111 protein-coding genes and 1 tRNA gene (1 of these 112 running past the window's edge) are annotated in these 112,892 nt (G+C 62.8%); 55 read left to right on the top strand and 57 right to left on the bottom strand.

Annotated elements, in window-relative coordinates:
- A protein-coding gene (locus BSY16_RS02425) for a Vgb family protein (RefSeq protein ID WP_069058194.1) crosses the window boundary here: on the top strand, positions 1-151 show its final stretch. It extends 482 nt beyond the left edge of the window; the window shows 151 of its 633 coding nt (coding positions 483-633); its start codon lies off the left edge, out of view; its stop codon occupies positions 149-151.
- 3 nt (positions 152-154) lie between these two features.
- On the opposite strand, the gene BSY16_RS02420 is transcribed toward BSY16_RS02425, so the two are convergent.
- Both BSY16_RS02420 and BSY16_RS02415 read right to left on the bottom strand, forming a co-directional pair.
- The gene (locus BSY16_RS02420) at positions 155-1,015 is read right to left on the bottom strand and encodes an urea carboxylase-associated family protein (RefSeq protein WP_069058193.1); all 861 of its coding nucleotides are present in this window, start codon (positions 1,013-1,015) and stop codon (positions 155-157) included.
- Positions 1,016-1,170: 155 nt separating this feature from the next.
- On the bottom strand, positions 1,171-1,653 hold the full coding sequence (locus tag BSY16_RS02415; RefSeq protein ID WP_069058192.1) for an Lrp/AsnC family transcriptional regulator: 483 nt from the start codon (positions 1,651-1,653) through the stop codon (positions 1,171-1,173).
- A 171-nt stretch (positions 1,654-1,824) separates the two neighbouring features.
- Between BSY16_RS02415 and BSY16_RS02410 the strand changes: the two genes are divergently transcribed.
- Entirely contained in the window at positions 1,825-2,031 is a 207-nt protein-coding gene (locus BSY16_RS02410; RefSeq protein ID WP_150129850.1) for a hypothetical protein, read from the top strand.
- A 50-nt stretch (positions 2,032-2,081) separates the two neighbouring features.
- Positions 2,082-5,780: a trifunctional transcriptional regulator/proline dehydrogenase/L-glutamate gamma-semialdehyde dehydrogenase gene (putA, locus tag BSY16_RS02405; protein WP_069058190.1), complete on the top strand. Its 3,699-nt coding sequence runs from the start codon at positions 2,082-2,084 to the stop codon at positions 5,778-5,780.
- Positions 5,781-5,831: 51 nt separating this feature from the next.
- Here putA and BSY16_RS02400 read toward each other — a convergent pair whose 3' ends face one another.
- The 5 genes from BSY16_RS02400 to BSY16_RS02380 all read right to left on the bottom strand — a co-directional run bounded on the left by BSY16_RS02400 (position 5,832) and on the right by BSY16_RS02380 (position 12,183).
- On the bottom strand, positions 5,832-6,632 hold the full coding sequence (locus BSY16_RS02400; protein WP_069061326.1) for an inositol monophosphatase family protein: 801 nt from the start codon (positions 6,630-6,632) through the stop codon (positions 5,832-5,834).
- Between the two features lie 29 nt (positions 6,633-6,661).
- On the bottom strand, positions 6,662-7,723 hold the full coding sequence (locus BSY16_RS02395) for an ABC transporter ATP-binding protein (RefSeq protein WP_069058189.1): 1,062 nt from the start codon (positions 7,721-7,723) through the stop codon (positions 6,662-6,664).
- Positions 7,720-9,942 (bottom strand): ABC transporter permease, encoded by a 2,223-nt coding sequence (locus tag BSY16_RS02390; RefSeq protein ID WP_069058188.1) that lies wholly within the window; start codon positions 9,940-9,942, stop codon positions 7,720-7,722. Before BSY16_RS02390 ends, BSY16_RS02395 begins: the two co-directional genes overlap by 4 nt.
- Before the next feature lie 75 nt (positions 9,943-10,017).
- A complete protein-coding gene (locus BSY16_RS02385; RefSeq protein ID WP_069058187.1) occupies positions 10,018-11,043 on the bottom strand; it encodes an ABC transporter substrate-binding protein in 1,026 nt (341 codons plus the stop codon).
- A gap of 117 nt (positions 11,044-11,160) precedes the next feature.
- A complete protein-coding gene (locus tag BSY16_RS02380; protein ID WP_286157172.1) occupies positions 11,161-12,183 on the bottom strand; it encodes an ABC transporter substrate-binding protein in 1,023 nt (340 codons plus the stop codon).
- Between the two features lie 221 nt (positions 12,184-12,404).
- Between BSY16_RS02380 and BSY16_RS02375 the strand changes: the two genes are divergently transcribed.
- A complete protein-coding gene (locus BSY16_RS02375) occupies positions 12,405-13,145 on the top strand; it encodes a response regulator (protein ID WP_069058186.1) in 741 nt (246 codons plus the stop codon).
- Positions 13,142-15,235: a sensor histidine kinase gene (locus tag BSY16_RS02370; protein ID WP_069058185.1), complete on the top strand. Its 2,094-nt coding sequence runs from the start codon at positions 13,142-13,144 to the stop codon at positions 15,233-15,235. The genes BSY16_RS02375 and BSY16_RS02370 overlap by 4 nt, the downstream gene beginning before the upstream one ends.
- A 54-nt stretch (positions 15,236-15,289) precedes the next feature.
- Here BSY16_RS02370 and BSY16_RS02365 read toward each other — a convergent pair whose 3' ends face one another.
- The gene (locus tag BSY16_RS02365) at positions 15,290-15,796 is read right to left on the bottom strand and encodes an NUDIX hydrolase (protein ID WP_069058184.1); all 507 of its coding nucleotides are present in this window, start codon (positions 15,794-15,796) and stop codon (positions 15,290-15,292) included.
- Positions 15,797-15,992: 196 nt separating this feature from the next.
- On the opposite strand from BSY16_RS02365, the gene BSY16_RS02360 reads away from it, so the two are divergent.
- Entirely contained in the window at positions 15,993-16,565 is a 573-nt protein-coding gene (locus BSY16_RS02360; RefSeq protein ID WP_083242810.1) for a dual specificity protein phosphatase family protein, read from the top strand.
- Between the two features lie 29 nt (positions 16,566-16,594).
- On the opposite strand, the gene BSY16_RS02355 is transcribed toward BSY16_RS02360, so the two are convergent.
- The 3 genes from BSY16_RS02355 to BSY16_RS02345 form a co-directional block, all read right to left on the bottom strand.
- Positions 16,595-17,998, bottom strand: coding sequence for a histidine kinase dimerization/phospho-acceptor domain-containing protein (locus tag BSY16_RS02355; protein ID WP_083242809.1), 1,404 nt, complete (start codon positions 17,996-17,998; stop codon positions 16,595-16,597).
- Positions 17,995-18,651, bottom strand: a complete 657-nt coding sequence (locus tag BSY16_RS02350) for a response regulator transcription factor (protein ID WP_069058183.1) — start codon at positions 18,649-18,651, stop codon at positions 17,995-17,997. Before BSY16_RS02350 ends, BSY16_RS02355 begins: the two co-directional genes overlap by 4 nt.
- 119 nt (positions 18,652-18,770) lie before the next feature.
- Positions 18,771-20,408 carry a phosphoethanolamine transferase gene (locus tag BSY16_RS02345; RefSeq protein ID WP_069058182.1) on the bottom strand — a complete coding sequence of 546 codons (1,638 nt, stop codon included), beginning with the start codon at positions 20,406-20,408 and terminating at the stop codon, positions 18,771-18,773.
- A gap of 168 nt (positions 20,409-20,576) precedes the next feature.
- On the opposite strand from BSY16_RS02345, the gene BSY16_RS32260 reads away from it, so the two are divergent.
- The 8 genes from BSY16_RS32260 to BSY16_RS02310 all read left to right on the top strand — a co-directional run bounded on the left by BSY16_RS32260 (position 20,577) and on the right by BSY16_RS02310 (position 25,544).
- Entirely contained in the window at positions 20,577-20,720 is a 144-nt protein-coding gene (locus BSY16_RS32260; RefSeq protein ID WP_171902377.1) for a hypothetical protein, read from the top strand.
- Between the two features lie 288 nt (positions 20,721-21,008).
- Complete coding sequence (locus BSY16_RS02340) at positions 21,009-22,352, top strand: enoyl ACP reductase FabMG family protein (protein ID WP_069058181.1); 1,344 nt, start codon at positions 21,009-21,011, stop codon at positions 22,350-22,352.
- A 261-nt stretch (positions 22,353-22,613) separates the two neighbouring features.
- Positions 22,614-22,856, top strand: coding sequence for a BrnA antitoxin family protein (locus BSY16_RS02335; protein ID WP_069058180.1), 243 nt, complete (start codon positions 22,614-22,616; stop codon positions 22,854-22,856).
- A 100-nt stretch (positions 22,857-22,956) separates the two neighbouring features.
- Positions 22,957-23,151: a hypothetical protein gene (locus BSY16_RS02330; protein ID WP_069061322.1), complete on the top strand. Its 195-nt coding sequence runs from the start codon at positions 22,957-22,959 to the stop codon at positions 23,149-23,151.
- 275 nt (positions 23,152-23,426) lie between these two features.
- Positions 23,427-23,636, top strand: coding sequence for a cold-shock protein (locus BSY16_RS02325; RefSeq protein WP_069058179.1), 210 nt, complete (start codon positions 23,427-23,429; stop codon positions 23,634-23,636).
- Between the two features lie 131 nt (positions 23,637-23,767).
- Positions 23,768-23,992, top strand: coding sequence for a hypothetical protein (locus BSY16_RS02320; protein WP_069058178.1), 225 nt, complete (start codon positions 23,768-23,770; stop codon positions 23,990-23,992).
- Positions 23,993-24,025: 33 nt separating this feature from the next.
- The gene (locus BSY16_RS02315) at positions 24,026-24,406 is read left to right on the top strand and encodes a DUF6481 family protein (RefSeq protein ID WP_069058177.1); all 381 of its coding nucleotides are present in this window, start codon (positions 24,026-24,028) and stop codon (positions 24,404-24,406) included.
- A gap of 100 nt (positions 24,407-24,506) precedes the next feature.
- Complete coding sequence (locus BSY16_RS02310; RefSeq protein WP_150129849.1) at positions 24,507-25,544, top strand: fatty acid desaturase; 1,038 nt, start codon at positions 24,507-24,509, stop codon at positions 25,542-25,544.
- A gap of 114 nt (positions 25,545-25,658) precedes the next feature.
- Here BSY16_RS02310 and BSY16_RS02305 read toward each other — a convergent pair whose 3' ends face one another.
- Positions 25,659-26,561 carry a LysR family transcriptional regulator gene (locus BSY16_RS02305; protein WP_069058175.1) on the bottom strand — a complete coding sequence of 301 codons (903 nt, stop codon included), beginning with the start codon at positions 26,559-26,561 and terminating at the stop codon, positions 25,659-25,661.
- 257 nt (positions 26,562-26,818) lie between these two features.
- Here BSY16_RS02305 and BSY16_RS02300 point away from each other — a divergent pair, with 257 nt between their 5' ends.
- Genes BSY16_RS02300 through BSY16_RS02270 form a run of 7 tightly spaced genes read left to right on the top strand, consistent with a single transcriptional unit; the run spans position 26,819 to position 34,912 of the window.
- A complete protein-coding gene (locus BSY16_RS02300) occupies positions 26,819-28,333 on the top strand; it encodes a leucyl aminopeptidase (RefSeq protein WP_069058174.1) in 1,515 nt (504 codons plus the stop codon).
- Between the two features lie 27 nt (positions 28,334-28,360).
- The gene (locus BSY16_RS02295; protein ID WP_069058173.1) at positions 28,361-29,266 is read left to right on the top strand and encodes a proline iminopeptidase-family hydrolase; all 906 of its coding nucleotides are present in this window, start codon (positions 28,361-28,363) and stop codon (positions 29,264-29,266) included.
- A gap of 24 nt (positions 29,267-29,290) precedes the next feature.
- The gene (locus tag BSY16_RS02290) at positions 29,291-30,952 is read left to right on the top strand and encodes an ABC transporter substrate-binding protein (protein ID WP_069058172.1); all 1,662 of its coding nucleotides are present in this window, start codon (positions 29,291-29,293) and stop codon (positions 30,950-30,952) included.
- 21 nt (positions 30,953-30,973) lie between these two features.
- Complete coding sequence (locus tag BSY16_RS02285; protein WP_083242807.1) at positions 30,974-31,990, top strand: ABC transporter permease; 1,017 nt, start codon at positions 30,974-30,976, stop codon at positions 31,988-31,990.
- Positions 31,990-32,961, top strand: coding sequence for an ABC transporter permease (locus BSY16_RS02280; RefSeq protein WP_069058171.1), 972 nt, complete (start codon positions 31,990-31,992; stop codon positions 32,959-32,961). Before BSY16_RS02285 ends, BSY16_RS02280 begins: the two co-directional genes overlap by 1 nt.
- Complete coding sequence (locus BSY16_RS02275) at positions 32,958-33,917, top strand: ABC transporter ATP-binding protein (protein WP_069058170.1); 960 nt, start codon at positions 32,958-32,960, stop codon at positions 33,915-33,917. The genes BSY16_RS02280 and BSY16_RS02275 overlap by 4 nt, the downstream gene beginning before the upstream one ends.
- Complete coding sequence (locus BSY16_RS02270; RefSeq protein ID WP_502695996.1) at positions 33,914-34,912, top strand: ABC transporter ATP-binding protein; 999 nt, start codon at positions 33,914-33,916, stop codon at positions 34,910-34,912. The genes BSY16_RS02275 and BSY16_RS02270 overlap by 4 nt, the downstream gene beginning before the upstream one ends.
- 95 nt (positions 34,913-35,007) lie before the next feature.
- Here the strand turns inward: BSY16_RS02270 and BSY16_RS02265 are convergent, their stop codons facing one another.
- The 3 genes from BSY16_RS02265 to BSY16_RS02255 are packed head-to-tail and all read right to left on the bottom strand — an operon-like array spanning position 35,008 to position 38,413.
- Positions 35,008-35,856 carry a transporter substrate-binding domain-containing protein gene (locus BSY16_RS02265; protein ID WP_069058169.1) on the bottom strand — a complete coding sequence of 283 codons (849 nt, stop codon included), beginning with the start codon at positions 35,854-35,856 and terminating at the stop codon, positions 35,008-35,010.
- A 43-nt stretch (positions 35,857-35,899) separates the two neighbouring features.
- Positions 35,900-37,099, bottom strand: a complete 1,200-nt coding sequence (locus BSY16_RS02260; protein ID WP_069058168.1) for an amidohydrolase family protein — start codon at positions 37,097-37,099, stop codon at positions 35,900-35,902.
- 27 nt (positions 37,100-37,126) lie between these two features.
- Positions 37,127-38,413, bottom strand: a complete 1,287-nt coding sequence (locus BSY16_RS02255; RefSeq protein WP_069058167.1) for an NAD(P)/FAD-dependent oxidoreductase — start codon at positions 38,411-38,413, stop codon at positions 37,127-37,129.
- Between the two features lie 110 nt (positions 38,414-38,523).
- Here BSY16_RS02255 and BSY16_RS02250 point away from each other — a divergent pair, with 110 nt between their 5' ends.
- Positions 38,524-39,408 carry a MurR/RpiR family transcriptional regulator gene (locus BSY16_RS02250; protein WP_069058166.1) on the top strand — a complete coding sequence of 295 codons (885 nt, stop codon included), beginning with the start codon at positions 38,524-38,526 and terminating at the stop codon, positions 39,406-39,408.
- A gap of 18 nt (positions 39,409-39,426) precedes the next feature.
- Here the strand turns inward: BSY16_RS02250 and BSY16_RS02245 are convergent, their stop codons facing one another.
- Genes BSY16_RS02245 through BSY16_RS02235 form a run of 3 tightly spaced genes read right to left on the bottom strand, consistent with a single transcriptional unit; the run spans position 39,427 to position 41,646 of the window.
- Complete coding sequence (locus BSY16_RS02245; protein ID WP_069058165.1) at positions 39,427-40,206, bottom strand: ABC transporter ATP-binding protein; 780 nt, start codon at positions 40,204-40,206, stop codon at positions 39,427-39,429.
- A complete protein-coding gene (locus BSY16_RS02240) occupies positions 40,199-40,927 on the bottom strand; it encodes an ABC transporter permease (RefSeq protein ID WP_069058164.1) in 729 nt (242 codons plus the stop codon). Before BSY16_RS02240 ends, BSY16_RS02245 begins: the two co-directional genes overlap by 8 nt.
- Positions 40,927-41,646 (bottom strand): ABC transporter permease, encoded by a 720-nt coding sequence (locus BSY16_RS02235; protein ID WP_069058163.1) that lies wholly within the window; start codon positions 41,644-41,646, stop codon positions 40,927-40,929. Before BSY16_RS02235 ends, BSY16_RS02240 begins: the two co-directional genes overlap by 1 nt.
- 817 nt (positions 41,647-42,463) lie before the next feature.
- Between BSY16_RS02235 and BSY16_RS02225 the strand changes: the two genes are divergently transcribed.
- The gene (locus BSY16_RS02225) at positions 42,464-42,820 is read left to right on the top strand and encodes a hypothetical protein (RefSeq protein WP_069058161.1); all 357 of its coding nucleotides are present in this window, start codon (positions 42,464-42,466) and stop codon (positions 42,818-42,820) included.
- 144 nt (positions 42,821-42,964) lie between these two features.
- Here the strand turns inward: BSY16_RS02225 and BSY16_RS02220 are convergent, their stop codons facing one another.
- Entirely contained in the window at positions 42,965-43,207 is a 243-nt protein-coding gene (locus BSY16_RS02220; RefSeq protein ID WP_150129847.1) for a hypothetical protein, read from the bottom strand.
- A gap of 548 nt (positions 43,208-43,755) precedes the next feature.
- Between BSY16_RS02220 and BSY16_RS02215 the strand changes: the two genes are divergently transcribed.
- On the top strand, positions 43,756-43,971 hold the full coding sequence (locus tag BSY16_RS02215; protein ID WP_069058159.1) for a hypothetical protein: 216 nt from the start codon (positions 43,756-43,758) through the stop codon (positions 43,969-43,971).
- A 306-nt stretch (positions 43,972-44,277) separates the two neighbouring features.
- Here BSY16_RS02215 and BSY16_RS02210 read toward each other — a convergent pair whose 3' ends face one another.
- Together BSY16_RS02210 and BSY16_RS02205 are read right to left on the bottom strand one after the other, a co-directional pair.
- Complete coding sequence (locus tag BSY16_RS02210; RefSeq protein ID WP_069058158.1) at positions 44,278-45,471, bottom strand: tyrosine-type recombinase/integrase; 1,194 nt, start codon at positions 45,469-45,471, stop codon at positions 44,278-44,280.
- 173 nt (positions 45,472-45,644) lie between these two features.
- Positions 45,645-45,720 (bottom strand) — tRNA-Ile (locus tag BSY16_RS02205).
- Positions 45,721-45,874: 154 nt separating this feature from the next.
- Here BSY16_RS02205 and BSY16_RS02200 point away from each other — a divergent pair.
- Positions 45,875-46,630, top strand: coding sequence for an SIMPL domain-containing protein (locus tag BSY16_RS02200; RefSeq protein WP_069061319.1), 756 nt, complete (start codon positions 45,875-45,877; stop codon positions 46,628-46,630).
- A gap of 597 nt (positions 46,631-47,227) precedes the next feature.
- On the opposite strand, the gene BSY16_RS02195 is transcribed toward BSY16_RS02200, so the two are convergent.
- The 13 genes from BSY16_RS02195 to BSY16_RS02140 all read right to left on the bottom strand — a co-directional run bounded on the left by BSY16_RS02195 (position 47,228) and on the right by BSY16_RS02140 (position 59,311).
- Entirely contained in the window at positions 47,228-47,629 is a 402-nt protein-coding gene (locus BSY16_RS02195) for a hypothetical protein (RefSeq protein WP_069058157.1), read from the bottom strand.
- 111 nt (positions 47,630-47,740) lie between these two features.
- A complete protein-coding gene (locus BSY16_RS02190) occupies positions 47,741-48,091 on the bottom strand; it encodes a nuclear transport factor 2 family protein (protein WP_069058156.1) in 351 nt (116 codons plus the stop codon).
- Between the two features lie 57 nt (positions 48,092-48,148).
- Positions 48,149-48,571: a secondary thiamine-phosphate synthase enzyme YjbQ gene (locus BSY16_RS02185; protein ID WP_069058155.1), complete on the bottom strand. Its 423-nt coding sequence runs from the start codon at positions 48,569-48,571 to the stop codon at positions 48,149-48,151.
- A 13-nt stretch (positions 48,572-48,584) separates the two neighbouring features.
- Positions 48,585-48,710 carry a hypothetical protein gene (locus tag BSY16_RS32655; protein ID WP_286157171.1) on the bottom strand — a complete coding sequence of 42 codons (126 nt, stop codon included), beginning with the start codon at positions 48,708-48,710 and terminating at the stop codon, positions 48,585-48,587.
- 54 nt (positions 48,711-48,764) lie between these two features.
- Positions 48,765-49,118 carry a DUF1428 domain-containing protein gene (locus BSY16_RS02180; RefSeq protein ID WP_069058154.1) on the bottom strand — a complete coding sequence of 118 codons (354 nt, stop codon included), beginning with the start codon at positions 49,116-49,118 and terminating at the stop codon, positions 48,765-48,767.
- A 106-nt stretch (positions 49,119-49,224) separates the two neighbouring features.
- A complete protein-coding gene (locus BSY16_RS02175) occupies positions 49,225-50,868 on the bottom strand; it encodes an alpha/beta hydrolase (RefSeq protein ID WP_069058153.1) in 1,644 nt (547 codons plus the stop codon).
- Positions 50,869-50,952: 84 nt separating this feature from the next.
- A complete protein-coding gene (eglC, locus tag BSY16_RS02170; RefSeq protein ID WP_069058152.1) occupies positions 50,953-52,344 on the bottom strand; it encodes an endo-1,3-1,4-beta-glycanase EglC in 1,392 nt (463 codons plus the stop codon).
- Between the two features lie 457 nt (positions 52,345-52,801).
- A complete protein-coding gene (gene rpoD, locus BSY16_RS02165; RefSeq protein ID WP_069058151.1) occupies positions 52,802-54,856 on the bottom strand; it encodes an RNA polymerase sigma factor RpoD in 2,055 nt (684 codons plus the stop codon).
- A 423-nt stretch (positions 54,857-55,279) separates the two neighbouring features.
- Positions 55,280-55,627, bottom strand: a complete 348-nt coding sequence (locus tag BSY16_RS02160; RefSeq protein WP_069058150.1) for a GFA family protein — start codon at positions 55,625-55,627, stop codon at positions 55,280-55,282.
- Positions 55,628-55,701: 74 nt separating this feature from the next.
- Complete coding sequence (gene tdh, locus BSY16_RS02155) at positions 55,702-56,739, bottom strand: L-threonine 3-dehydrogenase (protein WP_069058149.1); 1,038 nt, start codon at positions 56,737-56,739, stop codon at positions 55,702-55,704.
- Positions 56,740-56,772: 33 nt separating this feature from the next.
- Positions 56,773-57,960, bottom strand: coding sequence for a glycine C-acetyltransferase (locus BSY16_RS02150; RefSeq protein WP_069058148.1), 1,188 nt, complete (start codon positions 57,958-57,960; stop codon positions 56,773-56,775).
- A 37-nt stretch (positions 57,961-57,997) separates the two neighbouring features.
- Positions 57,998-58,453 (bottom strand): GFA family protein, encoded by a 456-nt coding sequence (locus BSY16_RS02145; RefSeq protein ID WP_069058147.1) that lies wholly within the window; start codon positions 58,451-58,453, stop codon positions 57,998-58,000.
- Positions 58,454-58,582: 129 nt separating this feature from the next.
- Entirely contained in the window at positions 58,583-59,311 is a 729-nt protein-coding gene (locus BSY16_RS02140; protein ID WP_069058146.1) for a class I SAM-dependent methyltransferase, read from the bottom strand.
- 114 nt (positions 59,312-59,425) lie between these two features.
- Here BSY16_RS02140 and BSY16_RS02135 point away from each other — a divergent pair, with 114 nt between their 5' ends.
- Positions 59,426-60,196 carry an SDR family oxidoreductase gene (locus tag BSY16_RS02135; RefSeq protein ID WP_069058145.1) on the top strand — a complete coding sequence of 257 codons (771 nt, stop codon included), beginning with the start codon at positions 59,426-59,428 and terminating at the stop codon, positions 60,194-60,196.
- Positions 60,197-60,199: 3 nt separating this feature from the next.
- Here BSY16_RS02135 and BSY16_RS02130 read toward each other — a convergent pair whose 3' ends face one another.
- Both BSY16_RS02130 and recQ read right to left on the bottom strand, forming a co-directional pair.
- Positions 60,200-60,673 carry a VOC family protein gene (locus BSY16_RS02130; protein ID WP_069058144.1) on the bottom strand — a complete coding sequence of 158 codons (474 nt, stop codon included), beginning with the start codon at positions 60,671-60,673 and terminating at the stop codon, positions 60,200-60,202.
- A 72-nt stretch (positions 60,674-60,745) separates the two neighbouring features.
- The gene (gene recQ / locus BSY16_RS02125) at positions 60,746-62,611 is read right to left on the bottom strand and encodes a DNA helicase RecQ (protein ID WP_083242806.1); all 1,866 of its coding nucleotides are present in this window, start codon (positions 62,609-62,611) and stop codon (positions 60,746-60,748) included.
- Positions 62,612-62,754: 143 nt separating this feature from the next.
- Between recQ and BSY16_RS02120 the strand changes: the two genes are divergently transcribed.
- Positions 62,755-63,138 carry a VOC family protein gene (locus tag BSY16_RS02120; RefSeq protein WP_069058143.1) on the top strand — a complete coding sequence of 128 codons (384 nt, stop codon included), beginning with the start codon at positions 62,755-62,757 and terminating at the stop codon, positions 63,136-63,138.
- Positions 63,139-63,178: 40 nt separating this feature from the next.
- Here BSY16_RS02120 and dnaG read toward each other — a convergent pair whose 3' ends face one another.
- The 3 genes from dnaG to BSY16_RS02105 all read right to left on the bottom strand — a co-directional run bounded on the left by dnaG (position 63,179) and on the right by BSY16_RS02105 (position 66,260).
- Positions 63,179-65,146 carry a DNA primase gene (dnaG, locus tag BSY16_RS02115; protein ID WP_069058142.1) on the bottom strand — a complete coding sequence of 656 codons (1,968 nt, stop codon included), beginning with the start codon at positions 65,144-65,146 and terminating at the stop codon, positions 63,179-63,181.
- 87 nt (positions 65,147-65,233) lie between these two features.
- Positions 65,234-65,572 carry a hypothetical protein gene (locus BSY16_RS02110; protein WP_069058141.1) on the bottom strand — a complete coding sequence of 113 codons (339 nt, stop codon included), beginning with the start codon at positions 65,570-65,572 and terminating at the stop codon, positions 65,234-65,236.
- 238 nt (positions 65,573-65,810) lie between these two features.
- Positions 65,811-66,260, bottom strand: coding sequence for a GatB/YqeY domain-containing protein (locus tag BSY16_RS02105; RefSeq protein WP_083242805.1), 450 nt, complete (start codon positions 66,258-66,260; stop codon positions 65,811-65,813).
- A 322-nt stretch (positions 66,261-66,582) separates the two neighbouring features.
- On the opposite strand from BSY16_RS02105, the gene carA reads away from it, so the two are divergent.
- Together carA and BSY16_RS02095 are read left to right on the top strand one after the other, a co-directional pair.
- The gene (carA, locus tag BSY16_RS02100; protein ID WP_069061317.1) at positions 66,583-67,791 is read left to right on the top strand and encodes a glutamine-hydrolyzing carbamoyl-phosphate synthase small subunit; all 1,209 of its coding nucleotides are present in this window, start codon (positions 66,583-66,585) and stop codon (positions 67,789-67,791) included.
- 115 nt (positions 67,792-67,906) lie between these two features.
- Positions 67,907-68,269, top strand: a complete 363-nt coding sequence (locus BSY16_RS02095; RefSeq protein ID WP_069058139.1) for a hypothetical protein — start codon at positions 67,907-67,909, stop codon at positions 68,267-68,269.
- Here BSY16_RS02095 and BSY16_RS02090 read toward each other — a convergent pair.
- The 3 genes from BSY16_RS02090 to BSY16_RS02080 all read right to left on the bottom strand — a co-directional run bounded on the left by BSY16_RS02090 (position 68,266) and on the right by BSY16_RS02080 (position 72,085).
- Positions 68,266-69,636: an MATE family efflux transporter gene (locus BSY16_RS02090; protein ID WP_069058138.1), complete on the bottom strand. Its 1,371-nt coding sequence runs from the start codon at positions 69,634-69,636 to the stop codon at positions 68,266-68,268. The genes BSY16_RS02095 and BSY16_RS02090 overlap by 4 nt on opposite strands.
- A 151-nt stretch (positions 69,637-69,787) precedes the next feature.
- Positions 69,788-71,041: a TCR/Tet family MFS transporter gene (locus tag BSY16_RS02085; RefSeq protein ID WP_069058137.1), complete on the bottom strand. Its 1,254-nt coding sequence runs from the start codon at positions 71,039-71,041 to the stop codon at positions 69,788-69,790.
- A 141-nt stretch (positions 71,042-71,182) separates the two neighbouring features.
- A complete protein-coding gene (locus BSY16_RS02080) occupies positions 71,183-72,085 on the bottom strand; it encodes a LysR family transcriptional regulator (protein WP_069058136.1) in 903 nt (300 codons plus the stop codon).
- 104 nt (positions 72,086-72,189) lie between these two features.
- On the opposite strand from BSY16_RS02080, the gene BSY16_RS02075 reads away from it, so the two are divergent.
- Both BSY16_RS02075 and BSY16_RS02070 read left to right on the top strand, forming a co-directional pair.
- Entirely contained in the window at positions 72,190-73,188 is a 999-nt protein-coding gene (locus BSY16_RS02075) for an aldo/keto reductase (protein ID WP_069058135.1), read from the top strand.
- Between the two features lie 117 nt (positions 73,189-73,305).
- The gene (locus tag BSY16_RS02070; protein WP_069058134.1) at positions 73,306-75,045 is read left to right on the top strand and encodes a caspase family protein; all 1,740 of its coding nucleotides are present in this window, start codon (positions 73,306-73,308) and stop codon (positions 75,043-75,045) included.
- Positions 75,046-75,093: 48 nt separating this feature from the next.
- On the opposite strand, the gene ypfJ is transcribed toward BSY16_RS02070, so the two are convergent.
- Positions 75,094-76,035 (bottom strand): KPN_02809 family neutral zinc metallopeptidase, encoded by a 942-nt coding sequence (gene ypfJ, locus BSY16_RS02065; protein WP_069058133.1) that lies wholly within the window; start codon positions 76,033-76,035, stop codon positions 75,094-75,096.
- A gap of 334 nt (positions 76,036-76,369) precedes the next feature.
- Positions 76,370-76,888, bottom strand: coding sequence for a DUF2306 domain-containing protein (locus BSY16_RS02060; RefSeq protein ID WP_069058132.1), 519 nt, complete (start codon positions 76,886-76,888; stop codon positions 76,370-76,372).
- A gap of 91 nt (positions 76,889-76,979) precedes the next feature.
- Here BSY16_RS02060 and BSY16_RS02055 point away from each other — a divergent pair, with 91 nt between their 5' ends.
- Positions 76,980-77,771 carry a LytTR family DNA-binding domain-containing protein gene (locus BSY16_RS02055; RefSeq protein ID WP_069058131.1) on the top strand — a complete coding sequence of 264 codons (792 nt, stop codon included), beginning with the start codon at positions 76,980-76,982 and terminating at the stop codon, positions 77,769-77,771.
- A 189-nt stretch (positions 77,772-77,960) separates the two neighbouring features.
- The gene (locus BSY16_RS02050; protein ID WP_069058130.1) at positions 77,961-78,620 is read left to right on the top strand and encodes a dihydrofolate reductase family protein; all 660 of its coding nucleotides are present in this window, start codon (positions 77,961-77,963) and stop codon (positions 78,618-78,620) included.
- A 4-nt stretch (positions 78,621-78,624) separates the two neighbouring features.
- Here the strand turns inward: BSY16_RS02050 and BSY16_RS02045 are convergent, their stop codons facing one another.
- Positions 78,625-79,512 (bottom strand): LysR family transcriptional regulator, encoded by an 888-nt coding sequence (locus BSY16_RS02045; RefSeq protein WP_069058129.1) that lies wholly within the window; start codon positions 79,510-79,512, stop codon positions 78,625-78,627.
- 110 nt (positions 79,513-79,622) lie between these two features.
- Here BSY16_RS02045 and blaOXA point away from each other — a divergent pair, with 110 nt between their 5' ends.
- A complete protein-coding gene (gene blaOXA / locus BSY16_RS02040) occupies positions 79,623-80,429 on the top strand; it encodes a class D beta-lactamase (RefSeq protein WP_069058128.1) in 807 nt (268 codons plus the stop codon).
- A gap of 150 nt (positions 80,430-80,579) precedes the next feature.
- On the opposite strand, the gene BSY16_RS02035 is transcribed toward blaOXA, so the two are convergent.
- Positions 80,580-81,761 carry an FAD-dependent monooxygenase gene (locus BSY16_RS02035; RefSeq protein WP_069058127.1) on the bottom strand — a complete coding sequence of 394 codons (1,182 nt, stop codon included), beginning with the start codon at positions 81,759-81,761 and terminating at the stop codon, positions 80,580-80,582.
- 297 nt (positions 81,762-82,058) lie between these two features.
- On the opposite strand from BSY16_RS02035, the gene carB reads away from it, so the two are divergent.
- Positions 82,059-85,541: a carbamoyl-phosphate synthase large subunit gene (carB, locus tag BSY16_RS02030; RefSeq protein WP_069058126.1), complete on the top strand. Its 3,483-nt coding sequence runs from the start codon at positions 82,059-82,061 to the stop codon at positions 85,539-85,541.
- 57 nt (positions 85,542-85,598) lie between these two features.
- Here the strand turns inward: carB and BSY16_RS02025 are convergent, their stop codons facing one another.
- The 3 genes from BSY16_RS02025 to BSY16_RS02015 all read right to left on the bottom strand — a co-directional run bounded on the left by BSY16_RS02025 (position 85,599) and on the right by BSY16_RS02015 (position 87,598).
- Positions 85,599-86,564 carry an SDR family oxidoreductase gene (locus BSY16_RS02025; protein WP_069058125.1) on the bottom strand — a complete coding sequence of 322 codons (966 nt, stop codon included), beginning with the start codon at positions 86,562-86,564 and terminating at the stop codon, positions 85,599-85,601.
- A gap of 10 nt (positions 86,565-86,574) precedes the next feature.
- Complete coding sequence (locus tag BSY16_RS02020) at positions 86,575-86,892, bottom strand: hypothetical protein (protein ID WP_069061316.1); 318 nt, start codon at positions 86,890-86,892, stop codon at positions 86,575-86,577.
- A gap of 442 nt (positions 86,893-87,334) precedes the next feature.
- A complete protein-coding gene (locus tag BSY16_RS02015) occupies positions 87,335-87,598 on the bottom strand; it encodes a hypothetical protein (RefSeq protein WP_069058124.1) in 264 nt (87 codons plus the stop codon).
- A gap of 229 nt (positions 87,599-87,827) precedes the next feature.
- Between BSY16_RS02015 and greA the strand changes: the two genes are divergently transcribed.
- The 4 genes from greA to fcl all read left to right on the top strand — a co-directional run bounded on the left by greA (position 87,828) and on the right by fcl (position 91,511).
- Positions 87,828-88,304, top strand: a complete 477-nt coding sequence (gene greA, locus BSY16_RS02010; RefSeq protein ID WP_069058123.1) for a transcription elongation factor GreA — start codon at positions 87,828-87,830, stop codon at positions 88,302-88,304.
- 92 nt (positions 88,305-88,396) lie between these two features.
- Entirely contained in the window at positions 88,397-89,425 is a 1,029-nt protein-coding gene (locus BSY16_RS02005) for a glycosyltransferase family 10 domain-containing protein (protein ID WP_069058122.1), read from the top strand.
- A gap of 81 nt (positions 89,426-89,506) precedes the next feature.
- Positions 89,507-90,577 (top strand): GDP-mannose 4,6-dehydratase, encoded by a 1,071-nt coding sequence (gmd, locus tag BSY16_RS02000; RefSeq protein ID WP_069058121.1) that lies wholly within the window; start codon positions 89,507-89,509, stop codon positions 90,575-90,577.
- 1 nt (position 90,578) lies between these two features.
- Positions 90,579-91,511: a GDP-L-fucose synthase gene (fcl, locus tag BSY16_RS01995; RefSeq protein WP_069058120.1), complete on the top strand. Its 933-nt coding sequence runs from the start codon at positions 90,579-90,581 to the stop codon at positions 91,509-91,511.
- Here the strand turns inward: fcl and BSY16_RS01990 are convergent.
- A complete protein-coding gene (locus BSY16_RS01990) occupies positions 91,508-92,239 on the bottom strand; it encodes a hypothetical protein (protein WP_069058119.1) in 732 nt (243 codons plus the stop codon). The two genes, fcl and BSY16_RS01990, sit on opposite strands and share 4 nt — an antisense overlap.
- 129 nt (positions 92,240-92,368) lie before the next feature.
- Between BSY16_RS01990 and BSY16_RS31320 the strand changes: the two genes are divergently transcribed.
- Both BSY16_RS31320 and BSY16_RS01980 read left to right on the top strand, forming a co-directional pair.
- Positions 92,369-94,591 carry a glycosyltransferase gene (locus BSY16_RS31320; protein ID WP_083242803.1) on the top strand — a complete coding sequence of 741 codons (2,223 nt, stop codon included), beginning with the start codon at positions 92,369-92,371 and terminating at the stop codon, positions 94,589-94,591.
- A 1-nt stretch (position 94,592) separates the two neighbouring features.
- Positions 94,593-95,576 carry a mitochondrial fission ELM1 family protein gene (locus BSY16_RS01980; protein ID WP_069058118.1) on the top strand — a complete coding sequence of 328 codons (984 nt, stop codon included), beginning with the start codon at positions 94,593-94,595 and terminating at the stop codon, positions 95,574-95,576.
- On the opposite strand, the gene BSY16_RS01975 is transcribed toward BSY16_RS01980, so the two are convergent.
- Positions 95,548-96,015, bottom strand: a complete 468-nt coding sequence (locus BSY16_RS01975) for an Lrp/AsnC family transcriptional regulator (protein ID WP_069058117.1) — start codon at positions 96,013-96,015, stop codon at positions 95,548-95,550. The two genes, BSY16_RS01980 and BSY16_RS01975, sit on opposite strands and share 29 nt — an antisense overlap.
- Before the next feature lie 247 nt (positions 96,016-96,262).
- Here BSY16_RS01975 and trxB point away from each other — a divergent pair, with 247 nt between their 5' ends.
- The 6 genes from trxB (at position 96,263) to BSY16_RS01945 (ending at position 101,729) form a co-directional block, all read left to right on the top strand.
- Positions 96,263-97,237 carry a thioredoxin-disulfide reductase gene (gene trxB, locus BSY16_RS01970; RefSeq protein WP_069058116.1) on the top strand — a complete coding sequence of 325 codons (975 nt, stop codon included), beginning with the start codon at positions 96,263-96,265 and terminating at the stop codon, positions 97,235-97,237.
- A 112-nt stretch (positions 97,238-97,349) separates the two neighbouring features.
- Positions 97,350-98,246 carry a LysR family transcriptional regulator VtlR gene (locus BSY16_RS01965; protein ID WP_069058115.1) on the top strand — a complete coding sequence of 299 codons (897 nt, stop codon included), beginning with the start codon at positions 97,350-97,352 and terminating at the stop codon, positions 98,244-98,246.
- A 506-nt stretch (positions 98,247-98,752) separates the two neighbouring features.
- The gene (locus BSY16_RS01960; protein WP_069058114.1) at positions 98,753-99,058 is read left to right on the top strand and encodes an ArsR/SmtB family transcription factor; all 306 of its coding nucleotides are present in this window, start codon (positions 98,753-98,755) and stop codon (positions 99,056-99,058) included.
- Between the two features lie 30 nt (positions 99,059-99,088).
- Positions 99,089-100,210: an alkene reductase gene (locus tag BSY16_RS01955; protein ID WP_069058113.1), complete on the top strand. Its 1,122-nt coding sequence runs from the start codon at positions 99,089-99,091 to the stop codon at positions 100,208-100,210.
- A 51-nt stretch (positions 100,211-100,261) separates the two neighbouring features.
- Complete coding sequence (locus BSY16_RS33045) at positions 100,262-100,474, top strand: Imm27 family immunity protein (RefSeq protein WP_069058112.1); 213 nt, start codon at positions 100,262-100,264, stop codon at positions 100,472-100,474.
- 160 nt (positions 100,475-100,634) lie between these two features.
- Positions 100,635-101,729 (top strand): calcium:cation antiporter, encoded by a 1,095-nt coding sequence (locus BSY16_RS01945; protein ID WP_069058111.1) that lies wholly within the window; start codon positions 100,635-100,637, stop codon positions 101,727-101,729.
- 38 nt (positions 101,730-101,767) lie between these two features.
- Here BSY16_RS01945 and BSY16_RS01940 read toward each other — a convergent pair whose 3' ends face one another.
- Together BSY16_RS01940 and BSY16_RS01935 are read right to left on the bottom strand one after the other, a co-directional pair.
- On the bottom strand, positions 101,768-102,019 hold the full coding sequence (locus BSY16_RS01940) for a hypothetical protein (protein WP_069058110.1): 252 nt from the start codon (positions 102,017-102,019) through the stop codon (positions 101,768-101,770).
- A gap of 123 nt (positions 102,020-102,142) precedes the next feature.
- Entirely contained in the window at positions 102,143-103,345 is a 1,203-nt protein-coding gene (locus BSY16_RS01935) for a pyridoxal phosphate-dependent aminotransferase (protein WP_069061314.1), read from the bottom strand.
- 325 nt (positions 103,346-103,670) lie between these two features.
- Between BSY16_RS01935 and BSY16_RS01930 the strand changes: the two genes are divergently transcribed.
- The 6 genes from BSY16_RS01930 (at position 103,671) to BSY16_RS01905 (ending at position 108,425) form a co-directional block, all read left to right on the top strand.
- Positions 103,671-104,579, top strand: a complete 909-nt coding sequence (locus BSY16_RS01930; RefSeq protein ID WP_069058109.1) for an EAL domain-containing protein — start codon at positions 103,671-103,673, stop codon at positions 104,577-104,579.
- Between the two features lie 170 nt (positions 104,580-104,749).
- Complete coding sequence (locus tag BSY16_RS01925) at positions 104,750-104,956, top strand: hypothetical protein (RefSeq protein ID WP_069058108.1); 207 nt, start codon at positions 104,750-104,752, stop codon at positions 104,954-104,956.
- A gap of 74 nt (positions 104,957-105,030) precedes the next feature.
- Positions 105,031-106,200: a PQQ-dependent sugar dehydrogenase gene (locus BSY16_RS01920; RefSeq protein ID WP_069058107.1), complete on the top strand. Its 1,170-nt coding sequence runs from the start codon at positions 105,031-105,033 to the stop codon at positions 106,198-106,200.
- 93 nt (positions 106,201-106,293) lie between these two features.
- The gene (locus tag BSY16_RS01915; protein WP_069058106.1) at positions 106,294-107,196 is read left to right on the top strand and encodes a DMT family transporter; all 903 of its coding nucleotides are present in this window, start codon (positions 106,294-106,296) and stop codon (positions 107,194-107,196) included.
- Positions 107,197-107,608: 412 nt separating this feature from the next.
- On the top strand, positions 107,609-107,824 hold the full coding sequence (locus BSY16_RS01910; protein ID WP_069058105.1) for a cold-shock protein: 216 nt from the start codon (positions 107,609-107,611) through the stop codon (positions 107,822-107,824).
- Between the two features lie 136 nt (positions 107,825-107,960).
- Positions 107,961-108,425, top strand: a complete 465-nt coding sequence (locus BSY16_RS01905; protein WP_069058104.1) for a BA14K family protein — start codon at positions 107,961-107,963, stop codon at positions 108,423-108,425.
- 56 nt (positions 108,426-108,481) lie between these two features.
- Here BSY16_RS01905 and BSY16_RS01900 read toward each other — a convergent pair whose 3' ends face one another.
- The 3 genes from BSY16_RS01900 to BSY16_RS01895 all read right to left on the bottom strand — a co-directional run bounded on the left by BSY16_RS01900 (position 108,482) and on the right by BSY16_RS01895 (position 109,968).
- Positions 108,482-109,123, bottom strand: a complete 642-nt coding sequence (locus BSY16_RS01900; protein ID WP_150130014.1) for an MBL fold metallo-hydrolase — start codon at positions 109,121-109,123, stop codon at positions 108,482-108,484.
- A 74-nt stretch (positions 109,124-109,197) separates the two neighbouring features.
- Positions 109,198-109,362, bottom strand: coding sequence for a hypothetical protein (locus BSY16_RS32255; RefSeq protein WP_171902374.1), 165 nt, complete (start codon positions 109,360-109,362; stop codon positions 109,198-109,200).
- Positions 109,363-109,509: 147 nt separating this feature from the next.
- Complete coding sequence (locus BSY16_RS01895; RefSeq protein WP_069058102.1) at positions 109,510-109,968, bottom strand: Lrp/AsnC family transcriptional regulator; 459 nt, start codon at positions 109,966-109,968, stop codon at positions 109,510-109,512.
- 130 nt (positions 109,969-110,098) lie between these two features.
- On the opposite strand from BSY16_RS01895, the gene hppD reads away from it, so the two are divergent.
- Positions 110,099-111,202 (top strand): 4-hydroxyphenylpyruvate dioxygenase, encoded by a 1,104-nt coding sequence (gene hppD / locus BSY16_RS01890; RefSeq protein ID WP_069058101.1) that lies wholly within the window; start codon positions 110,099-110,101, stop codon positions 111,200-111,202.
- A 245-nt stretch (positions 111,203-111,447) separates the two neighbouring features.
- Entirely contained in the window at positions 111,448-111,717 is a 270-nt protein-coding gene (locus BSY16_RS01885; protein WP_069058100.1) for a hypothetical protein, read from the top strand.
- Positions 111,718-111,775: 58 nt separating this feature from the next.
- On the opposite strand, the gene BSY16_RS01880 is transcribed toward BSY16_RS01885, so the two are convergent.
- A complete protein-coding gene (locus tag BSY16_RS01880) occupies positions 111,776-112,663 on the bottom strand; it encodes a branched-chain amino acid aminotransferase (protein WP_069058099.1) in 888 nt (295 codons plus the stop codon).
- Positions 112,664-112,892: the final 229 nt, after the last annotated feature.

Below are 112,892 nucleotides of genomic sequence, written 5' to 3'. Positions count from 1 at the left end.
TCGTCTCGACCCGGAAACCGGTGCCGTGCTCGACACCATCGTCATGCCCGAAGGAACCGGTGTGTCCGGTCTCGAATCCGATGGCGCCGATCGCTTCTTCTGCGGCGGCGGGAGCAGCGGAAAGATCCGCGCCGTCCGCCGCCCGCGTTAAGCGCTACAGACCATGGGTGCCGTCGTAGCCGTTGACCGGCGGCGGCGCCCAGCCTTCGGGCAGGCCCTTTGCCTTGTAGATTTCGACGACCATCGGATAGCACTTCGCCGTATCGGAAGAGTGCTGCGCCGAACAATCCCCGCCCGGGCAGGCCGACATGCAGCCGAGAAGGTCGATCTCAGCAAAGAATTCCAGATAGTCGCCCGGCCGCACCGGGCTCGCCTTCATGAAATACTGCCCCGTATCGCGGGTGAAGCCGGTGCACATGAAGACGTTCAGCACGTCGTGCACATAGGGCTCCGCCTCGCGCAGCGGCATGCCGGTTTTTCCGGCAAAGGCGCGCGTCAGGTTCGAGTGGCAGCAGTGGTGGTACTGTCCGCCGTTGCTCAAGAGATTGTGCGTATAGGGATCGCACCGCGTGCCGATCACGTCATGCACCGACCCGCCGAAGTCGTCGAAACCATACCAGTCCAGCGTGTCGTGCGTGATGGTGGCGATGGGGCGCAGATACGGGAAATTGGAAAACAGCTGGTCGCCGAGGCCGACATGGGTGCCGTTCAGCGCGCGCGTCTTGCCGGTGAACAGCCGTTCCTTGAGGTCGTTCGCGTTGAACAGGTTGAGGTCGCCGACCTGCGGCCCCTCGCTGGAGACGATGCGGCAGAAATGCCCTGCCGGCACCGACCAGGTCGCCGCTTCGCGCGGCGGCACGACGACGGTTTCGACCAGTTCCAGATCGTCTCGCAAGGCGCGATAGGTCGAAAGATCCGGACGCGGCAATGTTTCGACCGGGTAGCAGACCACCGGCGCGATCGCCTTGCGGGCAGCGGCATCAGCCGGTGCGGTCGTTATCGGACGAGGCTTCATGGCAATTCCCCCTTTTGCTACCCGTCTGCCGCCGGAAATCGCCCTCCGGGCAAACGAAAACTTGTTGAATGACAATATTAGTATTGTTCAACAAGATCGATTTCAAGCGGGAAGACGACAGCCGCGGGCTTGGGCACGACACCACGACCGGAAGGTCAGCCGCGCTCCTTTACCGTCTCCATCGCCACGTTGGTCGATGTGCTTGCGACATAGGGCAGGTTGGAAATCCGCTCTCCGAGAACCAGCCGGTATTTCTTGATGTCACGCGTGCGGATCTTCAGGAGATAATCGAAGCGGCCGGCGATCATGTGGCACTCCTCCACCTCCTTGATCTTCCGCACCGCCGCGTTGAAACTGTTGAGCGCGTCTTCCTGCGTGTTGGTGAGTTTCACCTCGGCGAAGGCGATGTGGTCGAGGTTCATCTTGGCCGGATTGAGGATCGCCTTGAACCCCTGGATGAAGCCCTCCGTGATCAAGCGCTTGAACCGGTTCTGGCATGGCGTTTTCGACAGGCCGACCTTCTCCGCCAACTCTGCCACGGAGATGCGGCCGTTCTCGGCGAGTTCCTCGAGGATTTTTCGATCGAACGCGTCTAATGACCCATTAATCTGCACTATATCGGGCAAATCACCCTCCATCTGAAAAAAATAGACCCATATAGCCTAACACGGGACGATATGAAGTCCATTCGCTTTCAGGGCTCGTGATATTGTTCCGCACAGTTTCCAGGAACGATTGCACGATACCCGGCCGCCTCTGGCGTGACCGGGCGCAGGCAATGTTCCGGCGCCAGACGACAGGGGATATTGGTGCAAGACAACAGCTTCGATGATAGCATGCCGCCGGACCTCATCAGCCACTACAAGCCGCTCGCCATTCCGGCTCTCGTCGCGGCCTGCAGCATCAAACCAGAGCGGTCCGTCCGCGCGGAACCCAGCCTTCAGGTCCGCCAAGCGTCGCAGTTTCATGACGTCCCGGACGATCGGGACGAGCCGGCCACCGCCTTCGTTCGTTGACCCTATCCGATACCCCGCAAGCCACTGAACCGCTTCTCATAGGTCCTTCCATGCAGAACCCAGCCTCGCTTCCCGCCACCGACGAAACCCTCATCCCCTTTTCGCATTTCGCCCCGCCGGTACGACCGCAGAGCGACCTGCGCCGGGCGATCACGGCCGCCTATCGCCGTCCCGAGACCGAATGCCTGCCGCCGCTGGTTGCCGCTGCCGGCGTCACCGAGACGCAGCGCTACGACATCCGCGCCACCGCCCGCACGCTGATCGAGGCGCTACGCGCCAAGCACAAGGGCACGGGCGTCGAGGGTCTGGTGCAGGAGTATTCGCTGTCGAGCCAAGAAGGCGTTGCGCTGATGTGCCTTGCCGAAGCGCTGCTGCGCATTCCGGATACGGACACCCGTGACGCCCTGATCCGCGACAAGATTTCCGAGGGGGACTGGACCTCCCATATCGGCGGCGGCAAGTCGCTGTTCGTCAACGCGGCCACTTGGGGCCTCGTCGTCACCGGCAAGCTCACATCCACCGTCAACGACCGCGGTCTTTCCGCCGCGCTGACCCGTCTGATCGCACGCGCTGGCGAGCCGGTGATCCGCCGCGGCGTCGACATGGCGATGCGCATGATGGGCGAGCAGTTCGTCACCGGCGAGACGATCGAGGAAGCGCTGAAGCGCGCCAAGCCGCTGGAAGCCCGGGGTTTCCGCTATTCCTATGACATGCTGGGCGAAGCCGCGACCACCGGCGCCGATGCCGAGCGCTACTACCGCGACTACGAGAAGGCGATCCACGCGATCGGCACCGCATCGGCTGGCCGTGGCATCTATGACGGCCCCGGCATCTCCATCAAACTTTCGGCGCTGCACCCGCGCTACAGCCGCTCGCAGGCCGCGCGCGTCATGGACGAACTGCTGCCCAAGGTGAAGGCGCTCGCGGCGCTCGCCAAGAAATACGACATCGGCCTCAACATCGATGCGGAAGAAGCCGACCGGCTGGAGCTCTCCCTCGATCTGCTCGAAGGCCTCTGCTTCGATGCCGACCTTCAGGGCTGGAGCGGCCTCGGCTTCGTCGTGCAGGCCTATGGCAAGCGGTGCCCCTTCGTGCTCGATTTCATCATCGACCTCGCCCGCCGTTCCGGCCGGCGCGTCATGGTGCGCCTCGTCAAGGGCGCCTACTGGGATGCCGAGATCAAGCGCGCGCAGCTGGACGGCCTTGCGGACTTCCCGGTCTACACGCGAAAGATCCACACCGACGTCGCCTATGTCGCGTGCGCCCGCAAGCTGCTGGCAGCACCGGACGCCGTCTTCCCGCAGTTCGCCACCCACAATGCGCAAAGCCTCGCCACGATCTACCAGCTCGCCGGCCCCGACTTCGCCGTCGGCAAATACGAGTTCCAGTGCCTGCACGGCATGGGCGAGCCGCTCTATGACGAGGTTGTCGGCAAGGACAAGCTCGATCGCCCCTGCCGCATCTACGCGCCGGTCGGCACGCATGAGACGCTGCTGGCCTATCTCGTCCGCCGCCTCCTGGAAAACGGCGCCAACTCCTCCTTCGTCAACCGCATCTCGGACCCGAAGGTCTCCGTCGAATCGCTGATCGCCGACCCGGTCGACATCGTCGCCGCCATGCCGGTGGTCGGCGCGCCGCACGACCAGATCGCGCTGCCGAACGCCCTGTTCGGTAAGTCCCGCGAGAATTCCAAGGGTCTCGACCTTTCCAACGAAGAGACGCTTCACGGCCTGTCCGCCGAACTTGCCGGAACCGCCGCCAGAAAATGGCATGCAGCGCCCCTTCTCGCAGACGGCAAGGCCGGCGGCGAAACGCTCGACGTGCTGAACCCGGCGGACCATCGCGACGTGGTCGGCCGCATCACGCAGGCCAAGGTCGAAGACGCCGAGACCATCGTTGCCGCAGCGGCCGGTCATGTCGCCGCCTGGTCCACCGTTTCGCCGGCCGATCGTGCCGCCTGCCTCGACCGGGCAGCGGACATCATGGAAGGCCGCATCGAGCCGTTGATGGGCATCATCATGCGCGAAGCGGGCAAGTCGGCGGCCAATGCCATCGGCGAGGTCCGCGAGGCCGTCGATTTCCTGCGCTACTACGCCGAACAGGCCCGCCGCACGCTCGGTCCGTCCCACCTACCGCTTGGCCCGATCGTCTGCATCAGCCCGTGGAACTTCCCGCTCGCCATCTTCACCGGCCAGGTCGCAGCCGCCCTCGTTGCCGGCAACCCGGTGCTGGCGAAACCTGCCGAAGAAACGCCGATCATCGCCCATGAGAGCGTGAAGATCCTGCATGAGGCCGGCGTGCCGGTCGGCGCGCTGCAGTTCGTGCCCGGTGATGGCCGCCTCGGTGCCGCCCTCGTCGGCGCGCAAAAGACGGCCGGCGTGATGTTCACCGGCTCAACCGAAGTCGCCCGCCTCATCCAGGTGCAGCTTGCCGAGCGGTTGTCGGCCGGCGGCAAGCCGATCCCGCTGATCGCCGAAACCGGCGGCCAGAACGGCATGATCGTCGATTCCTCGGCACTCGCCGAACAGGTGGTCGCAGACGTCATTGCGTCGGCCTTCGACAGCGCCGGCCAGCGCTGCTCGGCGCTACGCGTGCTCTGCCTGCAGGACGACGTCGCCGACCGCACGCTCACCATGCTGAAGGGCGCCCTGCAGCAGTTGACGCTCGGCCGCACGGACAGCCTGCATGTCGATATCGGCCCGGTCATCACTGCCGAAGCCCGCGACGGGATCGCGAGCCACATCGAGCGCATGCGCGGCCTCGGCAACAAGGTCGAGCAGCTGCCGCTGCCGGCGATTGCCGAACACGGCACGTATGTCGCGCCGACCATCATCGAGATCAAGAAACTCTCCGATCTCCAGCGCGAAGTCTTCGGCCCTGTGCTGCACGTCATCCGCTTCCGTCGCGCGGATCTCGACAAGCTGATCGACGACATCAATGCCTCGGGCTACGGCCTGACCTTCGGCCTACACACGCGCCTCGACGAGACGATCGCGCATGTCACAAGCCGCATCAAGGCGGGCAACCTTTACGTCAACCGCAACATCATCGGCGCGGTCGTCGGGGTCCAGCCGTTCGGCGGACGCGGCCTGTCCGGCACCGGCCCGAAGGCTGGCGGCCCGCTCTATATCGGTCGCCTCGTGCAGAAGGCGCCGGTGCCTCCGCAGCAGGATTCGGTCCACACCGACCCGGCGTTGCGCGACTTCATCACGTGGCTCGACCGCAAGGGCAGGACGGCGGAAGGCGAGACCGCGCGCGGCTTCGCGAACCGCTCGGCCCTTGGCCTGCTGCGCGAACTCGCCGGCCCCGTCGGCGAGCGCAACCTCTACGCCCTGCACCCGCGCGGCCGCATCCTCCTGGTGCCCGAGAGCGAAACCGGATTGCTACGCCAGGTCGCTGCCGCGCTTGCAACCGGCAACGAGATCGCCATCAACGAGGTCGCATCCCTGAAGTCCACGCTGGCGGACCTGCCGACCTCGGTCGCCGCCCGCCTCTCGTGGACCTCCGACTGGGAAAAAGCCGGTCCGTTCGCCGGAGCGCTGGTGGAGGGCAATGCCGAAGCCGTACTCGCCGCCAACCGACGCATCGCCGCGCTCCCCGGCCCGCTGGTGCTGATGCAGGCGGCAACCACCGAGGAACTGGCAACCGACCCGGAAGCCTATTGCCTCAACTGGCTGCTGGAAGAGGTCTCGACCTCCATCAACACCGCCGCCGCCGGCGGCAATGCCAGCCTGATGTCGATCGGCTGATCTCAACCGGTGCAGGCACCCGAACCGGTTGCCTGCACCAATCTCTGCCTCTCAGGCGATCCCTGCGAGTTTTTCGAGATCGGCCCGGGCGCCCGGCCCGCCAGCGACGACCGGTGCACCTTTGGTCAGCAGCTCGCCCTCCGTCGGGAACGGGTGATACCAACCACCTGCCTCCTTCACGAGGCAGTAGCCGGCCAGGCAATCCCAGGCGTGCATGTAGGGCTCGTAATAGCCGACGAGACGGCCGGCAGCGACATAGGCGAGCATCAGCGCGCCGGAGCCGTTGCGCACGAAATTGCCACCCGCCTGAAGCAACTGGCTCACCATGCCAGCCACGAATTCCGGCGCGACATAGCTGTTGGCGCCGATGCCGGTCAGGGCATTCCGGATCGTGCGCGACGGGTCGAGCGTCAGCACCCTGCCGTTGAGCTTGGCGCCCTTGCCGATGGCAGCGGCATAGAGTTCGTTGTGGCAGGGCGCGCCGATGACACCGACGACGGGTACGCCCTCATGCAGCACCGCAATCGAGACGCACCAGTTCGGCATGCCGCTGACGAAGGGCGCAGTACCGTCGATCGGGTCGACGACCCAGGTATAGCCGGAACTGCCGGCGGTGAGGCCGAATTCCTCGCCGAGGAAACCGTCCTCCGGCAGATGGGCCGCAACCCGTTCGCGGATCAGTTTTTCCACATTGCGGTCGGCGATCGAGACGACATCCTGCATGTCGCGCTTGGTTTCGATCACCAGCGTGTCGCGCCGGTTGAAATAGTCGAGCGCCATGGCGCCCGCTTCCTGGGCCAGGGCTTTGGCGAGGGCGAAGCGGGTGTCGAGGGCACTTTCGGGTGACGTCATGCTGATGGTCCTTGCGGTGGTCATGGTCATTAGCTGTTGATGAGCGCGATGCCGCGGCTGCGGAAGCCGAGCGTTGCGTCAGATGCGGCCGGCAGGATACGGTCGACGGCGTCGTCGACGATGAACAGCGTACCGACCTCCGTTTCCACCTCGTATTCGACATGGTCGCCCAAGTAGGCAGAATGCAGGATGCGACCGGCAAGCCCCTCCCCGCGCCCTTCGGACAATGAGACGGCACCGGGGCGCACGGCAAGGCTCGCCGCACCCGGCTTTGCCCTGCCCGCCGGCACGCAATGCTGGAACCCGCCGATGCGGATCTCGGCCTCGCTGCCATTGATACCGATCACCTCGCACGGGATGACATTCGCCTCGCCCATGAAATCGGCGATGAAGGAGGAGGCCGGCTGCTCGTAAAGCTCGCGCGGGGCGCCCGACTGAGCGATCTCGCCATCCTTCATGATGATGATGCGATCGGAGACGGCAAGCGCCTCGTCCTGGTCATGCGTCACATAGACGGCGGTGAAGCCGAGGCGCTGCTGGAGTTCACGGATTTCCGTGCGCACCCGGCGACGCAGGCGCGCATCGAGGTTGGAGAGCGGCTCATCGAGCAGCAGGACCTGCGGTTCCAGCACCAGCGCGCGGGCGACGGCGACGCGCTGCTGCTGGCCGCCGGACAGTTCGGCCGGCAGGCGCTGCCCCATGCCGGCAAGGCCAACCAGAGCCAGCCCTTCCTCCGCCTTCTCCCGCGCTTCCTTGCGAGACAGGCCGGAGGATTCGAGGCCGTAGGCGACATTCTCAAGCGAACTCATATGCGGGAAGAGCGCGTAGGACTGGAACACCATCGAGACGTCGCGCTCGTTGGCCGGCAGCATGGTGACGTCCTTGCCGCCGATGAGGATTTTTCCTGCCGTCGGATGTTCGAGGCCTGCCAGCATGCGCAGCGTCGTCGTCTTGCCGCAGCCCGAGGGGCCGAGCAGGGTGACGAGCGTGCCCGGCTCGATGGTCAGCGACAGGTCTGCAATGGCGGTGAAGGCGCCAAACGTTTTCTTCACGTTCTGGAAGACGACGGAACCGGCTTTCGGGGTGATCATGCGGTTTTCTCCTGACGAAGAGTGGCGGACGGGGTGACACCGGCGACGCGGTTTTCGCGCCGGAGCCGCCGTTCGCCCACGAGAAGCTGGAAGCCGGTGATGACCGTGATCATCACGACGATCAGCATGGAGGAATAGGCGATCGCCACGCCGTATTCGCCATTCTCGACGAGGCCGACGATGTAGGAGGTCGCCATGTTGTATTCGGCGCTGACGAGGAAGATGACCGCGCTGATGGAGGTGATGGCCCGCACGAAGGAATAGACGAGGGCTGCGGTGATGGCGGGACGCAACAGCGGCAGGATGACCTTGCGGATCGTGCGGAAACTGTTGGCGCGCAACGTCAGCGAGGCCTCGTCCAGGCTCTTGTCGAGCTGGCTCATCGCCGCGATGCCGCCGCGCACGCCGACCGGCATGTTGCGGAAAACGAAGCAGGCAATCAGGATCAGCGCCGAGCCGGTCATTTCGAGCGGCGGAAGGTTGAAGGCCATGATGTAGCTGACGCCGATGACCGTGCCGGGGATGGCAAAACTCATCATCAGCGCGAATTCGAAGACGTTCTTGCCGGCGAATTTCTGGCGCACGATGATGTAGGCCGTCAGCAGGCCGACGGCGGCCGTCAGCGGCGCGGAAATCAGCGCGATCTCCATCGTCGTCCAGAACGAGTTCCAGGCAACGCCCGTCCAGGCAATCCCGTTGTCGAAGCTGATCGAGAAGGCCTTGGCGTAGTGGTCGAGGGTCAGCGAATTGTCGAGGCCCCACGTCTTCACGAAGCCGCCGACGAGGATCATGCCGTAGATGACGAGCGTGAAGAGGCCCCACGGAATGACGAGGGCATGCACGCCGATCGAGACACCGCGCGGAAGCGCAATGTGCGCCCCGCTGTCACCCTTGCCTGTCACCGTCGCAAAGCTCTTGCCGGAGAGCCACAGGCGCTGGGCAAGGAAGGCGGAGAGCGTGAAGCACAGGAGGACGGTGGCGAGCACGGCGGCGCGCGAGGGATCGTTCTGCGAGCCGACGACGGCGAAGAAGATTTCCGTCGACAGCACGCCATGGCTGCCGCCGAGCACCAGCGGGTTGCCGAAGTCGGCCATGCTCTCGATAAAGCCGATGAGGAAGGCGTTGGCGAGGCCGGGTTTCATCAGCGGCAGCGAGACGCGCCAGAAGGTGCGCCAGCGGTCGGCGCGCAGGGTCTGCGAAGCCTCCTCCATCGACGGGCTGACGCCCTCGACGACGCCGATCAGCACGAGGAAGGCGATCGGCGTGAAAGACAGCACCTGCGCGATCCAGATACCGGTGAGGCCATAGAGCCAGCGGCCGGGCTCGATGCCGAAGAGATCGGAAAGGCCCTGCGTGATGACGCCGGCGCGGCCGAAGAGCAGGGTCAGCGCAAGACCGATGACGAAGGGCGGCGTGATGATTGGCAGGATGGTCAGCAGGCGCAGACCCTTTTTATAGGGAAAGCGCGTACGCGTGGCGACAAGCGCGAAGGCAAGGCCCAGCAGCGTCGAACCGAGACCCGTCATGATGGCGAGCCAGAGTGTACGCCATGCCACGCCGCAGCGTGCACCGCCGGTGAGGCAACCGAGGCTCCAGATGCCGGGATCCTGCATATTGCGGACGAAATTGTCCGGGTTGAACGACCCGTCGAAATCCTGCACCGCGCCGATGAACATGCTGCCAATCGGGTAGAAGACGAAGACGGCAACGAGGAAGACGAGCAGCGAAATTGCGCTCACGACGAAGGCATCCCCCTTCATCACGCCGCGCTCGGCTAGACCGAAGGCAAAGAGCAATACGAAGCAAACGGCCGACAGGACGGCGCCGGCGCCCATCGACGGCTGGCCATCGGAAAGCGGGCCGAACAGGGTTTCGCTGATCGTCCATACCCAGCCGGTGAAGCTGATGGCAAGGCCCTGCAGCGCGAGGAACAGGACGCCGAGCGCCCCCACCCAGGCCAGCACGGCGCCGCGGCGCATCGGGTCCGCCATGCCGCGGGCCGTGCCGGCGATGAGGAGGAGCAAAGCGGCGATGGCAAGCCACAACCGGCCGTGCACGACGGCCTGCACCAGATTGGGCGCCGCCTCGGAAGAAAAGGGGAAACCGGCGAGCCAGCCGAACCCGTAGAAGCCGCCCTCGATCCGGTACCAGGGCAGAAGGGTCAAAGCGACCGCGCCCAGGATCAGGACCATGTCCAGCCTGCGATTGCCATGCGTCATGGCCGACCTCGCTGTCTTTACTGTTTGTGGAAAAGGCGGCGCCCGGGGAGACGGGCGCCGCCACTCAGGACATCATCAGTTGGCGACGGCGCCGACTTCATGGTCCCAGCGCTCGAGCAGCGCCTTGCGCTTTGCCGGGTCGCCATAGGTCTTGAAGTCGTAGTCGATCAGCTTGATGTCCTCGAAACGCGGCGCTTCCTTCGGGATTTCAGCGCTTTTGTTGGAGGGAAGCTGGAAGGATTTTGCATCCTTCATGCGCGACTGGACGTCCGCGCTCAGCGCCCAGTCGTACCAGATCTTGGCGTTGTCGAGATTGCGCGCGCCCTTGATGATCGACATGGAGCCGATCTCGTAGCCGGTGCCCTCGCAGGGCGTGATCGACTTGACCGGGAAACCTTCCGCCGTCTGCGCCACCGCGTCATGCACGAAGACGATGCCGAGCGCCGTCTCGCCACGCGCCGCCGCCTTGACCGGTGCCGAGCCGGACTTGGTGTATTGCGAGATGTTGTCGTTGAGTTTCTTCAGGTAGTCGAAGGCCTGGTCCTCGCCCATGATCTGCACGAGGGAGGCGAGCGCCGTGTAGGCGGTGCCGGACGAGTTCGGGTTGGCGATCTGGATTTCGCCCTTCAGTTCCGGCGCCAGCAGGTCGGCCCAGCAGACCGGCTCCTTGAAGCCCTTCGACTTGAAGATTCCCGTGTTGTAGCCCCAGCCGAGCGCGCCGGCATAGACGCCGACCGTCTTGTAGCCGGAGCTTTCGGCCTGCTTCTTCGCCCAGTCGTTCAGCTCGTCGAGCTTGGGCGACTTGTATTCCAGCGTCAGGTTTTCGGATGCCGCCTGGAGGTGGGGATCACCCGTGCCGGCCCACCAGATGTCCGTCTTCGGGTTACGGGCTTCCGCGCGCACCTTGGCATAGGTCTCGCCGGACGACAGGCGCACCATGTTCACCTTGATATCGCCGTGCGCTTTCTCGAAATCACCCTTCATCTGCTCGCAGATGACGACATCGGCGGAGCAGATGAGGTTGAGGTCACCGGCCGCCTGTGCCGGCAGGGCGGCAAGCGCCGTACCGGCGAAAAGCATGAGGGAAAGGGTCTTGGTCATGGGGGCATCCTCCTGTTGCCTGGTTTTGGATTTTTGGCGTGGACGCGCCACGGCAAGGCCATCGGCCTGCTTGCGAGCGGCACGTTCACGATTTCGGAATTCGGTTGACGTTGGCGGTCAGTTCGTCGCGGATATCACCGCATCGAACCGTTCGAGCAGCCGACTTCGCTCTTCCGGCGAGCCGAAGGTGGCGAAGTCGTAATCGACCATCTTGATCAGCGAGATATCCGGCGCCGCAAGCGGCAGGGCTGATTTCGCGTTGGACGGCACCTGGTTCTGGCCGGACGCTGCCCCGGTGCCCTGCCCTTCCGGGCTGAGCGCGAAATCGACGAAGCGCTTCGCCTCTTCCGGATGCCGGGCGCCCTTGACGATGCTGACGGCGCCGATCTCGTAGCCGGTGCCCTCGCAGGGCGCGACGATGACCAGCGGCGAGCCCGCCTGCTTCTGCGTGACCGCGTCATGCATGAAGGAAATGCCGATCAACGTTTCGCCGCGCGCCGCAGCCTTCACCGGCGCGGAGCCTGCCGTCGTGTACTGGTCGATATTGCGGTTCAGCGCAGCGAGGAACCGGAAGGCTTCATCCTCGCCGAAAAGCTGCACCAGGGTCGCGAGCGTTGTAAACGCGGTGCCGGAAGAATTCGGATTGCCGCTCTGGATGCGGCCGCGATAGGCGATGTCCGTCAGGTCCTTCCAGCAGGTTGGGGCCGGCAGCTTCAGGTCGCGCAGCAGATCGGCATTGTAGGCAAAGCCCAGCGCGCCCGCATAGATGCCCGCCGAACGGCCGCCGGACATCGCGAAGAAATTCTGCGCCCAGGGCAGCATGTCGCGCTCATGCGCCGGCTGGTAGGGTTCCAGCAGGTCTTCGGATCCGCCCTGCAAATGGGTGTCACCCGTGCCGCCCCACCAGACGTCGACGGTCGGGGCCGCCTTTTCCGCGCGGATCTGGTTGAGGATGTCGCCGGTGCTCTTGCGGGTCATCGCGATGTCGAGGCCGGACTTGGCCTCATAGGCCGTCTTCATCGCGGCGCACCACGCCTCGTCGACACCGCACAGCACGGTGAGCGCCGGCGCGGTCATGCCGGCCGTGGCGGTGCACAGCCACAAAGCCACGCCCGCGCCGAAAGCGGTGATGCCTCTCACGATGTTCCTCCCTTTGGAACGATGAACGTCCCAATCTCCGCAGTCAGGATGTCATATCTGCCGCGCGCCGCAACCCGCAGAATGGTTACCGTTCTTACAGCCTGGAACACCATTGGCATGGCAAAAATGACAAAGATTACAAATGTGACACGTCGCATAACGCGAGGCCGCTTTGAAGATTGTGACAGCGCCTACTATGATGCGTGCGGGAGGACGTGCATGTGTTGAATGAGAGGATACGGATTCTGATCGTCGAGGACGATCCGGATATGGCGGAGCTCATCTCCGACCTGGTGGAGGCGGAAGGCTGGATACCCTTGACCGCCCCCTCGGCGGAAGAGGCGACGGTCGTGCTTGCGCGCGAAACGGTGCATCTGGTGCTCGTCGACCATAACCTGCCCGGCACCTCCGGCCGCACCTTCGCCCAACGCCTTCGCGCGCAAACCAATATCGGCATCGTCATGGTCACGGCGGCAGGTAGCGCTGCAGACCGGGTGCTGGGGCTGGAGACGGCGGCGGACGACTATGTCGTGAAACCCTTCGAGCCGATCGAACTCACGGCACGCATCAAGGCTGTATTGCGCCGGACGATCCCGTCGCTGAAGCCCGAGCGTGAAACTGAGCGCGAGCACGAACCGGCAGCGCTGAAACTCGGCGACTGGTCGGTCGATCTTAAAAAACGCCGCGCCATCTGCCTGAGTGATCCGACCAAGTCTCTCACCAGCGCCGAGTTCGCCCTGCTCGAAATCCTTGCCGAAACGCCGAACATGCCCGTCAGCCGCGCGCACATCCTCGACCGGCTCGGCGCGGAAAGCGAGCGCTACATCGACCGCAATGTCGATGTGCTCGTGCTGCGGCTTCGCCGGAAGATCGAGCGCAATCCGGATCTGCCGCGCCACATCCAGACGCGCCGGAGCAAGGGTTACATGCTGAGCACGGACGAAGGTGAGCTTTCACCGTGATCAGCCGTCCTTTCCTCTCGTCCATCGCCTTCCGGCTGCCCTTCGCGATCGCCTTCATCTGCGTGCTCGTGTTCAGCCTGGCGACCATCGCGGTCTACGGCCTACAGCGCGCGCGAGAGGAAATGGCGGCCTATGGCCTGCAGGCGTTTTCCAGCCTCGCCAAGGCCTCGCTCGTCTCGCGCCAGGTCTCCGACCTCGTATCCAGCGCACCCTTCCTTATGAACGCGACCTCACCCTACCGGGTCTCCAGCGAAAGCCGCGCCGTTGTCGCGCAGGTCGATGCGCTGCTGCGCACCATGCAGCCGGAAAACAAGGAGACGACCGTGAAGGGTTTTTCCGGTGGCCATATCATCGAATTGCTGGAGACGATCCGAACGCAGACGACGACGCTCGCCGGTGATGCGGAAGCTGCCCAGCAGCACAAGGCTGAGGCGGCCGCGGCACTGGGCGAAATCGCCACCGGCAGCGGCATAGCGGACGCGGACTTCCGCCGCCGGCTCAATGGCATCGTGCAATCGGCCTCGAATTCCGACAGCCTCTTCCAGCTCGGCGAGCTGCGCCGCCGCTACGTCGCCGAAACCACGCCCCGCCTCGAACGGGCCGCACCGGATGTGCGGATTTCCTCGGGCGAACTCGTGCCCTACGAGCGTGTCTTCGAGGCGCAGACGCGCTACCTGCTCGAAATGTTTTCCATCCGCGCCGCCGTGGGGCGCCTGCATTCCGTGTCCCGCGATCTCTCGCACGCGACCGAAACGCAGAGCGAAGCCGTCGCCCGGGGCCTCAACGAAGACCTCGTCTCGACCTCCGATGCGCTGAGCCGCCTGCTCGTCATCGTTGCATTCGCCGCGCTGCTCGTGCTGGTCATGGCGATCTTCTCCATCCGCTCCGTCATGCGCGTCTCGCGCGGCATCGTGGCGCTCTCCACCGGCATGAACGCGCTGGCGGAAGGGCGCAAGGATGTCGAGACGCCGAGTTACAAGGGCACGGAAACGGAACTGGTGCGCCTGCTCGAAGCGTTCCGCGCCTTCCGGGAAAGCGTCGAGCGCGTGACACGTCTGCGGCGCACGGCGGAGGCCGCGGCCCGCACCATCCGCTCGACCTTCCGCAGCATGAACGAGGGCATTGCGCTGTTCGATCCGCGCGGCCGGCCGATCACCATGAACCGGCGCGTCATCGAGCTGGTCGGCTGGTCGGGTTCGGCGCGCAAACTGCCTCTCCGCAAATTCGTCACCCCCCTGCCGGAGATCGACCCCGCCCTCCTGCCCGCCGAAAACGATGCCGGCCTGCTTGGCGACCGGTCGGTGATGCGCCATCGCTCAGAAGCGGGCCGGGTGACGGAAGTGTCGCTGTCGCGCCAGCCGGATGGCGGCATCGTGCTTCTGGCGCGCGATGTTACCGACATGGACCGGCAGGAGGCGGAGGCCGCGAAAATCCAGCGCCTCGACGGTATCATGCGCATGACCCACCAGGTTAGCCACGAAGTCGGCAACATGATCGGCATCATCACCGGCAGCCTCGGCCTGCTGGAGCGCGAAACCGGCTTCAACGACCGCCAGAAACGCCACCTCGCCCGCATCCGCAAGGCGGCCGACCGGGGCCGATCGCTTGCCGGCAGCATGCTCTCGATCGGCAGCCAGCAGCCGATCCATCCGGGCGCGGTGGAGATCGGGGCGCTGCTGCGCGGCATGGCCGACGTACTGGAAATCGCCATCGGCGAAAAATGCCGGCTTGCCTTCGAGATCGCCGAGACGCTGCCCACCGTCCTCATCGACGCGGCACTCTTCGAACAATCGATCCTCAATCTCTGCCTCAATGCGGTGGCCGCCATGCCCGCTGGCGGGACAATTCTTGTTCGTTGCGCCGGGAACGATGCCGGCGTCACGGTATCCGTCACCGACAACGGCATCGGCATGTCACCCGAGGCCGTCGACAGGGCGTTCGAACCATATTTCACGACGCGAAATGACGAGGGCGGTGCGGGCCTCGGCCTCGCCGTCGTCTACGGCTTCATGCGCCAAAGCGGCGGCGATGCACGGATCATCTCCACACCGGGTAAGGGAACGACGATAGAATTGGGGTTTCCGGTTTGACGGCGCAGGACGAAGGTCGGCAGATCGAAACCTTCGAAAGTCGCGAATCCAGCTTCAGCGCGGCACGAATTCGACGAGCAGGGATTTGAGTTCGATTTCGCGAACGCGCCGCGCTGCCTCGTCCGGGCTCACCCAGGCAAGCGTCCGCTCGGCCTTCTCCTTGAACCTCTCGGCAACCTCCGACACCTCGATCTGATAGATGTCCACAATACAGGGCGCGACATCGCCGTCGTCCAGCACCTTCAGATAGGTGTAGTGTCCGACCGACGTTTTCTTGATTTTCCCGCGCACACCAGCCTCCTGAAAGGCCTCGATCGCTGCGGCCTGGTGCGGTTTCTTGCCTTTCATCGGCCAGCCCTTGGGGATGATCCAGCGGCCGCTGTCGCGCGAAGTGACCACGAGGATTTGAATGCCGCTGCCATCGGGCAGGTAACGGAAACAAAGGGCCGCATATTGCTGACGAAAGGCGCCTGAAAACAGCTTTTCCGGCGTTGCAGCAAGTTGCTGCAACAAGGTCTTGGGCTTGCGTGTTCGCCCCTTTGCCTTCTGCGTGGCTTTCAAGATTCTTCTTTCCGCAGGCTGTGTCCGGTCGGGACCATTTAGAGCAAACTTCCCTTAGTTCAAAACGGAACGACGGACCTGTCTTTGCTCTGCCCCCCAAGCCGGAGAGAGTGAGGCTTGCGCGCCCTACCGTTCGTTCAGCGCCCTGTCAGGACACACCGTCAAAGAGCGTCCCATAGAAATTGGGTAACGCTCCATGCACACGTTGTTAAAATGGTCCGGTGTTGTGTTCAGCCTGATCGGCCTTGTCCTCGCAGTCTATCTCGTCGCAATCCAGCTCACCGGGAATTTTGCTACGGTTTTGGCTGGCGAGCTTTATCGCTCTAACCAGCCCACCGCTGCCCAGATTGCCGACTATGTCGCAAACTACGGCATCAGGACGATCGTCAACCTGCGCGGCAGCAAACCGAATGCCGCCTGGTATCAGGAAGAAGTCGCCACGGCGCGAGCACTCGGCTTGACCCTTATCGACTTCGATATGTCGGCGAACCGGGAGCTCAGCGTCGATGAGGCGCGCCAGCTGGCGACCCTTCTTCGGGATGCGCCGAAACCGCTGCTCATTCACTGCCGCTCCGGCTCCGATCGCACCGGCCTCGCCTCGGCCATCTATCTCAACCAGGTCGCGAATGTCGACAAGGAGACAGCAGAATGGCAACTTTCCCTTCGTTTCGGGCATATCGGCATTCCATTCGTCTCGCCGGCCTATGCCATGGATGAAAGCTGGGAGCGATTGGAGAAGGCTTTCGGTCGTGCTCAGGAACCTTCGTAAGACCGCTCCCCTGTCGAAGCATTGCCGCCTCAGCGCAAGGCCGAAAACACGATCTCGGCCTGAAATCCGTCCGCCTGTCCGGGAATGGGCGAGGTCAGGATGAGGCTCGCCCGCATCTGCGCAAGCAGCCTGTCGGCGATGGAAAGGCCGAGCCCCGAGCCTGAGGCGAGCGTCCTGCCGCGCGAAAACCGTTTGCGCACGGCGACAAGTTCGGCATCGGACATGCGGGGCGCACCATTGCGGATGCGCACATTGCCGGCCGCCGTGAGGTGGATGTCGACGGGCTCGTCGGGCCGCCCATGCAGAAGCGCGTTTTCGATGAGGTTGCGCAGCACGATGGCAAAGGCGTCCGCGGCACCTTCGCATGTTCGCGATCCGGCGAGATCGCGCGTGAAACGGATACGGTCACCGTCCTCGGACGCGCGCTGGAGGTCGGTGACGACGACGTTGACGACATCCGCGACGTCGAAGGTGGTTTCCGTCACGCCAATGCCAGCTTCGGCACGGGCGAGTTGAAGCAACTTCTCGGTCAGCTTGGTGAGCTTCTGCAGGGACGCTTCGATCTGCCGGGCACGCGCACCCGTGGGCGAATCCTTGAGCTCCGAGAGAAGAAGCTGCGTCTGCGCCAGCGCGCCGGCAATCGGCGTGCGCAGTTCATGCGCGCTGTTCGAGGTGAATTCCCGCTCGGCGGCCAGCACGTCGCGCAGGCGCGCCAAAAGCAGGTTGACCGACCGCAGGATCGGCCGCAGCTCCTGCGGCAGGCTGACCTCCTCGATGGCCGCAAGATTGCCGCCGTCCTTCTCGCCGATCGCCGCACGCAACGTTTCGACCGGCCGCAGCACGCGGTGCACGACAAACCAGACAGCAAGAACCGTGACCGGAACGATGAGCAGGACCGGCAGGAGAAGCGCAAGCGAACCTTCGACCACCGCCTCATGCCGCTCCTGTGCGGAATAGGTCACCTGCACGAAAATCGTCCCGTCGCCCGTCGACGCCGTATAGACACGACCGTCCTCACCCTCGAAAAAACCGACCTTCAGCGGCGCATCGAACGGCTCGCCTGCGGCGGCATGGGAATGCAAGAGCACGCGACCCGTTTTGTCGCGCACCTGATAGGTAAGGTTTCCTTCGCCGGGTTCCGCGCGAAACGAATCGCTGCGTTCCCGCGTGCCGAGATCCTCTTGGTGGCGCAGGTCATCGACCGCGAGCGGCACAAGGCGCTCCGCCGTTTCCTGAAGAGAGCCGTCGAAAATTTCGCCGAACTCGTCGCGCATGACCAGCGCGCCAAAACCCACGGCAACGAGCCAGAGAGCGGTGATGATCACGGTGATCCATAGCATGAGCTGGCCGGCAAGGCTTTTCGGCGTGAAGGCCCCCTGGCGCAACGACGGACGGGGCACGGTTTTCTCCGTCTCCAGATGTTGATCTGTCATCGTCCCAACCTGTAGCCGATCCCGCGCAGCGTCTCGACGCAATCCTTGCCAAGCTTCTTGCGCAGCCGGCTGACATAGACCTCGACCGTGTTGCTCTCGATCTCCGAGCCGAAGGCATACACCGCCTCCTCGATCTCTCCCTTGGAGACGATGGCGTCCGGCCGCGTGGCAAGCCGCGCCAGCACCGCCCATTCGCGGCTGGACAGATCGACCGGCGTGCCGTCCCGCACCACGCGACGATCGGCGAGCTGGATCGTCAGCGGCCCGGCCTCCAGCACAGGGAGCGACCCGCCGGCATAACGCCTGGCGACGGCGAGCATGCGGGCACCGAGTTCACCGAGATTGAACGGCTTGACAAGGTAGTCGTCGGCCCCGCTGTTCAACCCCTCGATCCGGTCGGAAATCTGGTCATGGGCCGTCAGGATGATGATCGGCGTGGCGGCACCCGCACGGCGCAGATCCTTCAGCAGGGTCAGTCCGCTGCCGTCCGGCAGGCGCAGGTCGAGCAGGATCAGGTGGTAATCGACCGTTCCGGTCGCCGCCCGGCCGTCATCGAGCGTCTGCATCCAGTCGACGGCATGGCCAAGCCCGGCCACATAGTCCCGCACCGCCTCGCCCAGAACGGCATCATCCTCGATCAGCAGAATTCTCAAGCCCCGGGCTCTCCGCATTGCAGTGGCTATGCCTGCATGCGCCCTTGAGGTCATGCCGCGTCACCTTCCGAGTGCAAAGACTACACGGGGACGGCGGCTGTTGCCACCATCCTTCCCGTTCAGGATGACGCACCAAGCCGGCAGTTGGACACGAGATCCAGCGCCGGATCGCGCACCTTGGTCTTCACCTGCATCATGCCGAGCACCGTATGGAACAGATTGTCGTGCGATTGCGGTTTGCTCGTTTCCGCATCGAGGCAAGCGCCGGAATAGGCCGCTTTGGCGTCCTTGCCGAGCCACAGCACGAACGGCACATGGGTCTGCACGTCGGGCGCGATCACATAGGGCGCACCGTGCAGGTAGAGGCCGAATTCACCGAGCGATTCGCCATGGTCGGACATGTAGAGCATCGACACGTCGAGGCGGTCCTGTTGGGCCGCGAGCCTATCGATCACGCTGGCGAGAATATGGTCGGTATAGACGATCGTGTTGTCGTAGGCGTTGACGATTTCCTCCAGCGTGCACTCGGAGAATTCCGCACTCCGGCAGTCCGGCGTGAAACGGCGGAAGGCGTCGGGATAGCGTTCCGAATAGGCCGGCCCGTGGCTGCCGATCTGGTGCAGCACGAGCACGGTGTCCTTTTTGACCGAGCCGATCCAGGCGTCGAGATTGTCGAGCAGTGCCTGGTCCTGGCATTCGCCGGCCGAGCAATATTGCGGGTTGCCACCCTCGATGACCGAACGCTCCTTGACGCGCGCGGCAATCTTCTTGCTGCCTGTGTTGTTGTCCCACCATTCCACGTCCACGCCGGCATGGGAGAGCACGTCAAGCAGGTTCTCGGTCTGCAATCCCTTGCGGTGGGTATATTCGGTGCGTGGATAGACGGAGAACATGCAGGGGAGCGAAACGGCGGTCGCCGTGCCGCAGCTCGTCGTGTCGCGGAAATAACGGATGTCCTTCGTCTTCAGCTCCGGATTGGTCTCCCGCCCGTAACCGCCGAGCGAGAAATTCGCGGCCCGCGCCGTTTCGCCGGCAACGACGATCATCAGCCGCGGCTTGCGCTCACCCAGCGGCGCATCCCCCACACGGGCATCGGCACCCAGCGGCGCGGCCACCACATTGCGCTCCGACGACTGGCCGGCGGCAAATTTCACGGTGTTCGCCAGTGGCACGACGGGGTTCAGCATCTGGAACCAGTCACGATGGTTGCGCACGGTCGCCGCATAGACGCGGGCGTGCGAAAACCCTGCGACCAGCGCAATGACGATCATCGGCACGATGACGGTGAGATTGGCGCGCACCTTCCAGAGGAAGGGCCGATGACGGATCTTGACCCAGAGAAGGAGCGCCGAGGGCAGCACGCCATAGGCCAGCATGTGGAGCAGGAAGCCGGGCGTGATCATGTGGCCGGCCTCCGCGCTGTTCGTCTCGGCGGCGTTGCGGATCATTTCGGTATCGATGATCACGCCGTAGCGATCCATGAACCAGGCGGCCGCCGCACTGGCCAGGATCAGCAGGATGAAGAGTGGCTTCATCACATATTTCAAAGAAACGGCAACACAGAGCGCGATGTAGAGAGAGGCGATGCCGATGGCGATGGACGCGAAGGTCGTCAGCCTGCCATCCAGATAGAGCCAGCCCTTCGACCAGAAGCTGCCGTTCGTCACGGCCAGCAGGTAAAGCGCCGTCAGCATGCTAACAGTGATGCTGCCGAACTCTGGCCGCCACAGGCCGGTACGACCGGTTTTTTCGCGCATCGGATATCCTTTCACGTTCCGTCGGGCGAAAGCGCGCCAGCGCATCGCTCCCCTGTCCCTTCCCTGCCGAGGCAAGCTGACAGCCGGCTGAACGTGTCCCGATGCCGGCGTTCAGCGCGGTGTCAGGTTCAAGGCCGATAAATCGGCCAGTCGAGTATGAGGTGATCCGTGAAATCGAGACTGCTGCACCCGGGAATGCTGTTCGTCACAGCCTTGGTCGCCCTGGTTTTCGTGATACCGCTCGCCCAGGTGCTGCTCTCGCGACCGCATGGCGAAAGCCTGCGGCAGGTCCTGATGCTGCGCGCTGGCTAGAAGCCAAAACTGCATCTCCCAGGGTCTTGATGATTCTCGCGGCTTCCGCGCGCAGCAGGGGCCGCGTGCCGGGAGAAAGCGCTTTTCACTGGATCAAAATCGAGGCTGCAACGCCTGCTCTATGCTCCGCGCGCGCCGGTGATGGCGGCGCAAAACCCCTCCCCGCATTCACGCTTTGAATTACGGTGATACCTAAAGTCAGTTCCTATTTGGGTCAGATATGTGCAGTGCTTTTTACACATTGTTCATTTGGTTGCTCTGCGACCTGGATTCGAGAGAACTGGCACTATGGAAAACCCGATTCCTTTGATGCAGATTCCGCAGGAAAACATCTTCCGCAAAGGCGATGTCTTCGTTCTGTTCGGCGAACTGTTCGGTCGCGGTTATGCCACAGGCCTGCTGGACCAGGCCAAAAAGGCCGGCATGGAAATCATCGGCATCACGGTTGGACGGCGCGGCGACGACAACGTCCTGCGGCCACTCAACGATGAAGAGCTGCAAGCCGCAGAAGCCCAGCTGGGCGGCAGGATTATCAACGTTCCCGTCATGGCTGGCTTCGACCTCGATGCCCCCGCCGGCGAACCCACGCCCACCGATCTGCTAGGAGCATTGACGCTCGAGACCTGGGAAGACGAGAAGCTTGACTGGTCCCATATCGACAGGTGCCGGAAAGCCGGCGTCGAACGGTTCAAGGCATCCCTGTCGCAGGTCATGAGCATTCTCGATGGCATGATCGATGACGGAAAAAATGTCTACTTCGCGCACACGATGGCCGGCGGCATCCCGAAGGCAAAGGTGTTCCTGGTAATCGCCAATCGCATCTACAAGGGGCGAGGCGCTCGACACATGTCGTCGCAAACTCTGCTCGATAGCGATATGGGCAAGCTCATTCTCCAGAATTTCGATGAGGTCTCGGCCAACACTTTCCGCCATCTCATCGAGATGAGCGCAGGCATCCGGGCTCGCGTCGAGGCTTCCGGGGGTCAGGTGCGTTATTCGGCCTACGGCTACCACGGGACGGGCATTCTCGTGGGGAAAGAGTATCGCTGGCAGACCTACACGAACTACACCCAAGGCTACGCCAAGATGCGCCTCGAGCGTATTGCGGGAGAAGCGTGGGCTGCCGGCATCAAGGCGACGGTCTACAATTGCCCTGAAATTCGCACCAATTCGTCCGACGTTTTCGCAGGCATCGAGTTGCCCCTCATTCCTCTTCTGCTTGCCTTGAAGAAGGAAGGCGGAAGCGAATGGGCTGCCGCGCAATGGCAGGCTTGCCAGGAACTTCTTGCCGAGCCCTTCACTGTCGAAGACGTTCTGCAGAAGATCAGCGATCTGCAGACAAGCGAGGTGATGCGGCCCTTCTACGATTTTTCGTCCTGGCCAATGCCCAACAGCCCGGGCCAGTCCGACATCACGATCGGCACGTCGAACGAGATCACGTCGATGCACAAGGACGGCAAGGTCCTCATCTCCGACCATCTCAGCCGGCTCGTCGTAGAGGCGACAGGACGATTGATCTTCCGGTCGTCATCCGCGCCGTCGGGTCCCGTTCTCTGGCTCAATCATGACATTGTTGCCCGCACGCTGAACGAAACCAACACGGCCAACCAGCACAGTCTAGAGGCGGCATAGGGCCGCCGCTCCGCGATAGAAGCGGAGCTTGCCGGAACCTAACCTGCTCAGCCCATGCTGCCACAAAGCACCTGGGCCTTTATGCGACCGGCCAAATGCACGGTCGCCGTCACCTTGACGCGCGCACCGCCGCTCTATCCGTTATCCCGTCGCTGAAGTGCAGATGTTCGTCCCTTTCCGGAACGAGCATCTGACACGCGTCGCTCGACATCCTCTCCAGAAGGATGGCACAAACGAATCAGCAACGAAAAGGAAGCAACCATGGCAACGACACCGCGACGACCGACCAATCCGAAGGATGCCGCCGAGGCGCTTTTCAAGCCGGTGAAGAAGGTTGCCGCTCCCGCGGTCGAACGGCCTGCGATCCCGAACACGAAGGAACTCGTGTCCTTGAAGCTCGATAGCGATGTGCTGGCATTTTTCCAGTTGGATGGCCCCGGCTGGCAGGATCGGATCAACGATACCTTGCGAGCCACCATGAAGCAGTCGGCGGATCGCGGCTGAAGAGGATGTAACCGGCCCGTCGGTGTCGATGGACGCAACAAAGCCGGATCAGCACGGGGTCACAGCGTTGGACGATGATAAGGAGGGCATACTGGCCCTCATGAAATTGGCAGTTGAAGCGCCGAAGCGCGACAACACTGAATATCACCACGCCATTGCCGAGTTCCGACGAGCGTTCGCCGAGGCCGATGCGGCCTTGGGACCTGAGGTTCAGGTCCGCACCAAAGGCAAGTGGAAGCAGAACGGCAACTACGTGCTGAAAATGACATTCAAAAGAAAGGCTTCGAGCGACTGAACGGAGGCAACGGGAACGAAAACCGTCGGCTCCGGACGACGCGCGGCGAAACCCGGATCTGAGTGCGTCCTCGTGACGCCATCGGGGCAAAAGAAAACTAACGGTAGACAAGTGCGTGCAGGCACGATAGGGTGACACATCGAATTTGCTTGCTGAGCTTTGGTTATTGCGCGATTAGCACCGCGCCCTGAACGAACCTTCCTTTCAAAATCGTCATCATCATCTGCCGCGCCACGGCGTGGCGGTTTCTCAATGCTGCTATGAAAGGGTTCATCATGACCACTGGCACAGTTAAATGGTTTAATTCCACCAAGGGCTTCGGCTTCATTCAGCCTGACAATGGCGATGCAGATGCATTCGTCCACATCTCGGCCGTCGAGCGCGCAGGAATGCGCGAACTCGTCGAAGGCCAGAAGGTCAGCTTCGAACTGGAGCGCGACAAGAAGTCGGGCAAAATGTCGGCTTGCAACCTCCAGGCCGCTTAACGGATAGGCGCTTTCCTTTGACCACGGATGTACTGGCACTGCCGAAAGCACGTTAATCCAAGCAAGGCCAGGCGGTTAGCCTGGCCTTTTTGTTTCCTGCTCGCTTGTCGAGCCTCATGACGGGAACACGCATGACGGGAAAATACAGCATCTCGCGCCAGAAGGCGGAGGTTGCCTTCAGCAATATCCAAACGCAGTTCTTCGCGAAAGATAAGGCCGTGGAGGAGCTTGCCTCCCTCACCCAATCGCGAGAGGAAAAGACCCTGCGGCTTCGCGAGGCACGCCTTGCGAAGGAACTCGATGAACGCGCGTCGGCAACATCTGCCCTCATCGCAAAGCGCGCGCAGCCGAGATGAGACCCCAAGAACAATCATAGTCAGGACGACGACTTGAAGAACTCTAGAGATAACCAACTTACCGACCGCCGTACGGCGGCTGCCGATGCAAAAGCGGCCCTTCTGAATGCATATCGCGCAGCGCAGGCCGCCGCCGAGCCAGCCAAGGCGGCACGCCAGGCGGAGCGCGCAGCGATTGCCGCGGCACGCGAGGAACGACGCATCGAGCGCGAGCGGGTAAAGCTGGAAGAACAAGCGCGCGCCGAGGCCGAGGCAGCTGCGCTGCAAGCAGCCGCACAGGCTGCCGCACAGGCAGAAGCGGACGCCCGCGAGCACGCCGAAAAAGCACGTGTTGCACGCGTGATAGAGGACGAAGCGGCACGAAAGGCTGCACGCGACCAGCGTTACGCCAATCGGAAAGCGCGCCAAGCATAATTTCCTATGGCGACAGGATTTCCCGAGCCTTCATGCCGCTAAAGATCGCATCACCTTCAACCGCGAGCTGACCAACCGGACAGAAAGACGCCGACCGCTGATGAACTCGATGAACGCAATCCCCCCCAACGGCGTCGCTCTTGAAAAACCCTGGCTCAAAATCCTGTCCGCCTACCGCAAGCCCCATCTCGGCCGAAGCACGTTCGAACTGGCCGTGACCCTTGTTTGCTTTGCCTTCCTCTGGGCCGCCGCGTGGGCCTCGATACACTTTGGCTACTGGTTCGGCCTGGTCCTCGTTCTCCCGGCAGCCGGGTTTCTCCTCCGCCTCTTCATGTTACAACATGATTGTGGGCACGGCTCGTTTTTCGGTCGGCGTAGCCTGGATGACTGGACAGGCCGGGTAATCGGCGTCCTGACGCTGACGCCCTACGACTATTGGCGTCGCGCCCATGCGGAACACCACGCTTCGGCCGGCAACCTGGATGAACGGGGCGTCGGCGATATAACGACGCTCACCGTCGCGGAATACGCCGCTTTGACGCGCTGCGGCCGGCTCGGCTATCGCCTTTACCGGCATCCGCTCGTCATGTTCGGCATCGGTCCTGCCTGGCTCTTTCTCTTCAAGCAGAGACTGCCATTCGGCATGATGAAGTCCGGCGCGCTGCCATGGATTTCGACGATGGCGACAAATGCCGTGATCGTCGCACTCGCCGCGCTCCTCATATGGGCCGTCGGATTGGTCCCGTTCCTTCTGATCCATCTGCCGATCGTGCTTCTTGCCGGATCGGCCGGTGTCTGGCTGTTTTACGTACAACACCAGTTTGAGGATACGCACTGGTCAAAGCCGCCGGAGTGGACATTCCAGCACGCAGCCCTGCATGGCGCGTCGCACTACGACCTGCCCGGCCCGTTGCGCTGGATAACCGGCAATATCGGCATGCACCATATCCATCACCTTTCGAGCCGCGTGCCGTTTTACAGGTTGCCGGAGGTTCTGCGGGATCATCCCGAACTGGCCGATCTTGGGCGCATAACGATCAGAACGAGCCTGAGCTGTGTGAAACTCATCCTCTGGGACGAAGCGTCACAACGGTTGGTGTCTCTGAAAGAAGCAAAAGCGCTCCGTAGCGCCGCATAGTGGATTTCGGCACCGGATCGATCGCCATCGTGAAGCGATGAGCGTCATCGCCGCGCTGTGGGAACGGGCATATCCGCGGTGAGAAGACCAGGCGGGGCGCGCCTTCTTCCGCCGCTAGGCGATATCCATTGCCCGCTTGTGTTCCGCAATTTCGGCCAGCAGCCAGTCCTGGAACAGCCGGGTGCCGGGCTTGTTGCCGATGCTGCGGCGCTGCTGCAGGTAGTAACCCGCAGGATAGGCGTGGCGAGCGGCAAAGGGCGCGACGAGCTTGCCCTGACGCAGGAGATCCTGCGCCATGATGGTATCGGCCAGCGCGATGCCCGCACCGTTCATCGCCTCACGCATGATGAGTGTGCAATCGTGCAGGGTGGATCCGGATAGCGAGCGCGGGTCGGAAACGCCCTCCTGCTCCAGCCATTGTTTCCAGCGCGTGGTCTCGCATTCGTGGATCAGATGATGCCGCAACAGGTCGGCGGGTGCACACAGCGGGATCGAACCATCCAACAGGGAGGGCGCGCAGACCGGCGTCAGGAGAAGCGGCACCATCATCGTCAGCGCCGGGCCAGCCTTGTAGTCGAACTCGTCGACGATTGCGAAATCGACATTGGTCCGCTTGCCGGAGGTGGAGATTTCGAGATCCACCGTCGGATGCTGGCGCCGAAAACTCGGCAGGCGATCCGCCAGCCACAGATTGAGGAAGGTCGGCTCGCACATGAGCTTGACAGGCCGCGCCTTGCTGCTGCGCGGCCCATCATAAAAACTGACATCCTCCGTCGCCCGCCAGATCGCCTCGAAGGCCTCCGACAGGCTGCGTGCATAATACGATCCCCGCATTGTCGGCGTCACCTGCCGGAACCCTCGTTCGAAGAGTTCCTGGCCGAGGGTTTTTTCCAGTGTGCGGATGTGCCGGCTGACGGCAGACGGCGTCAGATGCAGCTCTTCCGCCGCATCCTTGATGCTGCCGAGACGCGCCGCGGCCTCGAAAGCCCGCATGCCATTGAGTGAAGGTGTTGCCATAAAACGAGCTTGGATTATCACCTGAGTTTTTGTCAATCGATATGACAAAAATTGACGCTTGAACCTTCTGCGATATCCATTTGAGATGGCCTTCTAAGTCGCCATGGGGAAACGCTTATTCGGCCTCTGGCACCATCTCTTATCGGCGGTGGTCGGCTTGTGGCCCAATCGTCGCGTTTCGGATCGGCAGAGAGCCGTTTCCAAGCGACGGTGCATGCTGCGGCGACCACCGGCATTGCTACAGGAAGTATGCCCAGATGCCTCAATCGCCAGCGCCGGTCTTCGAAGCGGCAGACGACGTATCCGTCGAAGCCCCGGTTATCGTGATCCTGCAGGCAGAAGGGCTGCCCCTCGGCCCGCGCGCTGCGGCGCTGGATGCGGCCATGGGCGGTATCGTCTCGCGTGCCTGTTCTGCGCCTGCGGCCCTTTCCGAATGCGGCACCTGCATCGATCTCGTTCCGCCGCGCGCTGTTTCGGCACGACGCGTCGTCGTGCTTGCGCTTGGAAAGGCGGACAGCCTGACAGCCTTTGCCCTGGCGCAGGCTGGCGGCAAGCTTGGGGCGCATCTGGAGGACAAGGGCGAAGACGAGGCGACTGTTCTTCTCGATCCGATCGAGGGCACAAGCCTTGCAGCAGCAGACATTCTGGCGCGCGTCGCCCTTGGCCTGCGGCTGCGGCGCTACCGTTTCGACCTGCGCAACACGAAGCCGGTGGCGGCCGCCGACAAGACTTGGCGGCTGCAGCTGGTGGGCGCGGAGAAGGCGGCCATGGATACGGCGCTCGCCCGCGTCAACGCCGTGGCGGAGGGCGTGGAATATGCCCGCACGCTCGTCAACCTGCCGCCCAACCATCTCCATCCCGACAGTTTTGCCGCGCATCTCGAGCCGCTGCGGGACGCTGGCATCGAGGTGGAAGTGCTCGATGCGGCCAAGCTGAAGGAACTCGGCGCGACGGCGCTGCTTGCGGTTGGTGCCGGTTCGGTGCGGGCCCCGCGGCTCGCGGTCCTGCGCTATCGCGGCGAAGGCTCGAGCGATCAGCCCCTCGCCTTCGTCGGTAAGGGCGTCTGTTTCGACTCTGGCGGGCTCTGCATCAAGGGTGGCGCGCAGATGTTCGACATGAAGGCCGACATGGCCGGCGCGGCGGCCGTCGTCGGCCTCCTCCTGTCGCTCGCGAGACAGAAGAGCCCGGTGCATGCCATCGGCGTGCTCGGCATTGCCGAGAACCTGCCGTCCGGCCATTCGCTGAAACCCCGCGACATCATTTCCACCCTGTCCGGCCAGAGCGTGGAGGTTTTCGACACCGACGCTGAGGGCCGCCTGATCCTTGCGGACTGTCTCTACTATGCGGCGACACGTTTCGAACCGTCGGTGATCGTAGATCTCGCGACGCTGACCTATTCGGTGATGCGTGGCCTCGGATCGATCTTTGCCGGCCTGTTCAGCACGGACGATGCGATCGCCAGCGGCATGATTGCCGCCGGCGAGACGGTCGGCGAGCGTTTCTGGCGCCTGCCGCTCGACCACGCCTATGACGAGGGCTTGAAGTCGCCACTGGCGGACCTGCGCCACCACGCCAAGGACATGGAAGACGGCGACGCCCCCTATGCCGCGGCCTTCCTGCGCCATTTCACGGAGGATCGCCCCTGGGTGCACCTCGACATCGCCGGCAAGGAACTTGCCGGAGAGGATCGCCCGCTCGGCCGGCAGGGGGCAACGGCCTTCGGCGTGCAGATGCTGGAAGAATGGGTACAGGCCAGCCGCAAGGACGCTTGAGCGCCTTTGACTGGGAAAGGATTTTGAATGTCGTCGACGATTAACAGCACTGAAGGCCGGGCGCCGTTCAGGGGATATGAAACCTGGTACCGCATCAGTGGCGACCTTGGCGGCGACAAGCTGCCGGTGGTGATCCTGCATGGCGGGCCCGGCGTCGCGTACAATTATGTCGATGCCTACAAGTTGCTCGCCCGCGATGGGCGGGCCGTCATCCACTACGACCAGCTGGGATGCGGCAACTCGACCCTGCTGCCGGAAAAGGGAGCGGATTTCTGGACGCCGCAGCTCTTCATCGACGAATTGGAAAACCTCGTCGATCACCTCGGCATTCGCGGCGGTTTCCATGTGCTCGGCCAGAGCTGGGGCGGCATGCTGGGCGCGGAATATGCCGTGCTGCGGCCGGAAGGGCTTACCTCGCTCACCATCGCCAATTCGCCCGCCTCCATGACGCTCTGGGTCGCGGAGGCGAACCGGCTGCGCGCCGACCTGCCGCAAGACGTGCAGGACACGTTGACCCGGCACGAAGTGGCGGGCACGACGGACCATCCCGATTATCAGGCGGCGACCACGGCCTTCTACGAGCGGCACGTCTGTCGCGTCGTGCCGTTTCCCCCCGAGGTGACGGCAAGTTTCGAACAGGCCGCGCGCAATCCCACCGTCTATACGCTGATGAACGGGCCGAACGAGTTCCACGTCATCGGCACCCTGAAGACCTGGAGCATCATCGACCGCCTGCCGGCCATCGACACGCCGACGCTGATCATCTCAGGACGCTACGACGAAGCCACGCCCGCGACCGTGCAGCCCTTCAAGGACGGTATCAAGGGCGCGCACTGGGAGATATTCGAGCATTCCAGCCACATGCCCCACGTTGAGGAACAGGATGCATGCATGCGGGTGGTGGGAAATTTCCTCAATCAGCACGACAAATAGAACAGATAGAAAAGGGGATCGAACATGAAAAAACTACTTCTGACGGCATCGGCCGTCGCTCTCATGGCTGGCACTTGGCTGGCCCCGGCGCAGGCCGAATATCTCCAGGAACATCGCGGCGGCACAATGCGGCTTCTCGCCAGATCGGCGGCCGGCACGCTCGACCCGCACATCAACTACACGTCCCAAGGCTGGCAGATGTACCAGCCGATCTATGATGGCCTCGTCACCTTCCGCAAGGCCGAGGGCATGGACGGGTTCACGGTCGTGGCCGACCTCGCCGAGGCGATGCCGGACATCAGCAACGACGGCAAGACTTTCACCTTCAAGCTGCGCAAGGGCATCAAGTTCTCGACCGGCCAGGAAGTCGGCGTGAAGGATGTGGTTGCCTCGTTCCAGCGTATCTTCAAGGTCTCCGGCCCAACCTCCGGCACCTTCTATGCCGGCATCGTGGGTGCCGACAAATGCCTTGCCGACACCAAGAGCTGCACGCTGGAAGGCGGCGTGGTGGGTGATGAAGCCGCTGGCACGATCACCATCAACCTCACGAAGCCGGACGCCGAGTTCCTCTACAAGCTCGCCCTGCCCCACGCTGCGACTCTGCCGGCCGACACGCCGGCCGAAGACGCGGGCTCCGTGCCGATCCCGAGCACCGGCCCCTACATGATCTCCGCCTTCGACCCCAACAAGGGCATGACCGTCTCGCGCAATCCGCATTTCAAGCAGTGGAGCGAAGAGGCCCAGCCGGACGGCTATCCTGACGTCGTGCAATATGACTTCGGCCTCTCGGAAGAGGCCGCGGTGACGGCGATCCAGAACGGCGAGGCGGACTGGATGTTCGATTCGCTGCCGAGCGACCGTCTTGCCGAAGTCGGCACTAAATACACCGAGCAGCTGCACATCGCGCCGCTTTCAGCCTGGTGGTATGCGCCGCTCAACACGCGCCTTGCACCGTTCGACAATGTGAAGGCCCGCCAGGCCGTCGCCTTCGCCATCGATCGCAACGCGCTGGTCAAGCTGTTCGGCGGCAAGGTGCTCGCCTCGCCGGTTTGCCAGATTCTGCCGCCGGACTTCCCCGGCCACGTGGACTATTGCCCCTACACGAAGGATCCCGGTGCCAAGTGGTCGGCACCCGATGTCGAGAAGGCCAAGCAGCTGGTCGATGAATCGGGCACCAAGGGCCAGAAGGTGACGGTCATCGTCGAGGACACCGCCGTCTCGCGCTCCATCGGCGTCTACCTGCAGAGCGTGCTGACCAGCATCGGCTACGTCGCCGACGTCAAGCCGATCTCCGCCAACATCCAGTTCACCTATATCCAGAACACCAACAACAAGGTGCAGATGTCGGTGACCCAGTGGTACAAGGATTATCCGGCGGCTTCGAACTTCCTGAACATCCTGTTCGGCTGCGCTTCCTTCCGCGAGGGCTCGGACGCCTCGATCAACATCGCCGGCTTCTGCGACAAGGACATCGATGCCAAGATGCAGAAGGCGCTGGATCTCGGCGTCACCGACCAGAAGGCGGCCGACGTTCTGTGGAGCGAAATCGACAAGCAGGTCACCGACCAGGCGCCGGCCATTGGCCTCTTCACGCCGAAGCGGCTCGACTTCGTCAGCAAGCGCCTCGGAAACTTCAAGTTCAACCGCCAGTTCGACTGGATGATCACCCAGTCCTGGGTACAGTAAGACCCGGCGGAGGCAAACTACGTGTCGAATGAAGTCGTTGCCATGCAGCACGGGACGCGAGGGCCATGGGCCCTCGCTTTCGTGCGATTGAGGCGCAACGGGGCCGCCATGGTGTCCCTGACGGTATTTCTCATCATCGTCCTTTCCTGTCTCAGCGCGCCGCTCTACGCGCGCTGGGCGGGCGTGGACCCGTTCACCTCGACCCTTGACGCTGTCATCATGGTCAACGGGGTCGAGGTTCCGGTGATGGAAGCCTCGACGGAAGGGCTCGGGCTCGGCTACACGCCGATCGGTCCCACCTGGGAGCTCGGCAACTACTTCCTCGGCGCGGACAGCCAGGGCCGCGACGTCATGGCCCGCCTTCTCTATGGCGGGCTCAACTCCCTGATGATCGCGGCAGCCGCCACCATCTTCACGCTAACCGTCGGCACGACGGCCGGCCTCGTCGCCGGCTATTTCGGCGGAATTACCGACACCATCCTGTCGCGCCTGCTCGACATTCTCTGGGCCTTCCCGATCTACCTGCTGGCGATATCGCTTTCCATCGTCACCATCACCTCCGGCATCTCGATCGGGCCGATCCTCATCGAATCCGGCAGTCTCTGGCTGCCGATCATCATCATCGGCATCGTCTACATTCCCTATGTCGCGCGTCCCATCCGCGGCCAGGTCCTCGCGCTGCGCGGCAGCGAGTTCGTGCTGGCCGCCATCAATCTCGGCGTGCCCGGCTGGCGCATCCTCTGGCGCGACATCCAGCCGAACATCACCACGACGCTCATCGTCTTCGTGCCGCTGATGATGGCCCTGAACATGCTGACGGAATCGGCCCTCTCCTTCCTGTCGATCGGCGTGCAGCCGCCGGCGGCAAGCTGGGGCACCATCATCCAGGATGGGCAGGCGCTGCTTTATACCCGTCCGCTCGTGGCGCTCGCGCCGGGCCTGGCAATCGCCGTCTCCGTGATGGTTCTCAACGTTTTCGGCGACGGCCTGCGCGATGCGCTCGACCCGCGCTCGAAAGTTCGACTGGGGCGCACCTGATGATCTACGCCATCCTGCGCCGCTTCGGTCAGATGCTGTTCGTGATGTTCGGCATTTCCGTCATCGTCTTCCTGATCTTCTTCGCCACGCCGGGATCCGATCCTGCCGCGCGCATTGCCGGGCGCAATGCCTCTCCCGAGGTGCTGGAGGCGGTTCGCCACTCCTTCGGCTTCGACCGGCCGCTCTACGTGCAATACGGCCTGATGATGCAGAAGCTCTTCATCACCGGCGATCTCACCTCCTTCGTCAACCGCGGCTGGAAAGTGGTGCCGGCGGTGTTCGACGCCATTCCGGTCACCCTGTCGCTCGTCTTCGGCGCGGCGATCCTCTGGGTGGTCGTCTCGGTGATCATCGGCATCGTCGCGGCAGCGACGCGCGACAGCTGGCTGGACAAGCTGCTGATGGCGCTCGGCCTCATCGGCATCTCCATGCCGGTCTACTGGCTCGGCGAGGTGATGAACCTCATCACCCAGAGCCGCTATCATGACAGCTGGCTGTTCTCCTGGGTGCCGCCGCTCGGCTACAAGCCATTGATGAGCGACCCGAAGGGCTGGTTCCTCACCCTGGTCATTCCGTGGATCACGCTGGCCGTGCTCTATATCGGCATCTACGGGCGCGTGCTGCGCGCGGCGATCATCGAATCCATGCAGGAGGATTTCATCCGCACCGCCCGGGCCAAAGGCCTGTCGGAAACCCGCATCCTGCTGCGCCACGGCCTGCGCACCTCGCTGATCTCCTTCGTCACCCTGTTCGGTCTGGATTTCGGTGCGCTGGTGGGCGGTTCGGCTCTCCTGACCGAGGTGGTCTTCGGCCTCAACGGCATCGGCAAGCTCACCTATGACGCGATGCAGAACCTCGACCTGCCGATGATCATGACGACCGTCATGTATGCCTCGATGTTCGTGGTGATCGCCAATGCGGTGGTCGATTTCGTCTATATCCTTCTCGATCCCCGTGTGAGGACGTCATGATGCTCTCCGTGCGCGACCTCAAGGTAACGTTTCGCACCGAAGGCGGCCTGGTGCGGGCCATCGATGGTGTCTCCTTCGATCTCGATCAGGGCGAAATCCTCGGCGTCGTCGGTGAATCCGGCTCCGGCAAGACCGTCTCGCTTCTGGCGGTCATGGGGCTCATCACGGATCCCAACGCCACGATCGAGGGCTCGATCCGCTACAAGGGCCAGGAACTGATCGGCCTGCCAGCGCGCGAGTTGCGGCATCTGCGCGGCCGCGAGATCGCCATGATCTTCCAGGATCCGATGACGGCCCTGACGCCTGTCTATACGATCGGCTGGCAGATCGCCGAACAGATCCGCGCCCACGAGAAGATCAGCAAGGCGAAAGCGCTGGCGCGGGTGGAGGAACTGTTGGCGGAGGTGAACTTCCCCAATCCACGCGAGGCCATGTCGCGCTATCCGCACCAGCTTTCCGGCGGCATGCGCCAGCGCGCGGTCATCGCCATGGCGCTGTCGTGCAATCCGGCGCTGCTTGTCGCCGACGAGCCGACGACGGCGCTCGACGTCACCGTGCAGGCCGGCATCCTCGATCTCGTGCGCAAGCTGCGTGCCACCCACAATTCCGCGGTCGTCTTCATCACGCACGATATGGGCGTGGTATCCGAACTCGCCGACCGGGTCATGGTCATGTATGCGGGCCGTGTGGTGGAGCGCGGCAACCGGGCGGCGTTGTTCTCCGATCCGCGCCATCCCTATACACGCGCGCTGCTCGGCTCGATCCCGCCGCTGACCGGCGACAAGCCGCATCGCCTGCCGGCCATTCCCGGCTCGCCACCCTCGCTGCTGCGCCTGCCGCAGGGCTGCGCTTTCGCCCCGCGATGTCCTTTGAGCTACGACCCCTGCCGCACTGAAAAACCGGCCCTCCCCCATGGTCCGCACGCTGCCGCGTGCTTCCGGGAGGTGCAAGCATGAGCGACGCGATGACAGACAACGACCGGCCGATCCTCGAGACGCGCGCGCTCGGAAAACGCTTCTCGATCGGCACACGGTTTTCCGCGGAAGGCCGGCGGACTGTGCATGCGGTCGACAACGTCTCGATTGCCGTGCGGCGCGGGGAGACCCTCGGCCTCGTCGGGGAATCAGGGTGCGGCAAGTCCACCCTCGCCCGCTGCCTTGTTCGGCTCTACGATGTCTCCGACGGCAAGCTGCTGTTTGAAGACGAGGACATCACCTCCAAGCCGCTTCGCGAACTGCGGCCACTGCGCCGGCGCCTGCAGATGGTCTTCCAGGACCCGTCCGCCTCGCTCAATCCACGCCGTCGCGTGGGCGACCTGGTCGGCGAGCCGCTGCGCATCCACACGAAACTCTCGGCTGCGGAAATCGACCGGCGCGTCGGAGAACTGTTCGAGATCGTCGGCCTGCTGCCCGACCATGTCGGGCGCTATCCGCACGAGTTTTCCGGCGGGCAGCGTCAGCGCGTCGGCATTGCGCGAGCCATCGCGCTCAATCCCGACCTCGTCGTGCTGGATGAACCCGTTTCCGCGCTCGACGTCTCGGTGCAGGCGCAGATCGTCAATCTGCTCGCCGATCTCCAAGAAAAGCTGAACCTCACCTACATCTTCATCGCCCACGACCTGTCGGTGGTGCGTCAGGTCTCGACCCGCATCGCCGTCATGTATCTCGGTTCGATCGTGGAGGAAGGGCCTGCCGAAGCGGTCTTCGCCGCGCCGGCCCATCCCTACAGTCAGGCGCTCATTTCGGCGGTTCCGATCGTCGAGAAGACGCCCGGCGGCACGCGCAAACGCATTCTTCTGACGGGAGATGTGCCAAGCCCGCTCAACCCACCCTCCGGTTGCCGCTTCCATCCCCGCTGTCCGATCGCCAAGGAGCGCTGCCGCACCGAGCGGCCCGAACTCATCTCTCACGGTACCGGCCGAAAGGTCGCCTGCCATTTCCCGACGATCTGAAGCGAGCCCATGGCCTCTCGCGGCCTTGAACCCATGACAGGAAAAAGGGGCCGTGTGTGAACACGGCCCCTTTTTCATGCAATCTTTCGCACGGCTTACGTCTTCGGCGAGATATCCCGCTTGAACCATTTGATGGCGAGGCGCGACAGGGTGCCGTCGGCGATGGCGGCATTGATCGCGTCGTCGAACAGCTTTTTCAGGTCGGCATCGTCCTTGCGCAGGCCGACCGACTGGCCGCCGCCGAGCGGGCCGCCGGTGAACTCGGTGCCGGCGAAGGCTACCTGGTCGGCGCCGATCTTTTCGAGGGCCTTGTCGAGCGCGACGGGTGACGCCATGACGCCATCGACACGGCCGGCTTCCAGGTCGAGGTCGTGCTGCTCGGTGGTCTTGTACTCGCGGAACTCGATGGTCGGGAAGAGTTCGGCCATGATCTGGCCCGCGGTCGTCGAGCCCTGGGCACCGATCACCATGCCATCCATGAAGGGCAGCATCTCCGCGGCGGCATCCTTCGCCGCTTCCTTGTCCTTGCCCATGTCGATCTGCTTGCCGACCGGCATGTTGGCGAGCGTCGAATCCTTGCGCACGAGGAAGGCGGCCGAGCCGGTGCCGTAGTTGCGCGAGAAGGTGATGACCTTTTCCCGCTCCTCGGTCTGCAGCATGCCGGCAACGATGGCATCGAACTTGCCGGCGTTCAGCGACGGGATCAGGCCGTCCCAGTCCTGCACGATGACCTCGCACTTGACCTTCATGCGCGGGCAGATGTCCGCGAGCATGTCGATCTCGTAGCCGGCCAGCTTGCCGCCGGCCTCGGTGAAGTTCCAGGGCGCGTAGGCGCCTTCCGTCGCGACCGTGATGGTGCGCGTCTGCTCCTCGGCGCCGGCCGCGGATGCCGCAAGCGCGATGCCGAGAGTGGTGATGACTATTTTACCAAACCTGTTCAACATATTAGCTGCTCCTCTTTGCCAATGTTTGAAGTTGTGTGTTCGCTCAGGCGCCGACGAGCGCACCGTCCTTCGCGACGGGGATACCCTTGCGGTAGACAGACCGGCGGACGGGACGGGATGCGACGGCGTCGGCCGGCGTTTCGGCCCGCACCAGAAAGAAGGTGGCGTCGCAGCCGGGCTCCAGGCCGTAACCTTGAAGGGCCATGGTACGCGCGCCGCCATGGGTGCACAGGCCGAGTGCCAGTTCGATATGAATGTCGTTGATGAAGTCGTTGCGCTGCGAGACGATGGCCGCGCGATCGAGCATGTCGGCATTGCCGAAGGGCTGCCAGGTGTCGCGCACGCCGTCACTGCCCGAGCAGATTTTCACGCCCATGTCGCTGAGATCGAGCACCGGCGGCCGTGGGCTCGCCGCACCACCCTTGGTCATCAGGTGCACGCCGGCCTCCGCCATCATGCCGCCGAGCCGCGCCAGCGGCCTGTCGGCCAGCATGCCGAGGCAGAAGCCATGGCTGACCGTCACCCGGTCCGCCATGCCGAGAGCCTTCGTGCGCTCCACGATGAGTTCGATGGCGAAGACACCGAGGGCGTCGGGTTCGTGCAGGTGGATGTCGACCGGTTTTCCATGCCGCTCGGCCATCGCAAAGATCGTGTCGAGATGGCCCTTGGGGTCGCGGTCGACGCCAGACGGATCGAGGCCACCCACCACGTCGGCGCCCGCGCGCATCGCCTGTTCCATCAGCTCAACCGTGCCGGGGCGGATCAGCATGCCGCTCTGCGGGAAGGCGACGATTTCGATATCGACAATGTCGCGGTAGCGTTCACGCGAGGCAAGCACGCCTTCGAGCCCGGCAAGGCCGTATTCCGTATCGATATCGACATGGGTGCGGATATGGCTGGTGCCGTTGGCCACGGAACGCTCGATCTGTGCGGCCGACTGGCGCGCGGGATCGATGCCGAGCTCGCGCTTCATCCGCCGCTCGTTCTCGATGAGGTCGATCAGCTCCAGACCGACATCGTTGCGATACCAGGGCATGCCGAGCAGCGTCTTGTCGAGATGGGTATGGGCATCGACGAGGCCCGGCAGCATGAGCAGGCCTTCGCCGTCGACGACGGGGATCGCCGCCGCAAGGGGACGGGAACCGTGCGGAAGGATTTCGGCGATCCGCCCATCGCGGATCACCACGTCCTTCGCCGCCGCTCCGTTCGGCCTCACATTGATGAGAGCAAATTCAGTCGACATGGGGGGTCTTCTCCATAGGTCCGCAATTCAGCCGAAACGGCTCATGGCGTAGGGTGCGGGATCGGCGAAGGGTGTTTCGCCGGTCATCATTTCCGCCAGCAACCGCCCAGTGACGGGGCCGAGCGTCAGGCCGTGGTGATTGTGGCCGAAGGCGAACCACAGGCCCTTGTGGCGCGGCGCCGGGCCAATGATCGGGCGCATGTCCGGCAGGCAGGGCCGCGCGCCCATCCAGGGCTCCGGCTCGATGCGCCGGCCGAGCGGAAAGATTGCGCGGGCATGGGGTTCGGTCTGGTTGATCTGGACCGGCGTTGCCGGCTCGTCGCGGTGGGCGAACTCGATGCCCGTCGTCAGGCGGATGCCCCGCGCCATCGGCGCGAGCAGATAGCCACGTTCTACATCGACAACCGGATGGTTGAGCACGGCATCGCCGGCCGGCTCGATATGCACGTGATAGCCACGCTTGACGGCGAGCGGCACGCGGTAGCCGAGCGGCTTGTAAACCGTATCCGACCACGGCCCGAGCGCCACCACGGCCTCACGGGCGTTAATGCGGCGGCCGTCCGCGACAAGGCTCCATCCGCCTTCGTCTGCGGCAAGGCTCGTCGCATCGCCCCGGACCACCGCACCACCGCGGCGGGTGAAGAGTGCGGCATAGTCTACCACCAGCCCGCCGGGATCGGCGGTCGTGGCGGGGTCGAGCCAATGGACGGCTCCTGCAAACTGGCCCATCAGATGCGGCTCTCGGACGGAAAGCTCCTGCGGGTCGAGGAAATCGTAGCGAATGCCGAATTCATCCAGCGCGCGCGCCGCGCGCTTGGCCGCGGAAAACGCCCCTTCGCTGCGATAGGCCTCTATCCACCCGGTGCGCCGCGCCCGGTACTGAATGCCGGCCTCGGCCATCAGCGCGGTATGTTCGAGGAGCGAACGTTCGATAAGCGGCAGCATGTCGAGCGCGGCACGGCGCAAGCGTCGGGCGGAGGATTCCAACCAGAAACGGGCGAGCCACGGAAGGACTTTTGGCAGAAACCGCCAGTGGAAGCGCACATCGGCGGAACGGTTCGTCGCATATTTCAACAGTGTTGCGATTTCGCGTGGAAATCCGTAGGGAATGACGCTCGCCCGCTCGATGAGCCCGGCATTGCCATAGCTCGTCTCCTCACCCGGCGCGCGGCGGTCGACCAGCAGCACTGATTTGCCGCGCTTCTGCAGGTGGAGCGCCACCGAGACGCCGATAATGCCGGCGCCGAGCACCAAAACATCCACATCAGGACGCTGGCTCTCTGAACGGGGGGACGATCCGGATGATTGATGCATGATGATAGTTTTCTGACTTTATTTTGTGCTGCGTTAATTATATAACATTACGAAACGACCCTCCCGCAGGGTTTTCAAGCGGGCGAGAGTGGAAAGACGGCGGGGGCGACATGCGGGACGGCAATTGGGTGGACGACAGTTCGGTGCGACAGCGGCTGGCCAAGGCCTCGAAGGAGGCGACGGCCTCGGGCAAGGCGCTGGCGAATTTCATGCTGGCCCATATCAGCGACCTGCCCTTCGAGACCTCGCGTAGCGTCGCGGACAAGGTGGGCGTCAGCGAATTGACGGTCGGCCGCTTCTGCCGTTCGATCGGCTACGATGGTCTCAAGGATCTCAAGGATCGGCTGAAGGACGACATCAGCGACAGCCCGTGGCTGCTCGGTGACCGGTTGAAGGACCTGCAGCAAAAGAGCGCCACCGAGCCCGCCCTGGCGCGCAGCCTGGAGCTTGCGGTTGCCTCGGTCGTGCGCGTCTACGACTATGCCCAGACGGAGGCCTGGGACCGCGCAGCGCGACGCATCGCCGGGGCCGACCGGGTTTTCGTCGCCGGCTTCCAGACCGAGCGCGGCCTTGCCGAGGCCTTCGCGCATATGCTGCGCTACCTGCGCGACGAGGTGACGCTGGTGGATGTCGCCGGCGGCAACTTCGCCGAGGTGCTCCTGACCGATCCGGCCGGCTGCACGCTGGTGCTGGTCGACGCCCGTCGCTACTCGCACCAGTCCAAACTGCTTGCCACCAAGGCGGCCGAGCGCGGCATACCCATCACCATCGTCACCGACCTCTATTGCGACTGGGCCGGGAGTTACGGCGACGAGGTCTTTGCCGTGCCGACCGACCTCAACCTCTTCTGGGATGCGACCTCCGGCATGTGGACGCTGTTGCAGCTTCTCCTGAACAGTGTCTTCTCCCATTGCGGGCCTGCCGTCGAGGAGCGGCTGCATGATGTTGCCAGCCTCTACGAAAGCTTTGTCGGCTACAGCCGCAGCCTGAAATAACGCCGTCATCCGCATGTCCTAGCCGTGCGAGGAGATGAACTTGCGGAAGCGCTCCGAGCGCGGCGCGGTGAAGACCTCCGACGGCGCGCCGTCCTCTTCGATCTGCCCCTGGTGCAGGAAGATGACGCGGTTGGAGACATCGCGGGCAAAGGCCATCTCGTGGGTCACGACCAGCATGGTGCGCCCCTCGTCGGCAAGCGCGCGCATGACGCGCAGCACCTCTCCCACCAGTTCCGGGTCGAGTGCCGAAGTCGGCTCGTCGAAGAGCATGACCTTCGGCCGCATGGCGAGCGCCCTTGCAATGGCCGCGCGCTGCTGCTGCCCACCGGAAAGATGCGCCGGGTAATAGTCGCGCTTGTCGGCGATGCCGACCTTGGCGAGCAGATCCAAAGCCTCCTCGCGGCATTCCGCCTTCGGTCGCTTCTGCACATGGACAGGCGCTTCCATGAGGTTTTCAAGGATGGTCATGTGAGACCAGAGATTGAAGCTCTGGAACACCATGGCGACATTGGTGCACAGGCGGCTCAGCTGCCTGACATCGGCGGGCTGGCGGCCATGGCGGCCGTTCTTCAGGCGGATCGCTTCGCCCTTGATATGGATTTCACCCTCGGTCGGCACTTCCAGCATGTTGATGCAGCGCAGCATCGTGGATTTGCCGGAGCCCGAGGAGCCGAGCACGGAAACCACCTCGCCTTCCCGCGCATCGAAGGAAATCCCCTTCAGCACTTCCAGTGCGCCAAAACTCTTGCGCAGGTTGCGGACGGAAACGGCGGGCGTGATGGATGCGGTTTCAGGCATGTTGCAACGCAGCTCCGGAAGAGGCGGGTGTCGGGACAGGACGCAGATGCGGCGACAGCCGCCATTCGATGAACGCCACGAGACGGGTGATGGCGAAGTTCAGCGCGAGATAGATGAACCCCGCGACAAGGAAGACTTCCAAGGCCCGGTAGGACTGGGAGATCAGCTTGGCGGCAAGACCTGTCACTTCCAGCATGGTGATGACGGAGGCGAGCGACGTCGCCTTGATCATCAGGATGACCTCGCTGGCATAGGCCGGCAGAGCCTGGCGAAGGGCGATGGGAAAGATGATGCGGCGATAGAGCAGGAAGCCCCACATGCCGCTGGCGCGCGCCGCCTCGACCTGCTGGTGCGGCACGGCCTGCAGTCCGCCGCGCAGGATCTCGCTGCCATAGGCCGCCGTGTTGAGGCTGAGCGCGAAGATCGCGCACCAGTAGGGTTCGCGAAAGAACACCCAGAGGCCCATGGATTGCAGGGACGGCCGGAACTGTCCGAGGCCATAGTAGATGACGAACATCTGCACGAGCAGCGGCGTGCCACGGAAGACGAAGACGTAGAATTGTGCGACCCAGCCAACCGGGCGCAGGGACGACATGCGCATCAGCGTGAGCAATACTGCCAGCACCGCGCCCAGCGCCGTGGAAACGAGCGCGAGATTGAGCGTCAGCGGTATGCCGGCAAGAAGCTGCAGGAAGGTTTCCCAAAGGAAGACGATATCCATCATGCCCTCCTGACGCCGCGCAGCGAGCGGGCTTCTGCCTGGCGGAAGAGGTAGGAGGAGACAGCCGTGATCACGAGATAGAGCAGTGCGGCCGTGATGTAGAAGTCGAAGGGACGGCGGGTGGAGCCGGCCGCGATCTGCGACTGACGCAGCAACTCGACGAGGCCGGTGACGGAGATCAGCGCCGATTCCTTCAGGACGAGCTGCCACGTGTTGCCGAGGCCGGGAATGGCGTAGCGCAGCACCTGCGGGGCAATGATGCGGCGAAACCGCAGCCACGTCCCCATGCCGACGGAACGCGCCGCTTCCAGTTCGCCGCGGCTGATCGTGTTGAAAGCGCCGCGAAAGACTTCCGCCTGGTAGGCGCCGGAGACGACACCGATGGCGAGCACACCGGTCATGAAGGCCGGCATGCCGATGAAACCTTCCGCACCAAAGAGCCGCCCAACGGCGCCAAGCGCCGCGCTGCCGCCGAAATAGAAGAGGTAGATGACGAGCAGATCCGGAATGCCGCGCAACACGGTCGTGTAGCCATCGCCGAAGGCGCGCAGCGCGCCGCTGCGGGAAAGCTTTGCGCTGGTGATGCCCGCGCCGATGACAGAGCCCGCCGCAAAGCCGCCGACCGCGACGGCAAGCGTCATGCCCGTCGCCGTCAGCAAGGCAGCTCCCCAACCCTCCGGGCCGAAACCGACAAGATCAAAGAAGGACGCCCCCTGCATCAGCACCCTCCCCTGGGCGCAAACAGGCCGCCGCCGGAGGCCAAGCGCCAGCGTGTATCAGTCATCGATGTTCCTCCGTGAACCCGCACTCCTCAGCGGGCAGGCCCTATACAGGGCAATGTCAGTTTTATAACTGTATGCGATAATACTGTCAATTAACTGACAATGCAGTGTCGAAATTTTTACAAATGCCCGATTTCGCGCAAAAACCCCGCGCAGCCTCTTGAGTTATCGTGGAGCGCCGAGGAACCAACGCAGAGAAAATGGCTGAAATTCGTATGCACCAGTATTGATAAGTGCATGCATTTTGGCACGCCTCAAGGGCTGCACTTCAAACGCGCCACCAAACTGCGCGGCAACATGGCCGACCTGCATAGCAGTTCGACGTCACGGCCCCTGACGCGGCGTAGATGAGGCGGTAGCTTTGTTGGGCGAGGCGGTGATCTACTACAACCACTTCAAGCACGGCTTTAACCGGTCCCAATGGTCGCAGTTCAGCATCATCGATCAATACCAGTCTCTTCAACTTGGGTTGGAGGATACTGCGCAGATGCGGCTTAGCGCGATCGAGACGGGCTACGAGGTTGGCCCTTCAGCAACAGGGCCAATTCCTGGCGAGTACCCAGGTAGTTCGCTGCCATCTGTGTCCGCTTTGGGCGTGAGTGTCCGCAACTCACTGCAGCCGCTGTCATGAATGCCGCGGCTGGTGGTCTTGCCCTGGAGATTTATCTCGCGCGACAGGTTGCGGACTGCCTCCCTGGAATATTTGATCAAGTAAAGCAAAATCAAAGCCACTCCCTATGTCTGGAGCCTCCAAATGAATGACCTTGACCTATCTCCGGATTTTTATATCAACTGGTCGGCGGGCGATGACTTCAGGTCCGGCCAAATCTACCACTTTAAGAGAAACAAGACAGGCGGTTCGCTATCGACGCCCGTTGCCCGCTTCTTCATCACAAGCGCAAGAATTGCAGCCGAAGGATTCTTTCCTCACCATCGGCTCGATTGCTTCATATCCAATACCGAGTTGGTTCTAAAACCCGAACAACTGGCAAGAGATCTATTCGAAGCCTTAAAAAGCAGCGGCTTGGTCGGCGAACCAACATGGTTGGGCTGGCATGTCGCCGAAGAGCGAGGCGGAGCACCTTACGGCGAGGTCTTCGACTTCGATTAATATTACGCGTTCAGTCACCGCAATCGGCAACTTTTCATATCGTTTACGCAGTATGGCACCCGAACCTGTCCCGGCGACGCGTTGACTGGTAAGGCAGCGCGGAATGGCGGAAGAGGCTGCCGTGTTTCTCAGAACCTAGGGCAATCACCCCAGCCAGAACGTTCGATCCCAGACCGGGACCGACCCAGCGACCTCGAAAATGATCGTGCGAACGCGCTGAACCACTGCCGGCGGAACGCGCCCCTGGATGATGATCGCCTGCGGCTCGTATCGGATATCGATCTGATATTGAGCGCAGAGTGCATCATATGCGACCGCAGCATTTATGGACGCGCGCAGGCCGTACCCTTGTGCACCGAAGCCGCCGCCAAGAGATGCTTGGAACATCTCACCCTCCACTGTTTTCATATATTCTTGAAAACGGATGGAGTGCTTCTAGGGTTCCGGCTGCGTTATCAATAAATGCAATAATATTAGAGGGATGGCTCAACAATCAAAGCAACGACATGCCCAAAGGACCCGGCCCATTTCTGAGCCGAGTCCTATCCACCCCCGGATGACACTCGACACCCTCGCGGGATACAGCGAGCGCGTCTATTAACTTTGACACAACCCTCCAAGATTCCTTACTCGCCTCTTCCCTTGCTAATCAGCACCATTCCTAAGCGCTTCGGGCCTCGCTGAACGTCACACCCAGCGTCACGGCGACAAGGCCGATAACGTTAAGGGCTCCCACCCTCATGAGCATCTGTTGCATGCCGAAACAAATCCGTGCGCAGCGGCACTTCCTGAACAATAACGCACTAGTCTTCTAACAAAAAATTATTAGCCATTGAATATATTCCCCGCCTTAACCGTAAGAGTATCGTCAATCGGCATCGCGAAGTGAAAATCATCTTGCGAAACCGCTAGAAACTCATTACGGAGACTGATGCATGGCCTGGTTGCAGTTAACGACGGAGAACAACTCCCCCATACTGCTCGATTCCGAGAAAATACTGCTCATCAAACCACACGTTGTGGGGGCACACATCACCCTCACGATCAGCGCCGAAAACCAGGAAGGCAAGCCGTCCCTTAGGACAGCAACCGTTCGTGAGGATGTTGGCTACATCGGCAAACTCATGAAAGCCATCGTATCTAAACGTTAGCCTATCGTCCGGCGCGAACTGTTTCAGTCCGTGGCGGTAGGCCCTCAGGTGAGCGGGCGACCGGGGATGGAGTGAGGGTGTTGCAATCATGGCAAAAACCTTCCTTCCGGCAGTCCATCGGCTTGTGACGTGCGGTCAGAACGGCCTCGGATTTAAGGAGGTCACCTATCTCGTCCATTACGCCACCATCTTCCGGCGCTTATCGCGCAGTCCGCTCGTACGATATTTCAACTGCAAATCTATTATATAGAGCACACAGAATCGCCAATTACGTGCGATCAGGAAATCATAGATTGACGCTGGGTATCATCGGCCGGTCTGTGCAGTCATCTCAATGTAATTGGACCACCAAACGAGCATTTTTCTTCTATCGGGCAGCCATTCCGCCGAATTGTAAGCCGCGCGCACGCCATCACGCTCGGCATGCGCAAGCTGGCGTTCGATCCAGTCGCGATTGAACCCGTGCTCGTTCAAGATAGTGCTCGCCGTACCGCGCAAGCCGTGGACCGTCGCCTTCGAATGATAGCCCATCTTGTAGATCGCGTAGATCAGGGTGTTTTGGGAGATTACGCCGTTGAGCGTCTTGGCTGGCAGGATGTAGGGACTGTCGCCGGAAAGCTGGTTTAGCTCGGCCAGTATCTGCTCGACCTGCGGCGTGATCGGAACCAAGTGCTCGGCGCGCGCCTTCATCCTCTCGGCCGGAATGCGCCAAAGCGCTCGTTCGCCGCCGAGCGCCTCGAATTCCGACCACAAGCCGAAACGGACCTCCGAGGTGCGCAGGAAAGTATGCAGCACGAGCTTGAGGGCTAGGATGGTCTTGCGGTCGCCTTGGTAGGCATCCAGCGTCGACAGGAACTCGGGAAGGTCGGCCTCTTTGAGCGCCGTGCGGTGCTTCTTCGGGCCTGCGGATCGCAATGCGCCGCGAATGTCCTGAGACGGATCGCGGGTCGCAAGCCCGCTGGCGATTGCATACCGGAAGACCTGCCCGCTGACTTGCATGAGGCGTCTTGCGAGAACAACGGCACCACGCTTTTCGATCTGGCGAATCGCGTCCAACAATTCCGGCGGTTCGATTTCGTTGATGGGCCTGCGGCCGATGACCTTGAAGATGTCGGCTTCGAGCCTGCGAAGAATCCGGTCGGCATACCCTTCCGTCCACCCGGCCTTCTGCGCGTCGAACCATTCCCGCGCGACAGTTTCGAACGTATTGCCGGCCTCCAGCCGCTTCTTTCGCTTTTCCTGTTTCTTGTGCTCGCCGGGGTCGATGCCGCGCGCCAGCAGCTCCTTGGTCCGGTCGCGATGGTCACGCGCATCTTTCAGGCTGACAGCCGGGTAAATGCCTAGGGAAAGCGTCTTCTGCTTGCCGTGGAAGCGGTAGGCCAGCCGCCAGAGCTTACTTCCCCGTGGTTCGATGAGCAGGAAAAGACCGCCCCCATCACTGATTTTCTGGGGTTTGTCGGAAGGTTTGGCATTTCGGCAGAAGACATCGGTCAAAGGCATTGTTGGTATTTTGCCCCAAGCAGCGAATAAACACCAACGAAGCTACCAACAATTTGGCCGGATGTCACCGCGCGCCGGCAAACTTTGGACAAATGAAGTGCTGAAACCCATTGAAAAACCGCGATTATCTCGCATCCCATCATCCAAGCTGGACTATACTGGATGATGGGGAGTGGTGGGCCCGGAGGGACTCGAACCCCCAACCAAGCGGTTATGAGCCGCCGGCTCTAACCATTGAGCTACAGGCCCGGCCCGGCGGGTCTGCCGGGGTCGTCGGTCAATGGCAACCGACGATGTGGATCGTCTAGACGAATTCGTTGCCGCTCACAAGCGCCGCCGTATTCTCTACACAATCCCGGGCGAAGAACGGGGCAAGGGACACAACCATCAGGAGACATTCTTTATGATCCACGGGACCTTGGGCCGCCGGACCGGCGCCAGCCTTTTTGCACTTTCGCTGGCCCTCGCCGCAGCCGTTCCGCTCGCCGCCAAGGCTGAGGAGGCTGCCAAGCCGCGCGAGGCGACCATCATCGTCACCGGTGAAGGCACCGCTGAAGTCGCGCCTGACATGGCGCTGGTCGATCTCGGTGTCGTCAAGGATGCCAAGACCGCCCGCGAGGCGCTCGATGCCAACAACAAGGCCATGGCCGAAGTCCTCGCCGCGCTGAAGGAAGCCGGCATTGCGGAGCGCGACCTGCAGACCTCCGGGTTCATGATCAACCCGCAGTACCAGTATCCGCAGAGCTCGACGGGCGAAAACCCGCCGCCGATCTTGACCGGCTTCCAGGTCACCAACACCGTAACGCTGCGCGTGCGCGATCTCGCAAAGCTCGGCGAGATCATGGACAAGGCCGTGACGCTCGGCGCCAACCAGGGCGGCGGCATCCGCTTCACCAATGACAAGCCGGAAACGGCCGTCAGCGCCGCCCGCAAGAAGGCCGTGGAAAACGCCGTCGCCAAGGCGAAGGAACTGACCGAAGCCGCCGGCGTCGATCTCGGCCGCGTATTGGAAATTTCCGAAACCAGCTATCGCGCCGAACCGATGCCAATGATGCGCGCCATGGCGAAGGACTATGCCGAAGGCGGCGCCGTACCACTCGCCACCGGCGAGAACAGCTATGCGGTAACCGTCAACGTGACGTTCGCACTCGGCAAGTGAAACCGATTGATCGCTTTCAAAAGAGGGGCCGGGAAACCGGCCCCTTTTTTGTTTCTACGGCTATCGTGTCACCCGGCCGTCGCCGCGGGCACGCAAACGGGATCGACCGCGAAATGGCGCAGCTGCGCCAATCCGTCAGCGTGCTGGCGGGACCTCGGCCGCACGAATGTCAGTCGCCACAACCGATACCGTCGCCGGCCACTTCCGCCGCATAAAATCTACTGGATGTCAAAGCACCGGCTTAGCCCGCGCCATGAGCGGCAACGCGCGTGAAAGGCCGCTCTTTTCACAGAATTCGGCCATCGACGCGGGGGAAGAGCGGCCCAGCAGCGCCCCATCCCCTGCGTCATCTCCCACGGCCGATGTCCTGATGCCTATGTGGCATCATCCCACCAGCCTGGTCGGTCAAGCCGCCCGCATAGATACCTACGGAACAACTGCCTACGCGGTGCCGGCAATGGTCCTCTTCAAGACGAGAGCTGCCCTGTACTGCCAAAATGCAAAAACCCTCCCGGTCGAAACCGGGAGGGCGGCCGCTCGCCGGCCGGGGGTGACGTGACGAGCGGTTTCCGTCAGGGAGCAGCCAGCACCCTCCTCTTAACGCCACATGGTCGGGCAGCCACGGTCGTTAACAAAAACGATACGGCTGAAGCCGCCGTGACGATAACCATCGACAACGACCCGGCGCGGCGACATGTCGACGACGCGGGCGCGGCGCAGGCCGAAATCGCGGGCCTTGGCCACGGCTAGATCCGGCGAGCAGCGGCCACGACGGCCCGTTTCATGACGGCGCTCGTGACGGCGATCCCAGCGGTCATGGCGACGATCCCAGCGGTCACGGCGCCAGCCATTGTCGTGCACTTCGAGGAAACCGTTGCGATAGCCGACCGTTTCGATCGTCACGTCGAGGCCTGCGGCAGAGGCGACCGGCACCGAGGCGGTCAGCGCGCCAAGACCGAGAACCGCGGCAAGAATGGATTTTTTGAGAAAGCTGGCCATCGAAGGATCTCCTGTTTCGGTCCGCCGAACCGTCGTGTTCGGCGATTGAGGAAACCTTAGAAGGGTCAGGCTGAACGCAGGCCGAAGCCGCCGTTCAGCCTGCATTCAACTTCATGAAACGGCGAAGAAGGCAATGCGGGTGATCGATCCTTCGTCGAGCTCGAGCAGCAGGATCTTTTCCGCCGAGTAGCTATCGCCGCCGGCTCTCTTGCCGTGCGCCGTCAGCTTGATCGCGACGTTGCTGCCGAGGGCATCGCTCATCACAAGGGCGTCGTCGTAGCTTTCGTCAAAGGCCTCGAAATGCCGGGCAAGACGCGCGCGCAACGCTTCGCGGCCATTGTCCATGCCCTCGCCGATGCCGGAAATCGAGACGTCCTCGTGAACCTTGGCAGCAAGGGCGGCAAAGTCGCGGCTGTTCAGCGCCTCGATCACGGCATGATTGATGCTTTCGGTGTTCGCCATGGATCTCTCCTCTCGATGGATCACCGCAGGAACGTTCCACTGTGTGAACGTGTTCCGTCAAGAGCCGAGATGCAGCACGATTTCCCGGCGATGCGGCCGGTCCCGATGCTCGAAGAGATAGAGGCCCTGCCAGGTGCCGAGTGCGAGGCGACCGTTCATGACGGGTATGCCGATCGAGATCTGCGTCAGGGCCGCCTTGATATGGGCCGGCATGTCGTCCGGCCCTTCCATCGTGTGCACGATCCAGCGCATGGACGGGTCGTCGGAGGGCGGCACAAGGCGGCGGAAGAACTGGTCGAGATCGCGCCGCACATCCGGATCGGCATTTTCCTGGATGAGCAGCGAGCAGGATGTGTGGCGGACGAAGACCGTCAGCAGCCCCTCTTCCACAGCCGCACCGCGCACGAAGGCCGCGGCATCGCCGGTGAACTCATAGAGACCCTGCCCGCGTGTTTGGACCGTCAGGATTTTCTGCGCCATGGCGCCCGGCGCCTCAGCCGATCGCCCAGAACAGGGTGCCGACCACGAGGATGAAAGCGATGATCACGCCCATGAAGCGTGCGAGGCCGGCATTGGTATCCGTGGTGGTGCCGACGATCGCGTAATAGAGATCCATCATGGGCGCGTCCTTTGCAAAGCTATCCAGCGCAGTGATAGCCTAACCGGCCGGTGCTCACAACTCGACGATGGCCTGGAAGCCGCCATAGATCATGCGCTTGCCATCGAAGACATCCTTCCAGGCATCGCCCTTCAGGCGCTCGTCGGCCATGACCTTGGCGACGATTTCATCACGCCGCGCGCGCGATTCATAGGTGATCCAGGCGAAGATCACGATCTCGTCCTCCTTTGCCTGCACGGCGCGCGGAAACGAGGTGAGTTCGCCATAGGGCACGTCGTCGCCGATGCACTCGACATAGTCGATCGCGCCATGCTTCTTCCAGACGGCACCCGCCGTGCGCGCCATCTCCTTGTAGGCTTCGACATTGGCCTTCGGCACGGCGAGCAAAAATCCATCGACATAGGTCATGATCGTCTCCTCCTTGGTTTGGACATGACAAGGACGTGGATCACGCCGCCGATCCGACAAGGGGCAGATTTTTTTATCAGCACGGTCCGGCGCTCTGAAGCCGGACTTACCGCCCCGCGCGGAACTTCTCCTTCAGCCGCGCAATGTCCGCGGCACTCCAGTCCATGACGTCGGTCACCGCGATCCACGGGTCGATATAGTGCTCGCCGGCATAGACATGCCCCAATCCCATGGGCGTCGTCGTCGCCATCGCCATATCCAGCGTCAATTGCAGGAAGGTGACCACCGGGTACCATTGGAAGTCGGGCGAGACATCCGGCCCGCGCGGCACGTCCATCCAGGATGGCTGACGGTAGAAGGAATAGGGATCGTAGAAGACGATCGGATCGCTGGCATATTGCAGGTAGACGATGCGCATCGGCCCCCAGTGATCGCCCGCCTCCGGCAGCACATTGCGCTGGCTGGTGAAGCGCACATAGGAGCCGTCGCGGAAGCGCGGCAACCAGGCTGGCGTGCCGGGATTGCGATCCGCCGTCATCTTGCGCCAGATCCGGCTCGGGAATGGCGGACCGGCCCACAGCGCGCCCTGATAGGGGTCGCCGATCACCTCGAAGAGTTCCGCCGATTGCTCCGATGACAGCGCCCCGAGGCTGAGGCCGTAGAGATAGAGCTTGGGGCGGCTCTCCTTCGGTAGCGTCGTCCAGTGGCCGTAGATGGCGTGAAAGAGCGCGCGGGCCGCTTCCGCGCCGTAGTCCGGCTCGGCGAGCAGCGAGAGCCAGCTTGCGAGATAGGAATACTGGATGGCGACGCTGGCGATGTCGCCATGATGCAGGTACTCGACCGTATCGATCCCCTCGGGATCGACCCAGCCGGTGCCGGTCGGCATGACGATCAGCAGTGTCGAGCGCTCGAAACCGCCGACGCGGATCAGCTCGTCCAGCGCGACCCTGGCCCGAGCCTCCGGCGTCTCGGCGGCATTGAGGCCGGCATAGACCCGCAGCGGCTCAACAGCCGGCTTGCCGGTGAAGGCAGCAATATCCGCCGCCGTCGGGCCGCTTGCCACGAAGGAACGGCCCATGCGGCCAAGCTCGCCCCAGCGCACCAGCGAGGCGGCACTTCCCGATTTCAGCGGTCCGGACGGTTCTGCCGTATCCGGCTCGATCACCTGGTCAAGCCGGCGGAAGGACGAATCGGCCGTGTGCAGCACGAAGCGTACGAGCAGGCCATCGGCCAATGTCCAGAACAGTGTGGCGGCCAGTACCGTACCAATGACATAGGAGAGCCGACGTGGGGCGGCACGGCGCGACGTGCTGGCAAACAGTCGCACGAACAGTGCAAAGAGACGCCCCAGAGCAAGAAAGACAAGGAAGACGGCAAGCGCGATGAGGCCGACATAGAACGGATGCGCCGTCTCGATCGGCGGCAGGTGCATCAGCGAGCGGATGGAATTCTGCCATTCGGCCGTGCGCCACAGGAAGACCAGCGCGACCAGGCCGCAGGCGCCGCCGACTATCGCCTTCAGTCCCAACCGCACACGGTCCTTCGGCTCCGGCAGTTCCAGCCAGAACCACAACGCGGCAAGCAGCACGCCAAGGCCGTAGCCACAGGCCATGGCGACGCCGGACAGCAGGCCCTGCGTCACATAGGTGCGCGGCAACAGGCTCGGCGTCAGCGAGGCGGCGAAAAGCAATGTACCGACGATCAAGCCCGCAGCGGAAAAACCCGCGAAACCCGCAATCCGCTTCAGCATTCCCTTGAGCGCTCCCGCATTCGACATATCGCCGGCAGACTTGCATGGGGGCGATGCGGGTGCAAGGAAACCACGGCGGAAAGGCTACGCCAACCAGTCGTCCAGTGCATAGGCGCGAATGTAGTCGACCTTCAACTCGGCGCCGTCATCCAGCCCGGCATCGGGCTTACCCGCCACTCCGCCGACCGCCAGATTGACGATCATATACATCGGGTCGTGCATATCGTCTGGGGTTTCGGCGCTGGCGACCGCGACATTGTCGAAATACCAGACGATCTTCTCGGGCGTCCAGAGCACACCGTAGTTGTGGAACCCGCCGGTGTCGTCGACCGTGACGGCGCTGGAGATCGAGCTGCGCTTGCCAGTCTCGTTCGAATGGACCGTGACATGGACCGTGTTAGGATCCTGGCCGCGCATTTCCACCACGTCGAGTTCGGGCGGCCAGGAGCCATCCGCGGGCAGCAGCCAGAAGGCTGGCCAGGTTCCACGCTCGTCGGGCATATCGGCGCGGATCTCGAAGTAGCCATAGGTTTGGGAAAAGGAGGAATGCGTCGTCAGCATGCCGGACGTGTATTCGTAACCGTCGATGATCGGGCGGATATCGTCGGGCGTCTTCTCCGCCGTAATCGTCAGAACGCCGTCATCGACCGAAAACGGATTGACCGTCGAGGTCGGGCCGTAGGACGGGTTCACATACCACTGCTTTTCACCGTTTTCGGTCAGCGTCGCGCCCTTTTCCGGCGCCCACCAGTGCCGGGTGTCCCATGTGCCGCCGTTATCCGAAAGGCTCAGCCCGTTGAAATGATCGACGAAGGTCAGCGCCAGTGCCGACCTGTCGAGCGCGAGGCGGAACTGGTCGGGCCGGAAATCGGCGATCGTCGTATCGGCGAAGACAAAACTCTCCCCGCCACCGAGCGCAAGGCGCACATCGTCTCCCTCCTGGTCCATGGCGGCAAGCACGCCCGCGAAGGAGGTAAGGCCGTAGCCATCAAGGCGCAGCGTGTCGTCCGCGCCGAAATCCGTGACAAGATCGCTGCCATTGCCCTTGCGGATGACGAAGATGTCGGCACCCCCGCCTCCGATCAGCACGTCGTTGCCCGCACCGCCGTCTATCGTCTGGCTGCCGGAACCGCCGGTCAGGATATTGTCGAGACCGTTGCCGAATGCGTAGCGGCCATGGCCGGTGACGGTGAGGTTCTCGATATGCGCCGGCAGCGTATAGCTCATCCAAGTGGAGATCGTATCGATGCCCTCCCCGCCCGCCTCGAACGCCCGATTGCGGGTCGAATAGAGGTAGTAGATGTCATCGCCGGCGCCACCAGCCATCGTGACATCGACCGCGCCGTCACCCCACATCGAATCGTTCCTGGCCGTGCCGTTCAGCCGGGGGCCTGATCCTGTGGCGGAAAACCATGCAGAAGAGCCACCGCTGTAGTGAAGGGAAACGCCAAGGGCGTTCAGAATGCTGCCGGCCATATATCCAATCCTCGTTGCGCGCACGCTCCTCCCCGCAATGCGCTCTTCAATCCAATGACATGCGGCAAGGCTAGCAGCGGGGGGCGAACGCGTCGAATCGACCCGCGCCTCGGACAGGTCTGCGGCGAGAGCGGGTGTCCACCGGGCAAGCTCCTAATATGGCTAGTAAAACAGGATGTTGTGGGAAATTACCGGTGGTCGGCAGGTTGGCGCGGATGTCCCAAGGCATGACACAACCCATCCCAGCCTTAACCCTCCGTCACCCGTTCCGGCACATTGCGGGTGGGAAAAACCGGCAGTCTCCCCCAGAGAGTTCTTGAGTTTCAGAGGATTAAACCAGGACCTCAATTAGCGGGTCGTGGCAGAGGCTGATTTATCCGGCACCCTGTGCACAAATGCAAAAAGCCGGGCGCAAGGCCCGGCTTTCGTCTTGTTGTGGATCCACAGTCCAGCGGACTTAGCTGTCCAGGAAGCTTCTCAGCTTGCGGGAGCGGCTCGGGTGCTTGAGCTTGCGCAGCGCCTTCGCTTCGATCTGGCGGATACGTTCGCGGGTAACCGAGAACTGCTGGCCGACTTCTTCGAGCGTGTGGTCCGTGTTCATGCCGATACCGAAGCGCATGCGCAGCACGCGCTCTTCGCGCGGCGTGAGCGATGCCAGCACGCGGGTCGTCGTCTCGCGCAGGTTGGCCTGAATGGCGGCGTCGATCGGCAGAAGCGCATTCTTGTCCTCGATGAAATCGCCGAGATGCGAATCCTCTTCGTCACCCACGGGGGTTTCGAGCGAGATCGGCTCCTTGGCGATCTTCAGGACCTTGCGGACCTTTTCGAGCGGCATGGCGAGCTTTTCGGCCAGTTCTTCCGGGGTCGGCTCGCGGCCGATCTCGTGCAGCATCTGGCGCGACGTCCGGACGATCTTGTTGATCGTCTCGATCATGTGCACAGGGATACGGATCGTGCGCGCCTGGTCGGCGATCGAACGGGTGATCGCCTGACGAATCCACCACGTCGCGTAGGTGGAGAACTTATAGCCGCGGCGATACTCGAACTTGTCGACCGCCTTCATGAGGCCGATATTGCCTTCCTGGATGAGATCCAGGAACTGAAGGCCACGGTTCGTGTACTTCTTGGCGATCGAAATCACGAGACGGAGGTTGGCTTCCACCATCTCCTTCTTGGCGATGCGGGCTTCGCGTTCGCCCTTCTGCACCATCGAAACGATGCGGCGGAATTCGGCGATCGAGATGCCGGTTTCCGTGGCGAGATTCTGGATCTCCTGGCGGATATCGCGGATCGTCGTATTTTCCGAGCGTGCGAATTCCTTCCAGCCGCGGGCGGCCAGATTGGCGATCGACTTCATCCAGTTCGGATCGAGTTCCGCGCCGGAATACTGTTCCAGGAACGAATCGCGCTTGACGCCATAGCTTTCGGCAAGGCGCAGCAGGCGGCCTTCGTTCTGCATCAGGCGCTTGGAGATGTCGTAGAGCTGCTCGACAAGGCTGTCGACACGGTTCTGGTTGAGCGACAGCGACTTCACGGCCGTGATCAGCTCGTCCTTGAGCTCCTTGTAGCGGCGCTCCTGGGCAGGAGAGAGCGTACCGGTCGCCTGCAGGCGGGCTTCCACCTGCTGGTCCTGCAGCTTGCGCAGCTTCTTGTAGGTCTCGGCGATCGTGTCGAGCGTTTCCATGACCTGCGGACGCAGTTCCGCTTCCATGGCGGCAAGCGAAAGGTTCGATTCGTCGTCGTCCTCTTCCTCTTCCTCCGCCGGCATGCTGTCGCCGCCGACATTGGTGATGTCGTCGTCGTTGGCAGCGCGTGGCTTGCGGGTCCGTTCCTTTTCTTCGGCAGCCTTGCGGTCGGCCTCGATCTTTTCCGGGCTCTGGAACTGCGGGGCAGCCTTCGCCTCGGGACCGGAATAGGTCGTCTCGAGGTCGATGATCTCGCGCAGCAGCGTCTGGCCTTCGTTGAGTTCATCCCGCCAGATGATGATGGCCTGGAACGTCAGCGGGCTCTCACAGAGGCCGGCGATCATCGTCTCGCGGCCGGCTTCGATACGCTTGGCGATGGCGATTTCGCCCTCGCGCGACAGGAGTTCCACGGAACCCATTTCGCGCAGGTACATACGAACCGGATCGTCCGTGCGGTCGGTCGGCTCCTTCTTCTTGGCGGTCGCAAGCGCGGTGCCGCTGGAAGGTGCGATCTCGCCGCCTTCGCTCTCGTTGTCGTCGTCGCTCGCCTCGTCTTCGCCGCCCGGGGCCGCCTCTTCGGCGTCCTCGTCCTCGATGACGTTGATGCCCATGTCGGAGAGCATGGCCATCGTGTCTTCGATCTGCTCCGAGGTCACTTCCTCGGAAGGCAGGACAGAATTCAGCTCGTCCATCGTGACATAGCCGCGCTTCTTGGCGGCTTTGATCATCTTCTTGACTGCATCATCGGAAAGATCGAGAAGTGGGCCGTCGGATGCGCCTTCGCGTTCGTTTTCGACTTCCTCGTTCTCTTTGACCTTTGTCGCCATTTATTTCGTCGCTTTCCTGAGCATCCAGTTTTCAAGCGGTTAGGGTTTCCGCAGCCGATCGCCCTTCGGCATGCGCAATCGCCTTTCGGCGCCCCTGACCTAACGGATTGACAATTAAATCCTGATTAACCACATCCCGGCCCGCGGGACTATGGATATGTTGCCGAGGCAACACAATTGACATGACTTCCCGATCTGCCGTACCCATTCCTTGCTCGCCAACAATGGTGATTCCCAGAATTTTCGGTTCCGTCAAGCTTTTCCGGCAAAAAAGCCGCAAAAGGTTACGATTCGGGTTCGCAAGCGGACAAGTCGGCGGATCCGGGTGATTGAGCCTTCATGTAGGCGCAAATCCCGGAAAGACAAGAGCCGCTCTCTTTGCCCCACCGATCCTCCATGCACACCGATTCGCACGCCTGAGTTTTAAAACGACCGTCCATCGACCTTGGTGATGGTCAATGTCTCAAGATCGATCGCCGGAATGCAGCGCAGATTGATCGCCGCCATGCTGTTTCCCTTTGGATCCTTGCCCTCGCCATACGGCGCAATGCCGCAATTGGCACAGAAGTGATGCTCGATGACGTGGCGGTTGAACTGGTAGGTGGAAACCTTCTCCGCGGGCGACACCAGCGTGAACTGATCCGCAGGCACGAAGGCAAGGAGCCCGCCGCGCCGGCGGCACAGGGAACAGTTGCAGTCCAGCCCCGTGTCGAACTCCCCTTCCACTTCAAAAGCGATATTGCCGCAGTGGCAGCTTCCTTCGTACTTCATCGCGAAACTCCTCCCGATTCCTTATTTCCGCATGTCGTTGTCGCAAAACCGCTACGCCCTTTTGCGCGACATTCTCAGTGCCAATCCATGACGACCTTGCCGGAATTGCCCGAGCGCATCGCCTCGAAGCCGTCGCGGAACTCGTCGATCTTGATGCGGTGGGTGATGATGGGCGAGAGGTCCAGCCCGCCCTGCACGAAGGCGATCATCTTGTACCAGGTCTCGAACATTTCCCGGCCATAGATGCCCTTCAACGTCAGCATCTTGAAGATCACCTTGTTCCAGTCGATGCCGAAACCATCCGGCGCGATGCCGAGAATGGCGATCTTGCCGCCATTGTTCATCGTGTCGATCATCGAGCGGAAGGCCGGTGGGGCGCCGGACATTTCCAGGCCGACGTCGAACCCTTCCGTCATGCCGATCTCCGTCATCACTTCGGCCAGATCCTGCTTCGAGGCGTCGACGACATAATCGATGCCGACCTTGCGGGCGAGATCGAGGCGAACGGGATTGATGTCGGTGATGACGACCTTTCGCGCGCCGGAGCGCTTTGCGACCATCGCTCCCATGATGCCGATCGGCCCGGCACCGGTGACGAGCACGTCCTCGCCTACCAGGTCGAAGGAGAGCGCGGTGTGCACGGCATTGCCGAACGGGTCGAAGATCGCCGCCACCTCGTCCGGCACCTCGTCGGGGATCGGCACGACATTGTGCTCGGGAATGCAGACGAACTCGCCGAAGGAGCCCGGTCGGTTGACGCCGACGCCCTTGGTGTAGTGGCACAGGTGCCCACGGCCGGCGCGGCAGTTGCGGCACTTGCCGCAGACGATATGCCCCTCGCCCGAAACGCGCTCGCCGACATGGTACTTGGTGACGGACGAACCGATCTCGGCAATCTCGCCGACGAACTCATGGCCGACGACCATCGGCACCGGAATGGTCTTCTGGGCCCAATGGTCCCAGTTCCAGATATGCACGTCCGTGCCGCAGATCGCCGACTTCTTCACTCGGATGAGCACATCGTTCGGCCCGACCTCCGGCACCGGAACGGTCTCCATCCAGAGGCCGACTTCAGGTTTCGCTTTAACCAGCGCACGCATCATGTTCGACATGACGAAATCTCCACAAGGGACTCAGAGGATTCTTTAAATGACGCCCAGCTCGCGTCCGACATCGGCGAAAACTTGAATCGCTTTGCGAACATCCGCCTCGCTATGCGCTGCCGACATCTGCGTGCGGATGCGTGCCTGGCCGCGCGGCACGACGGGGAAGGAAAAGCCGACGACATAGACGCCCTTGGTCAGCATGCGCGATGCCATTTCCTGCGCGAGCGTGGCATCGCCCAGCATGACCGGAATGATCGCATGCCCCTCACCCGCCAGGGTAAAGCCGAGCTTCGTCATCTCCGTGCGAAACAGATCTGCATTGGCATAGAGGCGCTGGCGCAGCGCGTCACCATTGTCGATCAGGTCGAAGACCTTAAGCGAGGCGGCCGCGATGACCGGGGCGAGCGTGTTGGAGAAGAGGTAGGGCCGCGAGCGCTGGCGCAGCCATTCCACCACTTCGCGCTTGCCCGACGTATAGCCGCCGGACGCGCCACCGAGCGCCTTGCCGAGCGTGCCGGTGATGATATCGACGCGACCTTCGACGCCGCAATGTTCCGCGGAGCCCCGGCCGTGTTTGCCGACGAAACCGACCGCGTGGCTGTCGTCGACCATGACCATGGCGCCGTATTTTTCGGCAAGGTCGCAGACACCCTGCAGGTTGGCGATGATACCATCCATCGAGAAGACGCCGTCCGTGGCGATCATCTTGAAGCGCGAGCCTTCCGCCTTCTTCAGTTCCTCCTCCAGCGCCGCCATGTCGTTGTTGGCATAGCGGAAGCGCTTCGCCTTGGAGAGCCGCACGCCGTCGATGATCGAGGCATGGTTCAGCGCATCCGAGATGATGGCATCCTCTTCAGACAGCAGCGTCTCGAAGAGGCCACCGTTCGCGTCGAAGCACGAGGAATAGAGGATCGTGTCCTCCAACCCGAGAAAGGTCGAGATACGGGCTTCGAGCTGCTTGTGCTCCTCCTGCGTGCCGCAGATGAAACGCACCGAGGCCATGCCGTAGCCGTAGCGGTCGAGCGCCTTCTTCCCGGCCTCGGCCAGTTCTTCGTTGTCGGCAAGGCCAAGATAGTTGTTGGCGCAAAAATTCAACACGCGCTCGCCCGAGGCGACGGCGATCTCACCGGCCTGCTTGGAGGTGATGACGCGCTCGGACTTGTAGAGACCGGCGGACTTGAGGCCGTCGAGTTCGGATTGCAGATGGGCGACGAAGGCGGAGGTCATGGGCGCGCACTCATAGCTTTGAGAAAGGTTCGACGGTTCAGGCGACGCTCGCCGCATAGCCGGCCATCAGCGTTTCAAAATCCTCCATCGGCGGGAATTTATCATAGCTGTGCGCGGCAGGCGTCGTCGCCCATTCGAGTTTTTCGCTCGTATAGGTCTCGACGAAGGGGTTGTACCAGCCGGTATCCTCAAGCATGGTCGGCCGGACATTGACGAAGAAATCGAGCCCGGCCGGCCGGGTGAACATCCAGGTCATGCAATCCGGGCAGAAATGATGGCCCGCTTCCGGGCTCGCGCCGGCCACGACGGGCTCACCCTCAATCACCGCAAACCCGTCCGTCGGGATCGCCGCGCTCAACGAATAGGCGCTGCCCGACATGCGCTGGCAGCCGGTACAATGGCAGGCCATGGTGATCATCGGCGGCGCGCTGATGCGGATTTTGACGCGCCCGCAGCGGCAGGCGCCATCAAGCGGCAATTTCAGTCTTTCCATGGGTTCGGCTCCCCTTCCGATGCACGTCGGCTTGTTCTTCTGCTCGTGATGCCGGCGATTTGGCTTTAGGCGATAGTTCTAGCGCAGCGGCAAGCCGCGTAAAGGGCTGCGACTGCTCTTTTGGATGTTTCAGGGACGATCGCAGGCAATCAGCAGGAACATCGGCCGGTTCAGTTCCACCTGCCATTCCGGATGGTCCGCAAGCTGCGCCTCGCTGGGCCGCCACTCCTCCACATGGCGGATGACAAAACCCGCTCCAACCAGCGCATTCAACGTCGTGCCGAGCGTGCGGTGATATTTGACGACACCCTTCGCGAGCCAGTCCGTCGTGCGCGGTCCTTCCACGAGATAGCCATCCACCGGCCACACCGTCGCGCCGCCGACCTCCGCCCATTCGGGCTTCGTGGGCGCCATGTAGATCGGATGCTCGATGGTGAAGACGAAGGACGATCCCGGCACCAGCGCCGCGTGGATGGTGCGCACCAACCGGCCGAAATCCGCGACATAGTGGAAGGCGAGCGACGAATAAGCGAAATCGAAACCGCCCGTCGGCAGGTCCAGCCGGTCGAGATCGGCAATCTCGTAGCGCACGGCGGGCGACGCCGTCTCCACCTTGGCCCGGGCGATCATGTTTTCCGAAAGGTCGAGGCCCAGCACGCTTGCCGCCCCTTCCGCCGCCGCATGACGCGCGAACCAGCCGAAACCACAGCCGAGATCGACAATACGCTTGCCCGCAAGATCGGGCAGCAGCGCGCGCACCGAGTCCCATTCCGCGGCCCCCGCGAGCCCGTGAACCGAGCGGGGAAGGCTGCTATAGCCCTCGAAGAAGACGGGCTGGTCGTAGATATTCTGAGCCATGGAAGAGTCCTTTCTAGGCGGACATAGCGCCTTTTCGCCGGAGGGCAAACCGCGCCAGGCGGGGTTGACAGACGCGCTCTGCCGCTATCGGGTGACCTCCCGAAAGGACGCATCATGACGATACTGGACAGGTTTTCTCAAAAAGGCCGCGTGGCGCTCGTCACCGGCGGCGGACGCGGCCTCGGCTTCGAGATCGCCCGAGCGCTGGCGGAAGCCGGCGCGCATGTCGTGGTGACGGGTCGCACGGCCGCGACGCTCGACGATGCCGTCGCAAAGATCACTGCCCTTGGCGGGAGCGCGTCGGCAGTCGCCTTCGACATCGCCGATCGCCCGGCCCAGCGCGCGGCGCTCGCCGATATCGAGCGTCGGCACGGTAGGCTAGACGTGCTGGTCAATAATGTCGGGGCGCGCGACCGCCGCCCGCTGGCCGAGATGGACGACGACGCCATCGACGACCTCATCCGCACCGACCTTGCCGCCGCCGTCAGCCTGTCACGCGATGCGGCCGCCCTGATGAAACGCAACGGCCACGGCCGGCTGATCGCCATCACCTCGATCGGCGGACAGGTCGCCATGCCGAACGACGGCGTCTACCCCGCCGCCAAGCAGGGCCTCACCGGCCTGATGCGCAGCATGGCCGTGGAATACGCCCCCCATGGCATTACCAGCAATGCCATCGCCCCCGGCTGGTTCGCGACGGAAACCAACGCAGCCCTCGCCGCCAACGATGACCTGATGCCCTTCGTGCGCCAGCGTATCCCCGTCCAGCGCTGGGCCCGCCCGGACGAAATCGCCGGCGCCGCCCTGTTCCTGGCAAGCGACGCAGCGTCCTTCGTCAACGGCCATGTGCTGGTGGTCGATGGCGGGATGACGGTCAGGATGTGATGGTCAGCGCGCCGCGGCAGCGGCCTCCAGCCCCGCAATATCCAGCTTCACCATCTTCAGCATCGCCTCGGTGACGCGCTTGACCTTCGCCTGGTCCGGATCGCTCATCAACTCGCCAAGCCGTGCCGGCGCGATCTGCCAGGAGAGGCCCCAGCGGTCCTTCAGCCAGCCGCACTGCTCCACCGCGCCGCCTTCCTTCAAGGCATCCCACAGCCGGTCGAGATCGCCCTGCGTTTCGCATTCGACCATGATGGAAAAGCTGTGATTGAACGGGTCGAGCGGTCCCGCCTCGATCGCCATGTAGCGCTGGTCGCCGAGCGTGAAGCTTGCGACCTTGACGCTGCCGGGCGGGCCGCTCGGCGTTTCCGCCAGCAGCGGTGAAATCCACTGAACGGATGAACCCGGAATGAGCGACGTGTAGAAGCCGATGGCGGCGTCCATGTCCTTTTCGAACCAGAGATGCTGCGTGACTTTCATCGTGGCGTCCTCCTTGCTGAACACACACAAGGACGAACGACGGATAAACGTTCCGACAGGCCGGATAAAAATCTAGCCGGCGAAGTCCTCGATGACGGCGAGGAAGGCATCGCCGAACCGGTCGCGCTTCGAGATGCCGATGCCGGGAATGTCCAGAAGCTCCTCCCGGTCGCGCGGCCGCTCCTTGGCAAGCGCGATCAGGGTCGTATCCGGGAAGACGACATAGGGTGGCACATCGAGGTCCTTGGCGATGGCAAGGCGCTCGGCACGCAACGCCTCGAAGAGCTCGCGATCGGAACCGGTAAGGTTCGAACGCTCGCGGGCGGCGGGCGAATTGCCGGCTTTCGCCTTGCGTCCCGTCTGCGGGCGGTCCTTGCGGAAGAAAATCTCGCGCTCGCGGCGAAACACGGTGCGCGCCTCCGGCTCCAGCTTCAAGGCCCCATAGGCCGAGTGATCGACGCTGATCAGCCCCATGGACAGCAATTGCCGGAAGATCGACTGCCAGATGCGCGGTGGTATATCGCTGCCCGCCCCGAAGACCGGCATGCCGGTATGGCCGAAACGCTCGGTCTTCTCGTTCACCGAACCCTGCAGCACGTCGATGACATGGGCCGCGCCGAACCGTTCGCCGGTACGATAGACGGCGGCGAGCGCCTTGATGGCGGCTTCGGTGCCGTCCCAGGTCTCGACCGGGTTACGGCAGGTATCACAATTACCGCATTGGCCCGCGTGGGATTCGCCGAAATGGGCGAGGATCGCCTTGCGGCGGCAACCCGCCGTCTCGCAGATGGCGAGCAAGGACATCAGCTTGGCGCGCTCGATGCGCTTGATCTCGTCGGCCGCATTGCCCTCGTCGATCATCTTGCGGCGCTGAACGACATCCGCCATGCCATAGGCCATCCAGACCTCGGACGGCAGGCCATCACGCCCGGCACGGCCGGTCTCCTGGTAATAGGCCTCCACCGAACCCGGCAGGTCGAGATGGGCGACATAGCGGACATCCGGCTTGTCGATGCCCATCCCGAACGCAACAGTCGCGACGAGGCAGAGGTTTTCCTCCTTCAGGAACGCATCCTGGTTGGCGTCGCGCACCGTGCGGTCGAAGCCGGCATGATAGGGCAGCGCGCGAATGCCCTGCGTGTTCAGCCACGCCGCCGTGTCCTCCACCTTGGCGCGCGACAGGCAATAGACGATGCCGCTCGCTCCCTGGTGGCGCGACAGGAAACGCAGCAATTGCTGGCGTGCCTGGTCGCGCTCGGCGATCTCGTAGGCAATGTTCGGCCGGTCGAAGCTGGTGGAGAAGACTTCGGCGTCCTGAAGTCCCAGACGCTCGATAATGTCCTCACGGGTGTGCGGATCCGCCGTCGCCGTCAGTGCTACGCGCGGCACGCCGGGATAGCGCTCGCCCAGCATGCCAAGGGTCCGATATTCCGGCCGGAAATCGTGCCCCCATTGCGACACGCAATGCGCCTCGTCGATGGCGAAGAGCGCGATACGCGCATCGGCGACGAGTTCGGTAAAGCCCTCCGTGACGATGCGCTCCGGCGTCACATAGAGCATGTCGAGATCGCCCGTGCGCATCGCATCGCGCACCGCGAAATACTCCTCGCGGGAGAGCGACGAGTTGAGGGCCGCCGCCTTGACGCCAAGCTGCTTCAAGGCCTCGACCTGGTCGCGCATCAAGGCGATGAGCGGCGAAATCACGATGCCCACACCCTCGCGGCAGAGCGCGGGGATCTGGAAGCACAGCGATTTGCCGGCACCCGTCGGGAAGAGCACGACGGCATCCCCGCCGGCCGTCACGCGCTCGATCACCGCCTGCTGTTTGCCACGGAAGACATCATAGCCATAGACGCGTTTCAGCACGTCGAGGGGACGCGCCGACGGCGCATCGAACAGGGCGGCAACAGGGCTGGCTGGTCTCGTCTGGGTCATCATACGCACGTTCTTACCTCCATTCGGCCAGGCATGGGACCCTCGGTGGCCACTCCACAGGCAACTTTCACCCTCCATCCATAATGTTCTTGATTTGTTCTATGTTCAAGATAAAGTTGCATGCCATGAGAGGAAGGAGAATGATGATGGATCTCTATGCGACACTCGGCACATCCGACGCCGCGGCGACGACGGCCTTCTATGATGCTGTGCTCTCGACCATCGGTTGGGCGGTCCAGTCCGACTTCCCGGGATGGCGCGGCTACACCGAGGGCGGTGGCGAAAAGGGCTTCACGCTCTGGCTTTGCACGCCCTTCAACGGCGAGCCGGCAAGGGCCGGGAACGGCACGATGATCGGTTTTCCGGCTGCGTCACACGACGCGGTGCACGCCTTCCACACGGCAGCCCTTGCCCATGGTGGAACGGACGACGGTGCCCCTGGCCCCCGCCCGCAATACGGGCCGGACTGGTACTCCGCTTACGTACGTGATCCTTCGGGCAACAAGCTGGCAATCGTCTTCAACGGCTAACGCACCGGGTGTCGGGATTTTCTGGCGGCGTGCACTGATTCTAACGCGCCGCAGGCCCCTTCACCCGGCCAGACAGCACACCAAACCCTTCGATGATCGCCTCCTGGTTCTCCAGGCGCACGGTCTCCTGCTGCACTTCCTGAAGCGCACGGAGGATCTGCGGCACCCGTTCGCCGTCGCCCTCTTCCGTCGAGACGGCGAGTTCCCGTTCCAGCTCGCGGCGCTGCCAGAGCAGCGCGCGGGTGCGCTTGTGCAGTGCCAATGCCTGCAGGTAGCCTTCGCGGGCATCCTCGGGGGCTGCTTCCACCGTCGCGGTCCACAGACGGGAGTTGCGGACCTGCTGTTCGAGAGTTTTCAGCACCGTGTCGAAACCGGCGGCCTCCAGTTCCTCGATCAACCGGTCACGCTCAAGCCGGGCGCCAATGGCACCGGCAATGCCGATGAGCGCCGACCAGAGCCTTTGCAGATCGCGGTTCTCATATTCGATGATGGCGATCTCGTCATAGTCGCTGAAGAGCAGGCCGGGATGGTTGACGACGGTGAGCGCCAGCACGCTTTCGCGCAGTGCCGGCAGTTCCTGCGCACCGCGCACCAGCGCCGAACGCATCAATCGATCGGAAACGCCGGTGGGCGCGGCATTGCCCTGCGGCGCATTGCGCGCGCCGCCCTTGCCCTGCCGGTTGCCGGAAAAATTGCCGCTGCCCTGCCGCTGGACGGGACGGAAGAAGGTGTTCAACCGGTCGCGCATGTTCTGCTGGTAGTGCCGGCGCACGTCCTCGTCGGCGATCACGGCGGTCACCTGGCGCAGGCGTGCTTCCAGCGCCGCGCGGCTTTCCGGCGTGTCGAAATTCACGCCCTGGACCTCGCGGCTCCAGATCATCTCCGCGAGCGGCCGGGCGCTGGCCATCACCTTGTCGAAGGGCGCACGGCCCTCGTGGCGCACCAGATCGTCCGGGTCCTTGCCGTCCGGCAGCAATGCGAAACGCACCGTGCGCTCCGGCTTGATGAACGGCAGCGCGAGATCGGCGGCACGGTTGGCCGCGCGGATACCCGCACCGTCACCATCGAAGCAAAGCACCGGCTCCGGCGTCATCTTCCACAGCAGTTCGAGCTGGTTTTCGGTGAGTGCCGTGCCGAGCGGCGCAACGGCATTCTCGATTCCCGCCTGATGGAGCGCGATCACGTCCATATAGCCTTCGACGGCGATGATCGTGCCAGGACCATCGGCGCCCTGCGCACCCTTGCGGGCGCGGGCATGGTTGTAGAGCACGCCGCCCTTGTGGAAGAGCTCGGTCTCGTTGGAGTTGAGGTACTTCGCCGGCGCATCCGGCGACATGGCGCGGCCGCCGAAGGCGATGACCTTTTCCCGGATCGACAGGATGGGGAACATGATGCGGTCGCGAAAGCGGTCATAGGAGACCGGGATCTCCGGTCCGTGCACGACGAGGCCGCACGCCTCGATCGCCTCCTTCGGCACACCCTTGCCGGCGAGGTGCTCCTTCAACGCATTGCGGCTCTCCGGCGCAAAACCAAGCCGGAACGTCTCGATAGTGCGCCCCGTCAGACCGCGATCGCGCAGATAAGCACGCGCCTTGGCGCCGGCCGGCGTCTGGAGCTGATCCTCGAAGAAACGCGTGGCCATATCCATGACCTCGACAAGGCCCATGCGTTCCTTTTCGCGCTGCTCGGCCTGCGGGTCCGGCTGCGGCATGGCGACGCCGGCCATGTCGGCGATCTGCTGCACGGCTTCCGGGAAGGCCAGCCCGTCAAGATCGGTCAGGAAACGGAAATGATCGCCGGAAACGCCGCAGCCGAAACAATGGTAGCGGCCCTTGCGATCCTCGCAGTGGAAGCTCGGCGACTTTTCGCCATGGAACGGGCAGCACGCCCAATAGTCGCCGCGCGAGACGTTGGTCTTGCGGCGGTCCCAGGTCACACGCTTGCCGATCACGTCCGAAATGGAAACGCGGTCACGGATCTCGTCTAGGAAGGCGTTGGAAAAGCGCATGGGTACCTCGGTCAAGGTTCATATAACCATGCCGGTGCCCCGCCGCCAGCAATAGTCGGTCACCCACAGCAATTCACAGGCTGCACGTCAAAATCCCATGTCGGGCACATAGAAGCAGCGCGGCGTATCCTCCGTCGGGTAGAGGCAAAGGTGATACTCGCCATCCTGCGAGCGGCGGGCGGTATTCTGCGGCAGGCGAAAGATATGGCTGCGCGTGGCGAGCCGGTGGTCGCCGGGCGCCAGCGTCACCTGATAGCCGCCTGTGATGATGCGCACGGTCGTCGCGGGAATCATCTGGCAGTCGCCATTGTGGCTGTTACCGTTGCAGCAGAACTGCGCGTACTGCCAGCCGCTCGCCGCGTCGTGCGCGCGTGCCGATCCGACGAAGGCTAACATGGCAAAGGGAAGCAGGGACAATACACGCATCGGCTCGGTCTCCGTTTGACGAAAACGGCCACCTGGCGTCAACACACAAACATGGCCGGCGGCACAGCATGCACTTCGCCGGGGCGGGCCGATGCGCGGTCATCGCTGCACCGTCGGGCTCCTGTTCTTTCCGCATAACTGCGCTCTTGGCTTTTGGTTCCCGTGGCGGCGCGCGATGCGTGCTCAAACAGAAAGGGCGGCCGAAGCCGCCCTTTCGTTCAAACCTGTCGCCACCGGATTACTTCAGCAGGTCCTTCACCACGCCGGAGGCCTTGGCGAAATCCATCTGGCCGGGATAACGCTCCTTCAGCACGGCCATGACCTTGCCCATGTCGCGCAGGCCCTGCGCGCCAATCTCGGCGATGGCGGCGGCAATCAGGTCCTTCATCTTGTCCTCGGAGATCTGCTCGGGCAGGAAATCCTCGATGACCTTGATTTCCGCACGCTCCTGCGCCGCGAGTTCCGGACGACCGTTGTCGCCGAAGATCTTTGCCGATTCTTCGCGCTGCTTGATCATCTTGGCGAGGATCTGCAACACTTCGTCGTCCTCGACGGGGCCCTTGCCCGCGCCGCGGTTGGCAATGTCGCAGTCCTTCAGCTTGGCCTGGATCAGGCGCAGCGTAGAAACACGGCAGGCGTCCTTGGCCTTGAGTGCATCCTTGAGGGAATTTGCGAAGTTCTCGCGCATCATTTTCTCCATGGGAGGCCGCCGGCGCCGGTGCGCGGCGAGGCCTCGATCATCGTTCGATTGTGCATGCTCATAGACCGGCAAGGGGTCGAACCGCAAACGGATTGCGTAAGCGGTTGAATTTCAACGCTTTATAATTCCACGCAATCCACAGGCGGCGGTTGACCCCGTCATCCGCTTTGTCTATTTTCCGGCACCTGCACGAAATTTGGCAATCAGGGCGAACCAACGCGGGTTTCCGCGCGCCCTTGCCTGCGACCTCAAATGGTGCCTGGCGGCGACGTTTTCAAGCCTCACGCCCGGTGCCGGAAACGGGATGAATATGACCTCGACCCCCGCATGGACCACCGAAAAGCCGACCGCCCTTCTCGTCCTCGCCGACGGCACGGTGATCGAAGGCAAGGGCATCGGCGCCACCGGCAAGGTGACCGCGGAAGTCTGCTTCAACACGGCGCTGACCGGCTACCAGGAAATCCTGACCGACCCCTCCTATCTCGGCCAGATCGTAACCTTCACCTTCCCGCATATCGGCAATATCGGCGCCAATGACGAAGACATCGAAGACCTGACGCCTGCCGCGCGCCACGGCGCCGTCGGCACGATCTTCAAGGCCGACATCACCGAGCCGTCGAACTACCGCGCCACGAAGCACCTCGACGCCTGGCTGAAGGCGCGCGGCATCATCGGCCTTTCCGGCATCGACACGCGCGCGCTGACCGCGTGGATCCGCGAAAACGGCGCGCCGAACGCGGTGATCGCCCACGACCCGAACGGCGTCTTCGACATCGAGACGCTAAAGGCGGAAGCCAAAGCCTGGAGCGGCCTCGTCGGCCTCGACCTCGCCAAGGTCGCCTCCTCTGGCCAGTCCTCGCGCTGGAGCGAAAAGCCGTGGGTTTGGAACGAGGGCACCGAAGACCTCGCGGACGCCGACGTGAAGTATCACATCGTCGCGCTCGACTACGGCGTGAAGCGCAACATCCTGCGCCTCTTCGCCGGCCTCGGCTGCAAGGTCACCGTCATGCCGGCAACGACCAGCGCCGACGAGGTGCTCGCCCAGAAGCCGGACGGCATCTTCCTCTCCAACGGCCCGGGCGACCCGGCCGCCACCGGCGAATATGCCGTGCCGGTCATCAAGACGCTGATCGAAACGGACATCCCGGTCTTCGGCATCTGCCTCGGCCACCAGATGCTCGGCCTCGCTGTCGGCGCGACCACCGAAAAGATGCACCAGGGCCATCACGGCGCAAACCATCCGGTGAAGGACCACACGACCGGCAAGGTCGAGATCGTCTCAATGAACCACGGCTTCGCCGTCGCCTCGTCCTCGTTGCCCGCTGGCGTCGAAGAAACCCACATCTCGCTGTTCGACGGCTCGAACTGCGGCCTGCGCCTCACCGGCAAGCCGGTCTTCTCCGTCCAACACCACCCCGAAGCCTCCCCCGGCCCGCAGGACAGCCACTACCTCTTCCGCCGCTTCATCAACCTGGTGCGCGCGAAGAAGGGCGAAGAGGCCATTCCAGAGCGGGCGTAAGCGCGGCTCTATCCCGATGAAACGAAAGGCCCCGGACATCGCGTCCGGGGCCTTTTCAATTGCAAATCCCTGCATTAGCAAGAACATGACCGACAAGTGGATCGCGGATGCCTAGATGAAGACCGCTCGTTATGCCTTGCTCGCTCTGATGTGCATGGCAGGCCATGCAAATGCAGAAGCTGAGTTCAGATCCGCAGTACCAGAGGCAGCCTGCTATTACGAAAACGTTTTCTTGAGTACTTCGCCTGCCCTGAACGTTATCGATCGTATTGATTATAGGGGTGCCAGCGCAAAGGTTATCGTCGTTCACAAGCAATGGTTCAAAAGCCATCAGAGCGTTCGGGCAAACATCGCACTCGCCATTTATTGCCGCATTCGCGTGGAGCATGGCAGCGGTAGAGTAGATGTTACGAACCAGCAAGGCTCGCCCTACGGGACCGTTGTCGATGGCTCCTGGCAGGACTTCTTCACTGATTAGGATGTTTGTCGCACCAGCCGGTAGAAGCGCCAGTTGAGCAGCACGGAGGCGGCAGCGAGGCCGGCGAGGAAGCCGAACCACACGCCGATACCGCCGAAGCCGGCCGGGAAGGCGAAGAACCAGGCGGCAAGAAAGCCGATCGGCCAGTAGGAGATCAGCGCTAGGATCATCGGGATGCGGGTATCCTTCAGGCCGCGCAGCAGGCCGGCGGCAATCGCCTGCAAGCCATCGACGAGCTGGAAGACGCCGGCGATCACCACGAAGGGGCCGGCGATGGCGAGCACTGCGGCCGAATCCTTACCTGCCTTGTCGAGGAAGATCGAGGCGAGCGTCGTCGGAATGGCAGCGAAGAGAACGCCGCCGCCGACCGCGATGATCGCGGCGACGATGAGCACGGCCCAGGCGGCACGCACGATGCCGAGATGATCACCCCGGCCATGCGCCACGCCGACACGCACGGTGCCGGCCTGCGCCAGTCCGAGCGGGATCATGAAGGCGACGGAGGCGAGCTGCAGCGCGATGCCGTGGGCGGCAAGCTCCAGCGTGCCGATGTTGCCCATCAGCAGCGAGGCCCCGGTGAAGAGGCTGACCTCTGCCAGCATGGTGAGACCGATCGGCAGGCCGAGATGGAGGACCTCGCGAAAGGCCTGCCAGTCCGGCCGCCAGAAGCGCACGAAGAGTTCGTAGCGGCGCATGTCGGCGCGCGACTGGATATAGGCGGTGATGAGCAGGAAGCTCAGCACGTTGACGACGACGGAGGCGATAGCCGCCCCGTCCATGCCCAGGGCCGGGAGGCCGAAATGGCCGAGCACCAGGCCATAGGCCAGGACGGCATTGATCGTCAGGATGGTGATCGTGACATAGAGCACGATGCCGGCCCGGCCATGCGCGCTGACGAGGCCGCGCAGCGTCATGAACAGCAGCGCCGGACCTATGCCCCATTGCGCGATCTTCAGATAACTGCCGGCAAGGGCTGCGACTTCTGGCTTCTGGCCGGCATAGAGCAGGATGTTTTCCGCACTGTAGAACAGCGGGATCATCAGCACTGAATAGATCAGCACCACCCACATGCCCATGCGCACGGAGCGGCGCACGGAAACGGTGTCGCCGCGGCCATAGGCCTGTGCCACCATGGGCATGACGGCATTGGCGAAGCCCGAGCCGAGGATGAAGATGGTGAAGAAGAACTGGCTCGACAGCACGATCGCCGCCAGATGCGCAGCACCCAGCCGTCCGAGGATGACCACGTCCGTCGTATGAATGCCGAGCTGGGCGAGCTGCGCGCCGATCAGCGGCACGCCGAGGGTGAAGGTCGCCTTGAAATGGGCGCCCCAGCTGTTGTCCTCGCGATGCATTGCGATGTGCATGATAGTTCTCACTTTCGCGTTGCTTCGGATCACATGTTCCGGTCGCGATCAATCGAATAGATTTGATGTTTTCATCAAAACTGCGCGAAACCGGGCATTTACCGCCCGCTTCCGGCAAAAATTTCGTCAAAACGTCACGTTTGAAAGCGCTTCAGGCGTTTTCCGGCTCCAAACTCTCCGTCGGGCCGGCGCCGGCGCCGCGCAGCTTCACCGCGAAGATCGCGAGACCGAGAAGCAGGATCACCGCGGCCAGCGCATAAGGCGCGCCGGCGAAGACCACCGGCGCTTGCGGCCCGGTGAAGTGGCTGAACACCTGCGTGAAGATCAGCGGCCCGATGATCGTGGTGAAGCTTGAAACGCTGGTGAGTGCGCCCTGCAACTCGCCCTGGGCCGATGGCGGCACGCGGGCCGAGGCGATGGAGCGCAATGGTGGATCGGCCAGGCTTTCCAGCGCCGTGCACGCGATCACGGCATAGACCATCCAGCCCTGCCAGGCCGCACCGTAGCCGGCAAGCCCCAGAATGGAGAAGGAAAGGCCGAGCACCGCCGTGCGATATTCGCCGAGCCTCGGAACGACGCGCGGCAGCACGAACGCCATGACGATGGCACCACCGATGCCGAAAACGCCAAGGGACAACCCGATCTGCCCTTCGCTCCAGCCGTAGCGGAACGCCGCGACGAACGACCAGACCGAGGGATAGACGGAATGCGCCAGCCAATAACAGAAGAAGACGAGGCCGATCCACAGCACGCCGGGATAGTTGCGCATCTGGAGCAGCGCGCCGAGCGGATTGGCACGGGAGAACTCGAAGCGGCGACGGTTGGCGGGCTCCAGGCTCTCCGGCAGCAGAAAACAAGCCGCAACGAAATTGAGGAAGGCGAGCGCTGCCGCGCCGTAGAACGGGATGCGCGGCCCGAACTCGCCGAGCAGGCCGCCGATCACCGGCCCGAGTGCGAAGCCCGTGCCGAAGGCAATGCCCATCAGTCCGAAATTTTTCGCGCGGGTTTCATCGGTCGAGACGTCGGCGATGTAGGCAGCCGCCGTGCCGAAGCTTGCGCCACTGATGCCCGCCAGCACCCGGCCGACGAAGAGCATCCAGTAGCTCGTCGCGAGCGCACAGATGAGGTTGTCGATGGCGAAGGTGAGAATGCAGGCGAGCAGCACCGGCCGACGGCCGAAGCGATCGGACAGGTTGCCGATGAACGGTGCGAACAGGAACTGCATGCCGGCATAGACGAGCAACAGCCATCCACCGTCGATCGCCGCCTCGCTGAGGCTGTCACCCGTCAGTTCGCGCAGATACGTCGGCAGAACCGGCATGATGATGGCGATGCCGATCACATCGAGGAACATAATCATGAAGACGATGAAGAGCCCGCGCCGGGTGGTCCTGGCATCGATCATGGTATGTCCTCTGGAATAATCGGCGCCCAATCAGGCGGGCAAAACGTCAGGCGAAAAGTTCTATTTCACTTTTTTCCGCGAAACAATCCGTGAACATCGCAAATTTATTGATCAATCCGATGCGCTTTGCTGATCCTCCCGTCATTCGACCCAGGGATTGGCCTTCACGAAATCCACGAAGGCGCGCAGCGGTGCCGGCATCAGAGTGCGGCTCGGATAGTAGAGGAAAGGACCGGAAAAGGTCTGGATCCAGTCCGGCATCACCACCTGCAGCGCACCGGAGGCAAGTCCCGGCGCCAGAAACTCCTCGAAGGTGCAGACGATGCCAAGGCCGGCGATGGCCGCATGCTGCTCCACCTCGTTCGATTCGGAAATCAGGCAGGCGGGCGGCATGATCGACACCCTCTCCTCCCCCCGCTCGAACGCCCAGGTCAGCACGCGGCCGCTTGCAAAACGGTGCAGGATGCAGCGATGCTGCATCAGGTCGCGCGGATGCTCCGGCACGCCGTGTTCGGCAAGGTAGGACGGGGCGGCGGCCACCACGAAGCGCTGGCGGCGCGGGCCGATCGGCACGGCGATCATGTCCTGGTGCAGCGCCTCCTCATAGCGGATGCCGGCGTCGAAGCCGGCGGCCAGCACATCCACCAGCGCATCGTTGGAGGCGACTTCCAGCGTGATGCCTGGATAGGTCTTGAGGAACGGCGTGACGATCGGCGGCAGCACGAAGCGGGCGACGATACCCGGCACGTTGAGCCGCAACCGGCCGACCGGGCGATCCCGCAGGCTGTTGACGCCATCGATCGCCGCCTCGACCTCTGACAGCGCCGGCACCAGCCGTTCGAGCAGACGCTCGCCGGCATCCGTCAACGTCACGCTGCGCGTCGTGCGGTTAAACAGGCGCAGGTCAAGCCGCGCCTCCAGGCGCCGCATCGCTTCGGAGAGTGCCGAGGCGGAGACGCCGCGCAGTTTCGCCGCCGCGCGAAAACTCTTCACACGGGCGATCGCGACGAAGGCATCGAGGTCTGCAAGGGGAATGGCGCTCATTGTTCGGATATCCGCACAGCTTGTCAAACAGAGACCGGATTATCGCACAAAGCCGGACGCGGTAGAAGAGCGTCGACCAGAAGGCAGACCACAGGAGAGACGCCATGAAAACCGTAACCCTCGGCAACTCCGGCCCCACAGTGTCCACGATCGGGCTCGGCTGCATGGGCATGTCCGGCATGTATGGCCCGGCTGACCGGGCGGAAAGCATCGCCACCATCCACGCCGCACTCGACGCCGGCATCAACCTGCTCGACACCGGCGACTTCTACGGCATGGGCCACAACGAGATGCTGATTGCCGAGGCGCTGAAGGAGCGCCGCCGCGAGGATGTGGTGCTGAGCGTGAAATTCGGCGCGCTGCGCGGACCGGACGGCGTTTGGAGCGGCTACGATTCCCGCCCGGCGGCGATCCGGAACTTCCTCGCCTACTCACTGCAACGGCTCGGCACCGACCATATCGACATCTACCGCCCGTCCCGCCTCGATCCGGCCGTGCCGATCGAGGAGACCATCGGCGCCCTCGCCGACCTCGTGAAGGCCGGTTACATCCGCCATATCGGGCTTTCGGAAGTTGGCTCGGAGACGATCCGCCGCGCTGCCGCCGTGCACCCGATCTCGGATCTGCAGATCGAGTATTCGCTGATCTCGCGCGGCATCGAGGACGATATCCTGCCGACCTGCCGGGCGCTCGGCATCCCCGTCACCGCCTATGGCGTGCTGTCACGCGGCCTGATCAGCGGCCATTGGCAGAAGGGTGCGACGGCCGGCGGCGATTTCCGCACCATGAGCCCGCGCTTCCAGGACGGCAATGTGGATCGCAATCTCGCGCTCGTCGAGGAGCTGCGCCGCGTCGCCGAAGAAAAAGGCGCCAGCGTCGCCCAACTCGCCATCGCCTGGGTAGCGGCACAGGGTGCGGACATTGTGCCCCTCGTCGGCGCCCGCCGCCGCGACCGGCTGACGGAGGCGCTCGGCTCCCAGCAGGTCTCGCTCACCGAAACCGACCTCGCCGCCATCGAAGCCGCCATGCCGAAGGACGCCGCCGCCGGCGAGCGTTACCCAGCCGCTCAGCTCGTCCATATGGACAGCGAAAGGCGGGCTTAGGCGACAGTTCGTTCACGAGCGCCAGGGCAGCTGCCACGCGAAGAAGACAGGCCTAATATATTGCCGGCCTGTCTGGATCAGCTATCATTCGCTGAACGCTGACGGGAAACGACGCGAATGAAAGCGATGCCGGCAACCGCGGCCGCCGGAAAGGCGGCCGCCCTCCTGTTCCTTTTTATGGCTCTTCTGGCAGGCGCAGGCCCGGCGCAGGCGCGAAAGGTGGCCCTCGTCATCGGCAACGACCGATATCAGCAACTTCCCGTCCTCGAACGGGCCGTCAGCGATGCAGACGCCATCAGTGCAACGCTGCGCGACGATCTGAAATTCGACGTCGTCCTGACCGGCTTCAACCTCACCCGCACACAATCGGTGACAAAGTTCGGTGAATTCGAAAGCCAGCTTCGCCCCGGCGACACGGCCTTCTTCTTCTTTTCCGGTCACGGCGTCGCTCCGCGGGACCGTAATCTCCTGCTTCCCGTGGACTTTCCCCGGGAAGCCACTCAGGACACGGCGGAGGATCTCTCTCAGGCGGTGGACAGCCTGCTGGCACGGCTTCGCGACAAGCGGGTGGTCGGCATCTTCGTGCTGGACGCCTGCCGCGACAATCCCCTTCCCAATGTCTTCAAATCAGCCGGCTACGAGCGCGGCCTGGCACCGGTGAACGCCCCTCAGGGCACCTTTGTTCTGCTGTCCGCCGGCGCGGGCCAGCGGGCACTCGACAGGCTGCGCGGCGAGGACAACGACCGCAACTCGGTCTTCACGCGCAAGCTGCTGCCGCTGCTGAGAACGCCGGGCCTGAGCCTGTCCAGCCTGGCAAAACGTGTGCAGATCGATGTCGCCGATCTCGCGCAAACGCAAGATCACGAGCAGTTTCCGGAATATCGCGACAGCATTCGCGGCGATATCTACATGCTGCCGGACAACGGGACAGCCGCCCGTGTCGAGCTACCCGGCGTGACGGCAAAAAGCGCCGATGAGGAGCGCCCCGTGCCGGAAACACTGCCGACAGCCGATGGCTCTGTCACGCTGGACACTCCTTCGGCCGACAACACCGTCAAGTCGGGCGAAACGGTTGCGGCGCTGTCCGGCTCCAACGACTCCCTCATAGACGAAGACGTCGAGCGGTTGAGCACGGAGACGGCCAAGAATGCCGCGGCCTGCGATGCCTTCACGATCGCGGCTGAAAAACTGGCCAATATGAAGGATTTTGGGGATTTCGATCCATACAGGCTGAGAAAAGACGTCGCGCTCGACAGCTGCGGAGCCTTGTTGAAAGCAATGCCGGATTCGGCAACCGCACAGGCGCAGATGGCGCTTGCCCTCTACGCGGCCCGACGCAACATCGAGGCGTTGCCGCTCTTCCAAAAATCTGCGGCCCAGGGGATCGTGCTTTCGATGCTTGCAACCGGCAAGATGTACGTCGCGGCTGACGACATCCCGTTCGACACGGGCACGTCATTCAGTTGGCTGTCGAAAGCGGCGGAAGCGGGCAGTTCGGAAGGGGCGCAGCTTGCGCAGGGCGTCGCGCTCATGGGCGATTCCGTAGACTTCCTTCAGCGACGCGCCAATGTTGGCGACGGCTACGCCATGTACGTCATGGCCCGGCAGTATGCCGAGGGGCGGATCATAGCCCGCGACGAAAAGACAGCGGCCCTATGGCTGGTCTTTGCCGTGCGGAAGGGCTCGAAAGCGGCACGCGCCAGCCTTACGGAAGACAGCCCCAGCCCCTGGCCAAAAGCGGTCATCGCCGAAGCGCAAAAGAGGCTGACGTTTACCGGCGACTATAATGGCGATGCCGATGGAACGCTGAACTTCCGTTTTCAGCGGGCGATCAAGGCCATCACGCCAAAGACGTGATGGCATTTTCGGGAGGCACTCCATCTTTGGAGTAGCCCGAGAGAAGGGTTACACGTCACCCTTGAACGTGTCGCAGGCATCGACGCGGCCCGTATCGAAGCCACGCTTGAACCAGCGGCGACGCTGGTCGGAGGTGCCGTGGTTGAAGCTTTCCGGCACGACGTAACCCTGCATGCGCTTCTGCAACGTATCGTCGCCGATCTGGGTCGCGGCATTCAGCGCCTCGTCCAGGTCGCCGGTCTCGAGCAATCCCTTCTGCTGCGTGTACTTGCCCCAGATACCGGCGTAGCAATCGGCCTGGAGTTCGACGCGGATCGACATCTGGTTGGCTTCCACCTCGCTCATGCGCTGACGCTGCTGGTTAAAGCGCGGCAGCACGCCGGTGAGGTTCTGCACGTGATGGCCGACCTCGTGGGCGACGACATAGGCCTGGGCGAAATCGCCGGCCGCGTCGAACTTGTTGGCAAGTTCGTCGAAGAAGCTCATATCGAGATAGACCTTGCGGTCGCCCGGGCAATAGAACGGACCGGAAGCCGCCGAGGCGAAGCCGCAGGCCGACTGCACGGACCCCGAGAAGAGCACCATCTTCGGCTCCTCATACTTTTCGCCGGCCGACTGGAAGATGCCGTTCCAGGTGTCTTCCGTCTCGGCCAGCACCGTCGACATGAAGGCCTTGGTTTCTTCCTCCTGCGGCGACGTTCTCTTGCTGGCAGTTTCGGTCTGCTCGAAGCCCGGCATGCTGACCTGCCCGCCGCCGCCCTCGCCCATCACCTGCAACAGGTCGATGCCCATCATCTTCAAGACGAAGTAGACGACGACGAGGAGGACGATCGTGCCGATGCTCATGCCGCCGCCGGCGCGGCGTCCACCCCCCGTCGGAAGGCGAAACCCGCCATTGCCGCGACCGAACGGATTGCTTCCGCCCGCCGAAGGCCCGGCGCCGCGCTGGTCCTCGATGTTGCTCGACTGTCGACGACCTTTCCATTCCATCGCGAGATCTCCCGTTCGCCCTCTGGGCGTTCCTGCGGACAAAAGTGCCCTCAGCTTCCTCAGATAACAGGGACCACTATAAATTCAATGGCGGCAACAGTCTAAGCCGCTGTTGCGGCGGCCGCTTCGCGTTTGCTTCGCACGGGAGAAAGCCTGAACACCGCCGTGACGACGACAATTGCCGCCGCCGCGACGCCAGAACTAGCAATGACGTCAACGAGATAGCGCCGGCCATACGTATTGACAGACAGCCCCATGAGGATGTTTGGCGCCGGAAAAGCAGAGGCAGGGGCGACTAATCCGCCCTATCGCGATTTAACCGCTGCCCCCGCGTTCAGCGCCGCCGGAATGTCTCGAAACGCTCCAACCAGCCGGCTTCGCGGATCGCAAGTGCACCGGCCGCAACCAGCAGGACACAGACGAAGGCAGTGGCCAAGCCGCTTGCGAGGCCCGATATGCCATCGAAGATCATCGCGCCCATCACGCGGTGCGGCACAAGGGTGAACAGCCCCGCGACCACGATGCCGCCGAAATACATGCCGGCGACATGGGCCCGGTGCGTGCGGATATCGCGGCGACGCGCGGCGCGGATCGCGGGGATACTGCCCACGATGACATAGACCGAGAGCAGATGGATCGGGCTGAAGTTTCCGACTGTCTTCAGGTCATGGATGAAGAAGGTCGAAAAACTCGTCACCACCATCAGCAGCAGCCAGATTTTCCCCAGAAGGCGGTGGGCGGGCGTTCCCTTCCGGCGGGCGAGCAGGACGGCGCCCAGCACGGCAGCCGGCAGCACGGTGGCGACATGGAACTGCACGGCAAAGGGGGCGTCGAGAAGAGGTTCGAAGGTCATGGCAGGTTCCGGGCAAGGTTGAAATCGACCCCGTCTTCAGCCATTGATCGGATCGCCTCAAACGCTTTGGCCCGAACGGACGGAAAACTTCGTGGAACGCCCCTTCCTGCAATCCGCGCTTCGTGAACTGCAGGTCTTTCTGCGCTCGCCGCGGTTCTGGGCAACGTTTGGCGCTGTCGTGCTGATCTTCTGGGTGACCGGCCCCTATGGCACCGCCGAGCGGTTGGCGACGGTGCCGCGCCTTGGCTTCTGGCTTGTGCTGCACGCCGTCGCCTGGAGCATTGCGGTCACCGCCCTCGTGCTCGTGAACACGCTTCTGCTGCACCGCGTTCCAAGCCTTGCCGGCCGCATCGCGCTCGGCACGCTCGTTGCAGGGGTGCCGGTGGGATTGGCGACGGAGGCGATCAGCCTTGCGACCTTCGGCGGCGCGGTGACGGTTTCGAGCCTTGCCGAAAGCATAGCCAGCGGCCTCCTCCTCTCTGCCCTCTTCTGCGGCCTGACCTATATGACGATGGGCAGCAAGGCGGTCGAAACGCTTGCCCCGGCCCCTGCGCCGGCGACGGAAGACCGGGCGGAGGTCGCCCTGCTACGCCGCCTGAAACCGGAGAACCGCGGGAAAATCCTTCACATGACCGTCGCCGACCACTACACGGAGGTCACGACGAGCCGCGGGCGTGAGCTGATCCTGCTCCGCTTTTCCGATGCCCTGAAAGAACTTGGCGACACGCCGGGGCTGCAGGTGCACCGCTCGCATTTCGTCGCCGACAGCCATGTGGAAAGATTACTGCGCGCCGAAGGCCGGCTGGCGGTCCTTATGAAGGACGGGCAGGAAATTCCGGTCAGCCGCAGTCGCACCGAGGCGGTGCGCGGCCGCTGGGGTTAGGGGAAAGAATTTTCGAACGGTTGTCGGGTGGCGCATCCGCCGTTCGTCTCTAGAGCAAATCCAGCAAAAGTGCGCGGCGATTTGCGTGCCGCGAACTGCGTAAAAACAAAGAGGTAGAGCTTTTTCGCGATTCGAAGAAAAGCGGCAACGCTCTAGGTATCAGTTCAACATCCTGCCAGGAGAAACCCCATGAGAAAGATCATTGTCGGCGCCTTCATCAGCCTTGACGGCGTCATGCAGGCACCGGGCGGCCCGGAGGAAGACCCGATCGGCGGCTTCGAATTCGGCGGCTGGGTCGCCCCGCTCTTTGACGAAAAGATGGGGGCTTTCATCGGCGAACTCTTTTCGCGGCCGTTCGACTTGCTGCTCGGCCGCAAGACCTACGACATCTTCGCCGCCCACTGGCCCTATGCGGCGAAGGACGACCCGATCGGCCCGCTCTTCGACCGCATCAACAAATATGTCGCGACCCGCAATCCGGCCTTCAAGACCACCTGGCAGAACAGCCATGTCCTCGGCGCCGATGCGATTGCCGCTGTGAAGGCGCTGAAGAGCGAGGACGGACCGGACCTCCTGACGCAGGGCTCCACGGAGTTCCTCAAGGCACTTTTCGAAAACGACCTCGTCGACGAGATCCACGTCTCCGTCTTCCCGGTCATTCTGGGCAAGGGCAAGCGGCTGTTCGGTGACGCGTCCTTCCCGCGCGCACTGACGCTGATCGAATCGCGTACCAGCGATTCCGGTGTCGTCATGAACAAATATGCCCGCGCCGGCGACGTCGCCACCGGCTCCTTCGAATTCGAGACGCCAACTGCGGCGGAACTGGAACGCCGCCGCAACCTGACATGATCGGTTAGCCCAGCCCCTCCTCCGCCACCGTCTCCCCAAGCCAGTTGGCGAAGGCGGACATGGCCGGGGTGGCGCTACGCGATTGCAGGCGCGTGAGCCAGTAGCTGCCAAGCACGACGCTCGTCTTGAACGGCTGAACGACGGCGCCGGCGGACAGCAGCCGGGAAAACATCAAAGGCGGCGCGAGCCCCACACCCGCGCCCTGCAACACCGCCTCCATCATCGCGAGCGAGGTATCGAAGACGATGGCGTTCTGCGGCGGCGGGGTGCGCGGCAGGCCGGCCGCTTCGAACCAGCGGGTCCATTCGTCGCGGCGATAGGAACGCAACAGCGTCAGGCCGAGCAAGTCCTCCGGCTCCCTCAAATCCCGCGCGACGACGGGCGTGGCGAGAACAGAGAGCGGCGCGTCGAAAAGCCTGATGGCATCCGTACCGTGCCAGGCGCCGGCGCCGAAACGGATGGCGAAGTCCAGCCCCTCGGCCGCAAGATCGACGCGGTTGTTGTTGGTGGAAAGCCGCACCTCCACGAAGGGATGCCGCTCGCGGAAGGGCGCGAGGCGCGGCAGCAGCCAGCCGACGGCGAAAGTGCCGACGGCGCCGACCGTCAGGATTTCCCGCACATGGCCGCCGCGAAAACGCTCCACGGCATCCGCCATGCGATCAAAGCTGTCGCGCAGCACCGGCAGCAGGCTTTCGCCTTCGGCGGTAATCATCAGCCCACGCGGCAGGCGCTTGAACAGGACGACGCCAAGCTGTTCCTCCAGGCTCTTTACCTGATGGCTGACGGCCGCCTGCGTGACGTTCAGCTCGATCGCCGAGCGCGTAAAACTGAGATGCCGGGCGGAGGCCTCGAAGGCGCGAAAGGCGTTCAGCGGCAGGTATGGCCGAACCATGGCGATGCCCCAATTTTCCTAATGGCTAAGACCAGTATTGATCTTTTGTCAGGGCATCAAAGCATTGCTATCCAGAATGCACAAGCCATTCGGAATTCGAGGAAAACGTGATGAATATCCGCCTTTTCGCGGCCGGCACCCTGCTGGCTGCCAGCATAAGCGCGCCTGCGCAAGCCCGCATTATTTGTACGATCGTTGCCGATGCGGGGAGCAACGAGGTCATTCTGGAAAAGGGCGATTGCGCAAGCCGTGTCACCCCCGCCTCCACCTTCAAGGTGCCGCTTGCCGTGATGGGCTACGATTCCGGCTATCTGGAAGATGCAAATGAGCCGGTCCTGCCATTCATGAAGGGCTATCCGGACTGGGGCGGTGATGCCTGGCGCCAGCCGACGACGCCGAAACGCTGGATGGAGTTCTCCGTCGTCTGGTTTTCACAGCGCATCACCGAATTTCTCGGCTACGAACAGCTGCGCGATTACGCCGATGCCTTCGGCTACGGCAATGCCGACATGACGGGCGATCCCGGCAAGAACAACGGGCTGGAGCGCGCCTGGATCGCCTCCTCGCTGAAAATCTCACCGCGCGAGCAGATCGAATTCCTCAAGAAGCTGGTGAACCACGAACTGCCGGTCTCCGCCGAGGCGATGGATGCGGCCATGGAGATTATCGAGCGGCGCGACATTGCCGACGGCTGGGGCGCACAGGGCAAGACCGGCATGGCCTATCCGCGCAAGGCCGACGGCAATTTCGACTATAACCGGCCATGGGGTTGGTATGTCGGATGGGCACGCCGCGACGAACGCACCGTGGTTTTCGCCCAGTTGGTGCAGGACGAGAAGAAGCAGGAGCCGCGCACGAGCCTGCGGGCAAGGGACAGCATCTTGCAGGAACTGCCGGGAATACTGGCGACGGATTGAGTAGACGCCACGCTCGATGCCTGCGGCATCCCCCTCATCCGCCTGCCGGCACCGTCTCCCCGCTGGGGAGAAGGGGAAGGTCACCAACGCCTCGTTTCCTTCTCCCCTCGGGGAGAAGGTGGCCCGAAGGGCCGGATGAGGGGGTAGCCCTCAGCGCGGAGGCACCATGCCCATCCCCTTTCGGGCGAGACCCGACAGGTTAAGCGTAAGCTTGCGACGGAAGACCGGCGAAGAGCCGAGAACGCGCAAGGTGAGGTTACGCACGACGCGGCCGAGCGAACTGCGCACGGTCGCGACCTTCGTCAGGCGGCTTGCCAGTTCCAGCACTTCAGCGGCGGCCGGACGACGCTTCTCCTCGTAAAGGTCCAGCGTCGCTTCCGGCGCCTTGCCGCGCAGCACATCGGCAAGCAATTGCCCGAGCACGACCGCATCGACCAGCCCGGTGTTCATGCCCTGCCCGCCGGCCGGGCTGTGCACATGGGCCGCATCCCCCATGATGAAGAGCGGACCGGAGCGATAGCGCGGGGCGACACGATGGTGCACGCGGAAACGCGAACTCCAGATGACATCGCGCACGCGACCGGGATTCCGGCGCGGGCCGCGGGCGTCGAGAAGCGCCTGCACGAAGGCGGCGTCGGGCGCTTCCGGGGCCGCCTCGACCGGTGCGACGATGCGGTAGCGGTTGTCCGGCAGCGGCGCGACGACCCCCATGCCCTCAGGCGAGAAGAACAACGTCACCTCGTCGCTCAAGCCCCAGTCCATGTGCACGTCGGCGAGCACGAAAGATTCGCCGTAGGTCTCGCCATCGAAGGTGATGCCGGCCGCACTGCGCACCACGCTGTGCATGCCGTCACCGCCAACGACATAACGCGCTCGGATCGTCCTCGGACCATCCAACGTTTCGAGATGCACCGTCGCCCCACTCGAATCGGGCTCGATCGTCGTTGCGGAAACACCGCGCTCGACATTGCCGCCGAGATTCGCCAATCGCTCGGCAAGGATCGCTTCGGTCTCGTCCTGCGGGATCATGAGGATCTGGGCGTAGCGCGAGGGCAGCATGGAGAAATCGAGCTCCAGCAACGCCTTGTCATGATCGCGCAAAGCAAAGCGGGTGAGAACGAGACCCCGCGCCTCGAATTCGTCGGTCACGCCGATGCGTTCCAGCACTTCAAGCGTATGCGCATGGACAACGGCGGCGCGTGAGGTGTTCCCGCCGGCGGCGAGCCGATCGACGATGACAGGACGGATACCCGCCTGTTGCAGGGTGACGGCGAGCGCGAGACCGCTTGGTCCCGCCCCGACGATCAGCACATCGGTTTCCTGCGGCAGCATCGTTCACACTCCCAAAATCGACCCGCACTGGGATTTTCCCCGCGTGACCGATTCTCCCTCCAAGAAGACGAAATTTGCCGACCGATACAAGACTATTATGGACGCCGCGTGTTTGCCGACGGCAGGATGGTATGCGTCCCTGACTTTTCCTGTCGATGGCTCCATTTTCGGGGTTCCGCTTGCCCCCGCATTTGCCTATAAGCCGCTTCTAGCCTTGAAAGACCATTTTGCGCGCCCGGCCCGGTGAACCCATCACCATGGCCGGTTTTTCGCGCACGCGGAAGAACGGATAGAGAGATGCCCAAGCGCCAAGATTTGAAATCGATCCTCATCATCGGCGCGGGGCCGATCGTCATCGGTCAGGCCTGCGAATTCGACTATTCCGGCACCCAGGCCTGCAAGGCGCTGAAGGAGGAAGGCTACCGCGTCATCCTCGTCAACTCCAACCCGGCGACGATCATGACCGACCCGGGCCTTGCCGACGCGACCTATGTCGAACCGATCACCCCGGAAGTCGTGGCAAAAATCATCGCCAAGGAACGGCCGGACGCGCTTCTCCCCACCATGGGCGGCCAGACCGCGCTCAACACGGCGCTCTCGCTGAAGCGCATGGGCGTACTCGACCGCTACAATGTCGAGATGATCGGCGCCAAGCCAGCCGCCATCGACATGGCCGAAGACCGCGCGCTGTTCCGCGAAGCGATGGCCCGCATCGGCCTCGAGACGCCGAAGTCGCTACTCGCCAACGCCACCGAGATCAAGGACGTCGACCGCAAGGCGCATGAGGCCGAGCGCGCCAAGGTGAAGGCGCAGCTGTCCGGCGATGCGCTCGACAAGGCGCTGGACGAGCTGGAAAACCAGTGGAACCTCGGCGAGACCGACCGCAAGCAGCGCTACATGAGCCATGCCATGGCGATCGGCGCGCAGGCGCTCGACACGATCGGCCTTCCCGCCATCATCCGCCCGTCCTTCACGATGGGCGGCACCGGCGGCGGCATCGCCTACAACCGCTCGGAATTCTTCGAGATCGTCAATTCCGGCCTCGACGCCTCGCCGACCACCGAAGTGCTGATCGAAGAATCGGTGCTCGGCTGGAAGGAATACGAGATGGAGGTCGTCCGCGATACGGCGGACAACTGCATCATCATCTGCTCCATCGAAAACATCGATCCGATGGGCGTGCACACGGGTGATTCGATCACGGTCGCCCCTGCCCTCACGCTGACGGACAAAGAATACCAGATCATGCGCAACGCCTCGATTGCGGTGCTGCGCGAGATCGGCGTCGAGACCGGCGGCTCGAACGTGCAGTTTGCCGTCAATCCGGAAAACGGCCGCCTCGTCGTCATCGAAATGAACCCGCGCGTTTCGCGCTCTTCTGCGCTCGCGTCGAAGGCGACCGGCTTCCCGATCGCCAAGATCGCCGCCAAACTCGCCATCGGCTATACGCTCGACGAGCTGGAAAACGACATTACCGGTGGCGCGACGCCGGCCTCGTTCGAACCGTCGATCGACTATGTCGTGACGAAGATCCCGCGTTTCGCCTTCGAAAAGTTCCCGGGCGCCGAACCGACGCTGACGACGGCGATGAAGTCGGTCGGTGAAGTCATGGCGATCGGCCGCACCTTCGCCGAATCGCTGCAGAAGGCGCTGCGCGGCCTCGAAACGGGCCTGACCGGCCTCGACGAGATCGAAATCCCCGGCCTCAGCGACGGCAATGACAAGAATGCCATCCGCGCCGCCATTTCCACGCCGACGCCGGACCGCCTGCGCATGGTCGCCCAGGCACTTCGCCTCGGCTTCACCCTCGAAGAAGCGCATGAAGGCTCGAAGATCGACCCGTGGTTCCTCGAGCAGCTGAAGGCGATCGTCGACATGGAGGCCCGCATCCGCGAGCACGGCCTGCCGGAAGACGCCGAAAACCTGCGCATGCTGAAGGCCATGGGCTTCTCCGACGCCCGCCTCGCCACTCTGTCGGCCAAGCGTCCGAAGGAAGTCGCGGAACTGCGCAACCGCCTCGATGTGCGCCCGGTCTTCAAGCGCATCGACACCTGCGCCGCCGAATTCGCCTCACCGACCGCCTACATGTACTCGACCTACGAGACGCCGTTTGCCGGTGCGACGCGCTCGGAAGCCGAGATTTCCAACCGCAAGAAGGTCGTCATCCTCGGCGGTGGCCCGAACCGCATCGGCCAGGGCATCGAGTTCGACTATTGCTGCTGCCACGCCGCCTTCGCGCTGAAGGATGCCGGCTATGAAGCGATCATGATCAACTGCAACCCGGAAACGGTCTCGACCGACTACGACACCTCCGACCGTCTCTATTTCGAGCCGCTGACCGCAGAAGACGTCATCGAAATCCTGAAGGCCGAGCAGACCAACGGCGAACTCGTCGGCGTCATCGTGCAGTTCGGCGGCCAGACGCCACTGAAGCTTGCCGAAGCGCTGGAAAAGAACGGCATCCCGATCCTCGGCACCGCGCCCGACATGATCGACCTTGCCGAAGACCGCGATCGCTTCCAGAAGCTGCTCCAGAAGCTGGACCTCGCCCAGCCGAACAACGGCATCGCCTATTCCGTCGAGCAGGCCCGTCTTGTCGCGGCCGAGATCGGCTTCCCGCTCGTCGTGCGCCCGTCCTACGTGCTCGGCGGCCGCGCCATGCAGATCATCCATTCGGAATCGATGCTGCAGACCTACTTGCTCGACACCGTTCCGGGCCTCGTGCCGGAAGACATCAAGCAGCGCTATCCGAACGACAAGACCGGCCAGATCAACACCCTGCTCGGCAAGAACCCGCTGCTCTTCGACAGCTACCTGTCGAACGCGGTGGAAGTCGATGTCGACGCGCTCTGCGACGGCAAGGACGTTTTCGTCTCGGGCATCATGGAACATATCGAGGAAGCCGGCATCCATTCGGGCGACTCGGCCTGCTCGCTGCCGGTCCACACGTTGTCCAATGAGACCGTCGATGAGCTGGAACGCCAGACAAAAGCTTTGGCAAAGGCACTGAATGTCGGCGGCCTGATGAACGTGCAGTACGCCATCAAGGACGGCACGATCTACGTGCTCGAAGTGAACCCGCGCGCCTCGCGCACGGTGCCCTTCGTGGCAAAGACCATCGGCGCGCCGATCGCTAAGATCGCAGCCCGCGTCATGGCCGGCGAGAGCCTCGATGTGGCGATCGCCGCCTATGGCGAAAAGCCGGACCCGCGCAACCTCAAGCACATCGCCGTCAAGGAAGCCGTCTTCCCCTTCGCCCGCTTCCCGGGTGTCGACACACTGCTCGGCCCGGAAATGCGCTCGACTGGCGAAGTCATCGGCCTCGACACGGATTTCGCGCTGGCCTTCGCCAAGTCGCAGCTCGGCGCCGGCGTCGACCTGCCGCGGGAAGGCACGGTCTTCGTGTCGGTGCGCGACGAGGACAAGGAACGCGTGCTGCCCGCCATCAACATCCTGACCGGCATCGGCTTCAAGGTCATGGCGACGTCCGGCACTGCCCGCTTCCTCGCGGAAAAGGGCATCGAGGCGATCAAGATCAACAAGGTGCAGGAAGGCCGTCCCCACATCGAGGACGCCATCCGCAACCGCCAGGTCAGCCTCGTCATCAACACGACGGACGGCAACAAGGCGATCTCGGATTCGAAGTCGCTCCGCCGCGCCGCCCTGATGCAGAAGGTGCCGTACTACACGACCATGGCCGGCGCACTCGCCGCCGCGCAGGCGATTCGGGCGCTGAAGCAGGGCCAGCTCGAAGTGCGGCCGCTGCAGTCGTATTTCTGAGCACCATTTGCCAAGACATGAAAAGCCGGGCGGTCCTACCGCCCGGCTTTTTTGTTCCTAATAGCCGCCGATGATCGGCAACACTTCGCCGGTAATGTAGCTGGAGCACTGCGGCGAGGCGAGGAAGACGTAGGCCGGTGCCAGTTCCTCCGGTTGGGCGGGCCGCTTCATCGGCGTATCGGCGCCGAATTTTGCGACATCCTCAGCTTCCTTGTCGGAAGGGTTGAGCGGCGTCCAGACCGGCCCCGGCGCCACCGCATTGACGCGGATACCGCGCGGCACGAGCTGGCCCGCCAGCGAACGGGTGAAGGCATGGATGCCGCCCTTGGTCATCGAATAATCGAGCAGAGCCTTCGAGCCCTCCAGGCCGGTGACCGATCCGGTGTTGATGATCGCCGATCCCGGTTTCATATGCGGAACCGCCGCCTGCGCCATGAAGAAATAGCCATAAAGATTGGTCTTCAGCGTCTCGTCGAAATGCTCTTCCGAAAGATCGAGAATATCCTTGGTGTGGACCTGGAAGGCTGCGTTGTTCACGAGGATATCGAGGCCGCCTAGATCCTTCACCGTACATTTGACCATCTGCAGACAAAAAGCCGTGTCCTTGACGTCGCCGGCGAAGGCGATACAGCGCCGGCCTTCTTTCTCGACCGCAGCAATCGTGTCCTTCGCGTCCTGCCCTTCGGCGAGATGGGCGATCGCCACATCCGCACCCTCCCGGGCAAAAAGCACCGCCACCGCCCGGCCGATGCCGGAATCACCGCCGGTGATGAGCGCCACCTTGCCCTTCAGCTTCTCCGAACCCTTGTAGAACGGAGCGTCGTACATCGGCAGCGGGTCGAGCGTCGCCTCGCTGCCGGGCTTCGGCTGGTGCTGCTTGGGGAACGGTGGCACCGGATAAAGGCGCGCACCGGCCTGCATGGCCTTCGGCTTTTCGCCCTCGTCCTTGCAGTCGGCCTCTGCCACCTCGTCCTGAATGCCGCGCTGTTTCGCCGCCGTGCGGGCAGATTGGCTCCGGGTCATGGCGGCCTCCTTAAAACTCGGTTGGGCGAATGTTGTCGACGCGGACCGTGCCGGCGACAACCGCGCGCCGGCCTTCGACCGGAAAGGCCGGGTCGGTTTCATCGATGACCGTGTAGAGTTTTTCGTTGCGGAAGGCACTCGACGACGTCGTGGAATTGCCGTCGCCGGGAAGAGCATCGATTTCCAAGAAGTCGAGTTCGGCTTCCGCCGCCACGACACGGGCATCCCCGCTCGATCGGGCGCGCACGATCACCTCCCCCTGGTTCGACGCAAGATCCCAGTTGGTGTCCGTCGCCGCGGCGATCGGGACAAGACGGTAGAGTTTCAGCTGCTCGACATCGGAATAGTCGGCAACCGGCGTCTCCGTATCCTGCCGCGGTGCGGCTTCGTCGAAGCCGGCGGACCAATCGCGGGCGGAGGCCTCCATTCCGGGCGGCGTGCGGTGGACCGTGGCATCATCGCTGCCGGTGACGGCCCGCGGCTTGGCACTCGAAATGCCGTCATTCGTCCGGCCGGCCTGAGAGACTTCGAACTGTGGAACGGCGTCAGCATGGATAATCTTTTCGCGGCCGGTTTCTGCCGAAACGACACTCTCGGCACCCGGCACGGAACGCGGCGCGACCGGTACGGCCTGCTCGTCCTTCTCCTGATAGCCGCCATCCGCCGCCTCGCGACGTCCTTGGTCGTGCATCGCCTGATTGCCTGACACTTCGCCGACGAACTGTTTGAAGTAACCGGAAATTGTCTGCATCACACCCATGATCTTGTCCTCATAGCTTGTTTTGGAGGCGGGCCATCGCATCCTTCAGGATCGCACGGATTTCATCGTCGGCGATCTGCTGAGCGGCGAAGGTGGCATCGGGCTCGATGCCCGGATCTTCCTCGTGGTCGGAAACCGTTTCGCTGTCGCGCGCCATGGCCATCAACGCCTCGCGCGCCTCGGGAATTGCGGCAATCACCGAAAGCAGCTCGACAAGCAGACGCCGATGCGCGTTGATCCGGCCTTCGAGATTCACAGAATTGCCGATCGTCATTACACGCCTCCCGCGATCCCTAGCTAACGATGCCACCGGGCGATTGTTCCCGATCCGCTGTGGGCGGATGCTCCCCTGCGGCGAAAAAACTGGCTTTCGGCCGACGCAATCTGCTATAAGGACCGTTCAAATGCTTTCGACGGTTCCGGGGATTCTTCTCCGGAGACCGTTTTCTTTTGCGTTCGCGCGGGCGGGAGCCTGGGTGGCGTGGGCTGAAGGACGGGATAAAATGGTTGAAAAGGTACCGATGACTCACGGCGGTTTCGTCAAGCTGCAGGAAGAACTGCGCTGGCGTCAGCAGGAAGAGCGTCCGAGAATCATTGAAGCGATTGCCGAAGCGCGCGCCCATGGCGACCTGTCGGAAAACGCCGAGTATCACGCCGCCAAGGAAGCCCAGAGCCATAATGAAGGCCGTATCGGCGAACTTGAAGACTTTGTCGCGCGTGCGGAGGTCATCGATCTCTCCAAGATGTCGGGCTCGACAATCAAGTTCGGCGCCAAGGTCAAACTCATGGATGAGGACACCGAGGAAGAGAAGGTCTACCAGATCGTCGGCGACCAGGAAGCCGACGTGAAGCAGGGCCGCATTTCCATCTCCTCGCCCATCGCCCGCGCGCTGATCGGCAAGGAAGTCGGCGAATCGATCGAAGTGAACGCACCCGGCGGCTCCAAGGCCTACGAAATCCTCGCCATCACCTGGGGATGATAGCAGCGGCCGTTCGAAGGAGAACTGCTATTCTTTCCGAAGAAGACAATAGTCAGACCGGTGGCGGCCGCGTCGCCACCGTGGTCAAGGTCATGGGCCCGATCAACCGGGCGCATGGCATAAGCCCGCTCGCCCGGCAGCTTTCGGCGGGCTTTGCGCAACGCCACGGCATGACCTTTACCTTCGATCCGGATGCGCGCGACTACGATTGGCTGGCGGTCTACGAGAACATGCCCCCGGCAGGCGGCGAACGCCGCCCGATACGGGTGGAAGAGCTCGCCTGTGCGCCGCAAAACACCATCCTCTTTACAACGGAGCCTTCCGGCATCAAGATTTACAGTCGCGCCTATACACGGCAGTTCGGCCATGTGGTGACGAGCCAGGAGCCCTTTGCGCTCCGCCACCTCGGCCGGGTCTATAGCCAGGCGGGCCTGCGCTGGTTCTACGGCAACGGCAGCCAGCACCTGATGACGGCAGATGAAATTGCCAAGCACTTCCCGGAAAAGACGAAAGTTGTCGGCACCGTCTGCTCGACCAAGCGGCAGGGCCACACTCTGCACCGGCTGCGTTACGACTTCACGCAGGCGATGGCGGCGCGCATGCCCGACCTCGACGTTTTCGGCCGTGGCCATCGACCGGTCGACGACAAGGCTGAAGCGATCGATCCCTACAAGTATCATCTGGCGATCGAGAACCACCTCGCCCCACACCATTTCACCGAAAAGCTCGCCGACCCTTTCCTCGGCCTGTCGCTGCCCTTCTATTTCGGCGCGCCGAATGCCGCCGATTATTTCCCGGCCGAAAGTTTTATTGCTATCGACATCCGCAAGCCGGACGAGGCGTTCGCCATCATGCGCGCGGCGATCGATAACGGCGAATACGAGAAGCGCCGGCCTGCCATTATCGAAGCGCGCCGCCGCGTGCTGGAAGACCACAATATCCTCACGCTGATCGCCAATGTCGTCGCCAAAAACGGCACAGCGGCGCGCGGCAACGGCACGGCCATACTGAAGAGCCAGCGCGCATCGCGCAAGGGCCATCTGCTGTTGACGGCAGGCGATTTTGCCTTCCGCGAGGCGCTTCACCTGAAGAACCGTATCGCCGGCCTGCTCGCGCGATAAGATCGGCCGTCCGGATTCGGCGGTTGATCGCCCGGGCGTTCGGGTTTAAAGCCGCTTGCACCTTCACCACGGAGAACAGACTTGTCCAAGAAACGGGTGGCTTTGATTACGGGCGTAACGGGTCAGGATGGCGCCTATCTCGCACAACTGCTGCTCGACAAGGGTTATGTCGTGCACGGCATCAAGCGCCGCTCCTCCTCGTTCAATACCGGGCGCATCGAGCATATCTATGAAGATCCGCACGCCCCCGAACCGCGTTTCTTCCTGCATTACGGCGACATGACGGATGCAACGAACCTCGTGCGCATCGTGCAGCAGACCCAGCCGGACGAGATCTACAACCTCGCCGCCCAGAGCCATGTGCAGGTGAGCTTCGAGACGCCGGAATATACCGCCAACGCAGACGCGATCGGCACGCTGCGCATGCTGGAAGCAATCCGCATCCTGGGGCTGGAGAAGAAGACGCGCTTCTATCAGGCCTCCACATCCGAACTCTACGGCAAGGCGCAAGAAGTTCCGCAGAGCGAGACGACGCCGTTCTATCCGCGCTCGCCCTATGCGGCGGCAAAACTCTACGCCTATTGGATCGTCGTGAACTACCGCGAGGCCTATGGCCTGCACGCCTCAAACGGCATCCTCTTCAACCACGAAAGCCCGCTGCGCGGCGAAACCTTCGTGACGCGAAAGATCACCCGCGCCGTCGCAGCCATCAAGCTCGGCCAGCAGAACCAGCTCTTCCTCGGCAATCTCGATGCCAAGCGCGACTGGGGCCATGCGAAGGAATATGTGCGCGGCATGTGGCTGATGCTGCAACAGCCGCAAGGCGACGACTACGTGCTGGCGACCGGCACCACGACGACCGTGCGCCAGTTCGCCGAATGGTGCTTTACCGAGGTGGGCATGCCCATCCGCTGGGAAGGCCAGGGTGTCAACGAGAAGGGTTTTGACGCCGCGACCGGCAAATGCCTGATCAGCATCGATCCGCGCTACTTCCGCCCGACGGAGGTCGACCTATTGCTCGGCGACCCGAAAAAGGCCGAGACGGTGCTCGGCTGGCGCCACGAGACGAGCGCGCACGAGCTTGCCCGCGAAATGGTGCGGGAAGACCTGAAGCTCATGCAGAAAGAGTTCTCCGACAAGGGCCGCCTCTGACATGTATGAGCTCACGGGAAAACGCGTCTGGGTCGCCGGCCATCGCGGCATGGTCGGCAGCGCCGTCGCCAGGCGGCTGGAAGCGGAGAACTGCGAAGTTCTCTTCGCCCAGCGTGACGCGGTCGATCTCGAAGAACGATCCGATGTCGAGCGCTTCCTCGCAGAACACCGGCCGCACGCCGTGGTCATGGCGGCCGCCAAGGTCGGCGGCATCCTCGCCAATGACCGCAACCCGGTAGAGTTCCTCCAGCGCAACCTGACGATGGAGCTGAACGTCATTAAATCCGCCCACGAGGCGGGTGTCGAGAAGCTGCTGTTCCTCGGCTCGAGTTGCATCTACCCGAAATTCGCGCCGCAACCGATCAAGGAAAACGCACTGCTCACCGGCGACCTAGAGCCGACCAACGAGTGGTACGCGATCGCCAAGATCGCCGGCATCAAGCTGTGTCAGGCCTATATGAAGCAGCATGGTGCCCGCTTCATCTCCGCCATGCCGACCAACCTTTATGGCCCGCACGACAATTTCGACCTCCAGACCAGCCATGTCGTGCCGGCGCTCATCCGCAAGGCGCATGAGGCAAAGCTTGCCGGTCTCGATCATGTGACGATCTGGGGTTCAGGCACGCCGCGCCGAGAATTCCTGTTCAGCGAGGATTGCGCCGATGCGCTGGTCTTCATCCTGAAGAACTATGAGGACTATGAGCACATCAATGTCGGCTCGGGCGAAGACATCCCGATTCTCGACTTGATGAAACTCATCGCAGGCGTCGTCGGCTTTGAAGGCCGGATCGAGACCGATCCCTCAAAACCGGACGGCACGCCGCGCAAGCTGATGTCGAACGAAAAGCTAGCGTGCCTGGGCTGGAAGCCGACCACAAACCTGCGCGAAGGCATTTCCCGCGCCTATCAGTGGTATCTTGAGAACGTGCGCTAACGCCAGTTCTCGTCGATCCACTTTGTCGGCCGGACGTGCTTGTAGGCCTTCTTCCACCACGCCTTGACCGGCCATTCGCCGACTACGGCCTCGTCGGGGTCCGGTTTACCGGTAAAGGCGACGATGCGCGTCGCCGACGGCAGCGGCACGTCCTTGAAGAAGTTCAGCGGCCAGCGCGGCAAAAGCGTATGCTTGAAGCTAACGCACCATTCGCCCGGCCAATAGGTCATGCCCTCGGCAGCGGCGGAGACGTAGCGCTGAGAGATGATGTGCTTGTTGACCTTGGCATCCGGGTCGCGGATGAAATCGTCGAAAATGTGCGTGTTGGTGCCGACGGTCCAACGATAGACAGAGGTGTTGCCGATACCCTTACCAAGCTGCGTCCAGTTTTCCGCGATGCAGAACCGGCCCGGCGCATAGTCGAAAAAGTCGTCGAGTGGCCCAGTGATGACTACGTCGAGATCGACGAACAGCACATCACCCTCCAGATCGGCCAGTGGCGCTTGCCACAGCGAGATCTTGCGCCACGGCTTCCAGGCGACGCGCTCGGGAATGTTGATCGCCGGCAGCGGGAAGACAGCGACCGCCGGGTCGATGCCGGTGGCATCTTCCGTAAAACAAACGAGCCGGGTCGGGCGAACGGTGTTGCGCTTGATCATGGACCACAAGCGGTTGACATAATCCGCCGGATATCTCGTGCCCCATTTCATGCATGCTATCGTCTGCATTCGTCATCGTCTCCTGTCGCGCGCGACTCCATAGACCATATCGGCCCGCGGTGATAGGAGTTCTGCGAAACATACCCCCACCCTCCCGCGTGGGGGCAGCCCCATCGAACTCCGACAGCCTATTATACGATGAACATCCTTATACTGACGCAATGTTTCCCGCCTGACGTTGGCGGGATCGAAAACATGATTGGGTCGATGGCGCTCGCCTTGCAGGAAAGCGGGCACACGGTCACGGTTCTCGCCGATGGTAAAGCGGACGCGGCGGATTCAAAGCGGTCATACCGCATCACGCGCTTTTCCGGCTGGAAACCGCTGAGGCGCTGGCGCAAGGCGCGCGCCGCGGAGAAACTCATCCGCTCCGGCGCCTTCGACCAGATCATCGCCGATACATGGAAAAGCGTCGAAAACCTCGGCGCCGTCGCCGTCCCGATTACCGTGCTCGCCCACGGCATGGAGTTCCCGGCAATACCCTCTCCGCGCAAGGCCGAGCGCATCCGCGCGGCCATGGCGAACGCGACGGATGTCATCGCCAATTCCAGCTTCACCGCCGACCGCGCGGCCCCTTACGTGAAGGGCGAGCGGCTGCGTGTCGTCACGCCTACCGTTCCTGCTCAGGCGGACGCCGGTCCGGAACGGGTGGCGGCGCTGCGAACGCTCTATGGCGACGGATTGCAAATCGTGACGCTCTGCCGGCTGGAGCCACGCAAGGGCGTTGACACGCTGATCGAGGCTGCGGCGAAACTCAGCCCTGCTTATCCCGGCCTGAAACTCCACGTCGCTGGCGACGGCGCGGATCGCGCGCGACTGGAAAGCCTCGCGCGGGAGGCCGGTGTCGAGGATGCCGTGGTGTTTCACGGCCGCGTGTCGGAGGATGACAAGGCCGCTCTTCTCCAACTGGCGGATGTCTTCGCCATGCCGGCCCGCCGCGAGGGCAGTTCCGTCGAGGGGTTCGGCCTCGTCTATCTCGAAGCCGCCTGGCATGGCGTGCCGAGCCTTGCCGGTCGCGATGGCGGCGCCTCTGACGCCGTGCTCGACGGCGAGACGGGCCTGCTGTGCGAGGGTGCCGACGGCGCGTCGGTGACGGCGGCGCTGGACAGGTTGCTCGGCGACCGCGCCCTGCGCGAGCGCCTCGGCGAAAACGCGGCCCGGCACGCCCGTGAACAGACCTGGCAGCGAAAGATCAGGGATTTTGCCGTGCGCCGCGGAGAGGTCCTGGCACCGCGCATCATCCAACTCCTGCCGGCTCTGGGCGATGGCGGCGTGGAGCGCAGCGCGGTGGAAATGGCCGGCCATCTCGGTACCCTCGGCGTGGTAAACTGGATCGCCAGTGCCGGCGGACCGTTGGTCGCGGCCGCAGAGGCTGCCGGCGCCCGGCATGTTGCAATTACGGTCGGTAAGAAATCGCCCTTCGCCGCTATTTCGGCCGCCCGCGCCATCGCACGTCTCGTCGACGCGGAAGACATCGACATCGTCCATGCCCGAAGCCGCGTGCCGGCCTGGGTCGGCCTGCTGGCGCGGCACCTAGCGAAACGGCCGGTGCATTTCATCACGACCTTTCACGGCGTCTATAGCCACGGCAATGCCCTGAAACGCTTCTACAACAGCGCCATGTTGCGCGCCCCCCTCGTCATCGCGAATTCGCAGTTCATCCGCCGGCACATCACCGAGGTTTACGGTTTTCCGGAAGCTCGCGTGGTCGTCGCACCCCGCGGCGTCGAGCCGGCGCTCTTCGACCCTGCGAGCATTTCCGCCGAAACCCGTGCGGCTCTGCGGGCCGAACTCGGAGCGACCGCAACCGGGCCGCTGGTGGTAATAGTCGGCCGTGTCACCCGATGGAAAGGGCATGCTGTGCTCGTGGAAGCCGCCGCCCGTCTTGACCGGCCCGACCTGCGACTCGCCTTCATCGGCGGCGGCTCGGACACGCTAGTGGGCGAATTGCAGCGCGACAGTGCCCGTCTCGGCCTCGGAGGCCGGCTCCATTTCACCGGCAGCCGGCGCGACGTGCCCGCCATCCTCGCCGCGGCCGACCTCGCCGTATCCACCTCTACGGACCCGGAAGCCTTCGGCCGTGCCGCAATCGAGGCCCAGGCGATGGGAACGCCCGTCATCGCCACAAACCATGGCGGCAGCCTGGAAACCGTCCTGCCGGGCGAAACCGGCTGGCTTGTGCCGCCCGGGGATGTTGCCGCCCTGGCAGCGGCCCTGAGCGACGCGCTCGCCGACCCGGATCGGCTGGCAGCGATGGGACAGCGTGGCCGCGAACATGTCCTGGCGAATTTCACGACAGCGCAAATGCTGGAGAAGGAATTTTCTGCCTATCAGAGGCTGATGGCGGAGCCACAGCGCTGAGATGGCGGCGAGCGCCCATCCCACCGTGTGGGTCCTGACGGACGGCAAGGCCGGCGACGAACAGCCGCTGGTCGGGCTTGCCGAAGCCATGGGCGCAACGCCCGTTCTGCGCCGCGTCGCACCGCGCCGCCCCTTCGCCTGGCTGATGCCCTGGGGGCCGATCGATCCCAAGGACGCACCGGAAAAGCCCGACTCGCCGCTTGCGCCACCATTTCCGGATATCTGCCTTGCGACGGGCCGGCGGGCTGTAGCCTATTTGAGAACGTTGAAATCCATGTCGCCGACAACCTTCTGCGTGCTCTTCAAGGATCCGCGCATGCGGCGGCACAAGGCGGACCTGCTCATCGTACAGCAGCACGATGCACCCCGCGGCGAGAACGTGCTCGTCGTCACGACAGCCCCGAACCGGATGTCGCCAGAGCGCCTGGAAACGGGGCGCCACGCAATGGCCGACAGGCTTGCCTCCCTGCCCCAGCCAAGGGTCGCCGTGCTCATCGGCGGCGACAGCCGGCATCACCAGTTTTCCGAGGCCGACGTAAGCCGTCTCCTCGGCGGCCTAGAGGCCAAGCTGGATGCAGGAAACGCCCTGATGATCACGGTCTCGCGCCGAACGCCAGCACCCCTCGCGATGGCCCTTGCCGACCTCGCCAAGCGGCCGAACGTGCTCTTCTGGGATGGCACGGGAGACAATCCCTTGCTCGCCTATCTCGCCTGGGCCGACGAGATCGTCGTCACCGCGGATTCGACCAACATGGTCGGCGAAGCCGCAGCGCTGGGCGTTCCCGTGCAGGTTTTCCATCCCTCGGGCGGGCATGCGAAGATCGGCCGGTTCCTTGCGGCGCTTTCGCAGGAGGCCGCCGTAGGACGTTTTCCCGAGGCGCCCGCCACCGGCCGGCACGCCCCAGTCAATTCGACACCGGGGCTCGCGCGAGACATCCTCGCGCGCTGGCAGGATGTCAGAGTTCGACCAGCCCGACCTTCTTGACCTGACGGATCGTCAGCATGGTGCGCACGGTATCGACCTGCGCGTTGGCGGTCAGTTCCTCGATGACGAAGTCCTGGAAGCGGGTGAGGTTTTCGGCCACGCAATGCAGCAGGAAATCGCTGTCGCCGGAGACCATCCAGGCCTGGCGAACCATCGGCCATTCCGCCGTTGCGGCTGCAAAGGCCTTGAGGTTCGCCTCCGACTGGTGCTTGAGGCCAACCATGCAGAAAGCGACGAGATCATAGCCGAGGGCCGGCGCGTTCAGCAGCGCGGTGTAGCCCTCGATGATGCCGGCCTCCTCCAGCTTGCGCACCCGGCGCAGACAGGGTGGCGCGGAAATGCCGGCGCGCGACGCAAGCTCCACATTGGTCATCCGGCCATCGGCCTGAAGCTCTTTCAGGATACGGATGTCGATGGCGTCGAGTTCGGCACGAAACATGGGAATTTACAGACCTTTCGGGAAGGCGACCGCAAGTGACCCGAATCGCCGCATCAGCGCAACATTGTTACTGCAAGAGGCACAAATATGTCACGCGGGATCGCTTGCCTGTTGGCAAAGCGCAGCGCACACTTGAAACTCGGTGCACTCCCTTCATAAATGGATATTGAACAACGAACATTAGCCGAGCCATGCGCGGAATCGCGCGGTCGGCCCATTGGGGCCTGATGCCCCGGAAGGAACGACCATGTCCGCCCGCCACGTCAAGGTGCTGATCATAGGCTCCGGCCCCGCCGGCTACACCGCCGCCATCTATACCGCCCGCGCCATGCTGGAGCCCGTGCTGATTGCCGGCATGGAACAGGGCGGCCAGTTGATGATCACCACGGATGTGGAAAACTACCCGGGTTACGCCGATCCGGTTCAGGGCCCGTGGATGATGGAGCAGATGCTCAAACAGGCCGAGCATGTCGGCGCCGAGATCGTCAACGACCTCGTCACCAATGTCGACATGAGCGTACGCCCCTTCCGCGTCTCCACCGACAGCGGCACCGAATGGACGGCCGATGCACTGATCATCGCCACCGGCGCCAAGGCGAAGTGGCTCGGCATCGAGACCGAGCACAAGTTCATGGGTTTTGGCGTGTCTGCCTGCGCCACCTGCGACGGCTTCTTCTACCGCAACAAGGACGTCATCGTCGTCGGCGGCGGCAACTCGGCCGTCGAGGAAGCGCTCTACCTTTCCAACCTCGCCAAGACCGTGACGGTCGTGCATCGCCGCGACGGTTTTCGCGCCGAAAAAATTCTCCAGGAGCGCCTGTTCGCCAAGGAGAATGTCAAGATCGTCTGGGACCACGAGGTCGTCGAGTATCTTGGCACCGATCCCAAGCCGCCGATGCCGGCTTCCGTCAACGGTGTGAAGCTGCGCAATGTGAAGACGGGCGAAACGCGCGACGTCGCCATCGACGGCGTGTTCGTGGCGATCGGCCATGCGCCGGCGGTCGAACTGTTCAAGGGCAAGTTGCGCCAGAAGCCGAACGGCTATTTGTGGACGGCGGCCGATTCCACGGCGACGGACGTGCCGGGCGTTTTTGCCGCAGGCGACGTCACCGACGACATCTATCGCCAGGCGGTTACGGCCGCCGGCATGGGCTGCATGGCGGCCCTGGAAACCGAAAAGTACCTTGCAGGTCATATGCCTGTCGCAATTGCGGCCGAGTAGAAGCCGCCAACAAAGGGCGGCGGCATAGTCCGACCGCCCACGTGGGAACAGCAAGATCAGCGACCAGGCGGGAAGCGAGCGCTCCCCGCCTCACAGACATATGGGGGATAGAATGGCGCTCGACTGGGACAAGCTGCGGATTTTTCATGCCGCGGCCGAGGCGGGCTCGTTCACGCATGCGGCGGACAAGCTGCATCTTTCGCAATCGGCCATCAGCCGTCAGGTGAGTGCGCTGGAGCAGGATGTCGGCATCAAGCTGTTTCACCGCCATGCCCGCGGCCTGATCCTCACCGAGCAGGGCGAAATCCTCTATCGCACCGCGCACGACGTGCTGATGAAGCTGGAAAGCGTGCGCGTCCAGCTCACCGAAAACACCGAAAAGCCAAGCGGCAAGCTGCGCATCACCACCACGGTCGGTCTCGGCCAGGGCTGGCTGACCGACAAGGTGCAGGAGTTCCTGGCGCTCTATCCCGACATGCAGGTGCAGCTCATCCTCGACAACGAGGAGCTGGACGTGAACATGCGCCATGCCGACTGCGCGATCCGGCTGCGGGAACCGCAACAATCGGATCTCATCCAGCGCCGGCTGTTCACCGTGCACATGCATATCTATGCGGCCCCCTCCTACATCAACCGCTACGGCGAGCCGCAGTCGATCGACGATCTCGACAACCATAAGATCATCACCTTCGGCGAGCCGGCCCCCAACTACCTGCTCGACGTCAACTGGCTGGAAATCGCCGGTCGCGATTCGGACAATCCGCGTCCGTCCGTCTTGCAGATCAACAGCCAGACCTCGATCAAGCGCGCCTGCCTGCTCGGCATCGGCGTGGCGATGCTGCCGGACTATATTGTCGGACGTGATCCGGGACTTCTACAGCTGCCCGTCAGTGCGGACATTCCCTCCTTCGACACCTATTTCTGCTATCCGAGCGAGATGAAGAACTCCGCCAAGCTCAAGGTTTTCAGGGATTTCATCGTCGCCAAGGCGCGCAACTGGAACTTCTGAAAAGGCCGCTTTCAAAGACCTGCGCTTCATGCATGGCTGGCATGCACATTGAATCATTGATGTATGCCCAAAAAACCATCATATCGCACGCAGCTGATGCATCTTGGTGGCTTTTTCCTCCCAGTGCCACCGCAGCAGCTGTTCCCCTCTGGAGGTTTTATTACCTTCAAAACTATAAAGGGCCCAAGTTCATCTTGCGGCCCTCTTTTTTTGCCTTTCGTTAACCAAGACAAAATTTTCAACATTTCCGCAAAACTTGGCACGCGCTTCTCTTGAAGAAATGTCGGCCCTCCCCCATATCTATTACAGCCAACGCAACTGCGGTCTTTCTCCTCCCAGTGCCGCGCGTTGGCTGTTCCCCTCTGGAGGTTTTTTTGACCTTCAAACTTGCAGGGCCCAAGCTTCGCTTGTGGCCCTCTTTTTTTGCCGGCACCCCTTGTATCGGCTCTTAGCGAACCCAATATCGATGTTAATCGATATATCCATCGCCGGACCCCGATAGACAGATGACGACGCTCGACACCGACGAAATCCTGAAAGCCCTCGCCCACCCCAAGCGGATCGAGATCCTGGCCTGGCTGAAAGACCCGCAGGTCCATTTCGCCGCCCAGGAGCATCCGCTGGAGTTCGGTGTCTGCGCCGGCCAGATCGAAAAGCGCTGCGAGCTTTCGCAGTCCACCGTTTCCGCCCACCTTGCCACCCTCCAGCGCGCCGGCCTCGTGACGACGCGCAAGGTCGGCCAGTGGGTGTTCTTCAAACGCGACGAAGACAAGATCGCGGCCTTTCTCCACCACATCAACCGCGCCCTCTAAGCGCACTCCCAGCCAGAAGAAGGACTATCCATGACCTCGCTCTTCGACCCCCTCAAGATCGGCGACATCCAGCTTGCCAACCGCATCGTCATGGCGCCGCTGACGCGCAACCGCTCCCCGGGTGCGGTACCGAACACGCTGAACGCGGCCTATTACGAGCAGCGCGCCTCGGCCGGCCTCCTGATCACCGAAGCAACCGCCATCTCCCACCAGGGCCAGGGCTATGCCGACGTGCCGGGCCTCTACAAGCCGGAAGCCCTTGAAGGCTGGAAGCAGGTCACCGATGCCGTGCACAAGGCTGGCGGCAAGATTGTCGTGCAGATGTGGCATGTCGGCCGGATCTCGCATGACACGCTGCAGCCGAACGGCGGCAAGCCGGTCGCCCCGTCGGCGATCCGCGCCAAGTCGAAGACCTACCTGATCAATGCCGATGGCACGGGCAGCTTCGCCGAGACCTCCGAGCCACGCGCGCTGGAAAAGGACGAGCTTCCGGGCATCATCGAAGACTATCGCCGTGCCGCCCGCGCCGCCGTGGATGCCGGTTTCGATGGCGTCGAAATCCACGCCGCCAACGGCTACCTGCTCGACCAGTTCCTGCGTTCCGGCAGCAACGAGCGTACCGACGAATATGGCGGCTCGATCGAAAACCGCGCCCGCCTGCTCTTCCAGGTCGTCGACGTCATCACCAAAGAAATCGGCGCCGGCCGCACCGCGATCCGCATCTCGCCGGTGACGCCGGCAAACGATTCCTCCGATCCGAACCCGCAGCCGCTCTTCACCTATGTCGTGGAAGGCCTCGCCAAATACGACCTCGCCTATATCCACATCATCGAAGGCGCGACCGGCGGTCCGCGTGATCACCAGCAGGGCGACGCGCCGTTCGACTATGCGGCACTGCGCGCAGCCTATCAGGCTGCCGGCGGCAAGGCGGCCTGGATGGTCAATAACGGCTACAACCGCGAACTCGCCATCGACGCGGTGGAAGAAGGCAAGGCCGACCTCGTCGCCTTCGGCAAGCTCTTCATCGCCAATCCGGACCTCGTGGAGCGCCTGAAGAACGACACCGTGCTGAACCCGCCGGACCAGGCCACCTTCTACGGCGGCGGCGCCAAGGGCTATACGGACTATCCGGCCCTGGAAAACGTCGCCTGATCAACTGCACGTCGGCAGTCGAGGCTTCCTCGACTGCCGACGAAAGCGGGAATGAATCGAGAAAGGGTGGCCGTCGTGAATGAGTACAATGGCGAAGAGGCGCTTTCGCGAATTCAAAGGTTGATTAAGACCGGGACGAACGCCGAGACGTGGGAAACAGAGTTCAGGGACGAAGCAACGGGCGAGACCTGGATTCTCGACTATCCCCACTCCGAACTGCATGGCGGCGGTAGCCCACGGTTGAGAAAGTCCGAGCAGAAATGAAGCCCCGGCTTTGCCTACATTTCCAGCCTCTATAAGGCGACTACGCCCATAGGGCCAAGTTGCCACCAAGCGCCCACGGTTTCCTCCGCCGTGGGCGTTTCCTTTTTGCAGGGCTCGGCTACATCTACCTGTAGACATCTGCCGAGGAGCCCGCCCGCCCATGCTCTCCAGCCTGCTGAAGGAACGTTTGCTGTTCGTCGGCCTTGCGGCGGCGATCGTCGCCTATGCGACGGAACACAGTTTGCTCGAGATGGGCCGCCTGTCGGTGCTGATCGCCGCCTTCGCGCTGGTCGCCGCGATCATCCTCGTCTCCACCCGCATCGCCCATCACGCGGAAATCCTCGCCTCCAAGGTCGGCGATCCCTATGGCACGATGATCCTGACGCTTGCCGCTGTTCTGGTAGAGGTCGTCGTACTGGCGATCATGATGCAGGGCGAGACCTCGCCGACGCTGGTGCGCGACACGATCTATGCCGCCGTCATGCTGGACATCAACGGCATCCTCGGCCTTGCCGCCCTGCTCGGCGGCATCCGCCACGGCGAGCAGCCCTACAATGACGATTCGGCGAGGACCTATGGCGTGATGATCCTCACGGCCATGGGCATTTCCATGGTCGTGCCGGAGTTCGTGCCGCGCGAGAGCTGGCACGCCTATTCCGCCTTCACCATCGGCGCGATGATCGCGCTCTATGCCCTGTTCCTGCGTATGCAAGTGGGCGCGCACAGCTACTTCTTCAGCTACGCCTATCCCCGCGCCGAGCGGAAGGGGAGCCTGCCGAGCGAGGCACCGGACGAAAACGAACCGGCCGGCCTTTCCATCACCGTCATCATCGTTGGGGTGGTGTTGATCGGCGCTTTGGCGGAGGTCATGTCCGTGCTGCTTGGCGCCGGCCTCAAGGACTCCGGCGCCCCACCGGCGCTGATGGCCGTGGTGGTGGCGGCGATTTCCGCAGCGCCGGAAATCCTGACGGCGATGCGGGCGGCGCTGGCCAACCGCATGCAGTCCGTCGTCAACATCGCCATGGGGGCTTCACTGTCGACGGTCATCCTGACCGTACCCGTCATGGAGGCGATCGCGCTCTATACCGGCCAACCCTTCATCATGGCCATGTCGCCGGCCCAGACGGTCATGGTGGCCATCACGCTGATCGTCGCCGCCATCAACCTCAATGACGGCGAAACGAACGCGATAGAAGGCATGACGCACTTCATCCTCTTCGCCACCTTCATCATGCTGACCCTGATCGGGCTTTGACGTCGCGCAAACAGCAGCACGCTTTTGCGCGGCCTGCGTCAGGGACGGTCATACACCCGGGTCACGCCCTTGTAATATTCACCCGGATCGAAGCGTGTCGTGCGGGACTTCACGGGATTGTTGAAGAAGTAGTCGTAGAAGGACATGTAGCGCGGGCTATCGCTGACCACGATGCTGCCGCGCGGCGCCTTGTCGCTCCGCTCTGCGTACCCGTCACCATCCGCAGCAAAAGCGGACGTCGTGGTGGCAAGGGCCGCCAGGGCGGAAATGAGGAGTGACTGGGTTTTCATGGTCCTGCTCCGGTATTCATTGTCTCATCCACTATATCGGCACCGACAGTGGAAATTTCACGGGGCCGAAACAAAAAACCCGCCGTCACCGGCGGGTTTTGTAATCAAGGGATAAGAACCCGCTTACTTGCAGGCCGCGCAGAAGCGCTGGATGCGCTTGCCGGCTTCTTCCAGCTGGGCTTCCGAAGTGGCGTAGGAGATGCGGAAGTTCGGGCCGAGGCCGAAGGCCGAACCGTGCACGACGGCGACACCTTCCGATTCCAGCAGTTCCGACACGAAGTCCTCGTCCGTCTCGATGACCTTGCCCGATGGCGCGGTCTTGCCGATCAGGCCCTTGCAGGACGGATAGACGTAGAAAGCACCTTCCGGCGACGGGCACTCGATACCCTTGGCCTGGTTCAGCATGGAGACGATGAGGTCGCGGCGGCCTTCGAAGATCTTCTTGTTTTCCGGAATGAAGTCCTGCGTGCCGTTCAACGCCTCGACGGCCGCCCACTGGGCAATCGAACAGGCACCGGAGGTCTGCTGGCCCTGGATCATGTCCATCGCCTTGATGAGGTTGAGCGGGCCGGCCGCATAGCCGATACGCCAGCCGGTCATGGCATAGGCCTTGGAGACGCCGTTCATCGTCAGCGTGCGGTCGTAAAGGCCGGGCTCGACTTCGACCGGGGTGGCAAACTTGAAGTCGCCATAGGTCAGGTGCTCATACATGTCGTCGGTCAGCACCCAGACATGCGGATGGCGCATCAGGACGTCGGTCAGCGCCTTCAGCTCGTCATGGCTGTAGGCAGCGCCCGACGGGTTGGACGGCGAGTTGAAGATGAACCACTTGGTCTTCGGCGTGATCGCCTTTTCCAGGTCTTCGGCCTTCAGCTTGAACTTGTTTTCCTGCGTGGTGGCGACAAACACCGGCGTGCCGCCGCACAGCGAAACCATTTCCGGGTAGGACACCCAGTAAGGTGTCGGAATAACGACTTCGTCGCCTGCATTCATCGTCGCCATGAAGGCGTTGAAAAGAATCTGCTTTCCGCCGGTGCCGACGATCGTCTGCGCGGCCGTGTAGTCGAGACCGTTCTCGCGCTTGAACTTCTTGGCGATCGCCTCGCGCAGTTCCGGAATGCCGGAGACCGGCGTGTACTTCGTCTCGCCGCGGTTGATCGCGTCGATCGCCGCCTGCTTGATATTGTCCGGCGTGTCGAAGTCCGGCTCGCCTGCGCCCAGCCCGATAACATCACGGCCTTTCGCTTTCAGCTCGCGCGCTTTCTGGGAAACGGCGATGGTGGCGGAAGGCTTCACACGGGAAAGAGCGTCGGCAAGAAAGGCCATGATGGAGATGTCCTCATCGGGTTCAAAGACGGCTTGACGCCATGGACCCGGAGCGCCGGGCTCCATAGCGGGTAGGTCTATGTCGAATGTGCGCCGGTCTTGCAAGCGCAAAGGCTGAAAAAAGCGGAAAAGCCGGGCGCGCGCGCTAAATTTCATGAACGACATCAACGATGCGAATGGATCGCGGTGACGCATCGAACGCGATGCACGACAAAGTTGAGCAAAAGCAAAACCGCTGAGATTTTTACGCGAAGGATTAAGCTGGCATTAACAGGTCACGCCTATGTTGCCATCGTCGGTGTCGTTCCAGCGGATGGTGCGCTGCATGAGCGAAAGAAGCATTTTTTCCAATCTCGTCCGCCAGGCGGACGGCGCCTTCAGCGCGGTCTATGGTCCGTACCTGCTGCAATCCGCCCTCCAGCCGATTTTTGCCGAATGGGCAGACGGCCGGTTGCAGATCGCCGTGGTGAAGGGCCTGATCCGCGCGAGCGCCAACGGCGCCCCCTGCTCCCCCACGGATTTCTTCCAGAGCGTGCCGGAAGATGAGCGCGTCGCTGTCGATGGCCTCTGCCGCAGCCTGCATATCCTGAATGCCGGCGCACTCGGCCGCCGCGACGTTTCCCTCATCGTCAATTTCCATCCCGGTCTCTACCTGACACCCCAGGCCGTCCGCCAGGAAGTCGAACGCCTGCGCCTTGCCGCGCACGAGGCCGGCCTGCCAACCGACCGCATTGCCTGCGAGATCCGCGATCGGCCCTATGATGATCCGGACGTGCTGACGCATTTCGCGACCCGGCTGCATGACGGCGGCTTTTCCATCGCGATCGACGAATATACCGGCGAAGACCGCGACCTCGACCGGCTGGAACGGCTGAGCCCGCAGTTCGTGACATTCGATACGGCGTGGCTGCGCGGTTTCGTCGAGAATTCCGCCGGCGTCGCCCTGCTGCGGGTGGTCATCGGCCAGTTTGGCCTCAAGGGAATCCGTACCATCGTCGCCGGCATCGAGGAGCCGGAAATGATCGCAGTGTGCCGCGACATGGGTGGCCCATTGATGCAGGGCTATCTGCTGTCCCGGCCGGAACTCGCTCCGACGAGCTTCAATCTCACCTTCCCGGAACTGGAGGAAGAGCTCGCGCAAACGACCGCCGAGCCCGTCGGCACAGCCGGCTTCCTGCCGGTCGAAACCCGTGCGACGCGCCCCCTCCGCCAGTTCGGCAAGCGCGGCGTCTAAAGACGGCGGAACGAGGCGCTCTATTCGCCGGAACGCATTGAAAATCCGCCTTTTTTGACCTGCCTTCTTTCCGCCACAATAAATGTCGGCCCCTGCCGCAATTCGGTCCTTCTCGCGCCGACTTCCGCGGGCTTTTTCGTCATCACAAACGCAAAAGAGCAAGACAGGGAATGACGATGTTCTGGGATGACGACAAGGTCGGAAGCAAACGGAAAGCACGCGAGTCTCGCGCCATGTTCCTGATCGCCATGACGGCCCTCGCCGGCTGTGTTGCCATGGTCATCAGCCTGATGTCGCCGCCTGCAATCAATATCGACATGATCAAGACGTCCGGCATCGAGAAGACCAGCACTTCGCATGGTTCAACGCAAAATTGATCCTGCCCTGCCGGCAACGCTCTTGAAAGCCGTTCGGCTCTGGGCCAGTTAACGGCATTGGACGGGAGACGACGATGCGGCAGGAAAAACAGCGCTTGAAGAACACTCTGATGCGCGCAACGGCGGTCCTCTTTCTCGCCTCGACGCTCGCAACCGCTTCGGCCAAGGCCGAAACCCGCGAATTCCCCAGCAAAAAAGCAGCACTCATCGTCGAGACCCTGGCGACCGGGCTCAACCAGCCCTGGTCCGTCGAAGCCCTGCCGGACGGTGCCTATCTCGTTTCGGAAAAAGGCGGCACGCTTCGCCTGGTGCGTGGCCACCATATCTCGGCGCCGATCAGCGGCGTGCCGGAGGTCGCAACGACCGGTCAGGGTGGCCTGCTCGATATCGCGCTGGCACCTGATTTTGCCAAAAGCCGAACGCTTTATCTGACCTATAGCGCCCGCGGCGACGGCGGCTCGGGCACGGCGGTCGCCAAGGCAAAACTATCCGTCGACGGCACGAAGCTCGAAGACACGACGCGCATCTTCCTGATGAGCCGCCTCACCCCGCGCGGCCAGCATTTCGGCTCGCGAATCGCAATCACCAAAAACGGCAGCCTGTTCTTCGGTATCGGCGACCGGGGCGAAAGCGCGCGCGCGCAGGATCCGCGCGATCACGCCGGCGCCATCCTGCATATCAATCCGGACGGCAGCCCGCATGCCGACAATCCCTTCCTCGGTACCACCGATGGGTTGGCGGAAATCTGGTCGAAGGGACACCGCAACCCGCAGGGCCTGACCATCGACCCCAAGGACGGCACGCTGCTTTCCGTCGAACACGGCGCACGCGGCGGCGACGAGGTCAACAATCCACAACCCGGCCATAACTACGGCTGGCCGCTCGTCTCCTACGGCCGGCACTATTCCGGTGCGGAATTCGATCTCGGCTCCGCCGCTGAAGGCTACGAGCCACCCCTGTATTATTGGGACCCATCGATCGCCCCAAGCGCCATCGCCGTCTATCGCGGCGCGATGTTCCCGGAATGGGACGGCAACCTCATCGTCAGCGCCTTGAAATACCAGCTCGTTGCCCGCCTGGAACGCGATGACAGCGGCGCCATCATTTCTGAGGAACGGCTGTTCGACGGCGAACTTGGCCGCATCCGCGATGTGGTCGTGGCTCCTGATGGCGCGCTGCTGCTCTTGACCGACGACCCGAACGGTTCGTTGCTGCGCGTCTCGCGCGCGACAGCGACGGACTGACCCCGCCCCGACTTGCTAAAAAAGAAACCGGCTGCTAGCAGGGCGGCAAGGCGCCTCCGCGCCTGATTTCCCCCCATTCGGGTCAAAAGAGACATGACGCGCGTTCAGGCGAACCTTCTCCTATTGCTGGCCGGCGCCATCTGGGGCGCGGGCTTCATCGCCCAGTCGACGGCGATGGAAACGCTCGGGCCGATCTGGTTCATCGGCCTGCGCTTTGCAGTCGCCACGCTTGTCGCCCTGCCCTTCGCGCTCTGGGAAAAATCGCGCGCATATGGTCCGGTAAGGCCAAACGACATTGGCGGTTTCGTCCTGACCGGCCTCGCACTCTTTGCCGCCGCCGCCTTCCAGCAGGTCGGCCTCCTCACGACGACCGTCACGAATTCCGGCTTCCTCACCGGCCTCTACGTCGTCTTCACGCCCATCCTCACGGTGTTGCTGCTGCGTCGCCAGCCGCACTGGGTCATCTGGCCCGCAGCCTTGCTGGCGTCCTTCGGCATCTTCCTCCTGTCCGGCGGCACCTTCGCCGCGCTGACGCTCGGCGACATGCTCACCATCGTCTGCGCTGTCCTGTGGTCCGTGCAGATGATCTGCGTCGGCGTCTTTTCCGGCCGGTCCGGCCGACCGGTGGCACTCTCCCTCATACAGTTTTCGGTCTGCGCGGTGCTGGGCTGCGCGGCAGGCTTCCTGTTCGAGCCCATCAGCCTTGCGGCAATCAAGGGCGCGCTGCCGGAAATCCTCTATGCCGGCTTCTTCTCGAGCGGCATGGCCTTCATTTTCCAGAACGTCGCCCAGCGCTATACGACAGCGCCGCAGGCTGCCATTTTCCTGTCCAGCGAGGCGCTCTTTGCCGCCCTCTTCGGCGTGCTGCTGCTTGGCGAAAAGATCAGCACTGCCGGCTATATCGGCTGCGCCATCATCTTCGTTGCAATGCTTGCCGTAGAACTCCTGCCGGCGTTGCTGCGCGGCCGGCGCGAAGGCACGCTTGCCGAAGTATGATGCCCACCGCGCTCCTGCCATGTCTTCGGCAGCGCAATATAAGTCATACCAGAACGGTTAAGCCCCAGAGAATCTGCGGCAAATTTTGGCAATCGCCCGGAATTTGACCAAAGTGAGGCACACCCGAGTCGGGCCAAAACTTTTGCTTGCCAATTTAATATAAACGCATCACTCTTGCGCGGTTCGGGCAATTTGCGAACACGGGAAGACCTTAAATAAAAGCGCGCCGGAGACGCGAAATAATTCCGGGCAGCCAATATCCGGATGGCCCTTTGGACCATGCGGTTGGCTGGCTGCGGTGAAAACGGGACCCTTTCCTCAACCTCGAGAACTGCCTGCCTAACGCCCCTCGGGGCAAAACTGATATGCTGCCCGCCGCCAATTTACGGGCAGAGAGAAAAGGACCTGACGCATGGCCGAGACTGGCACTGTTAAATTCTTCAACACCGAGAAGGGCTTTGGCTTCATCAAGCCCGACAACGGTGGTGCGGACATCTTCGTACATATTTCTGCTGTACAGGCTTCCGGCCTGAACGGCCTTTCCGAAAACCAGAAGGTAAGCTTCGACACGGAACCCGATCGCCGCGGCAAAGGCCCGAAGGCGGTTAACCTGCAAATCGACGGTTGATCCGGCGCTTTCAGGATTTTCAAGTTGGAGCCCGGCAGCGATGCCGGGTTTTTTCGTTCAGCCTCCGTTCAGCCTTGTTCTTCTAGTTTGCTCCCGTCATCTACCGGCGTTGGGCCGGATCCAAAGGAACGACGTCATGAACAAAGTCATCAAGACAATCGTGTTGTCCCTTGCCGTCGCCGCCTCGACGCTTACCGCAACTGCGGGCGTCTCCGAAGCGCGCGATCGCAACCGTGACGGCTATTGGCGCGAAGGCGACGACTATCAGTATCGCAAGCCGCGCCGTCACCACCGCGACCGTGACCGTGACTATGGCCGCGATGCCGTTATCGGCGGCGCGCTCGGTCTCGCCACGGGCGTCATCATCGGCGGGGCGCTGGCCTCCCAGCCACGCTATGAAGAACGCCGCTATGTGGATCCGGATTATTATCCCGAGCCCGAGCCGCGCGTGATCTACCGCCGCCAGGTCGTCGCCCCGAGCTACGAGCCGTGGACCCAGTCCTGGTACGATTACTGCTCGCAGCGCTACCGCTCGTTCAACCCGAACACCGGCACCTTCGTCGGTTATGACGGCCGCGAGCACTTCTGCACCGCCGGCTAAGATAGAGCGGATCCAAATGAAAAGGCGGGTGCCTTGCGGCACCCGCCTTTTGTTGTTTAAAGCCCGCGCAGGAACGGATTGGTGCGCCGCTCTTCGCCGATCTTGCCGCCCGGCCCGTGGCCGCAGAGGAAGCCGACCTCGTCGCCAAGCGGAAACACCTTGTCGCGGATCGATTCCAGCAGTTGCTGGTGGTTGCCGCCCGGCAGGTCGGTACGCCCGATCGAGCCCTGGAAGAGCACGTCGCCGAGATGGGCAACGCCCTGCTTGCGGTGGAAGTAGATGACATGGCCGGGTGCGTGGCCGGGCGTGTGATATACTTCGAATTCATGATCGCCGAAGGAGACCTTGTCGCCGTCTTCGAGCCAGCGGTCCGGCACGACATTCATCACCTTCATCGGCACGCCGAACATCGAGGCCTGCGCCTCCAGCCGCTGGAGCAGCGAGAGGTCGTCCTTGTGCGGGCCGACGATCTCAAGCCCGAGCGCATCCTTCAGTTCCTTGGCGCCGCCGGCATGGTCGATATGGCCGTGGGTCAGCCAGATCGCCTTCAACGCAATGCCATTGTCCTTCACCGTCTGCAGGATCACCTCGACATCGCCGCCCGGGTCGACGACGACGCCCTCTTTCGTCTCCGTGTCGAAGAGAATGGTGCAATTCTGCTGGAAGGGGGTGACGGGAATGATGCCCGCCTGAAGCATGCCCATGGGGTCCTCGCTCGGTTGCCGCTTTGCGCCTGATATAGCCGCAAGAGCAAACGAAGACCAAGCGCGAACTAGCGCAGGCTTGCCATCTCCTGCGCCGGGCCGGTCGCAAGCGTTGGCGAAACGGTGGAGAAGAGCAGCGCGACGACGGCGATGTTGATCACGGCATAAAGATAGACCACGGGGCGCAGGCGCGCGGCGACCGGGTTCTGCTGGCTGGTGGCGTTCGGCTGCATCGTCCTGTTCCCTGATGTTTTCGGCCGCGACCCGCGTGGCCTCTTGTGGTGCTTGCTTGGCTCGTTTCTACAACGACACCAGAGTCCGGCATGTTCCGCCGGGAACAGGGCAAGGCGAGCGGGCTGTTGCCGAAACGCCACAGCTCGTCAGAGCGGCAGGGCCATCGTCTCCTTCAGCGTGTCGAGCACGATCGCCGTCTTCACATGCGAGACCGATTCATGCGGCAGCAGCACGTCGTTGACGAAAGCGGAGAGTGCCTTGAGGTTCGGCACCACGACCTTGATGATGTAGTCCATCTCCCCCGTCAGCGAGAACGCCTCCAGCACTTCCGGCAGGCTGGAGATCAGCTTGGCGAAGCGCACCGAATTGTCGCGGTTGTGCGTCGAGAGCGTCACCGTCACGACGATGACGATGCCGAGGTCGAGTTTTTCCCTGTCGAGTTCCGCCCGGTAGGCACGGATGATGCCCTCCTCCTCCAACCTTATGCGTCGGCGCGAACATTGCGAGGGCGAAAGATGGATGCGCTCCGACAGTTCGTTGTTCGTCAGGCGCGCATCCTGCTGCAAATGCACGAGGAGTTTACGGTCGAAATCATCCAACTGCATGAATTGCCCTCCAAAACATCTATCTGCGCACGAACATCGCATGGAATTGCCAAAAGACAACCACTATGCACGCACATTGCATGGCAAACGCGCCATACTTGCCTCAGATACCATTTGAGGAGGACGAACGATGGGCCCTTTCCCACATGATGCCCCGCCGGCAATGATCACCGCCGACAATCCGGCTGGCACCGACGGCTTCGAGTTCGTCGAGTTCGCCCATCCGGAGCCCGAGAAACTGGAAGAGCTGTTTGCCCGCATGGGCTACAGCAAGGTCGCCACGCACCACACCAAGGCAATCTCCGTCTGGCGCCAGGGCGACATCAACTACGTCATCAATGCCGAGCCCGGCTCGCATGCCATGAAATTCGCCGATGTACACGGCCCATGCGCCGCCTCTATGGCCTGGCGCGTGGTCGATGCAAGGCATGCCTTCGAACATGCCCTCTCCAAGGGTGCCACGCCCTATGAAGGCGACGACAAGGCGCTCGACGTTCCCGCCATCGTCGGCATCGGCGGCTCGCTGCTCTACTTCGTCGAAAAGTACGGTGCCAAGGGCTCGGCCTATGACGCCGAGTTCGAATGGACGGGCGCGCGCGATCCGAAGCCGCAGGGCGTCGGCTTCTATTACCTCGACCACCTCACCCACAATGTCTATCGCGGCAATATGGACAAGTGGTGGGATTTCTACCGCGAACTCTTCGCCTTCAAGCAGATCCACTTCTTCGACATTGACGGCCGCATCACCGGCCTCGTCTCGCGCGCAATCACGTCGGCCTGCGGCAAGATCCGCATTCCGCTGAACGAATCGAAGGACGAGACGAGCCAGATCGTCGAATACCTGAAGAAGTACAAGGGCGAAGGCATCCAGCACATCGCCGTCGGCACGGATGGCATCTACGACGCGACTGACAGGCTCGCCGACAACGGCGTGAAGTTCATGCCGGGCCCGCCGGACACCTATTACGACCGTTCCTATGTGCGCGTCGTCGGCCATGAAGAGCCGGTCGAACGCATGAAGAAGCACGGCATCCTGATCGATGGCGAAGGCGTCGTCGATGGCGGCATGACGAAGATCCTGCTTCAGATCTTCTCGAAAACCGTGATCGGGCCGATCTTCTTCGAGTTCATCCAGCGCAAGGGTGACGAAGGTTTTGGCGAGGGCAATTTCCGCGCGCTCTTCGAATCGATCGAGGAAGACCAGATCCGCCGGGGCGTCATCGCAGCAGAATAACAACCGCGGCAACCAAGCCACTGCGGGGAAGGAAGAGGCGGTCGCTCAGCGGCCGCCTCTTTTCGTTCAAAACTCCGGTGTACGGCGCACACGGGCAAATTGACTTATCCCAAATTTATCCGCACCTTGCGGGTGCCGAATTTTTCGGCAACGGGCGCGCGGGCTCCAGGCTGCGCCCCGGTAGTGAGGCAAGTGTCCTGCTCGGACCACTCTCTATTCCGGGCGGACCTTTCGGAGGGGAAGTCATGGAAGCATTGATGCCCATCATCACGCAGCTCATCGCGGGCGCGGTTGGCGGTAACGTCGCCGGAGCGGCCCTGAAACAGGCGGCTGTGAGCGTGATCGTCCGCACCATTGTCGGCGCCATCGGCGGTGCCGGCGGCGGCTTTCTCTTGCAGATGCTGGGCGGTGAAGCCGGCCTCTCGGGCCTCGTTGCCAACGGCATCGGCGGCCTCGTCGGCGGCGGCGTGCTGACGGCAATCGTCGGCGCCGTGCTCGGCAAGAAGCCTGCCTGAACGAAAAAAGGCGGCCCTCACGGGCCGCCCTATTCAACGGATAGCGCTTTCCGGCGGTTTATTCGGCGGCAGCCGCGACCGGATAGACTTCCTTCATGTAGTCATTCATCAGCGTCTCCGAGATGGTGCCCGGCGTGAAGCGGTACGGGCCGATTTCAGAAACCGGCGTCACTTCAGCGGCAGAGCCCGTCAGGAAGCACTCGGAGAAGTCCGACAGCTCTTCCGGCATGATCACCCGTTCGACGATCTGATAGCCGCGGCGCTTGGCCAGCTCGATCACGGTGCGGCGGGTGATGCCGTCGAGGAAGCAATCCGGCACCGGCGTGTGGATGACGCCGTCCTTGACGAAGAAAACGTTGGCGCCCGTGGCTTCCGCCACCTGGCCGCGATAGTCGAGCATCAGCGCATCCGCATAGCCCTTGGCTTCGGCAGCATGCTTGGAGATCGTGCAGATCATGTAGAGGCCGGCGGCCTTCGATTTCGACGGCGCGGTCTTCGGGTCGGGGCGGCGGTATTCGGCGATGTCGAGGCGAATGCCCTTCAGCTTCTCGGTCGGATTGAAGTAGCTGCCCCACTGCCAGATGGCGATGGCGACGTTGATGCGATTGTTCTGCGCCGAAACGCCCATCATTTCCGAGCCGCGCCAGGCGATCGGCCGCGCATAGGCTTCGGAGAAGCCCTGGCGCTTCAGAAGCTCGACGGTGGCCGCATCCAGCTCTTCCACGGAATAGGGAATCTTGAAGCCGAGGATTTCGGCCGAGGCGTGCAGGCGCTGGTTATGTTCGGTGAGCTTGAAGATGCGCCCGCCATAGGCGCGTTCGCCTTCGAACACCGCGCTCGCATAGTGCAGGCCGTGCGTCAGCACATGAACCTTGGCGTCCTTCCAGTCGACGAATTCGCCGTTGAACCAGATCTGTCCGTCCATTTGGTCAAAGGGAACTGCCATCGTATCATCCTCCGGCGCTCGCACGCCATTCTTTCTGTTGATTGTTTCGTCTGTTGCGGTCTAACCAGAAACAGGCGGGGTTACCTGAGCAAAAAGGTAGTCCAGATTGGTAATCGGGAGAATACCGGATATCAGCGCCCGGGACCGCAATTACGGCGGGACCCTAACAAGGGCGGAAAAATATGTCAACAAACCTGACATATCTTGCTATAAATTACGCGGGGACGGC

The organism is Sinorhizobium sp. RAC02, assembly GCF_001713395.1.
In the GTDB taxonomy this organism is placed as follows: Bacteria; Pseudomonadota; Alphaproteobacteria; order Rhizobiales; family Rhizobiaceae; genus Shinella.
Note: the sequence above shows the minus strand (reverse complement) of the source record. Positions and strands in the feature narration are given on the sequence as shown.

Coding starts and splice junctions, on each gene's coding strand:
- BSY16_RS02420 (WP_069058193.1), bottom strand. CDS start 1,015: ATGAAGCCTCGTCCGATAACGACCGCACCGGCTGATGCCGCTGCCCGC.
- BSY16_RS02415 (WP_069058192.1), bottom strand. CDS start 1,653: ATGGAGGGTGATTTGCCCGATATAGTGCAGATTAATGGGTCATTAGAC.
- putA (WP_069058190.1), top strand. CDS start 2,082: ATGCAGAACCCAGCCTCGCTTCCCGCCACCGACGAAACCCTCATCCCC.
- BSY16_RS02400 (WP_069061326.1), bottom strand. CDS start 6,632: ATGACGTCACCCGAAAGTGCCCTCGACACCCGCTTCGCCCTCGCCAAA.
- BSY16_RS02395 (WP_069058189.1), bottom strand. CDS start 7,723: ATGATCACCCCGAAAGCCGGTTCCGTCGTCTTCCAGAACGTGAAGAAA.
- BSY16_RS02390 (WP_069058188.1), bottom strand. CDS start 9,942: ATGACGCATGGCAATCGCAGGCTGGACATGGTCCTGATCCTGGGCGCG.
- BSY16_RS02385 (WP_069058187.1), bottom strand. CDS start 11,043: ATGACCAAGACCCTTTCCCTCATGCTTTTCGCCGGTACGGCGCTTGCC.
- BSY16_RS02360 (WP_083242810.1), top strand. CDS start 15,993: ATGCACACGTTGTTAAAATGGTCCGGTGTTGTGTTCAGCCTGATCGGC.
- BSY16_RS02355 (WP_083242809.1), bottom strand. CDS start 17,998: ATGACAGATCAACATCTGGAGACGGAGAAAACCGTGCCCCGTCCGTCG.
- BSY16_RS02345 (WP_069058182.1), bottom strand. CDS start 20,408: ATGCGCGAAAAAACCGGTCGTACCGGCCTGTGGCGGCCAGAGTTCGGC.
- BSY16_RS02340 (WP_069058181.1), top strand. CDS start 21,009: ATGGAAAACCCGATTCCTTTGATGCAGATTCCGCAGGAAAACATCTTC.
- BSY16_RS02335 (WP_069058180.1), top strand. CDS start 22,614: ATGGCAACGACACCGCGACGACCGACCAATCCGAAGGATGCCGCCGAG.
- BSY16_RS02330 (WP_069061322.1), top strand. CDS start 22,957: ATGAAATTGGCAGTTGAAGCGCCGAAGCGCGACAACACTGAATATCAC.
- BSY16_RS02325 (WP_069058179.1), top strand. CDS start 23,427: ATGACCACTGGCACAGTTAAATGGTTTAATTCCACCAAGGGCTTCGGC.
- BSY16_RS02320 (WP_069058178.1), top strand. CDS start 23,768: ATGACGGGAAAATACAGCATCTCGCGCCAGAAGGCGGAGGTTGCCTTC.
- BSY16_RS02310 (WP_150129849.1), top strand. CDS start 24,507: ATGAACTCGATGAACGCAATCCCCCCCAACGGCGTCGCTCTTGAAAAA.
- BSY16_RS02305 (WP_069058175.1), bottom strand. CDS start 26,561: ATGGCAACACCTTCACTCAATGGCATGCGGGCTTTCGAGGCCGCGGCG.
- BSY16_RS02300 (WP_069058174.1), top strand. CDS start 26,819: ATGCCTCAATCGCCAGCGCCGGTCTTCGAAGCGGCAGACGACGTATCC.
- BSY16_RS02295 (WP_069058173.1), top strand. CDS start 28,361: ATGTCGTCGACGATTAACAGCACTGAAGGCCGGGCGCCGTTCAGGGGA.
- BSY16_RS02290 (WP_069058172.1), top strand. CDS start 29,291: ATGAAAAAACTACTTCTGACGGCATCGGCCGTCGCTCTCATGGCTGGC.
- BSY16_RS02280 (WP_069058171.1), top strand. CDS start 31,990: ATGATCTACGCCATCCTGCGCCGCTTCGGTCAGATGCTGTTCGTGATG.
- BSY16_RS02275 (WP_069058170.1), top strand. CDS start 32,958: ATGATGCTCTCCGTGCGCGACCTCAAGGTAACGTTTCGCACCGAAGGC.
- BSY16_RS02270 (WP_502695996.1), top strand. CDS start 33,914: ATGAGCGACGCGATGACAGACAACGACCGGCCGATCCTCGAGACGCGC.
- BSY16_RS02265 (WP_069058169.1), bottom strand. CDS start 35,856: ATGTTGAACAGGTTTGGTAAAATAGTCATCACCACTCTCGGCATCGCG.
- BSY16_RS02260 (WP_069058168.1), bottom strand. CDS start 37,099: ATGTCGACTGAATTTGCTCTCATCAATGTGAGGCCGAACGGAGCGGCG.
- BSY16_RS02255 (WP_069058167.1), bottom strand. CDS start 38,413: ATGCATCAATCATCCGGATCGTCCCCCCGTTCAGAGAGCCAGCGTCCT.
- BSY16_RS02250 (WP_069058166.1), top strand. CDS start 38,524: ATGCGGGACGGCAATTGGGTGGACGACAGTTCGGTGCGACAGCGGCTG.
- BSY16_RS02245 (WP_069058165.1), bottom strand. CDS start 40,206: ATGCCTGAAACCGCATCCATCACGCCCGCCGTTTCCGTCCGCAACCTG.
- BSY16_RS02240 (WP_069058164.1), bottom strand. CDS start 40,927: ATGGATATCGTCTTCCTTTGGGAAACCTTCCTGCAGCTTCTTGCCGGC.
- BSY16_RS02235 (WP_069058163.1), bottom strand. CDS start 41,646: ATGCAGGGGGCGTCCTTCTTTGATCTTGTCGGTTTCGGCCCGGAGGGT.
- BSY16_RS02225 (WP_069058161.1), top strand. CDS start 42,464: ATGAATGACCTTGACCTATCTCCGGATTTTTATATCAACTGGTCGGCG.
- BSY16_RS02220 (WP_150129847.1), bottom strand. CDS start 43,207: ATGTTCCAAGCATCTCTTGGCGGCGGCTTCGGTGCACAAGGGTACGGC.
- BSY16_RS02215 (WP_069058159.1), top strand. CDS start 43,756: ATGGCCTGGTTGCAGTTAACGACGGAGAACAACTCCCCCATACTGCTC.
- BSY16_RS02210 (WP_069058158.1), bottom strand. CDS start 45,471: ATGCCTTTGACCGATGTCTTCTGCCGAAATGCCAAACCTTCCGACAAA.
- BSY16_RS02200 (WP_069061319.1), top strand. CDS start 45,875: ATGATCCACGGGACCTTGGGCCGCCGGACCGGCGCCAGCCTTTTTGCA.
- BSY16_RS02195 (WP_069058157.1), bottom strand. CDS start 47,629: ATGGCCAGCTTTCTCAAAAAATCCATTCTTGCCGCGGTTCTCGGTCTT.
- BSY16_RS02190 (WP_069058156.1), bottom strand. CDS start 48,091: ATGGCGAACACCGAAAGCATCAATCATGCCGTGATCGAGGCGCTGAAC.
- BSY16_RS02185 (WP_069058155.1), bottom strand. CDS start 48,571: ATGGCGCAGAAAATCCTGACGGTCCAAACACGCGGGCAGGGTCTCTAT.
- BSY16_RS32655 (WP_286157171.1), bottom strand. CDS start 48,710: ATGATGGATCTCTATTACGCGATCGTCGGCACCACCACGGATACCAAT.
- BSY16_RS02180 (WP_069058154.1), bottom strand. CDS start 49,118: ATGACCTATGTCGATGGATTTTTGCTCGCCGTGCCGAAGGCCAATGTC.
- BSY16_RS02175 (WP_069058153.1), bottom strand. CDS start 50,868: ATGCTGAAGCGGATTGCGGGTTTCGCGGGTTTTTCCGCTGCGGGCTTG.
- eglC (WP_069058152.1), bottom strand. CDS start 52,344: ATGGCCGGCAGCATTCTGAACGCCCTTGGCGTTTCCCTTCACTACAGC.
- rpoD (WP_069058151.1), bottom strand. CDS start 54,856: ATGGCGACAAAGGTCAAAGAGAACGAGGAAGTCGAAAACGAACGCGAA.
- BSY16_RS02160 (WP_069058150.1), bottom strand. CDS start 55,627: ATGAAGTACGAAGGAAGCTGCCACTGCGGCAATATCGCTTTTGAAGTG.
- tdh (WP_069058149.1), bottom strand. CDS start 56,739: ATGTCGAACATGATGCGTGCGCTGGTTAAAGCGAAACCTGAAGTCGGC.
- BSY16_RS02150 (WP_069058148.1), bottom strand. CDS start 57,960: ATGACCTCCGCCTTCGTCGCCCATCTGCAATCCGAACTCGACGGCCTC.
- BSY16_RS02145 (WP_069058147.1), bottom strand. CDS start 58,453: ATGGAAAGACTGAAATTGCCGCTTGATGGCGCCTGCCGCTGCGGGCGC.
- BSY16_RS02140 (WP_069058146.1), bottom strand. CDS start 59,311: ATGGCTCAGAATATCTACGACCAGCCCGTCTTCTTCGAGGGCTATAGC.
- BSY16_RS02135 (WP_069058145.1), top strand. CDS start 59,426: ATGACGATACTGGACAGGTTTTCTCAAAAAGGCCGCGTGGCGCTCGTC.
- BSY16_RS02130 (WP_069058144.1), bottom strand. CDS start 60,673: ATGAAAGTCACGCAGCATCTCTGGTTCGAAAAGGACATGGACGCCGCC.
- recQ (WP_083242806.1), bottom strand. CDS start 62,611: ATGATGACCCAGACGAGACCAGCCAGCCCTGTTGCCGCCCTGTTCGAT.
- BSY16_RS02120 (WP_069058143.1), top strand. CDS start 62,755: ATGGATCTCTATGCGACACTCGGCACATCCGACGCCGCGGCGACGACG.
- dnaG (WP_069058142.1), bottom strand. CDS start 65,146: ATGCGCTTTTCCAACGCCTTCCTAGACGAGATCCGTGACCGCGTTTCC.
- BSY16_RS02110 (WP_069058141.1), bottom strand. CDS start 65,572: ATGCGTGTATTGTCCCTGCTTCCCTTTGCCATGTTAGCCTTCGTCGGA.
- BSY16_RS02105 (WP_083242805.1), bottom strand. CDS start 66,260: ATGCGCGAGAACTTCGCAAATTCCCTCAAGGATGCACTCAAGGCCAAG.
- carA (WP_069061317.1), top strand. CDS start 66,583: ATGACCTCGACCCCCGCATGGACCACCGAAAAGCCGACCGCCCTTCTC.
- BSY16_RS02095 (WP_069058139.1), top strand. CDS start 67,907: ATGAAGACCGCTCGTTATGCCTTGCTCGCTCTGATGTGCATGGCAGGC.
- BSY16_RS02090 (WP_069058138.1), bottom strand. CDS start 69,636: ATGCACATCGCAATGCATCGCGAGGACAACAGCTGGGGCGCCCATTTC.
- BSY16_RS02085 (WP_069058137.1), bottom strand. CDS start 71,041: ATGATCGATGCCAGGACCACCCGGCGCGGGCTCTTCATCGTCTTCATG.
- BSY16_RS02080 (WP_069058136.1), bottom strand. CDS start 72,085: ATGAGCGCCATTCCCCTTGCAGACCTCGATGCCTTCGTCGCGATCGCC.
- BSY16_RS02075 (WP_069058135.1), top strand. CDS start 72,190: ATGAAAACCGTAACCCTCGGCAACTCCGGCCCCACAGTGTCCACGATC.
- BSY16_RS02070 (WP_069058134.1), top strand. CDS start 73,306: ATGAAAGCGATGCCGGCAACCGCGGCCGCCGGAAAGGCGGCCGCCCTC.
- ypfJ (WP_069058133.1), bottom strand. CDS start 76,035: ATGGAATGGAAAGGTCGTCGACAGTCGAGCAACATCGAGGACCAGCGC.
- BSY16_RS02060 (WP_069058132.1), bottom strand. CDS start 76,888: ATGACCTTCGAACCTCTTCTCGACGCCCCCTTTGCCGTGCAGTTCCAT.
- BSY16_RS02050 (WP_069058130.1), top strand. CDS start 77,961: ATGAGAAAGATCATTGTCGGCGCCTTCATCAGCCTTGACGGCGTCATG.
- BSY16_RS02045 (WP_069058129.1), bottom strand. CDS start 79,512: ATGGTTCGGCCATACCTGCCGCTGAACGCCTTTCGCGCCTTCGAGGCC.
- blaOXA (WP_069058128.1), top strand. CDS start 79,623: ATGAATATCCGCCTTTTCGCGGCCGGCACCCTGCTGGCTGCCAGCATA.
- BSY16_RS02035 (WP_069058127.1), bottom strand. CDS start 81,761: ATGCTGCCGCAGGAAACCGATGTGCTGATCGTCGGGGCGGGACCAAGC.
- carB (WP_069058126.1), top strand. CDS start 82,059: ATGCCCAAGCGCCAAGATTTGAAATCGATCCTCATCATCGGCGCGGGG.
- BSY16_RS02025 (WP_069058125.1), bottom strand. CDS start 86,564: ATGACCCGGAGCCAATCTGCCCGCACGGCGGCGAAACAGCGCGGCATT.
- BSY16_RS02015 (WP_069058124.1), bottom strand. CDS start 87,598: ATGACGATCGGCAATTCTGTGAATCTCGAAGGCCGGATCAACGCGCAT.
- greA (WP_069058123.1), top strand. CDS start 87,828: ATGGTTGAAAAGGTACCGATGACTCACGGCGGTTTCGTCAAGCTGCAG.
- BSY16_RS02005 (WP_069058122.1), top strand. CDS start 88,397: ATGGGCCCGATCAACCGGGCGCATGGCATAAGCCCGCTCGCCCGGCAG.
- fcl (WP_069058120.1), top strand. CDS start 90,579: ATGTATGAGCTCACGGGAAAACGCGTCTGGGTCGCCGGCCATCGCGGC.
- BSY16_RS01990 (WP_069058119.1), bottom strand. CDS start 92,239: ATGCAGACGATAGCATGCATGAAATGGGGCACGAGATATCCGGCGGAT.
- BSY16_RS31320 (WP_083242803.1), top strand. CDS start 92,369: ATGAACATCCTTATACTGACGCAATGTTTCCCGCCTGACGTTGGCGGG.
- BSY16_RS01980 (WP_069058118.1), top strand. CDS start 94,593: ATGGCGGCGAGCGCCCATCCCACCGTGTGGGTCCTGACGGACGGCAAG.
- BSY16_RS01975 (WP_069058117.1), bottom strand. CDS start 96,015: ATGTTTCGTGCCGAACTCGACGCCATCGACATCCGTATCCTGAAAGAG.
- trxB (WP_069058116.1), top strand. CDS start 96,263: ATGTCCGCCCGCCACGTCAAGGTGCTGATCATAGGCTCCGGCCCCGCC.
- BSY16_RS01965 (WP_069058115.1), top strand. CDS start 97,350: ATGGCGCTCGACTGGGACAAGCTGCGGATTTTTCATGCCGCGGCCGAG.
- BSY16_RS01960 (WP_069058114.1), top strand. CDS start 98,753: ATGACGACGCTCGACACCGACGAAATCCTGAAAGCCCTCGCCCACCCC.
- BSY16_RS01955 (WP_069058113.1), top strand. CDS start 99,089: ATGACCTCGCTCTTCGACCCCCTCAAGATCGGCGACATCCAGCTTGCC.
- BSY16_RS33045 (WP_069058112.1), top strand. CDS start 100,262: ATGAATCGAGAAAGGGTGGCCGTCGTGAATGAGTACAATGGCGAAGAG.
- BSY16_RS01945 (WP_069058111.1), top strand. CDS start 100,635: ATGCTCTCCAGCCTGCTGAAGGAACGTTTGCTGTTCGTCGGCCTTGCG.
- BSY16_RS01940 (WP_069058110.1), bottom strand. CDS start 102,019: ATGAAAACCCAGTCACTCCTCATTTCCGCCCTGGCGGCCCTTGCCACC.
- BSY16_RS01935 (WP_069061314.1), bottom strand. CDS start 103,345: ATGGCCTTTCTTGCCGACGCTCTTTCCCGTGTGAAGCCTTCCGCCACC.
- BSY16_RS01930 (WP_069058109.1), top strand. CDS start 103,671: ATGAGCGAAAGAAGCATTTTTTCCAATCTCGTCCGCCAGGCGGACGGC.
- BSY16_RS01925 (WP_069058108.1), top strand. CDS start 104,750: ATGACGATGTTCTGGGATGACGACAAGGTCGGAAGCAAACGGAAAGCA.
- BSY16_RS01920 (WP_069058107.1), top strand. CDS start 105,031: ATGCGGCAGGAAAAACAGCGCTTGAAGAACACTCTGATGCGCGCAACG.
- BSY16_RS01915 (WP_069058106.1), top strand. CDS start 106,294: ATGACGCGCGTTCAGGCGAACCTTCTCCTATTGCTGGCCGGCGCCATC.
- BSY16_RS01910 (WP_069058105.1), top strand. CDS start 107,609: ATGGCCGAGACTGGCACTGTTAAATTCTTCAACACCGAGAAGGGCTTT.
- BSY16_RS01905 (WP_069058104.1), top strand. CDS start 107,961: ATGAACAAAGTCATCAAGACAATCGTGTTGTCCCTTGCCGTCGCCGCC.
- BSY16_RS01900 (WP_150130014.1), bottom strand. CDS start 109,123: ATGCTTCAGGCGGGCATCATTCCCGTCACCCCCTTCCAGCAGAATTGC.
- BSY16_RS32255 (WP_171902374.1), bottom strand. CDS start 109,362: ATGCAGCCGAACGCCACCAGCCAGCAGAACCCGGTCGCCGCGCGCCTG.
- BSY16_RS01895 (WP_069058102.1), bottom strand. CDS start 109,968: ATGCAGTTGGATGATTTCGACCGTAAACTCCTCGTGCATTTGCAGCAG.
- hppD (WP_069058101.1), top strand. CDS start 110,099: ATGGGCCCTTTCCCACATGATGCCCCGCCGGCAATGATCACCGCCGAC.
- BSY16_RS01885 (WP_069058100.1), top strand. CDS start 111,448: ATGGAAGCATTGATGCCCATCATCACGCAGCTCATCGCGGGCGCGGTT.
- BSY16_RS01880 (WP_069058099.1), bottom strand. CDS start 112,663: ATGGCAGTTCCCTTTGACCAAATGGACGGACAGATCTGGTTCAACGGC.